This window comes from Kitasatospora sp. NPDC042419 (genome assembly GCF_056437345.1).
In genome coordinates this window covers 1-115,343 of record NZ_JBWKAW010000015.1, presented here as the reverse complement: position 1 = coordinate 115,343, position 115,343 = coordinate 1, and the positions used below count along the sequence as shown (strand labels likewise).

The following is a 115,343-nucleotide window of genomic DNA, read 5'->3' as shown; positions in this document are numbered from 1 at the left end:
CGATCTACCCGCCGATCCTCGCCGACCGCGGCCTCGCCGGAGCGCTGACCGCGCTGGCGGGCCGGTCGGCGATCGACACCGCTCTCGACGTCGGCCGCCTCGGCGAGATCCCCGCCGCGGTCGAGACGGTGGCGTACTTCGCGGTCGCCGAGGCGCTCACCAATGCCGCCAAGCACAGCAGGGCCACCCGGACCACCGTCCGCCTCGCGCGCGAGGGTGACCGGCTGTCGATCAAGGTCACCGACGACGGGGTCGGCGGCGCCGAGGAGAGCCGGGGTACCGGCATCGCCGGCATCCGCCACCGCGTCCTGGCGCTCGACGGCACCTTACGCGTCCACAGCCCCGGCGGTGGCCCGACCACGATCGCGGTGGTCCTGCCATGCGGGTCGTGATCGCCGAGGACAACGTCCTCCTGTCCAGCGGGCTGGAACTCCTGTTGACGGCCAAGGGCTTCCGCGTCGCCGCGATCGCCCAGGACGCCCCCGGTTTCCTCGCCGCCGTCGCCGAACACCGGCCGGACGTCACCATCGTCGACGTCCGGCTCCCGCCGACCTTCCGCGACGAGGGAATCCACGCCGCCATCCACGCCCGCCGCCTGCACCCCGGCCTGCCCGTGCTCGTCCTCTCCCAGTACGTCGAGAAGCAGTACGCCGGCGAGCTGCTCTCCGACGGACACGGCGCCGTCGGCTACCTGCTCAAGGACCGGGTGAGCCGGGTGAGCGAGTTCACCGACGCGCTGCGGCAGGTCGCCGCCGGCGGTACCGTCATGGACCCCGAGGTGATCGGCCAGCTCCTGACCGGTCGCGCCCACGACCCGGTCTCGGCCCTGACGCCACGCGAACGCGAGGTCCTCTCCCTGATGGCGGAGGGCAAGGACAACGCCACGATCGCGACCCGGCTCGTCATCACCGACAACGCCGTGCACAAGCACATCGGCAACATCTTCGCCAGACTCGGGCTCTTCCCGACCGACAGCGGTCACCGGCGCGTCCTCGCCGTCCTCACCTACCTCAGCCGCCCCTGACCGCGTGGTCCGCCGAAGGGCGAAGGTGTCCGTCGGAGGTGCTCCGTCGGAGGTGGTCCATCGGAGGTGGTCGGCCGGGCGGGCGAACCGGCCCGGCGGGGCGACGCCCCCCGGGGGCGTCGGCCGGCGCCGGGGCGCCCGACCCGTCGATCCGCCGACCGACCGTGGTGATCACCAGCGCCCGGCACGCGGGAGAATGAGCCGGTGACCAACAGTCAGCCACTCCCCCGCGGCATCAGCGCCCTGATCCCCACCACCCGGGTGGCCGCCACGCCCGGCGAGCGGGCCGCCTCCCAGCTCCTCCACCTGCGCGAGGCGGTCGTCCCCGTGCCGGTGCTCGCCGCGGCCGCCGAGCTGATCGCCCCGCAACTGGACGACCCCGACCCGGCCACCCGCGAGGCCGCCGGCGCCGTACACGCCCATCTGCTCGCCGCCATCGAGAACGCCGCGCCCGGCCGGTAGCCGGTCCTCCGGCAGGGAATCTCCGCGCCGCCCAGGTCCCGGTCACCGCGCTGCGCGTGCAGGAGGAAGGGCCCGAACGAGGTCGGCGACCAGGGCCCGGTTCCGACCTTGACCGACCGCTGATTCTCCACGGTCGACCGACCAGCAGGCCCCATCCACCCCAGGCCGGGCCCGAGCCACCGCTCCGGCGCCCCACCGGAGCCGCCACGGCCGGCCGGCCCCGGCGACCCCTGCCCGACCCGGGATCACCCGGGTCGGGCAGGGGGTACGGCCCCAGGGGTGCACTTTCGGGGATGGGAGCGGCGGGTGTCGGCGGTGTAGGGAGAAGAGGCCAGGCAGCGGTAGGCGACCGGGAGGGCCAGTGCGCGCGAGGGCGGACGATCGCAGGGCGAACGGCGGCGAGCGGGCCGGCGGAGGTGACCGCAAGGCCCGGGAGGCGCGGGTGAGCGGGCCCGTGACGGAGGCGATGTCCCCGGAGCAGGCTCGTGAGCTGCAGCGGAGCATCGGCAACGCGGTCGTGGCCCGGATGGCGCGGGGCGGGCGGGGAGAACAGGGCTCGGACCCCGTCCAGCGGTCCGGTGTGCAGGAGGTGCTGCGGGGGGCCGGGCGACCGCTCCAAGGGCCGGTGCGCGAGGAGATGGAAGTACGGCTCGGGGCGGACTTCTCCGATGTGCGGCTGCACACCGGCGCGGCCGCCCGGCGGTCCGCCGCCGAGATCGGTGCGCGGGCCTACACGTCCGGCAGGGACGTCGTCATCGGGCACGGGGGCGACGACCGGCACACCCTCGCGCACGAGCTGACCCATGTGATCCAGCAGCGGAAGGGGGCCGTCGCCGGTACCGACCGGGGGGACGGGCTGCGGGTCAGCGATCCCGGTGACTCCTTCGAGCGCGAGGCCGAGGCCAACGCGCGACGGGTGATGGCGCGGCCGGCCGGCCGGCCGGAGGCGGTCCGGCGGACGGAGCCGGGCGCCGCCGCGGGGGACAGCGGGCCCGCCGTGCAGCGGAAGCTGGGGTTCGAGACGGAGATCGACATGCCCGTCGAGACCTCCGGTGGCGCGATGTACGAGGGCGACACCGACCTGGCCCAGAGCACCGCGGGCGACTTCAAGCTGGTCTCCGACAAGCGGTCGTTGCGCAACGGGGCCGAGTACTCGAACGTGGAGTTCGTGACCGGGGCGGTCCCGGTGGTCGGCACGGGGAGCGAGTCCGGGCCGGTGGCCCTGGAGCGGCTGGTCGACGAGATCAGGACGGTGCGCGAGGCGTTCTACCGGGAGACCGAGAAGACCCCCTTGGCGGACCTGGGCCTGTCGCTGGAGATCCTGCCCGCGGGGCAGGACGCCCGGATCGCCCCGGATCTCGACTTCCCGAACTACGCCGGCGCCCCGGGCATGGGCGACGGGCTGTTCGTCCACTACTCGGTCGGTGTGCCACTGGCCGGGATGCCGATGTTCTTCGACCATCTCCGGGGTGCCGCTCCCCATGTCCAGGGGGCGCCGCTCCCCCGCGCCCGGTTCCGGCTCTCGCAGTCGAGGGAGTTCGCCAGGCAGGTCGTGGCCCGGTACGAACAGGGCCAGGAGTCGGCGCGCAAGCGCAAGCGGCTGGAGACGGACGCCCTGGACGGCTACAGCCAACTGTTCTTCACGCAGGTCGCGGCCATGGCCGACTACCTCGCGCAGGACCAGGACGAGGGCCAGATCAAGAACCTGACGGTCGTGCTGTCCCGGTCCCGGCTCACGGACGTCCGCGCGCTCCTCGACCCCGGGTTCCAGGATTTCCTGCGGGACAACAGCGAGGTGATCGTCGACCTGCTCGCACAGTTCCAGGAGGATCCCGGTGACGGCGGCGCGAACCTGGAGTTCCGCGACGAGGCCACCCGGGAGATCGACGGCCTCCCGGTGTCCCTCCTCGCGTTCGCCGAGTCGACGCTGAAGGGCGTCCCCCAGGTGCCCCAGCAGAGCGTGTTCGGCGGTATGAACCAGATCGACCCGCACGAGGAGGAGGGCGCCATGATGGTCCCCTTCGAAATCCGGACCATGGGCTCCCTGATGAAGACCTGGGACGAGCTCAAGACCGAACTGCGCGACCTCGCGGGCTGGGCGGAGGAGGCGTACCGGCACGACCGGTCGCTGGCCGGCGACTCGGCCCGCAGGCGCGCCGGTTCGTGACGCGTACCGGCATCCGACGAGGGCCGGCCCGTGACGCGGGCCGGCCCTCGGTACTCGCTGACACGCCGGGGGGGCGGCCGCCGTCCTGCCCTCCCGGCGTCCGAACGGTCGGGCGGGCGCCGGGAGGGATCGGATCCGGCCGTATTTGAGTGACCGTCAGATTCATGTTCGGACGCCGGGCCGGAGCTGTCCAGGGCCGCCGAAATGAGAATGTACAGTCACGAGCAGGGTGCCTTCCCAGCCTCCGAACCGTCGGTTTTCAGCCGGAACGACTCGGGCTCCCCTTTGCTCACGGGACAACCTGACAGACCATGCGTGTGGCATCTGTTCACCTGAGGTCGCTCAGCACACCGCTCACGTTGAGGACCTCGTGGCACTCCTGGGCCTGCAGGCCGGTGGCCGGAGTGCCCGGCTTCGCACAGGTCACCTGGACCGTCACGGTCTGGTTCTCAGTGATCCTGATGGGGGTGACCCAGTGGTAGTCCTGGTTACGGAACGTCTCCAGCGCGATCGTCGTGATCTTGCGGTCGCCGAAACCGATCGTCACGACGCCCTCGTCGCCCTGGAAGTTGGCGACGACGATGTCCGTGATCCCGAACGCCTTGCCCACGGGCACGGTGTAGGTGCCGACCTTGGTCTCCCCGCCGGCCGTCGTCAGGTCGACGGTGGCCGAACTCTGCTGCCCGCCCCCCGATCCGGTCCCGGCGTCGCCGCCCGTTCCGGTGCCCGTTCCCGTACCGGTACCGCCCGCACCCGCCCCGGGCGGGATGCTCCCGGCCCCGGCGCCCGGCTGCCCGGAGCCCGGCTGCCCGGCGCCCGCCGCCGGGGTCCGGCCGCCGGCCGCCGCCTCGGTGGGGGTCGGCTGCTGCTGGACCGCCTGGTCGGCGGCCTCCCTCGCGGTGCTGCGAACAGCGGGACGCACCAGCAGGAACCAGGCCAGCAGCAGCGCGAGGAGCGCCGCCAGGGCCGCCAGCAGCCAGGTCGGGAAGATCGGTATCTGGACGAACTCGGCTTCCGTCCGCGGTCGGTCCCGGTCGTCCTCACCGGCGTCGTCGGCCCGGGCCCCGGCCTTCGCCCCGGTCTCCGCCCCGGCCTTCGCCCCCGTCTCCGCCACAGTGACGGTGAACGGCCAGGTGGCCGGCTTCCCGAACCACACGGGCTTCCCGGCGCGGACCCGCAGCGCCACCTCCACCGACTCGCCCGGCTCCAGCTTCGGCGCCGCGGGGCGGACGTCGAACTTCAGGTCCTCACCGGGCTGGGCCGGGGTGAATCCCACCTGGACGGGGCGGTTGCCCTCGTTGTGAACGGCGAGGCGGTAGCGTCCGCGCAGCCAGCCGCGGCGGCGCTTGGGAGCGCTCTCGGCCCGAAGCCGCCGGAATCCCTCGACCCGCACGGTGGTCTCGGGGACCCTGACCGCCTCGGGGTGCTCGGTGGGCAGGACCCGTACGGCCAGTGGCACCTCGCCCGCCCGCACCCGCGACGAACGCGGGGGCGTCAGGCGGATGGTCACCGTTTCCGAGGTGCCGGGGTAGAGGGAGACACGGTCGGGCTCGACCGTCGTCCAGGCAGCGCAGTCACCGACGACTTCCAGGCGGTACGCCTCGACGATGTCGCCGTCGTTGCGAACGGTCAGGCTGGTGGTCGCGGTACCGCCCGGCGTCACCGTCACCGACGGGATGTCGAGGCCGGGCGCGCCGGGGCTGGGAGTGGCTGCTGGAGTCGTCACGCCGCGACGCTACGCCGCCGCCCAGCCCGCCTCCACGGGCGCGGGGGCAAGGCCCGGGCAGCCGCGATGCCCCCGAGAACTCACCCCAACTCCCCTGTCCAGAAGCTTTGTTGCCCTTGGATCCCGCAGTACACCCCTCATACGCATCACGGAACAGGTATGCCTCATGCTCCACACCGACCTCATCGGCACCGTCCACCCGTCCGGCACCGGCACCACGCGGCCGACCGTCCCGCCCCAGGGCCGCGCCCCGGCCCACAGTCCTGCGGCCCACGGCCCGGCCCACGCCCGGGCCGCGCACGACGCGGCGGCCGGCGAGCCCGGCGGACGGGTCACCGTGGCCGTGTACGCCTCGGACCCGGTCCTGCACGTCGGGATCGTCCAACAGCTGCGCCAGCGGCCCGAGGTGGAACTGGTCGACAACGCCGACGCGCACGAGGCGCGGGTCTCGCTCGTCGCCGTGGACAGCGTGGACGACGAAACGACCGCCCTGCTGTACCGGCTGCGCCACAACTCCGCCACCCGCACCGGGCTCGTGGTCGGCACCTTCGACTCGGGTGACGCCTTGCAGCGCGCCATCGAGTGCGGAGTCACCGCGGTGCTGCGGCGCGCGGAGGCCGACCAGGACCGGCTGCTGCGGCTGGTCCTGGCGATGGCGAACGGTGAGGGCGTCCTACCCGGCGACCTGCTCGCGAAGCTCCTCGACCACGTCGGCAGCCTGCAGCGATCGGCCCTCGACCCGCACGCCGCGTCCCTGTCCACGCTGACCCCGCGCGAGGCGGACATGCTGCGCCTGGTGTCGGAGGGCCTGGACACCGCGGAGATCGCGCGCAACACCTCGTACTCCGAACGGACCGTCAAGAACGTCCTGCACGAGGTCATCACCCGGCTCCAGTTGCGCAACCGCTCCCACGCCGTCGGCTACGCGCTGCGCAACGGGCTGATCTGACCGGACCGGCACCGGCTGCCCGAAAGCGCAGCCGGTGCTTCCCCCGAGCGCGGCCCCGGGGCCCTGCCGGTCCGCGGCCGCGGACCGGCAGGGTGGCACCGTCGGACACGGATGCTGGACCGGACTGTGAGGTGGACCGTGATGGGCACGGGTGGCTCCGGCCGTCGGCGACACCGCTGGGGCAGGGCCGGTGCGGCGCTGCTGCTGGTGCCCCTGCTCGCGATGACGACGGCCGCCGGCCCGGACAGCGCCGGGGACCGGCCCCCCGCGGCCGGCACCGGGACCCGGGCCGCGGCGGCCGATGCCGGGGAGAGCCGGATCGCGTACGCCGGTACCCGCCACCGGAGCCTCGGCCGGGTGGCGACGGACACGACGAGCCCCCCGCTGTTCGGCGAGGGCCCGGCGCACTTCGACGTCCAGCCCGCCGCCCTGGGCGACCGGCTGGTCTTCGCGAGCCGCCGCGACGAGCAGGCCCCGCAGGTCTACCTGCGCTCCGCCGACGGCTCGGTGCACCGCCTGACCAGTGGTCTGGACGCGGCGAACCCGCGGCTGACGCCGGACGGCCGCTCGGTCGTCTTCGACGCGGCCCGGCCCGCCGGGGCCGGTGGGACCCAGCGCGACCTGTGGCTGGTGCGCACCGACGGCACCGGCCTCACCCGGCTGACCGACACCCCCGCGAACGAGGAGCACCCCACCGTCTCACCGGACGGCGCGCGGCTCGCGTACTCCTCCGACGCCGACCGGGCCGCCGGCCGACAGGTCTACGTCCGGCCGCTTCGGGGCGGGCCCGCCACCCAGGTCTCCGACCCCGCCGACGGCGCGGGCACCGAGCCGGTGTGGAACCCGGTGGACGGGCCGGCGACCCGGGACCGGATCGCGTACACCGCCACCGGACCGGACGGTCCCCGGCTGCGGTGGACCGACGGGCGCACCGGCGGGCCGCTGCTGGCGGGCCCGCGGGCACAGTGGCGCACGCACGGGGCAACCTGGCTGCCCGACGGGAACGACCTGCTCTTCCTCAGCCCGGACCGGACCTGTAGCTGTGAGGGCGACTGGGACCACGTCTTCCGGGTGAAAGCGCTCTCGGAGGACGAACCGAAGGTGGTGCTCAGCGAGGACCGCGAGGTCGGGCCGGCCACCTGGCTCGGCCCGCTCCAGGGCGGTGGCGCGGTGGTCGAACGCGTCTCGGCGGACGGCCCGCACGTGGTGACCCTGCAGGACGTCCGGCCGGACGGCTCCGACCCCCGTGACCTCAACCGGACCGTCCTCAAGGAGGACCCGGCGGCCGACACCGAGACGGATCCGGCGAAGGACCCGCTGTTCCGGCCCGCCGCCGGGTACGACCCGTGGACCGAGCGGCAGAACTACACGCCCGACGGCCGCCGGATCGTGGTGACCCGCTTCGAGGACGCGCCGGCCGGACCGGACCTGCCGGCCGGGCGGATCGAACGGATCTGGATCGCGGACGCCGACGGCTCCGGCCCGACGGCGCTCCCGCTGGCGGGCCGCGGCCCCAGGGACTGGGACACCGATCCGACGTTCTCCCCGGACGGCCGGTACCTGGCCTTCACCCGGACCTCGCCCGGCGGGGTCGGCGGCGCCTCCGGTCCCGGACGGATCCTGATCGCGGACGCCGCCACCGGCGCGGTCCGGGGCGTGATCGTCCCGCCCGAGGGGCAGCTTCAGGGCGGCGACGCCCAGCCCACCTGGTCCTCCGACGGCTCGACCCTGGCGTTCACCCGCAACCAGGTGATCAACGGCGGCGGGGGCAACAAGCACGTGTGGACCGTGCCCGTGGACCGTCTGGACCGGCAGCGCGACCTGAGTGCCGCCCACTGCCCCGGCGCCTGCGAGGTCATCGACGACAGCCCGGCGTTCTCACCGGACGGCGCCACCATCGCCTTCAACCGCAAGAACGGCGCCGGCCGGGTCGACGAGCGCAACGGGATCCTGCTGGTCGCCGCGGCGGGCGGCGCCTGCCGGGTACTGCTGCCCGACGCGGCCCGCGACCGGCCGGGGGCCTGCGGCCGGGAGCTGCCCGACACCACCGCCACCGGGCCCTTCCAGCCCCGCGACGCCGCCTGGAGCTCCGACGGCAGGACGCTGGTGATCAGCTCCCGGGCCGCCCTGGCCGCCAACAGCCCGGAGAAGCTGTCCCTGGTGGACGCGGCCTCCGGGGCCCGCACCCCGCTCACCGCCGGGCTGCCGGGCCGCCAGAAGGAACCGGGCGTCCAGCAGTCCGTGGACCTCGCGGTCCAGGCACCCGGTACGACCGCGCCACTCACCGCGGGCGACTCCGGGACCGTCCGGGTGGACGTCGTGAACCACGGCCCGGCCGCCTCGCCCGGGACGAGGCTGACCGTCGCGCCCCCGGCCGGTGTGACCGTCACGGGCCTCGCCGCGCCCGGCGCCACCTGTGACGCGGCGGCGCTGGTCTGCGCCCTGGGCGTGGTGCGCCCGGGCGACACCGTGCCGGTCACGGTCACCGTCACCGGGGTCGAGCCCGGCGACCAGCCCCTGGACTGGTCGGTCACCGGTGCCGTCCTCGACCCCCGTCCCAGCGACAACACCGGCCGGACCGTGGTGCCGGTGCGCCCGGCACCGGCCCCGCCGACGCCCGGTCCGACGGCGACCCCGACCCCGACGCCGACCCCGACACCCGCCCCCGCTCCGCCGACCCCGGTACCGCCGCCGGCCCCGACACCCGCCCCCGCTCCGCCGGCCCCGGTACCGCCGCCGGCCCCGACACCCGCCCCCGCTCCACCGGCCCCGTCGCCGATCGGCACACCCCCGCCGCTGCCGCCCGCGCCTCCGGCCGGCCCCGGGCTGAGCCTCACGGCGCAGCCGAACCCCGGCTACGTGGGTGGTCGCGTGGTCCTCACGTACACCGTTCGCAACGGCCGCGAAGGGCTGGCCACCGGTCTGCGGCTGCGCGTGGGCCTGCCCGGGGGTGTGCCCCACGACGGGCCGCCGCCGGGCTGCGACCGGGCCTGGGTGTGCGCGTTGCCCGACCTCGCCCCGGGCGCCCGGACCGTCGTGCAGGTCGTGCTCAGCCCCGATCAGGCCCTCACCGGCCTGGTGACCGGCTCCCTGACCACCACCGGCACGGACGCCGGCCCCGGGGACAACGAGGCCCGTCAGCAGCTGCGGATCCTCCAGCCGCGCATCGTCGCGGTCCCGCCGATCGGCAAGCCCGGCTTCGTCACCTCGGTACGCGGTGAGGACTTCCCGCCCGGCGCGCCGGTGCGGTTCACCTGGCAGCCGGGCATCACGGCCGCGGCGGCGGCGACCGTGCCCGGGCCGGACGGCCGGTTCATCGGCCAGTTGCTGATCCTCGCCAAGGATCAGACCGGCCCCCGGGTCATCACCGCGACCGGCCCCGGGTTCTCCCCGGTGCGGACCGACTTCCTGGTGGTCAGCGGCACGGTCCAGCCGCCCAACGAGATGATCCGCCGATGATCCACGAGGTCGACGAGGGGCTGCGCCGACTGCTCGCGGAGTCCGGCCTGGACGCGTCGGGCGTCGACGTGGTGTTCGACGCGCCGACCCGCGACTGGGCGGCCCGCCGCAGCGCCCCGACGGTGTGCGTGTTCCTGTACGACGTCCGCGAGGACCACACCCGGCGCGCCAGCGGCGCGGGCGAGGTGTACGACGCGGACGGCTTCCTCGCCGCGCGCCGCGCCCCGGCCCGCTGGTTCGAGCTGACGTACCTCGTCACCGCGTGGGCGAGCCGGCCGCAGGACGAACACCGGCTGCTCTCCCAGGTGCTGAGGTGCCTGGTGTCCACCGACGCGCTGCCCCCGCGCCTGCTCACCGGCTCGCTCGCCGAACTCGGCCTCATCGTGGGCCTGGACGGCGGCGGCACCGGGCTCGACGCGCCCGCCGCCTCCGACGTGTGGTCGGCGCTGGGCGGCGAGCTGAAGCCGTCGCTGGGGCTGCGGGTGAGGGCGCCGCTGGCCGGGGCCACCACCGCCGTCGCCCCACCGGTCACCGAGGGGCTCGTGGTCCGCGCCGCGGCCCGGACCGCGCCGGAGGAGCCGGCCCCCGCCCGCCGCCGACGCGGGGAGCGGCAGCCGTGACGCGGACCCTGGGACCCGCGGCCGCGACGACGACCCCGGCCCCGGCCCCGTACCTGTGGACGCGGCTGCGGGTCGTCGAGGAGCGGGTGCGCGAGGCCGTCGCGATCCGGCGCGCGCTCGATCCCGATCCGGACGATCCGTACCGCGGCCGGTTCCTCACCCCGGAGGCGGCCGCCGGCGTCCTGGACGAGGGACACCGGCCCGCTCCGCCCGCCCTGCCCGGTCCGGACGCGCCGCCGCCCGGCTCGCCGCTGGCCGTGCTCGCCGCCCGCTTCGCCCTGGCACCCCTGGACCTGGACCTGCTGCTGGTGGCCCTGGCCCCGGACCTCGACACCCGCTTCGAGCGGCTCTACGGCTACCTCAACGACGACCTGACGCGCCGCCGGCCCACCGTCGGGCTCGCCCTCGAACTGTGCGGGCACCGCGGGGTGGCGGCGGCCCGGTTCCGGCTGGCTCCCTCCGCGCCGCTCGTCGCGGGCGGTCTGCTGGAGGTCACCGAGCCCGAACGGCCGCCCCTGTCCCGGGTGCTGACCGTCCCGGACCGGGTCACCGCGCACCTGCTGGGCGACACCGCGCCCGACCCGCTGCTGACCGGTGTGCTCGGCCGTCCGGCCGGTGATCCGGCCGTCGACCCGGCCGAGCTGCGCCGGGCCGCCGCCGCGGCCGGGACCGGCACCGGCCACGTCCACCTGCGCAGCCGGGGCGGCGATCCCGAGGGGCTGGCCGTCGCCGCGCTGCAGGCGGGCGGGCGGCCGCCGCTGGCCCTGGACCCGGCGGCGCTGTCCCATGACCCCCGGGGCGTGCCGGGCGTCGCCCGGGCCGTCGCACGCGAGGCCCGGCTGCTGGGCGCGGGCGTCCTGCTGGGGCCGCTGGAGGAGCTGCCCGACCGGCCCGACGAGCGGGCCAGGATCCTGCGCACGCTGTGCGACGCCCTGCGCGGCCTCCCCTTCCTCACCCACGGGACCGGCGGCTGGGAACCCGCCTGGGCGGCCGACACCCCCGTCACCCTGACGGTGGCGGCCCCCTCCCCCGACCGACAGGTCGCGCGCTGGCGGCACGCACTGGAGCGGGCCGGCGAGCAGCACGGCGCGGGGGGCGGCGAGGGCGTCGGCGAGGACGGGGCCGAGGCGCTCGCCCGGTCCGTCGCCGCGCACCGCCTGGACGCCGGGCAGCTGCGCAGGGCCGCCGGCACCGCGGTGCGCACGGCCGCGCTCGACGGCCGCCCGGTCTCCCCCGACGACCTGCGCACGGCCGTCCGGGCCCAGAACGGCGCGGGGCTCGCCCGCCTCGCCCGCCGGGTCGAACCCGCGGTGGGCTGGGACGACCTGGTGCTCCCCGCCCCCACCCACCGCAGCCTGCGGGAGCTCGCGGTGCGCGCCCGCCACCGCGAACAGGTGCTCGGGCAGTGGGGCATGCGGCCCGGCGGCGGGCGGGGGCGCGGGGTGATCGCGCTGTTCGCGGGTTCGTCCGGTACCGGCAAGACGATGTCGGCCGAGGTGGTGGCGGCCGACCTGGGCATGGACCTGTACGTGGTGGACCTCTCCACGGTGGTCGACAAGTACGTCGGTGAGACCGAGAAGAACCTGGAGCGGATCTTCACCGAGGCCTCCGCCGTCAACGCGGTGCTGCTGTTCGACGAGGCCGACGCGATCTTCGGCAAGCGTTCGGAGGTCAAGGACGCCCACGACCGGCACGCCAACATGGAGTCGGCGTACCTGCTCCAGCGGATGGAGTCCTTCGACGGCATCGCCGTCCTGACCACCAACCTGCGCGCCAACCTGGACGAGGCCTTCACCCGCCGCCTGGACGTGATCGCGGACTTCCCGGTGCCCGACGCCGACCAGCGCCTCGCCCTGTGGGACCGCTGCCTGGGCGACCGGGTGCCCCGGGGCGACGACCTCGACCTCCACTTCTGCGCGGACCGGTTCGACCTGGCCGGAGGCTCCATCCGGGCCTGCGCGGTGACCGCCGCGTACCTCGCCGCCGAGTCGGGTGGACCGCTGACGATGGCCCAGACGGTGGCGGCGGTCGCGCAGGAGTACCGCAAGCTCGGCCGGCTGGTGCTGGAGGGCGAGTTCGGACCGTACGTGGCCCAGGTCACGCGGGTCTGAGCCGGGCGCGGTCGGCGGGCCGTCGCGGCGGGCCGGGGAGGGCCCGGGAGGGCCGGGGAGGGCAGCGCCCTTGCCCCCGGGCAGGTCCCCCGGTCCCTCCCGCCGGCGACGGCCCGCCGGAAAGGCTGGGGGCGGGGCGCGACGGCGCGCGACCGGGTCCGTCGACGGCGTTCCGCCGTCCGCAGGACCTTGCCGGAGATCCACCGAAGACCGTCGACCGAAGACCAGTGACACGAAGGAGCGAGCATGCCGACGTACCTCACCCCGGGGGTCTACGTGGAGGAGGTGCAGTCCGGTGCCCGCCCGATCGAAGGAGTCGGCACCGCCGTCGCCGCGTTCGTCGGGTTCGCCCGGACCGGCCCGTTCCACGAGCCGACCCTCGTCACCGGCTGGGACCAGTACTCCCAGCGCTTCGGCGGGTTCACCGAGGGCGCCTACCTGCCCCAGGCGGTCCACGGGTACTTCGCCAACGGCGGCGGCGCCGCGTACGTCGTCCGGGTCGGCGGCTCCGACCGGGACGGCTCCGCGCCCGCCCCCGCCGCGGGCGCCGAGCAGCGCGCGGCGGAACCCGTCGAGCTCGGCGGGTTCCTGCTCGCGGCCCGGCCGGGCGTCACCGGCGTCTCGGTGGAGATCGCCGACGCGGACGGCGAGAACCCGCCCGAGGACCGGTTCAGGCTGCTGGTCCACCGCGACGGGGCGGTTGCCGAGACCTTCGAGGTGTCGGCCCGCCGGAACGTCAAGGGCTACCTCGTCACCCAGGCCCGCGGCTCGGCGCTGATCGAGGTCACCGAGCAGCGCGGCACCGCCCAGGGCCGGCCCGCGAACCAGACCGCGGCCCTGCCCGACGCCCCCTCCGCCGTGCCCGCCCCGGCCGCCGGCCAGGGCGTGGCGGCCCGGCTCGACCCGGCCGAGTACGTCGGCGACGCGGCGGCCCGCACCGGGCTCGGCGGCCTGGAGACCATCGACGAGATCACCATGGTCGCGGTGCCCGACCTGATGGGCTCCCACCAGCGCGGAGACATCGATGCCGAGGGCGTGCGCACCGTCCAGCTCGCGGTGATCTCGCACTGCGAGCAGATGGGCGACCGGGTCGCCGTCCTGGACGCCCCGCCCGGTCTCTCCGCGCAGCAGGTGCGGACCTGGCGCAACGACGAGGCGGGCTACGACTCCCGCTACGCCACCCTCTACTACCCGTGGATCCGGGTCTTCGACCCGGCCACCGGGCGCAACACCACCGTCCCGCCGAGCGGCCACATCGCCGGCGTGTGGGCGCGCAGCGACGCCGAGCGCGGGGTGCACAAGGCCCCCGCCAACGAGGTGATCCGCGGCGCGGTCGACCTGGAACTGCGCCTGGGCAAGGGCGAGCAGGACCTGCTCAACCCGATCGGGGTGAACTGCGTCCGGGCCTTCCCCGGCCGGGGCATCCGGATCTGGGGCGCCCGCACCCTCTCCTCCGATCCGGCCTGGCGCTACCTGAACGTGCGCCGCCTCTTCAACTACCTGGAGGAGTCCATCCTCCTGGGCACCCAGTGGGTGGTCTTCGAGCCGAACGACGACCGGCTCTGGTCGAGCATCCGGCGCAACGCCACCGCGTTCCTCACCGAGGAGTGGCGGCGCGGCGCGCTGTTCGGGCGGACGGCCGCGGAGGCGTTCTACGTCAAGTGCGACCGCGACAACAACCCGCAGGAGTCGATCGACCAGGGCCGCGTGATCTGCGAGATCGGCGTGGCGCCGGTCAAGCCGGCCGAGTTCGTGGTGTTCCGGCTGGCGCAGTTCTCCGACAGCACCAGCCTCATCGACGAGTGACCCGCAGGCCCGGCGGTCCCGGGAACACCGGGACGAACAGCAAGGAAAGGTGACGGACAGTCATGGCAGAGGGCGATGCTCTTTCCACCCATATCTTCGGCGTGCAGCTCGGTGGCTACCTGGTCGAGTCGATCCAGGAGATCAGCGGCCTGACCGTCGAGGAGGAGGTCGTCGAGGTCCGGCAGGTCAGCGCGGACGGCAAGCAGATCATCCGCAAGCAGCCCGGCGCCCGCCAGGCCGGCGAGGTCACGATCACCCGGGGACTCGACAAGAGCAGCGAGTTCACCAAGTGGATCAAGGAGACCCTGAACAACGGGGCCGTCGACACCGCTCGGCAGAACCTCACCATCGAGATCAAGGACTCCACGGGCGAGACCGTCCGGCGCATCCAGCTGATGAACGGCTGGGCCTCCAAATGGGAGGGCCCCTCCCTCAAAGCCGGCGAGTCCGCCGCGGCCACCGAGTCCGTGACCATCGTGTTCGAGGAGATCATCGTCGAGTGACATCCTCCCCGCGCTGAAGCACGGGGATTCCGGCCGCGCCTGCGGCACGGGGCTTGCGCCCGGTGCGGCCGGCGTTCCGGTGGGTTCCTGTTTTTTCAACGGGCCGTGCCCGGCGTGGGATCGCCACGCCGGGTCCTACCGGTCCTCCGCAGGCGTTTAGCCTGTCCGCCCATCCGGCGGCCAGGATGTTTCGAGCAGCATTGAGGTCACGATCGTGAGAGGCACCGCACGCGCCGCAGGTCCACTCGCGGATGTTCAACGGCTTGGGTCCGTCCAGGACCCCGCAGGTGGAGCACACCTGGCTGGTGGGCTCGTACCGGCCGATCACGCCGACGTGCCTGCCGTACCGTGCGGCCTTCTCTTCGAGCAGCCGCCGGAAGGTGGACCATCCGGCGTCGTGGACGGACTTGGCCAGGCGGGTTCGGGCCAGGCCGCGCACGTTCAGGCCTTCCAGGTAGATCGCTTGGGTCTCGCGGATCAGCCTGGTCGTCCGCCTGTGCAGCCAGTCCATGCGGGTGTCGGCCACCTCGGCATGCGCCCTGGCTACTTTTCGCCGGGCCTTCGCCCGGTTCTTCGACCCCTTCGCCTTACGGGACAGCGCCCGCTGCGCGGCCGTGAGCTCCTTCTCCGCCTTCCGCAGAAAGCGCGGGTTGTCGATCACCGTGCCGTCGGACATCACGGCGTAGGTGGTCAGCCCGAGGTCGATGCCGATCTCGGTGTCGAGTGCCGGCAGATGGTCGGGCTCGACGTCCACGACGGACGAAGCGAAGTACCGGCCGGACGGGTCCAGCACGATCGTCACCGACGACGGGTCGGCGGGCAGCGCCCGCGACCACTTGACCCGGACATCGCCGATCCTGGCAAGGTTCAGCCACGACCGGGCGTCCGTCTTCTTCGCGTCGGTGATCACCGACTTGGCCGGAACACCGGTCGGGATCCTCGACCGGTCCGCCTTCCACGCCGCCTTACGCAGGGTGAGCGCATCGTTGTACACCACCCGCGCGCACCCGAACGTACGGGCCAGCGCCTGCCGCTGACCCACCGTCGGATAGACACGATACGAGTACCTGAGATGCACGAGATCAACCTACCGACAGGCACTGACAACGACCTGCGGCCACCCGCACGACGGTCCGCCTCGACGGCGAAACGCCGCTCCCCGACCTGCTCCGCAGGCGGTCCGTTTCCTCCCCCGGCCAAAGCCGGGGGTATCCACGGAGGTCCCCGATGAGGCGACGTACGGTGACGGCGGGCAGCCTGGAGGAGATCCTCCAGGCCACGGCGCCCGCCCCGGCCCCGGCACCGCCGACGGCACCCTCCGCCGACGCTCCGGCGCGGCGCGAGGAGCACGCGCTGCGCACCGAGTTCGAGTTCGAACTGCCGCGCGGGTACGTGGACGAGGCGGGCACCCTGCACCGGCACGGCTCGATGCGCCTGGCCACCGCCCGCGACGAGCTGCGGCCCCAGATCGACCTACGGGTCAAAGAGAACCCGGCCTACCTGAGCGTGGTGCTGCTCAGCCAGGTCATCACCCGGCTCGGCACCGTCACCGACGTGCACGCCGGGGTCGTGGAGCGGATGTACGCGACCGACGTCGCGTTCCTCCAGGACTTCTACCGGCGGGTCAACAGCGAGGGCCACACCCGCGCGGCGGTCACCTGCCCGCACTGCGAGGGCGGCTTCGAGGTCGACCTCTCCGGTGGGCGCCTGGGGGAATCGTGACGTACGCGCTCCCCCGGCTCAGGGAGGAGATCGCGTACATCGCCTACCACTTCCACTGGCAACGCGACGAGATCCTCGACCTGACCCATGCCGAACGTCGACAGTGGGTCGCCGAGATCGCTCAGATCAACTCCCGCATGAACGAAGGAGGTTGAGAAGATGGCGTGGCGGGACAGGGTGCGCCGGCGCGCCGCCGTGCCGGACACCGCACCCTCGGACGGGGCGCCCTCGGACGGCGCGGGCACGGGCGCCGCGGGCACGGCGGGTGCGGTCCAGGAGGCCGCCGCCGGCCGGGGCCCGGGCGTGCCCTCGGACTGGGACGGCGGCTGGCGCCGCACCGCGCCCACCCTCCTGACCGTCTCCCGGGCACCGATGGGCGTCAGTGACGGACTCGCCTTCCGGGACGGGCTGGCCGCCTGGCGCGATCCGTCCTTCGACACCGGCCTCGCCCACGCCCTGCTGCCGACCGCCCCGACCGGCCTCGTCCGCGGCATCGCCCGCCCCGCCATCGCGCACCCCACCCACGGCGGAGGCGGCCCGCTGCTGCTCAGGGCGCTGCGCCTGTCCGACGCGGACGCCGCGCCGGGGGCGGGAGCGGGGGCAGGAGCGGAGGCGCCTCCCGCACCGGGTGCGCAGGCCACCGGGCGTCCGCAGCAGGGTGGTTCGGGCGCGCGCGTGTCGGGTGCGCGCGTGTCGGATGCGCGTACTTCGGCGAAGGGCGCTCCGGTATCAGCACAGTCCGCGCCCGCGGTCAGCGCCGACGCCGGCCGCTCGCGGGCCGACGAGGCCGGCGAGCGCCCGGGTCGATCCGGCGGCAGGCGGGAGGCCCCCTCAAGGGCCGGAGCGGCGGCCGGTGCACCCGGCACCCGTGGCCGCCCGCCCGCGCACTCCGCGGCGGTGCCCGGTCCGGACGCGCTCGGCGCGGACGCCGCTCCCGTCGTCCAGCGAGCCTCAGCGACCGCCGCAGCCCCGACCGCGGCCCCGGCCGGGGCCGGCCGTACGCCGGCGCCCGCACGGCTCCCGCTGGTCCGCCGCATCGCGGTGGTCCCCGGCACCTCCGGCGAGGCCACCCCGGGGGCGGCCCCCGTCGGCCGGCCCGTGCAACGGACCGCCACCGGAGCCGGGTCCCTCCCCGCCTCCACCGGCCGCCGACCGGGGCGTGAGGCACCCGCCGCCACCGGCACCCGTCCCGGCCACCCTGGCGAAGGAGCTCCGGCAGACCGCGCCGAAGCGACACACGCCGTGGTGCGGACGCGCCCTGTCGGCCCGTCGCCGACAGTCGCCCGGGTACCCGCCACACCCAGGCGCCGGGTGCCCGCCGTACGCCCCGCCGCCGCCCCGGCACACATCGGCGGACCGTCCCCCGACGCACCCGTACAGCGGGCGGCCGACCACGCGCCCCCTCTCGGCACCCCGCCGCCCGAGGTCCCGGCGCCCGCCGCGCCCTCGGACGCGGTCGGCCCCGCCACCGCTCCGGCACCGGCCATGCCCGTCGTCCAGCGCCAGGCGGAGACCGTCCCCGGCCGACCCGGCACACCCGTGCGGGGCGCGGACGCGGCTCCCGTGAAACGCGCGGCCGACCGTCCTCCTCTGGGCGCTTCGGCATCCGAACTCCCGCCTCCTACCGGGCGCTTGGCATCGGAGGCCGCCATCCCCGTGCCAGCCGCGCCCGCACTCCGACACCAGGCGGAGACCGCAGCCGACGCACCCGTTCAACGCACAGCCGATCACCCCACCCTCGGCGCACAAGCGACCGAACTCCCCACCACCGCACCACCCTTGGGACCAGAACCCACCCCACCCACACCAGGCATGCCGATCGTCCAGCGCCCGACGGAGAGCCTCTCCGACGCACCCGTGCAACGCACGGCCGGCCGGCCGACCCTCGGTCCGCCGCTGGCCGAACTCCCTGCCACCGCAGCACCCTCGGGTACCGGCACGGCCGTCCGGGCGCGGGCCGGTGAACCCCCCTCCGCGGCCGCGCCCTCGGCGCCGACCCTGCCGGTCGTGCAACGGCAGCCGGAGGCTCCGACTGCCGAGGGCGGCCCTGGGCGGACCGCGCGGCGTCCGCGCGCCGGGTTGGGGGCCCCGCTGCCCGCGATGCCACCGACCGCCAGCCATCCCGCGGCCCCGTCCACCGTCCAGCGCATGCCCGGACCCGTGCCCGTGCCGGAAGCGGGACAGCACCCCGCGTCCCCGGCCCCGTCACCAGCTCCCACGTCACCAGCTCCCAGGTCACCGACCACCGCGTCACCGACCACCGCGTCCCGGCACGGCGGTCGCGCCGGAGTTCCCGCGCCACCCGCAGGCGCGAGGACGAGCGAGCCCGTCCCGCTCGTCCTCGCCGGTCGGGCCGGGGCCCCGGGCCGGGCACCGGCCGCTCCGCACCGCAGCGTCCAGCTGCTCGCGGCGCGGCCCCTGGCCCTTGGCAGCGGCCGGGACTTGGGGAGCGCGACGGCCCCCGTCGATTCCGCCCGCGCGGTGAGCCACCCCGTGGTCGCGGCACGCTGGGCCGCCCCGCCCTCCGCCGCCGCACCGCAGCACGTCCAGCGAGCGCCCGGCTCCCCCGGCCCGCACCCGGCGTCCGCGTCCGGCCCCCTTCGCCCGTCCGAACCCCTTCGTGGACCCGAAGCCCTCCATACCTCCGGCCCCGGGCGCCCGTCCGGCCCGCTGCCCGTGACTGCCCCGCACGCGCCGCCGCTGGTGGTCCAGCCTTCCCGGGCCGAGTCCTCGGCGGGGCCCGTACCCGTGGTGCCGCTGGTGCGGTCCAGGACGCCGGACCCTGGCGGCAGGCCGGGAGTCCCCCCGGCGGCCCCCTCGACCCCGCCTCCGTTCCCCGTGCAACGCGACACCGGCAGCATCCGGGGCGCCGTCCCGGCCACCACCGCCCCCGGCACCACCACCGCCCCCGCCCCCGCCCCGCGCACCAGCGCCCCCGGCACCACCACCGCCACCACCCCGCGCACCAGCGCCCCGGACCAGCGGGTCACCGCCGCCGACCGAACCGGCGGAAGTCCGCGTGACGCCGGAGCACAGGGAGGCGATCTCGACCTGGACGACCTGGCACGCCGCCTGCTCGACCCGGTCGCCCGCCTGCTGCGCGCCGAGCTGCGGCGCGGCCGGGACCGCGCGGGCAGGACCTTCGACGGCCGCCGCTGAGCACCCGCACGAACGAGAAACGGACGACGGACCGATGACGGACAACATCTTCGCGACCAGCGTGTTCTTCCGGCTGGCGATCGGCGGCAACGACCTGGGCGCCTTCCACACCTGCTCCGGCATGGGCGCCGAGGTCGAGATGGAGAGCTACGCCGAGGGCGGCAACAACGGCTTCACCTGGCAGCTCCCGGGGCGCGTGACCTGGTCGAACATCACCCTCACCCGGCCGGTCACCGCCGACACGGCGAAGATCGGCCGCTGGCTGGACGAGACGCTGCGGCGGGTCGAACCGAAGGACGGCGAGATCGTGGCCCTGCGGCCCGATCTGAGCCGGATCATCAGTTGGCAGGTCTTCGGGATCGTCCCGGTCCGCTGGCAGGGTCCGTCCTTCGACCCCGCCAACTCCGCGGCCGCGGTGGAGACCCTGGAGATCGCCCACGCGGGACTGCTCCCCACCTGACCGCCCCACCACCGCCCCGTCCCACCACCGCCCCGTCCGACGACCCCCGCACTCCCGTTCCGGAAGGAAGCCACGCCATGGCCTTCTCGGCACGCGCCAGCCGCGCCAGGGCCCAGCTCACCCTGAAAGAGCCCCCGGCCTCGGTCGGGGCCAAGCCCGGCGGGACGATCGCCCGGCTCGACCTCCAGTTCAACCCCTCGACCCTGCAGCTGGGCAAGACCACCGAGTGGCGACGGTCCCCGTCCCGAATGGCGGGGCAGTCGGCGCTGCCGGAGTTCGTGGGCAGCGGCCCGCGCACCCTGAGCCTGGAGGTCTTCCTGGACGCCACCGCCACCCATGACGACTCGGTGGAGCGGGCGGTCGAGAAGCTGATGAAGGCGTGCGTGCCGACCCCGGCCAGTCTCGGCCGCAAGAAGCCGGCGAGCCCCTGGGTGCGCTTCGAGTGGGGCAGCGCGCGAACCACCTCCTTCGACGGGGTGCTGTCGAACCTGTCGGTCTCGTACACGCTCTTCGACGTGGACGGCACGCCGTTGCGGGCGACCTGCTCGCTGTCCATCGAGGAGGCGAGCGTCGAACCGCCCGGCCAGAACCCGACGTCGGGCGCACGCACCGCGCGCAGCACGCACACCCTGGTGGCAGGCGACAGCCTGGCGATGCTGGCCTGGCGCGAGTACGGCGACGCGACGGCCTGGCGGGTCATCGCGGAGGCGAACGGCATCGACGACCCGATGGCGCTCGCCCCGGGCACCGAGTTGGTGGTGCCGGCCCTGCGGGACGACGACCACGCCCGAACGACCGGCGACGGGCACGCCTTCGACATCGGACTCGACGACGGACTGGACGACGGACTCGACGACGGACGAAGCAGCGGCAACGGGTTCGGCAACGGCAGCGGCGAGGGGGAACGGTGAGCGGGTTCGATTCCGGGGGCAGGTCCTTCGCGGCCGACCCGATCGTGGAGGCCCCCGGCGAGCTGCCGCAGATCTGGGCGGCGCAGCTGGTCAGCTGCGTGGTCGACGAGAACGTGAGCCTGCCGGACGCCGCCGTGCTCACCTACCGCGACCCCGACCACGAGTTCCTGCGCGCCACCGGCATCACCATCGGCTCCCCGCTGCGCGTGTCGGTGACGACAGCGAAGGGGCAGGCACGGGAGCGGCTGTTCAACGGGGAGGTCACGGCCCTGGAGATCGACCGGGACGGCACCGGGTCGTTCACCGTCGTCCGCGCCTACTCCAAGGCCCACCGGCTCCAGCGCGGCCGCAAGGTCGTCGCGTACCGGAACATGACGGCCGCGGACATCGTCCGCAAGGTGGCTGCGGGCGCCGGCCTGGCCGTCGGGAGGGTGGAGGCCGCGCCGGTGACGTACCGGCAGCTGTCCCAGGCGAACGTCTCCGACTGGGACTTCCTGCAGTTCCTCGCGGGCGAGAGCGGTGCGCGGGTGCGCGTCGACGACAAGGGGCTGCTCCAGTTCACCAGGCCCGCGAAGGCGTCCGGGGCGCCCTCGCCCTCGACGTCGGCCGTGCTCGACCCGATGGTCCTGGAGTACGGGCGCAACCTGCTGGCGCTGCGGGCCGCGCTGTCGGCCGCCGACGGCGCCTCGAAGGTGCAGGTGCGCGGCTGGGACGTCGCCACGAAGCGGCCGTTGGTCGCCGAGCAGCCGTCCGTGGTCAGCGACACCGTGGTGCCGGGGCTCGCTCCCGGGACGGCCGCCCGGTTCGGGAGGTCGGTCGTGGCCGTCACCGACACCCCCTACCGGACGCAGGCGGAGACCGCGTCGGTCGCCCGCGCGGCGGCGGCCCGGGTGAGCGCCGGCTTCGCCGACCTGGAGGCGGTGGCCGAGGGCAATCCGCTGCTGCGGGCAGGCAAACCGGTGGCGCTGGGCAACGTGGGGCCGGCGTTCTCCGGCCGGTACACGGCAACGGCCGTGCAGCACGTGCTGGAGCCGCACGGCGGCTACCGCACCACCGTGTGGGTCGACGCCGGCCCGGAACGCTCCCTGCCCGGTCTGATGACCGGCGCCGACGCTCCGGGGCGCGGCCCGCGCATCCCCGGTCTGGCGATCGGCGTGGTGACGGACGTGCGCGAGCCGAACGGCTCCGAACGCGGCGCGGTGCGTCTGACGTTCCCCTGGCTGGACGACACGTACGTCACCGACTGGGTGCGCACCGTCCAGTGGGGCGGCAAGGGCGGTGGCGGGGTGGTGAGTCCCGAGGTCAACGACGAGGTGCTGGTCGGGTTCGAGCAGGGCCTGTTGGACAGTCCGTACGTGATCGGCGGACTCTACAACGGGGTGGACCAGCCCTCGCCGCACGAGGTGCCGCTGGTCGACGCGACCAGCGGCAAGCTCAACCGCCGTTCGGTGGCCTCGCGTTCGGGTCACCGTGTGGAGCTGCTGGACGCGCCGGCGCCGGGCCCCTCCGGGCTGCGGCTGGTGACCGGGGACGAACGGCTGGAGGTCCGCCTGGACGACCGCCGGGACCGGATCGAGCTCACCGTGTACGCGGGACGGAACCGTCCGCTGACCTCCGTCCTGCTGGACCGGGACGGCATCACGCTCGACGCCCGGCAGGGCACCGTGAAGGTGACCGGTCGGCAGGTGGACATCGACGGCACGGCCGGGGTCAGCATCGGCGGCCGGTCGGTCCAGGTGTCCGGGACGGCGGACGTCTCCGTCGACGGCGGTCTGCTCGCCGTCCTCAAGGCCCGTCTCATCCGGATCAACTGACTCCACGTGAGCGTCTCCGCGTCCCCTCTCCCCTCTCCCCTCTCCCCTCTCCCCGACTGTTCTCCCCTCTCCCCCTTCTCCCCGAGGAGCCCCCGATGCCAGCCGCAGCCCGTACCGGTGACCCCACGAACCACGGTGGCCGGATCGCGACCCCGCCGCCCGGCACCGCCGCGCGGGTGGCGACGGTACTGATCGGCGGGCGGCCCGCCGCCGTGGTGGGCAGCCTGCACGTCTGCCCGGTACCGCCGCACGCGGCCCTGGGGCCGGAGAACGTGCTGCTGCCCAACCCGGCCGCGGTCACCGGGGGTGTGGTGCTGATCGGCGGACTGCCCGCCGCGCGGGCCCGCGACCAGACGGCGTGCGGCGCGGCGGTCCTGACCGGTGCGCCCGACGTGCTGATCGGAGGCCTGTGATGGGCGATCGGTTCATCGGGCGCGGCTGGGCGTTCCCGCTGCGGGTCGGGCCGACCGGCGGGATCGCCCTGGTCGAGCGGGAGCGGGAACTGGAGGAGGCCATCCGCCTCGTGCTGGGCACCGCGCCCGGCGAGCGACCCATGCGGCCCGACTTCGGCTGCGGCATCCACGAGTACGTCTTCGCCCCCGGCGACGGCGTCACCGCCGGGCGGATCGCCCAGCAGGTGCGCGAGGCGCTGGAGCGCTGGGAGCCGCGGATCGCGGTGGACGAGGTCGTCGTGGCCTTCGACGCCGTGGAGACGGCCACCCTCTACATCGACGTGCGCTACACGGTGCGCACCACCAACGACCGGCGCAACCTGGTCTTCCCCTTCTACACGATCCCCTCCGAGGAGGGGACCGAGGAAACGGTCGCGGACTGATGGCCCTGCCCTCCCCCAACCTGGACGACCGACGGTTCCAGCAGCTCGTCGACGAGGCGAAGCGGTACGTGCAGCAGCGCGCCCCGGAGTGGACCGACCACAATGTCTCCGACCCGGGCGTCACCCTGATCGAGACGTTCGCCTACCTCGTGGACCAGCTGCTGTACCGGCTGAACCGGGTCCCGGAAAAGAACTACCTGGCCTTCCTGGACCTGTTGGGCATCCGGCTGTACCCGCCGTCGGCGGCCGTCGCCGAGGTCGACTTCTGGCTGTCGGCCCCCCAACCGGACACGGTGACGCTGCCCGCGGGCACCGAGGTGACGACCGCGGCCGGCGAGACCGAGGCGGCCGTGGTCTTCGCCACCACCGACGACCTGCGCATCGTGCCGAGCGAGCTGACCCGGCTGGTCACCGCGCCCCGTGCCGGTGAGCAGACCGACCGGACGGGTGCGCTGGCCGAGGGCCGGGACATCCCGTGCTTCCAGGCCGCGCCCGAGCCGGGCGACGCGCTGCTGTTCGGCCTGCCGACGGCGGTGCCGCGCTGCGTGGTCGCGGTCCGCCTCGACAGCCGCGTCGAGGGCGTCGGCGTCGACCCGCGCCAGCCCCCGCTGGTGTGGGAGGCGTGGGACGGCGGCAGGTGGCAGCGCTGCGACACCGGCTCCGACAGCACCGGCGGGTTGAACCGGCCCGGTGAGGTCATCGTGTACGTTCCGGCCGGACACACGGCGTCGCTGGTCAGCGGGACCCGGGCGGGCTGGCTGCGCTGCCGGGTCACCGAGGCGGAGCCGGGGCAGCCGTTCTACTCCGAGTCACCGACGGTGCGCGAGGCCGCCGTCTTCACCGTCGGCGGCACGACGGCCGTGGAGCACGCCGAGCTGGTGACCGACGTACCGCTCGGCGTGTCGGAGGGGGTGGCGGGGCAGTCCTTCCGGCTCGGCCGCCCGCCCGTGCTGCTCGACGGGGAACCCCCGGTGGTGGAGGTGTCCTCGCCGGACGGGTGGCAGCGTTGGGAGGTGGTGGAGCACTTCGGGCGCTCGGGGCCGGCCGACCGGCACGTCCGGGTGGACGCCACCACCGGCGAGTTCGCGTTCCCGCCGGTGCTGCGCGAGGCCGACGGCACCCTGCGTCCGTGCGGGGCCGTACCGGCCAAGGGCGCCCGGATCCGCGTGGCCCGCTACCGCACCGGCGGCGGCCCGGCGGGCAACGTCTCCCGCGGCGCGGTCTCCGTCCTGCGCAGCTCCGTCCCGTACGTCGCCCGGGTCGTCAACCGGGAGGCGGCGCGCGGCGGTGTCGCCGGGGAGACCGTCGACAACGCCAAGCTGCGGGCACCGGAGACGCTGCGCATGCAGGAGCGCGCGGTGACCGCCGAGGACTACGAGATCATCGCCCGCCAGGCGGCACCCTCCGTGCGCCGGGTCCGCTGCCTGCCCGACCGGGACGCGGGCGCGGGCGCGGTACGGGTCCTGGTGGTGCCGGACGCGGTGGCCGACGAGGGCGGCCGGCTGCGCTTCGAGCAGCTGATCCCGTCCGACCAGGTCCTCGCCAGGATCACCACGGCCCTCGACGAGCGGCGCCTGATCGGCACCCGGCTCCTCGTCGAGCCGCCGTTCTACCAGGGCGTCACCGTCGTCGCCCGGCTCTCGGCACCGGCCGCGGACGCCGACCGCGTGCGCGACGGGGCGCTCGACGCGCTCTACCGGCACCTCGACCCCTTGCGCGGCGGACCCGACGGAACGGGCCGGCCGTTCGGGCGGCCCGTGCAGTACGGGGAGGTGTTCGGTGTGCTGCAACGCGCCGTCGGGGAGGCGGTGGTGGAGGAGATCCGGCTGTTCGCCGCCGACCCGGTCACGGGCCGGCGCGGCGCCCCGGTCGACCGGATCGACGTCGGCGCGGGTGCGCTGGTCTTCTCCTACCAGCACCAGGTGGTCGTGACCGCGCGGGAGCCGGAGGTGCGCGCATGAGCCGGGCCGCCGTCCCGGGCCTGCCCAGTCGGCACCCGATCGGCGAGCAGCTGCCCGCGCTGTACGCCGACGACGACTTCGCGCAACGGTTCACGGCGGGGCTGGACACGGTACTGGCCCCGGTGTTCACCACCCTCGACAACCTGCCCGCGTACTTCGATCCGCGACTGGCCCCGGCCGACTTCCTGGCCTGGCTGGCCACCTGGGTGGGCGGCGCCGACGACCCGCGCTGGCCGCCGGCGCTGCGCCGCGAAGCGGTGGCCCGCGCGGTGGAACTGCACCGCTGGAGCGGCACCCGGCGCGGCCTGGTCGAGGCCCTGCGCCTGGTGCTGGGCGTGTCCGCCGAGATCACCGGGGACGGCGAGGCCGCCTGGTCGAACACGGCCGGCGGCGCGCTGCCGCCCGCCCCGGCCGACGAGGTGGTCGTCCGGGTGTGGCCGCGGCACGGCGGAGCGGTGGACGCGGCGCACGAGGTGGACGCGGACCGGGTCCGGGCGCTGGTCCGGAGCCTGTGCCCGGTCCACACGATCTGCCGGGTGGAGGTCCTACCGGGGCCGCCCACGAGCGAGGAGGGGCGACAGTGATGCGCGAGTGTCCCGCGTGCGGGGCGTCCAACGGCCCGACGGACGGCTTCTGCGGCAACTGCGGCTCGTACCTGGGCTGGTCGGACACCCCGGCTGCCCCGGCTGCCGACCACCCGACCGCCGACCACCCGGCCGAAGCCGCCGCACCCCGGCCCGCCGACCCCTCACCTCCCGCCGTCCCCCGACCCGCCGTCCCCCGTCCACCCGACCCCTCACCACCCACCGAGCCCCCGCGCGCCGAGCAGCCCCCGCACGCCTCCGCCCCTCCGCCCCCCGACTCACCGCAGCCCGTGCGGCCGGCGAAGGCCGTCGCACCGCGTCCGGTCGTCCGGCCGGTCCCGGTGGACGACGACGCCGCCGGAACGCCCTGCCCCTCCTGCGGCACGCCCAACCCGCCCGACCGCCGCTTCTGCCGCCGCTGCGCGACCCCGCTCACGCCCGGTACGGCCCCACCGCCGCTCCCCTGGTGGCGGTCGATCCGGCGGCTGCGCCGCCGAACCCGGGCCGGCTCGGGCCGGACAACGCGCTTCCTGGTGATCCTGGCCGTGGTGCTGGCCCTGTGCGCGGGCGGCTTCCTGCTGCTGCCGGCCGGCCGGAACCTGATCGAGGACACCCGGGACAAGCTGGGCAAGAGCAAGCAGGTGACCCCGGTCCGCGTGGAGGCGAGTGCCGAGGTACCCGGCCGGCCGGCCGGCAACGCCACGGACGGGCTCAGCAACCGCTACTGGGGCGCACCGGGCCCTGGCGCCTCGGTCACCTACACCTTCGCCAAACCCTTCCGTCTGGTGGCCGTGATCGTCACCAACGGCGCCTCGACCTCACCCGAGGACTACGCCCGCGAGGGTCGGGCACTGCGGATCGACCTGGAGGTGACGGCCTCGAACGGCCGGAAGTCGGTCAAGAAGCTGACCCTGATCGACAAGCCCGGCCCGCAGACCTTCCCCACCGGCATCAGCGACGCCACCACCATCCGCCTGACCCTCGACGCCCCCGCAGGCCTGGACGGCGACCGCCATCTCGCCCTGGCCGAGCTGGAGTTCTTCCAGCGGAGCTGAGTCCCCGCGGGCGCAGTGCCCACGGGCCCCACCGGGATGTCCACGTGATGCCGGCACCGCCTGGGCCTACGGCTGGTACCTGGTCCCCACCGGGTCGGCGGGGCACGGCCCACGCGGCGCGGCGCGGCGGGCGGGGGCGACCGCGCACACGGACGGCGGCCCGCCCGACCGGGTCGGCGAGCCGCTCCGGTCCTTCCCGGGTCAGACGTGCAGGGTGCCTTCCAGCACCGTGACGGCGCTTCCGGTGAGGTGGACGCGGTCGCCGCTCAGGACCGTACGCACCAGGCCGCTGCGTGCGGACACCTGGAGTCCGGCGAGCTCCTCGCGGCCGAGTCGTGCCGACCAGTACGGGGCGAGTGTGGTGTGGGCGCTGCCGGTGACCGGGTCCTCGGGGATGCCCCTGGCCGGTGCGAAGAAGCGGGAGACGAAGTCGTGGCCCGGGGCGGACCCGGCAGCGGGGGCCGTGACGATGATGCCGCGCAGTGCCTCCCGGCCGGTCGTGTCGGCCACGGAGTCGAGGTCGGGCGTGAGGGCCCGGACCGTTGCCTCGTCCGCGAAGACCGCCAGCAGGTCGCCGAGGCGATCGGAACGGAACGCCGCCTCGGGGGCGGCGCCGAGCGCCCTGGAGAGCCCGTCCGGTACGGGCACCGCGGTGCACGGGGCCGCCGGGAAGTCGAGCGTGATGGCACCCTCCGGGGCGGTGTGGGTGACCAGGACGCCGTGCTTGCGGCTCAGGAACCGCACGGCTCCGACGAGGCCCTGCTCTGCGCGCAGCGCGTGCGCGGTGGCGAGCGTGGCGTGCCCGCACAGGTTCGCCTCGACCTGCGGGGTGAACCAGCGGATCGCCCAGTCGGCTTCGGTCGAGGCGGGTAGCGGGAGGGCGAACGCGGTCTCGGAGTGGTTCATCTCGGCCGCGATGCGCTGCATCCACGCGTCCTGCGGCCACTGTCCGGCGGGGAGCAGGCACACGGCGGCCGGGTTCCCGCGGAAGGGACGGTCGGTGAAGGCGTCGACGACGTAGAGGCGCATGCCCGGACCGTAACGGTCCCGGGGCACGCGCCCCCAGGGCCAATCCGAAGCAAGTGGACTGACACGGCCCCGGCGGACGGCCCCGGCGGACGGGCCGGGCGGACTGCCCCGGCTGACGGCCCGGCGGACGGCCGTGGCACGGGGCGGCGCCGTACAGCCCGGACAGTCCGCCGGGGCCGGCGCGCCGAGGATCCGCCGCCGGGTCGTGCGGCGAGGGAGGGTCAGCCCGCAAGGGCTTCGCGCAGGCGCTTCCGGTCCGGCTTGCCCACCGGGGTGAGCGGGATCTCCGGAACCAGGTGCAGGGCCTCCGGGGCGTACACGCGGCCCTTGTGCGCGGTGACGAAGGCGCGGACGTCGTCCAGTTCCGGGAGCCGCCCCGGCGCGGGGACGACCACGGCGTGGACGTGTTCGGCCTGCTGGGCGTCCCGGAGGCCGAGAACGGCGCACTGGGCGACGGCCGGGTGGGTGAGGAGCAGGTCCTCGACCTCGGAGGGGTAGACGTGCCCGCCGGCCACGATGATCTTGTCCGTGAGGCGGTCGGACAGGTAGAGGTAGCCGTCCTGGTCGAGGTAGCCGATGTCGCCGGTCCTCAGCCAGCCGTCGCGCAGCACCTCGGCGGTGAGGTCGGGCCGCTTCCAGTACCCCGCCATGAGGGACCGCGAGCGGACGTGGACCTCGCCCTGCTCGCCGGTCGGCAGTTCGGTTCCGTCGGCGGAGCGGATCACCAGCTCCACGCCCGGGAGGGGGCGGCCGACGGAGAGCTGGCCGCCGGACCCGATCCGGTGGTGTTCCTGCGGGGCGAGGACGGCGATGTTCTGCGCCTCCGACATCCCGTAGCCGCTCGTCAGGATCGGCCCGAACACCTCGAACGCCTCGCGGACGCGGGTCGGCGAGGCGACGCAGCCGCCGTACATGATGCGCTGCAGGCTGGAGAGGTCGGTGCCGGTGATCGCCGGGTGGTCGAGCAGCCGGTGGAGCAGCGGCGGCAGGACCCACAGGTCGGTGATGCGCTCGCGTTCGACGGCGGCCAGCACCTCGCCGGCGTCGAAGGAGCGCTGGAGGAACACCGAGCCTCCGTGATGGAGCGTCAGGTCGCTGAGCACACCGGCGAGGTGGGCGAGCGGGGTGGCCGCGAGGAAGCGCGGTGCGCCCTCCGCCGGGCCGAACGGGACGTCGAAGACCCTGCGGTAGGCACCGTGCAGGCTGAGGATGCCCTTGGGGATGCCGGTGGTGCCGCCGGTGTGGCGGATGCCCAGGTCGTCGTCCGGGCCGATCCGCACGGCCGGGGGCCCGTCGGGGCGGTGGGCGGAGGCGCCGATCACGTCCTCGCCGATCGTCTCCGGGCCCGGGCCCAGGGTGAGGACGGTCGGCACGTCCACCAGGGCGAGCAGTTCGGCCGCGCCCGCGTACCGTTCGGCGTCCACGAGGAGGACGGTGGTGTCGGCGTTGGTGACGATCTCGGCGAGGACCGGGGTGCTCATGCCGTCGTACAGGTTGACCAGCCGGGCGCCCGCGATCCCGGCGGCGTAGCGGGCGCTGAGCGCCTCGGGGGTGTTGCCGGTGAGCAGGGAGACGGTCGAGCCCCGGGTGACGCCCCGGGCGATGAGCTCGTGGGCGAGGCGGTAGGTGGCGGCGGCGAACCCGCCGGCGGTGATCCCGGCACCGTCGGCGGTGGTGACGGCGGTCCGATCGGGGTCCCGGGACAGGGACCGCAGGATCAGGGCGGGGGCGCTGATGAACTCCGTGTCGCTCATGAGCACTTCTTCCTACGCGTCGGCAACCGCATCGACAGGGCGACTCCATTCTGGGCGCCGCGGCACCGGATCGGGGACCGGTAACGCGCGGACGGGCCGAAACACGTCGGCTCGGTACTCGTTCCCGATTACGGGGAACGATCCGCGGCCGGTCCCGGCCGGCTTCGGCTTCCGCCGCGTCGGACAGCCCACCCCGCGCCGCGGCCGGTCTCCGGAAGGCCGTAGCGGTGGTGGCTGCCGCCCCAGGTGGTCGTCGCTTCGCCGGGCGGACCGCCGTCAACGCCGGGTCGGCCAGACCGGCCACCTCGTCGTCGTACGCGACGACCGCGAGGTCGGTCGGCACGTCGATGCCGCGCTCCTGGCAGCGGGCCACCAGTGAGATCGCCTCCCGGTCGGAGTGCACGAGGACCGCCGTGGTTCCGCCGGCAGGGCGGCGTCGAGGAAGCCGTCGAGGAGGTCGTGCCAGTCCGCGGAACGGTGGCCGGGGGTGATCGCCTCGGGGGCGGCGTCGGCGTCGGGGCCGAGCGCGGCGGTCGTGGAGGAGCTGCCTGCGCGTCCCTGACCGGCGCCGCCCCGTGTCCCGCCGGGCCGCCTGCGCCGCCCGGCGGAGCACCCCCGGGCCCCCGGCTCCCGCCCCCGCACCCGCCCCCGCACCCACCACCGCCCGAACCGCAGGGCCCGGGCGGCCCGTGGAGGAATCGCATGAGACTGGCCCTGAGCACCCCCGGCACCCCCGGGCTGCCGCTCGCCGGGGCGCTCGCCCTCGCCCGCCGCTTCGGCCTGGACGGACTGGAACTGCGCCTGTACCCCGACACCGATGACGTCCGCGAGGACACCTTCAGGGGCCGGGGCCGCGCGGTGATCAGCGGGGAAGCCGTCCGGCCCGTTCCCCCCGAGCGGCGCCTTGCAAGTGCCACGACAGATCGACCATTCGATCAAACGCCATGCTCGGCGTCGAACAACCGCAGCCCCCGCAGCCCTGGGGACGGCGCACCTCCGGCCCCGGTACTGGTGGGCTCGCGTATTCAACCGTCGCGAGTTGACCCACCTGACTCCGGCGCTGCTACTGAGCGTGACAGCCCTTGGGGGAGATTCTGGGTGTCAGGGGCATCGGGTTGGATGAGCACGTGACTGTCTATGACGTAGCTCGCCAGTTCCCTTCGATCGCTGACCTGCGGAACCTGTGCCGCTCACTGGCGATGCTCGACGCGATCCTGAGCCCGGACTGGGAAGGCCGGTACTACTCCTTCAACGCCGGCTGGGCCGACGACGAGGAGATGGCCTCGATGCGCAACGGGTCGGGAGACGAGTACTCCATCGTGTTCTCGGCGGCCGGGGCCTACGTCCGTGGCTTCGATCACGAAGCACCGATGAGCCCGTACGGCAACGATGGCGAGCCCTGGCCGGGAGTGATCGACGAGGTTCCGGAGGTCTTCAAGCCCTTCGTCGAAGAGCCGGCGTTCACCGACGAGGATGACGTCCCCGTCGTGACGGCCTGCCTGTGGCGGGAGGCAACGGACGATCGGTGGCGGCACGGCGTGATCGACTTCCCCACCGGGAGTTCCGACCCCGACGGGGCAACGGGCCTGTTCGAGCTCCTCGTCGACCGCTCGCCGGAAGCATTCCAGCGCTTCGCCGAGGACTACTACGAGGTTCCCGTGGACCTGGAAGCAGTGCGCGACGTGTATGCCTTGCAACCGCTGAGCCAGAAGCTCGTGTCATCGCTGAACGCGGAGGTCACCCTCGCAGACCTGGCCGAGGACCTCGCCGAGATCGGCTACCCGCAGCCGACACGGGACGTGACCTGAGCTTCAACCGTCGGCGGGTGGAGAGGGAGTCCAGCCGGATGGTGACCGAAGGTGGTCGCCTGCGGCGTATCGGCTCCAGGTCCCGCCGCTTTCTCTGAGGAGGCGGCTGGTGGTCTTGTCGTGGTAGCCGAGGGCGTCCGCGACGACGGGGGCGGGCAGTTCGAGGAGTTGTTGCCGGATGGCGGCGCCGCGGGCTGCGGCGACCGGGATGCCGATCTCGCCCAGGAGTGAGGACAAGTGGTCGGGGCGGGCCGGACGGCCGGCCCGGCGGCCGGGGAAGAGCCAGCGGGATGCCTGGTTGGTGGCGGTGTTCATGTTGTCGCGGTCCGCGATGTATGCCAGTAGCAGGGCTGCCGCTGGTTCGGGGACGGGGGAAGCGGGCTCCCCGAGCCGCAGAAGCGTGGTCTCTCCGTCGTGGAGCACGTCGTCGACCGTCAGCTGGACGATCCGGGTCAGAGGTTGTGCGTAGAGGAGGACGATGACGCCGGCGACACGGAGGCGCATCGGGGTGTCTGCGTCGGTCAACAGCCGGCCGAGTACGGCCAGGCGCTCGTCCTCGCTCAGTGCGGGTCGTCGGGAGACCTTCATGGTGGGGATGGACAGGGAGCGTGGACAACGGCGGCTCTGCCTGGCCCAGTTGAGGAAGGCCCTCAGGCAGGTGCGGCCGTGTTCCGTGTTCTCCGCGAACCAGGCGTCGATGTCGAGCTGACCGCAGGACGCGAGGGTGCTGTCCCGGGTGCCGAGCCACCGCAGGAAGGCGGTCGCGTACTTGAGCTGCTCGGCTGCGAAGCGGCGGACGCTCGGCGTGATGTGGCTCCGATCGGCCCGTTCCCGTAGGTGGGGAAGGACGTGCCAGGTCGCGAAGAGCTTGATCGTCTTGACGTGCTCGGGATCGGCGATGTCGGCCAGATGGCCGGGCAGCCATCGCTGGAAGGAGCAGATGTACTTGTCGACGGCGGGCAGGACTCCGCTGGCCATCAGGAGTTCTTCCAGATGAGCCGCTGCCCGCCAGGGCTGCAGTTCGTGGAAGGCGTCGTGGGTCAGAGGGATCTCGCCCAGCCCGAGCCGCCGCAGCATCTGGGAGGCGTTTCCCGGCTGGCCGCGGCGCATCTCCAGCCAAGCCAGGCCGCTTCTGGGCTTGTCCATCGCCACCAGCATGTCGAACAGGGGCGTCAGCGCGGGGCGGACGCAGCCCGTGCCGTTATCCAGGAGGGCGGTCAGCCGGTCGGTGAAGGTGCAGCGTTCGCAGAGTCGGCCGCCCAGGAGTTTGCCCTCGAAGCCGCAGCGCGAGCAGTCGAAGGTCTGGGAGAAGCCGGCGCAGGTCGTGCAGATCGCGGAGCCGTCGACGGGGTGAAGTCCGGGGAGGGCACGGTCCTGGCCGCATCCGGGGCAGGTGCCTCGTGTTCGCACCGCGCGGTCCGAACAGGTCCGGCAGACGTAGCCGTCCGGCCAGGTGCCGGCCTTGTGTCTGCGCTGGCCGCAGCGGCAGCACTCGGCCATGTACCAGCGTTCGTACTGCTCGTCGGTGGCGTAGGGGCGGCTCATGCGTCGGGCAGGATGCGGGCCGCGCGGGGCCGGAGCTTCGCGACGTTCGCGGGCGGGGTGGGCAGGTCGCCGGTGGCGGTCTTGCGGACACCGGCGTTCTCGGCGGTGGTGGCCACCAGGTCGGCCGGGGTGCAGGACAGGATGTCGCAGAGCGCGGACAGGACCTGCAGCGACAGCCGTTCCGGTGTGCCGGAGACCATGCGGTGGACCTGGGAGGCGGACAGGTCGATGCCGCGCTCGCGCAGCAGCGGCACCAGCTCGGTCGCGGTGAAGATGCGGTGCTGGGCCATCAGCTCACGCAACCGCCAGGTGTAGCCGACCTTGCGCTTCATGCCTGCCTCCCGTTTTGGGCCTGGAGGGCGGCGGCGACGGTGGCGTCCAGGTGCCGGCGCAGGGTGCGGGTGCGGAAGTCCGAGGAGACGCAGGTGTAGATGGACGTGGTACTGGCGTGCTCGTGGCCGACCTGTTCCTGGACGAAGCGAGGATCCCAGCCGTCCTCGATCAGGTGGGTGACGTAGGACCTTCGGAAGGAGTGGTAGTCCAGCCCGTCGTCCAGGCCCAGGGCCTTGCGGTAGGCGATGAAGCGGGAGTTGATGCGCTGGCAGCCGATCCGCAGTCCGCGCTCGGACGGCCAGGCCGCAGGGTTGCCGTCGGTGCCCAGCAGCGGGCGGACCTCGGTGAACCACTCGTCCAGGACGTCGGGGGTCCAGCCGAACACGGTCAGCACGCCGCGGCGCTTGGGCGGTGAGCCCTTCTTGGCCTTGCCGAACCGGACCTGGCAACGGCCGAACTCGCCGTACTCGGCGCCGTGCGGGTTGCGGCCGAAGTCGGCGGCGTCGAGCATCCGCGTCTCGTTGCGCCGCAGCCCGTAGGCGTAGGCGGTCTTGAACAAGGTCGCGTCGCGGAACGCCGGCAGCCAGCCCTTGCGGCCGAAGGCCCTGATCCGGGCGACCTCGTCGTCGCAGTGCTCGAAGAACGCGTGCAGCTCGGCCTTGGTGAACGCCCGCTTCTTCGCGTCGGCCTCGTTGTCCTGGACGTGCACCGCGGTGTTCCACTCGTGAACGACCTGGACCGGGTGGGTGCCGAACCGTTCCTCACACGTGGCCGCCCAGTCGTAGAGCGGGTCGGTGACGAAGTGGCAGAACGCCCGGACCGCCTCCGAGTAGGACCGGATCGTGGAACGGCGCAGGTCCCGCAGCGATCGCAGGTCGCCGAGCCACTCGTCGACCATCGCCGGCGTCCAGTGCCACGGGTAGGTGTTCACGTAGGCGGCGAACGCCTTGACCGTGTTCTCCCGGCCCTCCACCGTCGTCCGGGCCAGATTCCGCGCGAGCTGCTGGTTGGCGAACCCGGTCAGCATCGCGGTGAAGACCTGTTCCTCCGGCCGCAGCAGCGCGACTCCGTCCACCAGGTGCAGCCGTGCCGCACCTGGGATCGACCCGTTGAACCCCACCGGTCCACCACCCTCCGTCACTCGCGTCGTATGCGAGAAAACCGCATCTGATGCGAGTCAGTGGACAAACCCCAGGTCAGTCAGCCGGACGAGTGACACCAGCTGGCGTCGCCCTCACGTCCGTCGCTACCGTCGCCACCAGCAGGCTGGGCCAACTTCCATGGTCAGCATGCTGGTGGGCGCCGTTGGCCACGACGATTCGCGAACCGTCGCGAGTTCGCATCGGATGCAATTGGCGGCGCTTGGAACATCGGTACAGCGGTTGTCGGCGAGAACGATCTTGGTCAGGATGTGAGGGTGCCGACCCGGTTCCCGTACTCGCGGCGGGCCTTGCGCTGTGTCGGGACTGCGGGGATGCCCTGGCCGCCGTCGAGCGGCCGGTAGCGGGCGAGGAGCTGACGGTGCACGGCGGGAACGGCGCTGAGGCGCAGGATGTAGCCCTGGCCACGCCGTCCGGCACCCTGGTCGAGTGCGGCCCGCTCGGCGGGCTCCGGCTCGGTGGCGCGGAGGCAGTCGGCGGCCTTGCCCGGCATGTCCAGGGTGACCGGATCCTCCGAGGCCGGCGCGTCGTCCTCTGTTGCCGTGATTCCTCGGGGGTGGCGCGGTCCTGGTTCGGGCCCCTGGCGGAACCGGAGCACGTGCTCTTGGTGCCACTTCCGCTGGATCAGCGCCCACTGTTAGCGTGCCATCCATGTTCAAGGGCAACTCAGCGGGTCGAATAGGCCGTATGGCGGGGGGCAACAGGCCGGAGCGCGTGCTGGTCGCCGCCAGTTTCGTCAACCGAGTCGGCAACGGTCTGTTCAACGCGGCGTCAGCGCTCTATTTCACCTTGGTCGTGGGCCTGCCCGCGGTGCAGGTCGGTGCCGCGCTCACGATCGCCGGAGTGATCGGTCTGTGCGCGGGGGTACCAGGCGGGCATCTCGCAGATCGGCGAGGGGCTCGCACGATCATGATGTCGGCCCTCGCGGTCCAGGCCGTGTCGATGGCGGCCCTCGTCCTCGTCGAGAGCTGGGCCGCGCTCACGATCATCGCGACGGTCGACCAGATCGCCGCAGCGACCGGTGGGGCGGCGTGGGGCGCGCTGGTGGTCCGGGTCGGGGGTGAGCGCCCGGCCCTGTTCCGTGCCAAACTGCGCACGTTCGTCAACCTGGGCGTCGTCCTGGGAACGGTCGGTGCGGGGCTGGCGCTGGCCGCGAACACCCGCGGCGCCTACGTCACACTGATCCTCGGCAACGCGGCGAGCTTCGCCCTGTGCGCGGTGCTTCTGCTCCTGCTGCCCCGCTATCCGGTACTGGCGGCACCACCGCAACAGCGGCGCTGGCTCGTCCTCTCGGATCGTCCCTTCCTCGCGTTCACCGCCTTCTACGGGGCCATGGGACTGCAGTACCCGGTGGTCTCACTACTCCTGCCGATCTGGATCTCCGAGCACACCGAGGCGCCGCGCTGGACGGTGGCCGCGCTGTTCGCCGTCAACTCCCTGTTCTGTGTGCTGATGCAGACCAGGATCGGCTCGCGCATCGAGACCCCGCACGACGGCGGCCTGGCGTTTCGCACGGCGGGGCTGCTCTTCCTCGTCAGCTGCCCGATGATGGCACTGGCGGCGTACACCCCTGTCTGGGCGGCGGCGGGACTGGTCCTGGCCGCGATCTTCGTCCACAGTCTGGGAGAGGTTTGGGAGTCATCGGCGGCCTTCGCCCTGGGCTTCGGTCTTGCCCCCGACCACGCACAGGGCCAGTACCAAGGTGTCTTCGGTCTCGGCTTCAGCGCGGGCCAGGCTCTCGCCCCCGCGATCCTCACCACGGTGGTACTCGGCCTCGGCACGACGGGCTGGCTGCTGCTGGCGGTGTTCTTCGCGGCACTGGGCGCCGTCGGTCCATCTCTTGCCCGCTGGGGCATGCGGACCCGTCCGCAACCAGGTGTTGCTGCGGAGGTGACGGGATGACCGCGAGTTACCGAGGTCTCGCTCGGCTGTCGGGTGGTTGCAGGAAGTGATCCCTGCGGTATGCCGATGGTGCGCGGTATGCCCAGGGTGGGGGCCTGACCGCTGAGCGGCGGGCGTCGCGTGAACAGGTGCAACGGGAGGCCGGTGGCCACTACGCATCCCTCGGGATTTCCCGGTCCGGCCCGCTTCGGAGACTCCGGAGCGGGCCGGAGCCCCGATCAGGTAAGCGCTATCCACCAAGCGCAAGCGCACGAACCTCCCCCCGAGGGCCGACCGGTACTCCCCGCCCCCGTCAGCCCCCCACCGGCCCCGTACTGCCGCGCACCACCAGGGCCACCCCCAGCGGCGCCTGCCGGGCCGGCGAGGCGCCGTCCGCGATCAGCTGGACGGCACGCTCCCCCGCCTCCTCCAGCGGCAGACGGACGGTGGTCAGCGACGGCCGGAGGTCCACCGCGAACGGGACGTCGTCGAAGCCGACGACCGAGACCTCCCCCGGGACGCTCCGCCCCAGGTCGTCCTGCACGGCGGCCAGCACACCGGCCGCCATCACGTCGTTCAGGGCGAGCACCGCCGTGACACCGGGCTCGGCCGCGAACAGACCGAGCGCCGCGTCCCGGCCCCCGGATCGGGTGAAGTCCGCGAACACCACCCTGCGGTCCGGGAGTTCACCACCCAGCCGGGACCACGCCGCCCTGACCCCGGCGAGCCGCCGCCGCACGGTCACCAGGCCCTCCGGGCCCGCGACCACCCCGATCCGGCGGTGCCCGAGCTGCCACAGCTCGGTGGCCGCACGCCCGGCCCCGCCGGTGTGGTCGAGCGGGACGTACGGGTCGACGCCGCGCTCACCGATGCAGGACACCCGGCCGCCGTCGGCCCGGAAGGCGTCGAGTTCGGCGGCGAGGCGCGCCGTGAGGTCCGGGTCGTCGACGCCGCTGCCGGCGAGCAGCACGGCCCGCGCCCGCTGGGCGCGCAGACTCCGCACGTACTCGATCTCCAGCTCCGGGTCACCGAACGTGGCGGCGATCATGACCATCAGCCGGTGCCGCTTGGCGGCCCGCATCGCACCGGCGGCGATCGCCGCGAAGTACGGGTCGGCGATGTCGTGGACGACCAGGCCGACGACCGAGGTCGAGGACCGGGCCAGCGCCTGCGCGGGTGCGTTGGAGACGTAGCCGAGGTCCCGCGCCGCGCCCTCCACCTTGCGGCGCAGCTCCTCCCCGACCGTGCGGGTGCCCCCGTGGAGCACCCGCGAGGCCGTGGCGATCGACACCCCGGCATGCTCCGCGACGCGCTGGAGCGTCACGGCGCCGGTGGATCGGGTGGCACGGGTGGTTGACCTCGGGTTCGGCATGCTCGTAACGTACCCGGCGGAAAGCGCTTACCAAGAATCCGCACACTCGCACTCCCCACTCCCCCTCTCCCGGAACGAAGGGACCACCATGCCCCGCAGGGTGATCGGTATTGTCATGAACGGCGTCACCGGCCGGATGGGCTACCGCCAGCACCTCGTCCGCTCGATCCTCGCCATCCGCGAGCAGGGCGGCCTGCCGCTCGGCGACGGCGAGGTCCTGTGGCCCGAGCCGATCCTGGTCGGCCGCAGCGCCCACAAGCTCAAGGACCTCGCCGACCGGCACGGCCTGGAGCACTGGACCACCTCACTCGACGAGGCCCTCGCCCACCCCCTCGCCGAGGTCTACTTCGACGCCCAGGTGACCACCGCCCGCGAGACCGCGCTGCGCACGGCGATCGCCGCCGGCAAGCACGTCTACACCGAGAAGCCCACCGCCGAGTCCCTGGACTCCGCACTGGAGCTGGCCCGCCTCGCCCGCGCGGCCGGGGTGTGCAACGGCGCCGTCCAGGACAAGCTGTTCCTCCCCGGCCTGCTCAAGCTCAAGCGCCTGGTCGACGGCGGCTTCTTCGGCCGGATCCTCTCCGTGCGCGGCGAGTTCGGCTACTGGGTCTTCGAGGGCGACTGGCAGGACGCCCAGCGCCCGTCCTGGAACTACCGCGCCGAGGACGGCGGCGGCATGGTGCTCGACATGTTCCCGCACTGGCGCTACGTGCTCGACAACCTGGTCGCCCCCGTCCGGTCCGTCTACGCGCACACCGCCACCCACATCCCGCAGCGCGTCGACGAGCAGGGCCGCCCGTACGAGGCCACCGCCGACGACGCCGCGTACGGCGTCTTCGAGCTGGAGGGCGGCATCACCGCCCAGATCAACTCCTCCTGGGCGGTGCGGGTCGACCGCGACGAGCTGGTCGAGTTCCAGATCGACGGCACCGAGGGCAGCGCGGTGGCCGGCCTGCGCAACTGCCGCTTCCAGCACCGCGCCGCCACCCCCAAGCCGGTCTGGAACCCCGACCTGCCCGCCACCGAACGGTTCCGCGAGCAGTGGCAGCAGGTGCCGGACAACGGCGAGTTCGACAACGGCTTCAGGATCCAGTGGGAGCTGTTCCTGCGCCACGTGGCGACCGGCTCGGAGTACCGCTGGGACCTCCTGGAGGGCGCCAAGGGCGTCCAGCTCGCCGAACTCGGCCTGCGCTCCGCCCGCGAGGGCCGCCGCCTCGACGTCCCCGCCCTGGAGATCTGACTCCCGACCGTCCCCCAGCGATTGCGTTGACACCATGACCGAGATCGACCTGCCCGGCCACGGCCGCCACCGGATGCGCGCCCCCGCCGAGCTGCCCTCCTCCCCCGTCCCCGCCGACTCCCGGGTGGCCTTCGCCGCCGCCCACGTGGTCGCCGACCCGCTGGGCGACAACGCCCCCGGCGCACCCGCCGCCGTCGACTGGGACACCACCCTCGCCTTCCGCCACCACCTGTGGTCCCTCGGCCTCGGCGTCGCCGACGCGATGGACACCGCCCAGCGCGGCATGGGCCTCGACTGGGCCGCCACCCGCGAACTGATCACCCGCTCCGGCGCCGAGGCCCGTCTCACCGGCGGACTTCTCGCCTGCGGCGTCGGCACCGACCAGCTCGCCCCCGGAACGCACGCCCTCGACACCGTCACCGCCGCGTACGAGGAGCAGCTCGACGTCGTCGAGGACGCGGGCGCCCGGCCGATCCTCATGGCCAGCCGCGCGCTCGCCCGCACCGCCCGCGGCGCCGACGACTACCTGAAGGTCTACGGCGACCTGATCGGCCAGTGCACCCGACCCGTGGTCCTCCACTGGCTGGGCGAGATGTTCGACCCGGCCCTGGCCGGCTACTGGGGGTCCGGCGACATCGACGCCGCCACCGCCACCGTCCTGGAGCTGATCAAGGCGCACGCCGACCGGATCGACGGCATCAAGGTGTCGCTGCTGGACGCGGACCACGAGATCGCGCTGCGCCGCGCCCTGCCCGCGGGCGTGCGCCTCTACACCGGCGACGACTTCAACTACCCCGCGCTGATCCGCGGCGACGAACTCGGCCACAGCGACGCCCTGCTGGGCATCTTCGACCCGATCGCCCCGGTCGCCGCCGCCGCGCTCCGCGCCTTGGACACGGGGGACCTCGACCGCTACGAGGCACTGCTCGCACCGACCCTGCCGCTGGCCCGCCACCTGTTCGCCGCGCCGACCTACCACTACAAGACCGGAGTCGTCTTCCTCGCCTGGCTCGCCGGGCACCAGGAGCACTTCACCATGGTCGGCGGCGCCCAGGGCGGCCGCTCCGTCCCCCACCTCGTCGAGCTCTTCCGGCTCGCCGACGCCGCCGGCGTCCTGCCCGACCCGGACCGCGCCGCCGACCGCATGCGACGCTACCTCGCCGTCGCCGCACCCCGCGGCTGAGCCCACTCCAGTGCCCACGGGTGGCCGCCCCCTCCCCCGGCGGGCGGCCACCCGTGTCTCCCTCCCCCTGCCCGAAAGGAACCCGGCACCGTGACCGGACTCTCGCGTCTCTCCCTCAACCAGATCACCACCAAGCGGTGGAGCCTGCCCGAGGCCGTCCTGGGCTGCACGGACGCCGGCATCCCGGCGATCGGACTCTGGCGCGAGAAGGTCGCCGAAACCGGCCTCGCCCGCTCCGCCAGGCTCTGCCGCGACGCCGGACTCGCCGTCAGTTCCCTGTGCCGCGGCGGCTTCCTCACCGCCACCGGGCCCGACACCCGCCGGGCCGCCCTGGCCGACAACCTCCAGGCGATCGAGGAAGCCGCCGAACTCGGCACCGACACCCTGGTCATGGTCGTCGGCGGTCTGCCCGAGGGCAGCCGCGACCTGCCCGGCGCCCGGCACGCCGTCGCCGACATGATCGCCGAACTCGCCCCGCACGCCGGAGACTTCGGCGTACGACTGGCGATCGAGCCGCTGCACCCGATGTTCTGCGCCGACCGCGCCGTCGTCTCCACCCTCGGCCAGGCCCTCGACCTCGCCGCACCGCACCCCGCCGCCCAGGTCGGCGTGGTCGTCGACAGCTACCACGTCTGGTGGGACCCGGCCCTCCCCGAACAGATCACCCGCGCCGGACGGGAGGACCGGATCGCGTCCTACCAGGTCTGCGACTGGACGCTCCCGCTCCCGGCCGACGCCCTGCTCGGACGCGGCCACGTCGGCGACGGCCACATCGACTTCCGCGCCCTCACCGACCAGGTCACCGCCGCCGGCTACACCGGCTGGATCGAGGTCGAGATCTTCAACCAGCAGATCTGGGACACCCCCGGCGCGCAGACCCTGCGCACCCTCACCGAACGCCACCTCGCCCACGTGGCCGGCTCGTGAGGATCGTCCTCGCCCCCGACTCCTTCAAGGGCACCGCCACCGCCACCGAGGCCGCCCGGGCCCTCGCCGACGGCTGGCGCTCCGTCCGGCCCGACGACGAGCTCACCCTGCTGCCGATGGCCGACGGCGGCGAGGGCACCCTCGACGCCCTCACCGCCGCCCACTCCGGCGCCCGCTCCGGCGCCGCCGTCCACGAAGTCCCCGGCTGCACCGGCCCCGACGGCAGACCCGTCCCGGGCCGCTACCTCCTGCTCCCCGACGGCACCGCGCTGGTCGAACTCGCCACCGCCAGTGGGCTTCCGCTGCTCGAAGACCGGCTCGCCCCGCTCGCGGCGACCACCCGCGGCACCGGCGAGACGATCGCCGCAGCGCTGGACGCGGGTGCGAGCGGGCTGACCGTGGCCCTCGGCGGCTCCGCCTCCACCGACGGCGGCGCCGGACTCCTCTCCGCCCTCGGTCTGCGCGTCCTGGGCCGCTCGGGAGCCCCGCTCCCCGACGGTGGCGGTTCCCTCGCCACGGCGGGTGCCGTCGACCTCGGTGGTCTCCGGCGCCCGCCGTCAGCCGGCGTGCGGCTGCTGACCGACGTCACCAACCCCCTCCTCGGCCCCGACGGCGCAGCCACCGTCTACGGACCGCAGAAGGGCGCCGGCCCGTCCGAGGTCGCGCTCCTGGAGCAGGGCCTGCACCGGTACGCCGAGTTGCTCGGCGGCGACCCGCACCAGCCCGGCGCCGGCGCGGCCGGCGGCACCGCCTACGGACTGGCGGCCGCCTGGGGCGCCACCATCACCCCCGGCGCAGCGGCCGTCGCCGACCTCCTCGGCCTGGACACCGCCCTCGCCAGAGCCGACCTCGTCATCACCGGCGAGGGCCGCTTCGACAGCACCAGCCTGCTCGGCAAGGCCGTCGGCGAGGTGCTGGACCGGGCACGGCGCGCCGCCGTGCCGGTCCGTGTCGTCGCGGGCGAGTCCACCGACGAGCGGGCGCTCACCCTGCTGTCCCTGGCCGGTGACGGCGGGGACGCACGACGGCGGGCCACCCACTGGCTCGGGCTGGCCGGAGCGCGGTTGGCCCGCACGGCCGGTCGGCCGGCGGACTGACGCGCACCGGGAGCACCGGGAGCACCGGCCGGGTGCCCCGCCACCGTGTCGGGAAGCGGTACGACGCCCCGGCCGGGGCGGGGCGTCGCGGTCTTCGCCGAGACCGCCACGAGTCCGATCGGCGCGCCGGCCGCGCAGTGCTGGTCGACTCCTGTGCGGGCGCTGGTCGACCCGGCTGCCGGTCGCGGTGACCGGTGAACAGCGGGCGCGGATCGTCCACGGCCGTTCAGGGGCCACTGACGATCCGCCAGGCGACGCGCTTGCGGGCGGCACCGCCACCGGCCAGGTGCAGTGCGTCCTCGACCAGCCTGACCTGCTCGCGCACCGCCCTGGCCCAGGCCTGCTCCCGGAGGTAGGCCTCGATCGTCTCGGCATCGTCCCGGCGTCTCGGTGTCCCGCTCAGAGCCGTGCGCAGCGCCTTGAGGCCCGCCTGCATGGCGAGCACCTCGGCGTCCAGGTAGAGGCGGAGCATGCAGGCCAGCTCCAGCGGATTGCGGTGGAACACCTCTTCGTGGCGCCACCGCGACGGCGCGAGGTCGAGCAGCCAGTCCTTCGCGGACTGCTCGAACCCGGGGCTGCCGGGTCGGCGCACGGTACCCGGCCAGCGGACCGAGGACGATCGCGCCGACCTGGGCCGGGGCACCCCGTCGGATGCTTCGCTACGCGTCATGGTTCATCACCTCGGGTGATCGGACGGTACTCGCGCCCCATGACCCGGGGCTGCCGACCGCACGGCAGCCCGGGCTTCCAGCAGGCCGACTGGAGCGGCCCCGGCGATTCGGATGCGACGAGTCTCAAACCCGTGGTCAGCGCTGTCAAGCGCCGAACGCGACCGTTCCCGGAGAACAACGGGGCCGACCGGCGCCGTGGTCGCGGCCGCAGCGGCGGCCCACGAGCGAACAGGCCCCTCCGCCGGTCGCCGACCGCCACGCAGCGTGACAATCCTCCGCACCCACCCCGGGTCTCCGCCCGGTCGCCCGCGCGCCGCGGCCTCTCCGGCGGGCCGGAGGCGTCGTGGCACGAACACCGCTCCCCGGGTACGTCCGGGCCCGCGGCGCCTCCGTGGCACCCACGGGTCGGCGTGGACCGGGATCCTCCTCCGTCCCTCCCGGTCCTCAGTCTCCCGCTCCTCAGTCGACGCGGAAGCGCAGCGAGGGCGAGCCGTAGTAGAAGTGTGTCGTCGCGATCAGCGGGTCATGGCCCTGCCGGTCGGCCCGTGCCGACTCCTTGAGGCCGAGGTGCATGCCGTCGCCGGTGAGGATCCCGGCCCGCCCGGCGGTCCGGTTCAGCGTCCAGGTCTGCAGGGCGGTCCCGTCGCAGACCGCCTGGCGGACGGGCGCGCCGTCGACCGTGGTTCCGGTGTGGGTGAGGCAGAGCCCGGAGCGGGCGTTGCGCACGGCTATCTGCCGGCTCCTCCCCCGCACGGGCAACAGGTCCCACAGCTGCTCCGGGCTTCCCGTGCAGGGCGTCTCGTACGGCTGAGCCGCTGCGGCGTCCCGATGCCCATGCACGACCCGGTGGAGTCGATGCGCGGCCGGGTCCGGTCGACCGGTGGCACGACCGGTGGCACGACCGGCGAGGACCCGGCCGCCGACGTGGCGGGGGATGCGGTGGTCGGCCCCGCGGGGATGCCGGGCAGGGCCGCGGCGGGTGGCGGGGCGGCCTGCCAGGACAGCGGTGCTCCGGCCCCCGGGGCGGCCGGCAGCAGGAGGGGCAGTGCGGCACGCAGGCGGCCGTTGAGGTCCTTGATGTCGTCGAACGCGCGCCGGCAGGGGGCGCATCCTGCCAGGTGGCCCGCCAGGGCCCGGTCCGGTCCTCGCTCGGAGCGCCGCACGGCCCGGGCCAGCTGCGCACTGTGGTGGTCGCATTCCGCCGACCGGCCCGGGCGGTGCGCATGGGCCGTCAGGTAGGCCTCGCGGAGGCCTTCGCGGGCGCGTTCGGCCAGTGACCACACGCCGCTGGCCGTCAGTCCCAGCACCGGGCCCACGGTCCGGGCGTTCCCGCCCTCCACGACCGTGTGCCACAGGGCCTGCTGCCAGCGGTCGGGCAGGGAGCGGAAGCTGCGCGCGATCAGTGCCGTCCGCGCGGAGAGGCGGACACGGCTCTCGCCGCCTGCGCGGAGCCGTCGTCGAAGCGGCCGCCGGACGTTCGCCGTACGAGACGGGGCGGGGGCGCGGCCTCGGCTATTCCTGCCAGCCCGCAGTCGTGGCCGCGCGCTCCTGCCACTGCCTCACGCCCTGGCCGTTCGGCTCCCGGCGCCGACAGAACTGCTCCAGCTCGGCACACCTGGCCAGCATCGCGGCCTGGCGAACCGGCCACCCGGGTACCGGCCCGCCGTAGGCGTCGAAGAAGCGACCGAGCTCCTGGCGGTGCTCGGCGTGGTGCGTCCGCACGATCCACTCGCACCAGGCCAGATCCTCGACCGCGTCGCCGAGGTGGGCGAACTCCCAGTCGACCACCGCGGTGACCCGGAACGTCACCGGGTCCAGGAGCAGGTTGTTCGGCCCGAAGTCCCCGTGGACGAGCACCTGGCCGGCATCGCGGACACCCGTGCCCGGCACGCACGGCGCGGTCTCGTGAATGCGGCGCAGGAGCGTCCCGCAGGCCTCCAGCACCTGCGCCGCGTGACCCGCTTCCAGCAACTCCTGGCCCGGAGTGCCGGTCACGAACCCGAGGGTGAGGACCCCGTTGTCCACGCCAAGCACCGGGGGCACGGGCAGCCTCCCCTGCAACCGGGTCAGCACCGCGTACTCCCGCCTACGCCTGGGACCCGCATCGGGACCTTCGTAGGTCTTCTCGACCACCGCCCCGTCGCCGACGGTGTGGTTGGTGTAGCCGTGCTTCAACGGACGCATCCACCGATCATCGGTCATGACACCGCACCACACCCACACCACCGGGGTCCCGTGCGGTGACCTCGGTGGCGGCACCGGCCGGGCACGCCGAAGCGGATCGTGTAGCCGGCGCACGCCCAGGCGCGCGCACAGCAGCCCCCACCACCCCCTTCTTGTGCAAGTGACAGTAACTGAAGTACCTTACAGAACATGCAAGATGACGCATGGTCACCGCCTTGTGTGCTGCTGACGGTCGACCTGGTGATCCTCACGCTGCGGGAGAGCCGCCTGCACGTCCTTCTGGTGGAGCGGGGCGAAAATCCCTTCCGGGGCATGCCCGCCCTGCCCGGCGGATTCCTGAACCACGATGCCGAGGAGATCCTGGATGCCGCCCACCGTGAACTGAGCGAGGAAACGGCCCTGGCCGCCGGCTGGGTACACCTTGAACAGCTGGCCGTGTACGGGGACTCGGGTCGCGATCCGCGGGGCCGGGTCGTCTCCGTGGCCCACCTGGCGATCGCACCGGGGCTTCCCGACCCGACCGCGGGAACGGATGCCACCGATGCCGCGTGGGTTCCCGCGGAAGCAGTCCTGTCCGGCGAGGTGCAGCTCGCCTTCGACCACCGTCGAATCGTTTCGGACGGGGTCGAATGCGCGCGCTCCAAGCTCGAATTCTCAGCACTGGCCACGGCATTCTGCGGGGAGGACTTCACCATCGCAGAGCTGCAACAGGTGTACGAGGCCGTCTGGGGCACCGAGCTCGACACCCGCAACTTCTACCGGAAGGTCCAGGCCGCCAAGGGATTCATCGTCCCCGTCGGCACGGACCGCAGGACCACGGGAGGACGGCCCGCACGGCTGTACCGGGCCGGTCCGAAAACCGTGCTGTTTCCACCGCTGATACGACCCGCGCCGTCCGCGATGGAAGAGAACACGAGAGGGGAAGAGGAATAGATGTCGAACGGACCGGTGGTGGTTCTCACCGCCCTCAATCTTGAGTACCAGGCCGTACGCCAGAAACTGGCGGGTCCGCAGGTGCATCGCCATGAGCGTGGCACCCGGTTCGAGGTGGGAACCGTGCGGGGCACGTCGTGCCGTGTCGCGCTCGGCCTGACGAGCAAGGGGAACCATGCCGCCGCGGTGATCGCCGAACGCGCGATCCAGGAGTTCTCACCGGTGGCCGTACTGTTCGTCGGGGTCGCCGGAGCCCTGTGGGACACCACCCGGCTGGGCGACGTGGTGATGGCGTCACACGTGTACGCCTACCACGGCGGGACCAGCGAGGACGACGGGCTCAAAGCCCGCCCCCGGGCGTGGGAGGCACCGCACGGCATCAGCCAGCTCGCCTCTCACCTGGCCCGCCTGGACGACTGGGCGGACTCCGCGCCCGGTCACGAGGACGCGCCGCAGGTGCGCTTCGGGGCGATCGCCGCCGGCGAGGTCGTCCAGAACTCGAGGATCTCGGCCGAGGCGAAGTGGATCCGGCAACACTACAACGACGCACTCGCCATCGAGATGGAGGCGGCCGGTGTGGCCCAGGCCGGCCATCTCAACGGGGCGCCGGTGGCCGTCATCCGGGGGATCAGCGACCGGGCGGACGGCACGAAGAACAGTGCGGACGACCGCAACTGGCAGCCGCGGGCCGCGGCGAACGCGGCGGCGTTCGCCACCCGGCTGGCGGTGGAACTGGTGGGGGAACAGGAGGAGACCGCGATGCACCGGGACGACAGGGGCCGTCCGACCGACGGGCTCGACCGCCACGTCGGCAACACCGCCCACAACAGCACCGTCGGCATCATGGCCGGCTCGGTCACGGGCAGCAGCGTCCACCTCGGCGCAGCCCCGAAGGCATCCGGCCCGACCGGCCTGATCGCGGAACTGAACGGCTTCCGCGAGCAGCTGGGGCGGCACCGCGCCGAGGGTTCCCTCGACGAGGACACCTACCGGGAGGCCCTCGGCGATCTGGACTCCGCCCTCCGATCGGCCGGGGGGAACACCCCCGAGACGTCGAAGCGGACGGTCATGACGCTCAGGAGGCTGCGCGGACTGGTCGCGGAATGCCCCGCGCTGGTGGCCGCATTGGCCCCCATCGTCGCCGCAGCCGGTGGCCTGGCGTGAACCACGGCAACGGTGCCGCGTACAGCTCGGCCGCCCACGACTCCACCGTCGGGATCCAGGCCCAGATCGTCCACGACTCCACCGTCTACATCACCCGCCCTGACGCCTCACCGCATGAGAAGTACCGGGTGGGCGTACAGCTCCTGCAGGACGGCGTCCCCAGCCGCGCCCGCAAAATGATCACCGATGCGATCGCCCACGGGTACGACGGCGCGGAGGTGCGCTTCCACTGGGTGCTCGCCGTACTCAGCGCACGCACCCACCACGACCTCAGCACCGAGGAGGTCCGGGGGCTGCAGTACACCTCCGGGCTCGTACGGACCTACACCGAGGACGGGTGGAAGGAAGCCCTGCGCGTCACTTTCGACCTGCTGGCGGTACTCAGCACGGCCGGCAGCGAGACCGGACCCGTACTGAAGAAGCTGCAGGACCTGCCGCCCTACCAGCACAACGCGATTCTCCGCCACCTCGACCTCATGCTCACCGGAGGGCTGAAGGACGGCGTGTGGGCGGAGACCCTCGAACGGGCCGAGGCGGAGCGCTTCGGCAACGAGCGGGCCCGACGGGTCTGGGCCTACTTCGCGCCCGTCCCCATCGGGGCGCGGGCCGCTCCGCCCCGCCCGAGCACCGCTGCCGCCGCCCGGGCGGCCCTCCCGGTCCGGGCGGCCCTGTTCGTCGTCAGCAGCGCGCTCCTCCTGGCCCTGGCACTGACCGTGGATCCGGCCCAGGCGGTCGTCGAACTGCTGGTGGCACTCGGCGCGGGTCTGACCGCAGCCCGTCTCGGCGTCCGGTGGTGGGGCCGGGAGACCCGACCGGGCCTCTCGGCCGGGGCCCGCATCCCGCACCCGCGCGATCCCGCACCCGCCGAAGGCCGGTTCACCAACAGCGTCCGCCATTCGTTCGATCACTACTTCAGAGTCCGCACCCCCTACGGGTTCACTCCGGAGGCCTGGCTCGCCCACACCGCCCAGGTCCGCGGCAGCCTCGCCGCCGAGATCGCGGACCTCTACCGGGAGAGCCGGATCGGCGTGGACCGGGTCGACTGGCTGATCCGGCACCTCGCCGAGGACACCCGGAACCGCCACACCAACGGCACCCTGTTCGACCAGAGCCACCAGAGGCAGACCCCGGGCAGGACGAAGGCCCTGACCGTGACGGCCCTCGCCCTCCTCGGCGCGGCGGCTCTGGCCGCGCTCGGCACAGCGATCTCGGGTGCCGCCCAACCGCGGCCGCTGTGGGCGTTGCTGGCCGTACTCGGTGCGGCCTGGTCCGGGCACGCGACCGCGTCCCGGTGGCTGGAGGTCCGGCGCGAAGAGCACCGGCTGACCCGGGAGACCCGGCAGTACCATGAGCAGCTGACCGCACGACAGATCGCCTACCAGCGCTGGAAGTCGTACCTGGACGGCATCCGCCCCAGCGAGCGGGAAATGGAGACCTGGCTCACCTGCGACAAGACCGCGTTCGTCGACGAGGCACTCCGGCACCACCAGCTCGCCTGGCGAGACCTGATCACCCACACCATCCTGGTGGCCCCGGCGCCTTCCTACAAACGGGGCCGGGTCAGGGGCGGCCCCTGGCGGTACTCGCACTACGTCTTCCGCCTGTTCCTGTTCACCCAGGACGGCATCCGCGAGATCAGCTCCGAGTCCGACTTCTCGGACGCGTCGCGCAGGAACGAACAGCGGAGCAACTACCGGTTCGACGCCTTGTCCTCGGTGCAGGTGACGGAGAACGCCGACATCGGCTACGACCTGGAGCTCGTCCTCACCAACGGACCGGCCAGGAAGATCCGCGTCAAGGACGCCGACGCACATCAACTGGCGCCGGACGAGAGCGCTCAGGAGATCTCCGAGATCAACCTCAGCGCGGCCGGCTCCGCCCACACCTTCCGCCTCCTCGAAGGGGTGGCGGCGGACGGGAAGGGCTGGATCGAAAGACACGGCCACGACAACCTGACGCCCTTCCAGATCGTCGGCTGATCCCGGGCTCGAACATAGGAATGCCTGTGACCTCCACGGACGCCGTCACCGAGAGCACGATCCTGCTGGCCGAGTACGACTGCCTCAAGGAGGAGCAGAAGACCCGCATAGGATTCCGCGACAACCTGCTCTACTTCACGCTCGCCGCGGCCACCGCAGTCGTGGCGGTCACCGTCCAGAGCGGAGAGTCCCGACTGCTGCTCTCCGTCCCCGCGATCTGCCTGATCCTGGGATGGACCTACCTGGTCAACGACGAGAAGATCTCGGCGATCGGCCACTACGTCCGCGACCAACTGGGACCGCGCCTGGGAGAACTCGCCTCCACCCAGAGCACGGTGTTCGGCTGGGAGGTCTACCACCGCAACCTCGCGGGCCGCAGCACGCGCAAACGGCTCCAGACCGCAGTGGACCTGTTCACCTACCTGGTCCTGCCCATGGTCTGCACGACCGCGTTCTGTTGCTCTCCCGCCGTTCAGCCCCTGCTCCTGCTCACTTCTGTCGTGCAGACGCTCGCCCTGACCGTACTGGGCTGGCAGTTCCTGCGCCGTGCGGACCGGTAGCACCAGCCCCGTCGGACCCGCTCGCACGCGCGTACAACGCCTCCGGTGCGCTGAGGCACGGGTGCTCCGCCGGGAGGCGGTGATCACGGTGCACCGCGACGTGGACGTGTCCGTCACCTGATCGCCGCAGCCAGGACCTGCGGCGGCATGCCCGGACTCCCGTTCGCCGACGGGTACGCGGATCATCCGAGCCATGGAGGCCACCGAACCCGACCCCACGGCCCGCCTCGGCGCGCTCCTGCGAGGGGAGCGACCGCCTCGGCCGCCGAGAATCCCCTGGAGGTTCGGCTGCTCGCCGCGAGCGTCACCCCGAGGTGGCGGCGGCGCTCGCCCGTGTCACCGAGCGCCGGGTCGGCTACCTCGCCCACCTCTTCGAACTACTCGGCTTCCCACCGCCCAAGGCCCATCAGCGCGGCTTCCTCGTCTACACCAGCTACGTGGGTCACGCCCAGCTGACCCACGCGGCGCCGGGTACCGTCCCGGCTGACCCCGCGTACCTGTCCGCCGCCCTGGAAGCGCTCCTCAAGCGCTGACCCCGGTCCCGCTTCCGTCACCGCGATCGCCGCCATCGTTGCCGCCACAATCGTCGGCCTCCCTGGTGGGGCAGCCTCGGCTCCCCAGGCGTGCCGAGCCACGAGGCGTTCGAATTCACGACGGACGACGGCCGTGTCCTCCCGTTCATCGGGACCAGCGCGCACCGGACCGTTCCACGCCCGACCCATTGGTATAGACATATGCGCTCCGCGGCTCCATGATGGAGGGCACTTCCCGAGGTCGCACACACCCCGTCGCCGTCCTCACTCGAAGCCACTGCGTGACCCCCGGCCGTAGTCGATCCCACCCCGGACGAAGTCGCGACCATGGCGCACAGAGCCACCCAGGGCACCGCCCGACGACCTGCGCCACACACGTGCCGTGCCCGGCGAGGAGCGACGATGACCATCACCCACGACCAGCCCACCCTGATCGGGAGCACCGCGGTCTACCTGCGCTGCTACCCCTACGACCAGTGGGACATGGCCGCGCACCGGTGGGCGCTTGAGGACCACGCCCAGCACCTCGGCCTCGGAACCCCCCGGCTCTACCTGGACAACGGCACCTCCTCCACCGCACTGCGCCCCCAACTGCGCCTCCTGCTCGCGCGGGCCTCCAAGGGGCTGGTCGACACCGTGCTGGTGCCCGGTTTCTGGGTCTTCTCCCTGGAGCGCGCCACCGCCGAGGCCGTCGCGCAGTTCCTCGGCGCAGCTGGTACCCAGGTCGTGGAACTCCCCCGGCGCAGGTCCCGTAGCGAATCCCCCGCCTGACAGCACCGCCCGGAGGGAGCCCCGGGGAAGCCCGGAGCGCGGAACCGCCGCGGCCCCCCTGCGGGCCTCCGGGGGGCGATCGGGTCGGCGACCACCCGCCGGCCGCCGACCCGGACACCTACGACGTACTGCCGCACCCCGTCCGGCCCTCCCCGACCTCCCCGACCTCCCCGCCTCCCCCGCGGGCCGGGCTCAGGCCCGGAGCGGCCATGAGCAGGACCCCCAGGGCGGCGAGGGTGGCACTGACCCACACGGCGTCCCGGCTGTCGCCCGTTCCCCCGGTCACCGCACCGGCGAGCAGCGGCCCCAGGAACGCACCGGTGTTCAGCGCGACGGTGGCGAACGCCCCGTTCAGGGTCGGGGCGTCGGGCGTGACCCGCAGGACGCGGTCGACGAGCGCCGATCCGACGCCGAACGACAGCCCGCCCTGGACGGCCGTCAGGACGAACAGCGGCACCGTCTGCGTGCCGGCGAGGGCCAGGGCCGCCCACCCGACGGGCAGCGCCCCCGCCGCGAGGAGCGTGCCGTGCCGGAACCGGCCGCCGGCCGTACGGCCGGCCACGTTCACGCCGACGAAGGCGCCGGCCCCGAAGGCCGCGAGCAATGCCGGGACCGCCCCTGCGGGCAGGTGGGCGGCGTCCGTGGCGAGGACGGCCAGGTAGGCGAAGGTCGCGAAGGTCGCTCCGTTGACGACGGCCGCGAGTGCCAGGGCCGACCGCACCGAAGGCGACCGGAGGACGCGCGCCTCCCGGGCGACCGGGACGCCGTTCCGACGGGCGGCGTCGACGGGCGCCGACCGGAACACGAGCGCCAGCGCGGGAAGGCACAGGACCGCGACCGCCCAGAAGGCCGAACGCCAACCGGCCCAGTTCCCGAGCAGGGCACCGGCGGGCACGCCGACGACACACGACAGCGTCACGCCCGAGAGCAGGACGGCGGTGGCCCGGCCCTGCCACTCCGGCCTCGCGAGGCCGGTCGCCGCACTCATCGCGACCGCCAGGAACCCGGCATTCACGATCGCAGCGACGATCCGGCTCCCGAACAGGACGGCGAAGTCCGCCGTGAGCGCACCGAGGACGTGCACGAGGACGAACGCGGCCAGGAATCCCGCCAGTGCGCGGCGGCGCGGCCATCGCGCGGCCAGCGCAGCCATCACCGGCGCGCCGACGACCATCCCGACGGCGTACGCGGACGTCAGGCCCGCGGCGGCGCCCACCGGGACGGACAGGTCACGGGCGATTCCGGGTACGAGGCCGGACAGCATGAACTCGGAGGTCCCTTGCGCGAAGACGGCAAGGCCGAGGACGTAGACGAACAGAGGCACGGAGTCGGCTCCAGCGTTGAAGCGCGGGCAGGAACATCCGCGCGCCGGACGTCGAAAGGCGTCACCTGCTGCTGTGACGCGAGCCGCACCCGATCCGGACACGCGGAGCACGTGTCCGGTCACTCACGGCGAAGCCGCCGAGGGGCCGAGGGGCCGATCGGCCGTAGGTCAGCCGACCGCCCGCCGCCGAGTGACCGGCGGCTCCGCTCTGTCCGACTCAGGGCTCGTCACGCGTGGCACTGTACTCACGGCCCCCGCGGCCATCAACCGGATTTCGGCACGCCTCGGGGGAAGTCCACCTCCTGCCCGGCCTGCCCGGACCAGGGCCCGGCCTGCCCGGCCTGCCCGGACCAGGCGGCCGGTGACGCATCCAGCCGCGCACGCCGCCTCTCCGCCCCCGCGTGCCGCTGCTTCCGACGACCCGCCCGCTCAGGAGGGTGCGGTGGCTCGCGGAGTCCAGAACTGCCGGTCCTGTACCTGGGACTGGCGCTTGTAGTGCTCAGCGGCCAGCCCGTCGTGGTGCCGGGCGAGGCGCTGCAGGTGCGAGCGGTAGTGGGAGGCGACCGCGGAGGCGGTGGCAGGCCACCGGAGGATGCTGTGGGCGGCCATGCTGCCCTGCATGGCGGTGGTCATCGCGGTCTGGACGCCTTGCGCGGACAGCGGGTCGAGGGTCAGCGCCGCCTCGCCGATCTTGATCCAGTCACGGCCGACGGTGTCCTGGGCGATCGAGCTCGTGGCATCGCAGGCGAACGTTCCGGTGATCTGTGTGCCCAGCCAGGGGCCGAACAGGTCCGAGCCGGACAGCAGCGAACGGTAGAGCCGTCGCCGTGCGTCGCCGTCCAGCGCGGTGCACCGGGCGCGCTCGACGAAGACCATCGCGTTGATCGTGTCGTCCGGCAGCAGCGCGGCGCAGAGCCACTCGTCGTAGCCCGCCTCGACGCGGACGTCGGGCCCGTCCCGCACCCCGGGTCGCCAGTATCCGTAGAGGGCGGTGGTGCGCGCGCCCGCGCGGTGGCGTTGCTGGCGGAGCAGGCCCGTCCGTCCGCCGGCGTCGATGAGGAACCTGCAGTCCAGGTCGAACCGCTGATCGGCTTGCCGCACCTCGATGCGCCAGCCGTCGTCGTGCCGGCGCGGGCGGCGGGCGAGGGCGGGTTGCGACACCTGCACTCCGGCGGTCCGCGCCTCGTCCAGCAGGAACGCGTCGAACACGCCGCGGTCGGCGACGAACGTCGGCGCGCTGTGCTCGTCGCCGGCCCACCGCGCGAGCAGCTCCGCGGGGCGCAGGCCGGAGGGTGCGAGATGGCCCAGAGCGCTCAGGACCTGGGAGATCCCCAGCGCCAGGCACTCACCGAGCCGGCGGCGGGGGAACTCCGCACGTTCCACGAGGTGGACGGAGTGCCCCAGCAGGGCGAGCTGGCGGGCGGCGGTCGAGCCCGCGGGCCCGCCGCCGATCACGCAGACGTCCGCCCGAACGGTGGTCGTCACCGGCCGGTTCCGATCGCGTCCAGGTAGTCCGGCCGCTTCTCCGTCAGCCGCGCGTACATGCACAGGCAGTGGTGGAGCCAGCCCCGGATGTAGTCGCAGGCCGGGCGGCCGCGCCCGATCACCTCGTGATGGCATCCCCCGCCGCACAGGTACCGCGCCCAGCAGTCGGAGCACGGCTGCTGGCGGTGCACGTGCCGGTCGTCCAGCCATTTCAGCTGCCGTGCCGGATCCACCCCGGTGAGGACGTCGCCCATCTTGCGCTCGTCGTCTCCGACGAAGCGGTGGCAGGCGAACAGTTCACCGTCGGCGGAAGCGCCCAGGTATCCGGCTCCGGCACCGCACGGGTACGGGCGGTGGGTGCCCCGGTGGATCTCCCGGAGCGCGTTGACGGCGTTGAGGAACGGGTACGCCACGCCGTTCGCGACCCGCTCCTCGAAACGCTCGGCGCAGGCCGTCATCTGTTCGAGCATGGCGGTCAGGTCGGTCCCGGCCATCTCGTCGGCGCCCGTGGGCGAGCTGAGCATCGGCGAGAACCCGACGCTGTCGAACCCCAGGGAGATGAATTCCTCCAGCGTCTCCGGAAGGGACAGGTTCCGCGGTGTCACGGTGACGCGGGCGGTGAGGCTCATGGTTCGGTGTCGGTCGTTCAGCAGCGGCTCCAGACGCCTGAGCACCCGTTCGTAGGTGGGCCGTCCGTTCCTCGCGGGGCGCAGGAGGTCGTGGACGGCGCCCACGCCGTCGAGGCTGACGGTGACGGCGAATCCGTGCCGTGCGAAGAACTCGGCGTCGTCGGGCCTGACCAGGGTGCCGTTCGTCGTGATCGAGTATCCGACGCGGACGCCACGTTCGGCGGCGCGCGCGGCGGCGTGCTCGGTGGCGGACCGCAGGACGCGGCGATTGGCGAGCGGCTCGCCACCGAGGAACGCGATGGTGACCTGTTCCCCGGTGGCCGCGCCGTCCACCAGGCGGTCGACCGTCCGGTGGGCGACCTCCTCGGACATGAGCTTGGCGGCACCGCCGAAGTCGCCCTGCTCCGCGTAGCAGTAGGTGCAGCTCAGGTTGCAGGTCTGCGCGATGGCGAGGGAGACGGAGCGCAGCGGGACCTCGCCGGGGGTCTCGTCGAGCCTCACGGGGACGTCCAGGCCGAACCGGGCGAGCAGGGCGCCGGCGGCGGCCTCGTCCCGGGCCGCCGCCGCGTCCTCGAACAGCTCCCGGACCTCCGGCGGGATCGCGTAGACGAGCGAACCGGCGGAGACGAGGACGTGCGGGCCGGTCCCCCCGTCGAACAGGTGGTAGCCGCGGACCCGAGGCCCGGTCACCGTCGCGTTGATGATCGTCCTACCTTTCCAGTCGTGGGTCGACTGATCGATTCGCGGCTCGAACGCTTCACAGGACCACGTCGGCGAGGTCGGCTGCGTGCTCCCTCGTCCGCCGACGGTCGACGGTGCTGTGGGCGGCGATCCGCGGCAGAGCGTGCTGCCGTCTCGCGCCGTCCGTCACTCCGGCGGCTCGGACAGCGTGGGGGCGTCCTTTCCCTCCAGGACGAAGGTGAGCTTGTCCTCCCAGCTCTCGATGATGTCCTCGTGCTGGAGCAGGTCCGCCTGACGGAGGGTGTAGACCTTGGGGGTGGTGGGTGTCCGGTCGCGCTGCAGCCAGTTGTGGCCCCGGCTGCCGTCGGCCCCGTCCGCCTCGACGTTGACGTAGTCGGGTCGGCTGGCGGCCCAGTAGTAGCAACCGCAGCCGACGAAGTCGTTCTGCCACGGGGAACAGAGGCTCTGCGTCAGCTCACCGGGCTGGGCGAGTTCGCGGCTGATCATCGCGGTGCGGGCGTCCTCCCCGCCCTCGGGCCCGGACTCCTCGAAGACCTTCCGGACCCTCAGCAGGACGTCCTGCTGGTCGTCGTCGCCCTTGCTGAAGGTGCACCGGACTTCCTGCCCCGTCTTCTGCGCGACGTCGGCGAGGGCGTTGGACCATTCCAGGGACCAGTTGCCCAGACTCTCGCTGGCCCCACCGGGCGACCGCGGGCCGGCGACCTCGATCCAGACCGGATGCCCGTCGACGGCGAGAAGGATCTCGCCGACGAGCGCCCGCACCTCATCGGGTGCGTCGTCGTCGACGGCGAGGACCAGGGCGACCGCCTCGTGCAGCTGGATCCCGGCGAAGAGGCGACGCCACAGGTTGCGCAGGTCCAGTTCGAGGCCGGGGAAGAAGTTGCCGACGGACGACGCCGGGGTCGTACCGGGCGGGTTGCCACGCGCCCGGTGCGCGAGCTGGGCGGTCAGGTTCCGGGGCGAGATCGGGTCCACGGCGTACTCCTGGGCTCTGCGATGACGGCGTTGGCGGCAGCGTTCGTGCCAGGCTTGGTGCCGGGCTTGGTGCCAGGCTTGGTGCCGGCGTCGGTGGCGGTGGCGGTCGTCACGCGTCCCCGTCCGGGGGCATCGCGGCGATCCAGGCCTCGACGATCTCCAGGCCGGTCTTGTCGGTGCCGGGCAGGGTCAGGCTGAACGGTCCGTGCATGGGGTGGTCCTCGCGGCGCAGCAGGCGTACGAACGCCGAGGCCTCCGGATCGCCCGGGGTCACCAGGCGCTGCCCGGCCTCCGCTCCCGCGAGCGGTCCCTGGGCGTTCGCCGTGCGGAGGTGGTCCAGCAGGTCCAGGGGGCGCACGAAGAGGTCCGACAGCGGACCCGACTCCGTGGGGATGTGCTCGTGGAGGGGAGCCATCGAGCGGAAGAATTCCACCAGGCGGAACATCATGCGCTCGGGCTCGGTCGTGGCCTGCGTCTCCAGGGCGGCACGACGCAGGAGCTCGATCTGACGGCGGGTGAGCGTCAGCTCCAGGGTGTCGCTGCCGCGCATGAGCGCCGGCATCTTCTGGCGTGCCATGGTCGAGAAATCACCGGCTTCGTCGTAGGAACGGATCAGGTCACGCGGAATGGGCAGTACGCCCGTCCGCCAGCTCCTCACGAGCTGCTCGTGAATCGCCAGGACCTGGTGGTAGGGAGCCTCACCCTGGCCGAACACGGGTTCGAAGGCGCGCTCGTACTCGGCGGTCTCGTGCCGCGCCTGGTTGGTGGCGTTCGTCACGACGCCGCCGATCCCCTGGTCCGCGTTCATGGCCATCGTGTTCATCAGGCGCACCGTCTCCAGGGCGCGGCGCAGGGTGTCCTCCACCTCGTCCCGGTCCAGCTCACCGGACACGACCGGCCCGAGCAGCGCCTGGACAAGGTCGTCCTGCAGCGTGCGGACATGGAAACCGTCCGGCGCGAAGTCGGGCACTCCGGAGCAGATCCGGGCCGACGCGCTGAGCACCTGGCCGCCGACGGTGGCCTCGACGCTCACGATTCCGTCGCAGGAATCGTCGACATAGCCCTTGGAGATGTAGCGCTGCCCCTGCTGGTCGAGCGTGCCCTCGTAGGTCTGAGCCGGGAAGGTCACCAGTGGCGCGGCCGGATCGCCGTCGAAGTGGTCGTCCCAGCGACCCACGGCGGGGTCGTACACGTCGTCGCTGATCTGCGGATCACCCGGCCGCACCCCGAACACCGCACCCCGGCCGGGCACGAAGCGCATCCGGATCTCGGGGAACTCGGCCGTCGGCCTGATGAAGCGGATCGTGCCGAACGAAATCGACTTGCCGGCTTTGAAGTTGTCGGCGCGACCGGTGAGCGGGTGTGCGGCGTGGTCGCTGAACGGCCCGGTGTCGGCGTGGATCCCGTCCTTGACGTCCCCCGTGCGCCGCGCCGCCTTGAGGTTGGCCGCCACGACCCGCCATTGCAGGTCGGCGGGGGTGAGGCCGACGGCTTCGAGGCGTGCGGTGGTGAGGGGTTCCAGGTCGCCGGTGCCGAAGCGGGCCCACAGTTCCAGGAAGGGCGCCACCGGACGGACCCGGCCCGTGCCGTCCCGGAACCGGACTTCGGTCGGCTGCGTCTCCTCCGCGATCGCCCCGTTGTCGGGGTCGACGCGCAGGGTCGGCGCGGGCTGCAGCTCGCGGTATCCGGTCGGTTCGCGGACCACCGCGTGGTAGTTGTCCATCGGCTCGTCGGACGATCCGAAGCGACCGATGGCCAGTGGCGGGAGGATCCGCAGTTCCGTGATGCCGGTTCCCTCCGGCTGCTCGTCGGTCACCGGTCGGCCCCCGGCGCCCCGCGGCGGCCGGGATTCCTCGGCGCCGTCCGCCGCGTTGGCGTCCTCAAGGCCCTGCCGTGCGCCGGCGCATGGTCCCGGCGTACCTCGGGAGGGGAATTCATGGGTCCTCTTTTCCCGCGCCGGCTGCCCCCGGCGCGAAGTGCGGATTCACGGAAATCGGGAAGAGTCCGGTTCCCGCTGCTGCCGCTGTCCTGGCCACCCATTCTGTCCGGGGCTTCCAGACGCGCGCCTGGCGATTACCCGCCAATCAGGTGATTCGTGTACTGACAGAGACTTTCGCGGTCGACGCCAGTCGGGGTGAACCGACGGGCCGGAGCCGTCGACCGGCTCGATCCCGCCCGTCCTGGTGCCACTGCTGTTCAGATTCCTGCAGCCGGAACATCCGTCCGATGGATTTGTTCGATATCTGCGGCGCCGCGCTCGACTGCTTCACCTGCCAGGCCTGCTCAAGGAGGAGCATTGTGAACTGCGTCGTCGATTGAAGAATGCAAGGAGTTGTTTCGCCTCACCGGCGACCGGCGACCGGTGACCGGCAGCCGGCCCTGAACCCGGCCACCTGCAGGCACCGAACGGCGCACCCTTGTTGATCGGGTGTATTCTCCGGCCCAGCATGGGACCGGTGCACCCGCCGGCCTCGCATATGGAGCAGCGCGCTCCTGAAGTCCATCCGTTTGGCCGAGACCCGGACGCGCTGTCGGGCACCGGGAGCCGGACCGTCGCTGTGGGGGCACACCGGTAGGCGGCCGGCGGCGGCGCGGCGCGGGTGGTCAGTCGCCGGGGTGGGCCATGGCGTCGATGGCGATGGCTGCGGCCAGGACGGTGGCGTGGTCGGTGTCGGGACCGATGCCGAGGCCGTAGGTGTCGCGCAGCCGGAACCACTTCTTGGAGACCTCGGCGACCTTGTAGCCGTCGCGTTCGATCGTGTACTCGTGGTCGACGATGTTGCCGTGGACGGTGAGGTCGCCGCCCTCCTCCTGCTTGATCCGCCAGCGGTCCCGCACCGGTCCCACCATGCCCTTCTTGACCAGGGCGATGCGGTGGCCGTCGGCGTCCTCGATCTCCATCGAGTCCTTGATCCGCATCGGTCGGCTCTGCACGGCGGCCACCCGGTGGCCCTCGCGGTCCTCGATGGCCCAGGTCCGGCGCAGGCGCAGGGCCTTGCCGTTCACCTTGTAGACGTGGTCGCCGGCCTCGTCGTCGATCCAGTAGTCGTCGCCGATGGAGAAGACCTTCTGCCGCATGCGGTAGCGGGTGACGCCCTCGCCGTCGTCGAAGGCGTCGTTGGCCCGGTGGCGGGCCCTTCGTTCGCCGAACATCCTCGGCTCCCTTCCCCGGTGGGCAGGCGGGGCACCTGCCCTCGGCGCGCCGGTCCTGGTCCACGGCCGCGCGCCACCGCCGGTCGGCGGTCGTCCCGGTACTGCCATCGCACCCCGGCGGGACCCACCGGGCCACCGACGGCCGGGTGCACTGCGCCGTCCAGGTGAACGGCGTGCGCCGGCAGACCTGCCCGTGCCCGGGCCTTGGCGGCCGGGCAGAACGGAGGGCGTGTCCGGCCGTCGGGGCAGGCACGGGGAGAAGGAGGAAGCCGACGTCCGACGCCGACCGTCCCGCACCCGGCGGAGGCGGCTTCCGTCCCCCTCCGGCCCGCTACCGGCTACGACCGGCGGCCCTCAGTTCGCGGGGCTCCCGACCAGGCGGTCCCCCACGATGCCCGCCAGGTCCGGGCGGTAGTAGTCCCTGATGGACTCGGCCCAGGCCCGCACCGCCACCAAGTCCGCGGCCGTGGGCTCCAGGCCGTCGAACAGCGAGTGGATGTTCGGAAGGGCGAAGCCGATGGCCGTCATGACCTCCACGAAGACCGGGCGCTCGATCAGACCGTCACCGTCCGGGTCCGCCAGAGCGGTGAGCGCCTCGGAGAACTCCCCGATCGCCTCGTCGAACCGCTCCGGCGCGAGCACGACCGCCTTGAACTCCTCGAAATCGATCCTGCCGTCGCGATTGGCGTCCAGCTCCTTCGCCAGGGTGCCCCAGAAGGCCCGGAACGCACTCAGCATCGCGCCCCGCTTCGGGTCGCCCGCTTCGGGCACCGCCGCGAGGACCCTCCCGGCCATCAGCTCGAAGTCGTCGGCCTCGACGAATCCGTTGCCGTCGGCGTCGAACAGGGTGAAAACAAGCCGAACCCGGTCGACCGCTTCTGCCTGCATCGATGTCTCGCTTTCCGGTTTCTCGTACGTGGACACATGGATCTTTCTCGCCGACTCTACGGAGAAGGAGGCGGCCGGCTCTCGTGAATACAGGCAGTTCACGCGAACGAGGGAATCGTGAGAGCTTGTGCGACCGCTTCCGTCGGCGCCCTTCCCGGCCGGACAGCGGCTCCCGGGCCGCGAGCAGCCGTCTGTCCGGTGAGACCGTCCGGGGCGCCGGGGCGCCCACTTGATTCACCCGTTTGATTCACCCGTTCCGGTGAACCCGATCGGTTTCCCCGCACGGGAGGCAGATATCGGCCGGATAGTGGAGCGGCCACGGGGAGCCTGCGAGGGGGAGGCCGGCGCGGGGAACGCCGCCTCGGATGGGGGCCGGTCACAAGGCCGTCGAGCGTACCGCTGGTGTCGGCCGCTGTCCGACGAGGCCTGGCCGGGATCGCCGGACGCGTTGCCGCCGGTCCGAACAACCGCGAACGCTGCCGCGCGTTCGCAGCAGGTCGCCTCCGGCGTGCCCCGCCGCCTGTGGCCCCGACTCGCCCGAGGGAGGACGCATGGTCGAATCAGCGCATCGAAGTGCCGGTGCGGAAGGCGTGGAAGGCGTGGAAGGAGGTGTCGGTCTCACCGCTCTGCTGGTCGCTGCAGCGCGCGCGATCGAGACCCATCGGCACGACAGCCTGGCGCAGGACGACTACGCCGAGCACTTCGTGCGCGCCGCGCCCGCGTCCGCGGCGTGGCCCGTCCGCCCGCAGGAGGTGTCGGAGGGAGACGCGAACCCGTTGTGGGGGCGATTCGCACGGTACTTCGGTCTGCGGACGAAGGTCCTCGACGACTTCCTCCTCCGGTCGGCGCACGCGGGTGCCCGCCAAGTGGTGCTGCTCGGGGCGGGGTTGGACACGCGGGCCTTCCGGCTCGACTGGCCTCCCGGGTGCGTGGTCTTCGAGATCGACAGGGAGGGCGTGCTGGCGTTCAAGCACGCGGTGATCGACGGCCTGGCGGCCGCCCCGAGGGCCACCCGCGTCCCGGTCCCGACGGACCTGCGCGCCGACTGGGCCACGGCCCTCGCCGCCGCGGGCTTCGACGCGTCCGCGCCGAGCGTCTGGCTGGCCGAGGGGCTGCTGTTCTACCTTCCCAGCGCCGCGGAGACGCACCTCATCGACACGGTCGACCGGTTGAGCCCGCCGGGAAGCGCCCTCGCCTTCGAGGTCAAGCTGGAGAAGGACCTGCTCGCGTACCGCGACAGTCCGATCTACACGTCGACGAAGCTCCAGATCGGCATCGACCTGCTCGGCCTGTTCGATCCCGGGCCCCGCCCCGACTCCGCGGGCCGGCTGGCCGCGAGGGGGTGGTCGACGTCGGTGCACACCCCGTTCGACTTCACCCGCCGGCACGGCCGCGGTCCGCTGCCCGAGGAGAACGACGCCCTGGCGGGCAACCGGTGGGTGTTCGCGCACAGGCCCCGGTCGCCGCTGAACCGCCGTCCGGCCGCCGGCGGCTGACGACAAGTGGGCGGGCGGCGGGCGGGTGGTTCGGCCGCGCCCCGGAGTCCCTCGTGCGCCGACCCGAGTCGGGGCGGCGCCGCCGTCCCCGCTCAGCCGCCCGCCGGACCCGCCGAGCCCACCGCGCCTTCCAGGCCCTCCGGCACCAGGACGGGTTTGACCACGCGCCCCGCCTCGCAGTCGCGTTCGGCCTCGTTGACGGCGGCGAGCGGGTATGTGCGGATCAGCTGGTCGAAGGGGAACCGCCCGGCCTGCCACAGTCCCGTCAGCCGTGGGATCAGCACCCCCGGCACCGCGTCCCCTTCACAGATGTGGGAGATCCTCCGGCCCCGGTCCAGTGTCCCCGGGTCGAGGGCGAGCCGGTCGTGGAGCCGTGCCACCAGGCCGAGGTGGCCGGTCGGGCGCAGGGACCGGAGCGCGTCGTTGATCAACCGGGCCGATGCCGTGGTGTCCAGCGCGTACTGCGCGCCGCCGTCGGTCAGCCGTCGGATGCGCGCGGGCAGGTCGGGCGGGCCGGCCGGGGCCGCGTGCAGCGGGAGCGCGCCGAACCGCTCGGCGAGGGCCAGCCGGCCGGGGTGCCGGTCGACGGCCACCGTCACCGCCCCCGCGGCGGTCGCCGCCATCACCGCGGCCAGGCCGACCGCTCCCGCGCCGAGGACCGTGAGGGTGTCGCCGGGGCCGAGGCGGAAGGAGTTCAGCACGGCTCCGGCGCCGGTGAGGAAGCCGCAGCCGAGCGGTCCGAGCAGTTCGAGGGGCAGCGAGGGATCGACCCGGACCGCGTTGCGGGCCGGGACCACCGCGTACTCGGCGAACGAGGACTGGCCGAACCAGCGGGGGGCCAGCACCTGCCCGGCCGCGTCGGTGAACCGCCCCGCGCCCTCCGTACGTCCCCCGAAGAGGTTGAGCGACGCGAAGGAATCGCAGTAGGCGGGGGCGGCGCTGCGGCAGTTCCGGCAGTGCCCGCAGGAGTCGAAGCTCAGCACGACGTGGTCGCCGACGCCCAGGCCGGTGTCCGGGCCACCGGTCTGCGCCACGACCCCCGCCCCCTCGTGGCCGAGGACGGCGGGCAGCGGGGAGCGGCCGGCCGAACGCCGGACCGCTAGATCCGTCCGGCACATCCCGCAGCCCGCGATCCTCACCAGGACCTCGTCGGCCGCCGGGCCCCCGTCCAGGGCGACCTCCTCGACGGCGAACCGGCCCTCGTACGCGCGCAGTACCGCGGCCCGGAACCTCACCGCGGTCCCTCGGGGCGGTGGACGACGAACGGCCTGAGGTTCCCGTAGAGCCCCCACGGCCCGCCCGCGACGCCCACTCCGCTCTCCTTGTCCCCCGCGAAGGGCTGGGCGAGGGAGAGTTCGGCGTGGTGGTTGACCCATGCCGTCCCGCACTCCAGCCGGTCGGCCACCGCCTCGGCCCGGTCGAGGTCGCTCCCCCACACCGAGCCGCCCAGCCCGTAGCCGGTGCCGTTGGCCGCCTCGACGGCCTCGTCCACGCTCCCGTACGGCAGGACCGGCAGGACCGGTCCGAACTGCTCCCCCGTCACCACCGGGCTGTCGGAGGGGACGTCGGTCAGGATCGTCGGGGCGAAGAAGTAGCCCGGCCGCTCCAACCGGCGGCCGCCCGCCGCGGCGCGGGCACCCGCCGCCAGGGCCTGGGCCGTGTACCGCTCGACCCGGGCGAGTTGGGACGCGTTGTTGACCGGGCCCAGCTGCGTGCGGGGGTCGGCCCCCGCTCCGACGACGACGGCCCGCGCGCGCTGCGCAAGGGCCTCGACCACCTGGGCGTGCAGCCGGGCCGGAGCATAGACGCGCTTGACCGCCATACAGACCTGCCCGCAGTTGCGGAACGCCGCCCAGAACAGCCGGTCCGCGATCCGCTCCACATCCACGTCGTCCAGCAGGATCGCGGCGTCGTTGCCGCCCAGCTCCAGGGTGACCCGCGCGAGGGAGTCCGCCGCACCCCTGGCGACGGCCCGCCCGGTGGGGACCGAACCGGTGAAGGTCACGTGGCGGATGCCCGGGTGGGAGACGAGGCGCGCGCCGAGGGGTTCGCGGCCGGTGACGACCGTCAGCACGCCGGCCGGGAGCGCGGCGGACAGCACCGACCCCAGCAGCCTGGTCGCGAGGGGGGTGAACGGGGAGGGCTTGAGCACCACGGTGTTGCCCGCGGCGAGCGCGGGCGCCAGCTTCGCGGAGGCCAACTGGAGCGGGAAGTTCCACGGGACGATCGCGGCGACCGGTCCGAGCGGCCGCCAGCGGACCTCGCTGCGGACCGGCCGCCCGTCCGCGATCGGCACGGGTCCCGGGGCCGCCAGCTCCGCGAAGTAGCGAAGCCGGGCCGCCGTACGGGCCACCTCCGCGGACGACTCGGCCACGGGCTTGCCCTGTTCACGGGTCAGGAGCGGGGCGAGCTCGGCCCCGGCGGCCTCCACCGCGTCGGCCGCCGCGAGCAGCGCGGCGGTGCGGGCGGCGGCGTCGGACCGCCAGCCACGCCAGGCCCGGTGGGCCCGGTCGACGACGGCGTCCAGCTCCTCCGGCCGCTGGTCGGGTGCCTCGTCGAAGGCCTCGCCCGTGGCCGGGTCGAGGACGGCGAAGCCCCGGCCGCCGGCGGCGGGCGCGCGCTCACCTGTCGGCATGCCGGCGGTCAGCCGGCGGCGGCGACGGCGGCGTGCTCCCGGGCGTGCCGGTCCATCTCGGCCCGGAAAGCGGCCACCAGGGGCGGCCGGATCCTCCCGGCGTCGCGGTCGCCTCCCTCGCACACCGCCCCGCGGACGCCCACGATGTCGGTGCCGATGCGGGTCAACTCGCCGAGGTCCGCCGCCTTGACGCTGCCCGCGAGGGCGGCGAGCAGCTGGGCCCGGTGGGCCAGCCTGACGAACTCCGCGCAGACGTCCGGCGGCACGTGGTCGAACAGCCGCGTCCCGTCCTTGATCGCGGTGTCGAGCATCGCCGCGTCGGCGCCGGAGCGCCGGGCGATGTCGGGCAGGGCCAGCGGGTTGACACTGCCGATCCGGTGCGCGTCGGCGTAGCCCGAGGCGACGACGAGCGCGTCCGGCCGGTAGTCCTTCACCGCCCGGACCACGCCCCGCATGACCTCGACGGCCTGGGCGGGCGTGGTGCAGCCGTAGAGGCCGACCTTGATGTACGTGGCTCCGGAGACCACCGCGCCGAGCGCCGCCTGGGCCACCGTGCCGGGCTTGTACGGCACGTCCCCCACGGTCGCGGACACCGGCTTGTCCGCCGGCACCGCCTCGCGGATCTCCCTGATCACCCAGGGGTAGTTGGCGCCCAGCGAGCCCTCGTCGGGCTTCTTGACGTCGACGATGTCGAGGTGCTCCGCCGCCTTCACGCAGTCGAGGGCCTCCTCGACGCCGTCCGGGGAGATGAGAAGCAACACCGTGGACTCCTTCCACCGTCCGCGCACCCGCCGAGGGACAGGTGCGCGGGGCTGGCCGGATCGCTTGCGCTCTGGCGGTCCGTTCATCATCACCACGCCCCTGCGGGCACCGGTAGGGCGCGCGCCGGCCGGGCGGATCACCCGCCCGGCGCGTCCGTTCCGCCGCGCGCCGCACACACGGGTTCGAGCCGGGCCCGGCCGTTCCGCCGAACCACCGGCCCGCGGACCCGACGCGCCGGGGAGCCACCGGCCCGCGGCAACCGACGCGCCGCACAACCACCCGCCCACGGAGCCTCCATCACCGCTCCGGAAAAGGAGTTGCGCCCGGCCGAGCACGCACCGAACACTGGCCCGCGATGATGCCACTGACTGAGATCGACCAGCTGAAGCAGACCGTCTCCGAGGACTGGACGAGCGCGGTCGCCGACCAGGTCGCCGCCGCACGGGGCTACCCGCCCGGGACCGCCAAGTGGTGGCGCTCCAGCGCCTCCCACGTGTTCGTCCTCCCCGGCAACGGACCCCGTCGCTACCTGCGATTCGTACCCCACTCCTACCGAGGACCGGAACACCTGTCCGCAGTAGCCGAGTTGATGGCCCGGCTGCACGACGCCGGGTCAGCGGTGGCCCAGCCGGTCCCGGCCGCCGCCGGAACGCTCACCGTGACCGTGCCGACCGGACTCGGCCCCATGCACGCCATGGTCCTCGAACCGGCCCCCGGCGAGGAGTTCGACGCCACCGACCTCACCGAGCCACGGGCCCGGCACTGGGGCCGGGCACTCGCCCGGCTGCACGAGGCCGCCGCCGGGCTCGGCACCGGGCTGCCCACCGCCTTCGGCGAACTCTCCGACGTCCCCGGCCTGTTCCCCGAGGACACCGCCCTCGTCGACGCCGTCGCGGAGCTCACCGCACGGCTGCGCCACCTGGTGCGCGACGGCGACCGCTGGGGCGTCGTGCACGGCGACTTCGAACTCGACAACATGGCCTGGACCGGCGACGACGACTCCACCGCCTACGACTTCGACGAGGCAGCCCTCTCCTGGTACGCCGCCGACATCGCCTACGCCCTCCGCGACCTCACCGGCCCCACCGGCCTCCCCTCCCCCGAGCACCGCCCCCACTACGACGCCTTCCTCGCCGGCTACCGCAGCGTCCGCCCGCTCTCCGACGAGGACGTCGCCCACCTACCGCTCCTCGCCGGCCTCAACGCCGCCGCCTCCCTCGTCCGCCTCACCCGCGCCCTGGCCGGCCCCGCCCAGCAGGAGCCCGAGTGGCTGGCCCAGCTGCGCTCGGACCTGACCGACATGACCGCCGCGCACCGGGCGCTCGTCCTCGAAACCGCCGGGCACGCGGACTGACGACACCGCCCGCGCGCAGGCCATCACCCGAAAGGCGGACCGGGCGACCGGGCCGCCGGCTTCGTCGTGCGGCCCACCGCACTCCCCTTCCCCCACTGCTGCGGCCCACCTCGACCCAGTCGCCACGACCAAGCCAAAGCATGTCTTATATATTTGAGCGCTACATGCCTACCTCCTTATACTGAGGCGTTCGGCGGCGACCTCGATGCCGCCCGGGAGTCGGTGTGAGGGGCGTGGCGATGAAGACGATCGGGCTGATCGGTGGGATGAGCTGGGAGTCGACCGCGGAGTACTACCGGTTGTTGAACGAGCTCACGCGCGACCGCCTCGGTGGACTCCACTCGGCGCGCTGCGTGCTCTACTCGGTGGACTTCGCGGAGATCGAGCAGTTGCAGGTCCAGGGCCGCTGGGCGGAGGCCGGCGAGATCCTTGCCGCAGCCGCCCAGGCCCTTGAGGCGGCCGGCGCAGAGATGGTGTTGATCTGCACCAACACCATGCACAAGGTCGCCGACCGGGTCGAGGCAGCGGTCTCCATCCCCCTGCTGCACCTGGCCGACGCCACCGCGGAGGCCGTACGGGCGACGGGCCTGCACCGAGTCGGCCTGCTGGGCACCGCTTTCACCATGGAACAGGACTTCTACCGAGGCCGCCTCGAAGCCGGTGGCCTCGACGTACGCGTCCCGGACGCCGACGGGCGCACGATCGTTCATCGCGTGATCTACGAGGAACTCTGCCTGGGCATCGTGCGGGAGGAGTCACGCGCCGCCTACCGAAAGGTCATCACGGACCTGGTCGCCGGCGGCGCGGAAGGCATCATCCTGGGCTGCACCGAGATCGAGCTCCTCATCGGCCCCGACGACAGTCCCGTCCCGCTCTTCCCCACCGCACGGCTCCACTCCGCGGCCGCCGTGCACGCAGCACTGTCCGGCACCCGGACCGACGGACCGACCACATCCGCATCCGTATCCGCATCCCGCTGACAGCCGACCTGCACCGCAGACCCGAACGTCCGGTCGGGACCGGCACACGGCCCGTGGAGGCCCACGCGGACGAGCGCTCCCTCAACACCCAGCGCTTCCACAACCGGGTCCGCCGGCTCCACGGCTCGAACCCCGATCGCGACGCGACCGTACGCCGGACCGAGCGGAACCCCGACGGGGTCCTGCCACCCGCAGATCGAGAAGTCCTGGACCCCTGCCCTCAAGCCGTGTCCCACGACGTGAACGGCACCGGCCCCGAACGCGTTGCGGGCCGGCCACCGGCGGCACGTCACACGCGGGCAGGGGTGCCGCTGGTGGCGGGGCCGTGCGCGATGGAAGCAGGTGCCGGCCCGCCGCACACCGGTGTGCAGCGAGCCGGGCGGGCTGCTCGTCCCGACGGCGTGCCGCGCGTGCGCGCGGCCCGTGCCGCCACGAAGGTGGGGTGATGAGTCTCATCGTGCTTCTCGAACCCGAGCTCCAGCGGGTGGCGCCCTTCGGCGGCGCCGCCGAGGAGTACGTCGAGGGTGTGCGCGCCGTGCACGCGGCCGAGGCCGCCCCGTCCGTGGCGGGCGGCCTCGGCAGCCTCGGTGGCCGCACCCTGTGCGGTGCCGACACCCGACGGATGCAGGTCGTGGACTACCAGCCTTCCGGGCCCGGCTCCGCCTGGTACCCGCCCAAGTGGCACCGGAGCGGGAAGGTCTGCTCGGACTGTGACCGGGCCGTACGCACGGGCTGACCGGCCGGGCCTCCTCCGGCTCCGTCGCCCGGGTCCGGGCACACCCAGCCGACGGCCCCTGCCGTCGCCGGACCCGCTCGACCCCCGGACAGCGGCGGCCGATGACAGAGCGGCAGCGGAGCGCACCCACCGAGGCGGGGGCCGGCCCCCGCCTCGGTGGGGACGGCCGCCGTCCGGGCCGGACCGTCCCAGACCAGCGGCCTCGGTGTCGCCCGCGCGCGCCGCAGAGCCGGAGGTCCCGGCCTGACCGGAACCGCCCCCGCTTCCGCTCACCAGGACGGCCCCGGTCCCGGTACAGCGGTCGAGCATTCGTGCTGAGACTCTCCGTCGCCATGCGCACGTGTCGCAACCTGGACAACGCCCCGCGCGGCACCCCGCCCGACGACCGCCGGACCGTCACCACAGCCTCCTTCCCCGCTGCGCAGCGGGCTGAAGTCAGGGCCCAGCCTGGCCTGATCGAGACGGCCCCGCAGGTGCGACCGGACCCGTCGAGGCTCAAGCTCAGGCTCAGGATCGAGGGGAACTGGCCGGGCGCCTCCACCGGCGGTAACGGTCACCCGGGCCTCCGACTCAGCGGTCCGTGCCCTGACATGTCGCCGTCTCCGATGCCGGGCCACACCCGTGCGCGGCACCCACCGCGTCACCGAACCGGCACCGGGGCGGCGGCCGGGGCAACCGCCCGTCGTGGACGGCCGTCGCGGTCCGCGACCGGCCACTGGCAGCGGACACCGGTCGGCCCTGTGCAGGGTCGCGGAGTACCGGCCGGGTGGTGTGTGCCGCAGGGTCAGCGCGCCGCCGACGGCGGGGAGGGGCCCGTTGTCCAGGATGTCTCGTGGTCAGAGACGGCCTGTCCCGGGACATCGTCCCCGCGGCGTCCGGGAAGGCCCCACCGTCTTCTTGGAGGAACACGTGACGCCCCTGCCTGTCCTGCCCGCAGCTGCCGGCCACCGCGCCCGCGCCGCGGTGCTCGCGGTCGTGTCCGCGCTCGCCGTGACCGGCGGCATCGGCCTGCCTGCCGCCGCGGGCGGCGCCGCTCCCGCCGCGGAGCGCGCCGCCCGGGGTGCCACCGTCGACTGGCGCGCGAGCGGGGCGGTGACCGCTGTGAAGGACCGGGCCGCCGGGTCCGGCTCGCGCCGGCCTCCCGGACCCGTCGCCCGCCCCTGGCCCGGCACCTGTGCCCACAGCACTCCCGCACCCCGGGGCGGGCGCGGCTCCCTTTGAGGCACCCACCTCGCCGAGTCCGCGTATCCGCCCGCCGATCCTCCCGTTCCTGTCCGCTGGTCGCGACTTCACCGCCCACCGAGCCCCACCCACCCCGCCGGCGCCGCCGACTCGCTACACAGCGTCTCCGCCGGGGGATATCCGGCCATCAAGGAGACTGAGCCCGTCCGGAGGCTGACGCAGTTCAGCGACTACGGCTGCGGTGTTGCAGTGCCTCGCCTCTGGGCCTCACGGACTGCAGGTGATGACGGCCTCGGGAGAAGTGGTGGCTGTGCCCGCCAAGCCCCTCATCGCCCTCCGACGAATCGGAGACGCCGGTTCGACGATCCTCCTACCGGCGCGGACGCCGTCGGCGGGCGAGGGCGAGGCCGGCCATCGTCGTGAACGCCATCGCTGCGACGCCGACCAGCGCCGCGGTCGTGTAGGCGTCGTCGTTCGGGAAGAGGCGGCCCGTGGCGGTGCCGGCGGCCAGGACCAGACCGCCGATGGCGCTGCCCAGGGAGTACCCGACGCTGCGGACGACGTAGTTGAAGCTCATGGCGCTCGACGTCTCGCTCTTGGGGGTGACGGCCAGGATGACGCCGGGCATGGCGGCCGAGAAGCTGCCGACGCCGAAGCCCAGCACGCCCATGGCCGCGAGCAGTTCGGCCAGGCCGGACCGGGCGGTGGCGAACAGGACGAACCCGCCGACGACGACGGCGGCGCTGCCGGCCAGGAGCAGGGGGCCGTCGATCCGTTCGCGGACCCGCGGCGTGAGCTTGCCGGCGACGAACCCCAGCACGGAGAACGGGATGAGGACCAGCCCCGCCACGAAGGTGGTCAGTCCGAAGCCGTAGCCGGCGCTGTGCGGCGTCTGCGCGTAGCGGGTGATGAGCGTGAGCAGGAGGTACATGCCGCTCCCGCCGACGAACATGGCGATGTTCGCCCCGGGTGCCGTACCGCCCGGACGTCGACCAGGGGTGTCTTGGTTCGCAGTTCGGAAACGGTCCAGACGCAGAGCAGGAGTACGGCGGCGACGGCAAGGGTCACCGCCACGGCGAGGTGCCGGCTCCACAGGCTCCTCTCGCCGGCCAGGAACAGGACGAGGAGCAGTCCACCCGCCAGGACGAGCGCACCGGCCACGTTCACGTGAGCGGAGCGGCCTTCGGGAGCCGCGGGCATCGAGCGCCACGCGGTCACGAAGGCGATGGCGGTGACGAGCAGGCCGAGGCCGTAGGCGGCCCGCAGTCCGCCGGACTCGGCGAGCAGCGCGGCCAGCGGGTAGCCGACGCCGGCTCCGATGACGGAGACCACGGAGATCAGGGCGATCGTGGCCGCGCTGCGCTCCTCGGGAAGGTGGTCGCGGGCCACGCCCATCATCAGCGCCGTGAGACCGAGTCCGACGCCTTGGGCCGCTCTGCCCACGAGCAGCCAGGCGAACGGCAGCGGCAGCACGGTGAGCGCGCTGCCGACGACGACGATCGCCAGCGTGGCGAGAATCGTGGCCCGCCGGTGCGGACCGGCTCCGAGCCGGCCGAGGACGGGTGTGGCGACGGCGCCGCTGAGCAGGGCGATGGTCAGCGTCCACTGCGCGCTGTCGAGGGAGACGTGGAACGTGGTCGCCACGCTGGTGATGAGCGGCGTTCCGAGGCTGGCGACCGCCGCCACGACCAGGGCGATGAACGTCAGGGCGGGGACCAGCAGCCGTGCCTCGGAAGGTATCAGGGCAGTGCTCATGGGCTGGTCACGGGCCTCGGCCGCGGTCACCGGTCCGACTCCTCACGGGCGTGGCTTTCGAGCTCCGCCAGATGCAGCAGCGCCGGAAGGGCTGCTGCCAAGGCCTCGACCTCGTCACCGGTGAGTTCGTCGATCAACCGCGCGTACGCGTCGACGCCCGCCTGGCGTCGCGTCCGGACGTACGACGCGCCGGCCTCGGTCAGGCACACCAGCGTGACCCGCCTGTCGGACGGATCGCCCTTCCGCTCGACCAGCCCGGATTCCTCCATCACCCGGACCAGGGCGGTCATCGCGGGCTGGGTGACGCCCTCGGCCACCGCCAGATCGGTGATCCGTCGCGGGCCGGTCTTGTCCAGGGTGGCCAAGGTGGCGGCGGACGTCAGGCTCATGTCGCGGGGAAGGCGTCTCACGGCCCTGGTGGCCAGACCGTAGAGGGCTGACCCGATGGCATCGGAAGCGCCGTGCGCGGCGTCTCGGCGACTCATGCGTGAAACATAGCAGATTTATATAACTCTTTTATGCATCTCCCGATCGGGGTTCGGCGATGCTTGACCGACACCGCGTTCGCCCGGCGAGGTCCGTTCGCCACCGGTCGGCGGCGCGGTGCGGCCGCCGCACGTCCGCCGGTTGACCTTGACGCGGCGGCAGGGTTTCTACTGAGGCCATGCGGATCGGAGAGATCGCCGCGCTCGTCGGGGTCACGACCCGGGCGATCCGGCACTACCACCACGTCGGGCTGCTCCCGGAACCGGAGCGGCGCACCAACGGATACCGGGCCTACAGCGTCCGCGACGCCGTCCTGCTGGCCCGGGTACGCCGGCTGACCGAGCTCGGGCTGAGCCTCGACGAGGTGCGGGACGTCCTCGCGGACGAGGCGGGCCGCGACCTGGCCGAAGTACTGGAGGAGTTGGACGCCGACCTGGCCCGGCAGGAGGCCGAGATCGGGCAGCGCCGGGAGCGCCTCGCGGCGCTGCTCGCCGCCGGGCCGGGAGAGACCGAACCGCTCTCCCCCGCACTCGCCGCACTCCTCGCGAAGGCACCCCGCACGGCCTCGCCCTCCGCGGCGAAGGACCGCGAGCATCTGACGCTGATCGAGGCCGCGGGCTCCGGCGGCCGGGAACTGTACGCCGTCCTCGGACCGCTGGCGGACGACCCGGCCGTGCTCGCGCTGTACGAGCGCCTCGACGCGCTCGCCGAGGCCCCGACCGACGACCCCCGGATCCCGGTGCTCGCAGCCGACATGGTGGCGGCCGTCCCCGACGAGGTGTTCGCCGCGATCCCCGCCGAGGGACAGGCCGCGACCGGATTCCAGGAGGCGCTGCTCGCGGAGTACGCCCCTGCGCAGGCGCAGGTCGTCCGCAGGGTCATGGAGGCGTTCGTACGCAGGAGCCGGGGATGAGCGGGGCCGGGGCCGTACCGGCTCCGCGGGCCGCCGTCCCAGTGCGGGTCCGCCGCCTCCTGGTGCACGAGCTGCGTGCGGCCGCCGCCCTCGGCGGGTGGGCCGTGCGCCGCAAGCACGGAGTCCGCCCCGGGGACCACGCCGCCGGGTACACCGGGCCGCAGACCGCGCTGCTGTACACGCTGGTCTGCGTCTCGGTGATCGAGACGGTCGCGCTCGCTTACCTGATCCCGTGGCCCGCCGTGCACGTGACGATGCTGGTCCTCGACGTCTACGGGGTCCTGCAGGTGCTGGGCCTGCACGCCGCCTGCGTCACCCGTCCGCACGTGGTCGGGCCCGACGGTTCCCTGCGGATCCGCTACGGAGCCCTCTTCGACCTCGCCGTCCCGGCGGACGCGGTCGCATCGGTCCGAGTCGACCGCCGCTATCCCCTGGGCAGGCTCCTGGCCCTCTCGGAGGACGGCGTGCTCGACCTGATCGTGGCCGGCCAGACCGCGGTGACCCTGGAGCTGACCCGCCCGCTGGCCTTCGCCCGCCCGCTCGGCAGTACCGGAGAGGCACGGACCATCCGCTTCCACGCCGACGACCCGCGCGCCCTGGTCGCGGCCCTGAGCCCACCCGCACTCACCCGCACTCACCTGAGCCCCCGGAAGGACGCCCGGTGAACACCACCACGGCGCAGAGCCTGGCCCAGCGGAGCGCTCCCCCTGCTCCCCCTGCTCCGCCTTCGAGGGCGACGAGCCTGCGGTTGTCGTCCCCGCAGGCAGTAGTGGTCACTCGCCCTGGCCGGCGCTTCCCATCGGGCCGATCTTCACCGGAGAGCCGCTGCCGTCCGTGACGGGCAGCGCGCCGGCGCCCGGCCAGGGCAGGGTGACCGACTGGGTCTCGTCCGGCGGGGTCACCACCAGGTGGGTGATCCGGACGCCGGAGCCGCCCGAGGTGTTGGCCGGGTAGCTGATGCCGAAGTACGTCGACCTGCCGTCCTTCACGACGCCCGCGACGACCGGCTCGCCGGAGCGCTTCGCGGACAGCGTGCCCGCGGAGGTCTTCAGGTCGACGCCCGCGTACCCGGAGAGCGTGCAGTCCTTGCCGCTGTGATTCTTCAGCTCGACCACGACGGTGTTGGCGGCGTCACCGGTGATGGTGCGGTCCGCGGCGGTGATGGTCAGGTCTGCGGTCCGGCACTTGGCGGCCTTCCCGGCCCCGGTGGAGCCGGCCGGTGCGGCACTGGACGGTGTGGTGCTGGACGGGGTGCCGGACGGTGCGGTGCCGGACGGTGTGCTGCCCTTTCCTGGGGTGCCTGAGGCCGGGGCGCCTGAGGCCGGGGCGGCGCTGGGAGAGGCGCCGGTGGACGCGGTCGGGGCGGCGGTCGGGGCGCCCTGCGCGGTGCCCGCCTCGTCGTCCTGGCAGGCGGCGAGCGAGAGGGCGGCGGCGACGGCCAGGGCGGCGAAGGCGAGCTTGCGGACGCGCATGGTGTTTTCCTCCGGACGGGGCAGCGGTGCCTGGTGCTCGGTGCGAGCGGGTCTCCGACGACCAGGACCGCCCGCCCGGACGAGCCGTTCCGCCCGAACGGGCCCCAGGACAGAGCTGTGACATGTACGGCCTCGAACCGCCCGCGCCCCGCCCGCCGCCCCGGGCCGCACCCCGCCGCCGACCTGCCCGGACGCCCGTTCGCCCTGCCGCCGCGCGCTGCCGCGCACTGCCGCCGCCGTCGCCGCCCGCCGGGACGGACTCGTGACCCCGACGACCTTGACCACGGACCACGACAGCACACGGATTCGCGGCGCGCGCTCCGGCCGGTCGGCCCGTCAGTTGCCTGCGGTGAGGGTGGCTTCGCCCCGGCGGAGGTCGACGGGGTGCCGGGCACGGGGCCGTCCGGGACGCTCTCGACGTAGCGGACCGCGGTGGCGGCCTTCTTCGCGAGGGCGCTGTCACCGTACGGCATCGGTGCAGGCCCGCCGGCGGCGATGCGCCCGGGGGTCAGTCCCCGACGCGGAAGCCGTGGCGGTCGGCGAGTTGCTGCAGCGTCCGCCGGCCGGGGATGCCGTCGGCGTCCCGGCCGAAGTAGCCGCAGCGGTTCTGCCACTGCGCGTAGGCCCTGAGGGTGCGGGTCCCCCACGAGCCGTCCGCGTGGCTGCCGTCGAGCACTCTCTCCTCCACCAGGGCGCGTTCGACCATGAGGACCTGCGGCCAGCTGTAGGAGCGGTGGCCGGTCTCCGCCGGCACGTCCCAGGCGATGGCGTGTTTCAGCTGGCCGAGGTAGACCCACGGGCGGGTGTCCTCGGTGGGCCGCGGGACCGGGTCGAGCACCGGCGGCGGCGAGGTCTCGCCCGCCGGCAGGTCGGTGTACGAGCCGGCGGTGCGTCCGCCCCAGCGCGGGTCGGCGGAGATCCGGCCCTCGGGGTACGGCGGGCAGCCGTAGCCGTGCACCCGGACCGACCGGCGCGGGATCGGGCCGCGCAGGTGGACGCCGTCGCCGTTGGCCGAGCCGTTGGTGTTGGTGTTGCCCCCGACCGTCCAGATGCCGTCCTCGTCGAACTTGTAGACCCGCTCGACGTGGTCCTGGCCCCGGGTGCCGTAGAACACCTCGGCGCCGACCATCGGGTACTCGGACCACCACCCCCGGGCCCGGTACCAGGCCACGCCGTCCGGACAGTAGGCGGAGATCGGGCAGTACTCCTGCAGTCCGGCCCGCCAGGTGCCCCAGGACTGGAACGCGTAGCACCACGGCTGGTTCTGCCACCAGCCCGGGACCCGGCCGACCGCGATCAGCTCCTGCGCGTACTTGTTGTGGTTCCCGCCGCCCTCCTTGTAACCGGCCTCGGCCAGCAGGAGCTCCAGGCAGCGCCGTAGCGCGGAGCCGGTCATCGTGCCTCCTCCTCCAGGACGTCGAAACGGACCCCGCTCGATCCTTCTCCCCGGCCGGCGGACTTCGTCCGCCCGAGCCACAGCACCGTGGTGCCGCCCGCCCAGCGCGCGAGCTGCCAGCGGCGGGTGACCCTGGCGCCGGCGCCGGTGATCTCCTCGTCGGGGACGTCCATCGGGCGGCCCGGGTCGAGGACGCGGGTGCGGGCGGTGGCGCCGAGGCGGCGCAGCAGGGTGCGGCCGGGGGCCGCCGGATCGGGTACGGGGGTGAGCGGCACCCAGTGCTCGGGGCCCGGGGTCTGCAGGCGGTAGCGCAGCTTCGGGGCACCCGCCTCCGCCGGCGACGGTGGCCGGGGGGCCGGGTCGGCGCGCAGGGTGACGGCGTGTCCGGTGACGCCGGTGGTGCTCTGTTCGACGGCCCAGGCGAGGTTGGCGGCCTCGTCGCGCAGCAGCAGGACGTCCTCGACCGGTTCGCCGGTCAGGGTGTCGATCACGGTGGGGAGGGTGACGAGGAGGTCCGCCGCGGCGGTCCGGCCGGACTGGCTGGGCCGGAAGAGGTTCCAGTCCTCGCCGGACGCGGGGACGAGGAGCTGCTCGCCGAAGGTGTCGGTGACGACCACGGAGGTGACCCGGGTGACCGCGCCGACGGGGAGGTCGAGCGGGACGAGGAAGTAGTCGTCGGCGTAGGTGGCGGCGTACTCGGCGGTCAGCAGCCGGGCGAGGTCGGTGGGCTCGGCGGTGATGCCGCCCCAGTGGACGCGGGCGTCCTCCATCTCCCACCAGCGGGTGGCGGGCATCCCGGGGTAGGCGGCGACGGTGGGCAGGACGGTGCGGGTCAGGTCGGTGGCCGCCGCGGACGCGCCGAGCGTGTCGCCGGGGCGGACGTCGAGGTGGTACCAGTCGAGGCGGTCGCCGTGGTACTCGCGGGCGGCGAGGACGCTCTCGCCGGTCCGGTCCCTGGCGGATACGGCGAAGGCGTACTCGAAGCGTTCGCGGTTCCAGGCGTGGTCGGCGGGGGCGGCCGGGGTGGGCAGGCCGGCGAGCTCGCGCCAGTTCGCGGTGGCCCGTTCGATCGCGACGCGGTACCCGGCGGGAACGGGTATCCGGCTGGGCACGCCGTGGGTGCCGACGTCCCGCCAGAGTTCGAGGCCGTCGGGGCAGCGGCCCGCCATGACGGCGAGGTAGCCGGTCGTGGTGTCGTCCGTGAGGTCGCCCGGCTCGGCGGAGAGCGGGTAGTGGGCGATGCACGGGTCGATCGCGAACTCGGCGCCGGCCTCGCGCAGGCAGCGCAGGTACTCCTGGCCGAGTTCGGCGGCGAGCCGGCGGTCCCAGGCGAGTTCGGCGGGTTCCCGCTCGACCAGGGCCTCCAGCGGGACGCTGCCGTCGATGTCGACGGCCGGCCCCGGCGTGCCGCCCTCGCCCCGGTAGCGGGTCAGCGGTGCGCACTGGGCGCGGACCCGGACGGTGACCGGGGAGCCGGTGTCCTCGCCCTGGAACTCGCCGACCTGCCACTGCCGGGTGAGCAGCCAGAGCGGGTCGGCGATGCGGGCCTGCAGGCCCGCGGACATGTCGGCGGCCCGGGTCCGCGGTTCCAGCCGGGTCCACGAGGTGACCGAGGGGACGGAGGGGACGGAGGGGACGGAGGGGACGGAGGGGGCGTGGGCGGCGGGGGGAACGGGCGGGACGGAGGTCATCGCTGCTCCTGTAGGGCCGGGCCGGCCGGGCCGGCCGGGGCTGCTGGGGCTGCCGGGGCTGCACCGGGGCGGAGGTCGGTGGAGATCGCCTGCTGGTCGACGTTGAGACCGAGGTAGAGCGCCGGGAGGAACTGGCCGGCCCGATCCAGCAGTTCGGTGTCGACCGCGCGGTACTTGACCATGTCGACGGTCTGCAGCATCAGCCGCTCCAGCACGGCGGCCGTCCACGGCCCCTGGTTGGAGGGCACGGCGAGCAGGACGGTCTGCGGTGCGCCGGCCGCGGGGGCGTCGTACTCGACGGCCAGCGCGGCGGTCTGCCGGTCGTCGGGGACGACTTCGACGAACTCGTCGACGGCCAGACCGCTGACGGGGGCGGCCGGGTCGAGGACGCCGTTCGGCGAGGTGACCGCGAGGACCAGGGAGAGGCGGGCCGGCTGGTCCGGGTGCTCCGTGCGGGGCGCGCCCCACCAGCGGTCGCCCGGGGTGTGCGGGAGCTGGGCGATCCGCAGCCGGCCCCGCGGGTCGGTGCCGGGGGCGGCGGCCAGGGGTGCGCCGAGCGCCTCGGCGAGGTCGGCGGCCTCCTGCCAGCGGCCGACCCCGGCCCGGACCCGGGCGTGTTGGCGCAGCCAGCGGTGCGGGTGGCCGCTGCCGCCGCGGACGGAGTCTCCGGCGGCGAGGGCCGCCGCGAGGTCACCTCCCGGCAGCGGCCCCAGGACCGGGAGGACGGGAAGGTCCGGGTCGAAGAGGGTGCGGATGCGCTGCCGGTGGTGGTCCCACTCGGCGGCCGGGGTCCGTTCGGCGGCCGGGGTGGCGGCCCAGGCCGCGACCAGCGCGCCGTGGGCGGCCAGGCGGCGGTCCAGTTCCGCACGGGCGCGTTCGACGGCCTCGGCGGTGCCATCGGCCGCACCGGGCAGGCCGCCCGACGGGGGCAAGCCGGCCGAGGGGGGCAGGCCGCCCGACGAAGGCAAGCCGGCCGACGGGGGCAGCACGTCCGGCACGCCGCACCCGGCCGCCTTGAGCAGCCCGGCCCGGCGGGTCTCCTCGTCCGGCGCGGCCAGCGCGGCCACCGTCTGCCGAACGTGGGCCAGCGCGAAGTCGGCTCGGTTGACCGTGATCTGATTGTTCGTCAGATACGGGAGCCCGGAGCCCTCCAGGGCGAGGTCGGCGGCCTCCAACGGCCGGGAGCGGTCGAACAGCTCGCGGGTGCGGCGCACGGTCGCGAGGAACTCGGTGACGCTCACGGTGTCCGGCCCCCCGGCGGGCGGGCGGTCGAAGTCCAGCCGCAGGGTCCACGACCGGGCCTGGTCGGGGCGGCGCTTCTCCCAGGCCGCGGCGGTCAGCCGCCGCTCCAGCTCGTGGTCGCCGACCGCGAGGCCGCGCGGCGCCATCATCACGTAGTCGATCGCGGACAGGCCGAGGTGGTCGAGGGTGAGGTCGTCGACCGTCCCGGTGCCGTCGGACGCGGTCCAGCGCAGGACGCACCGCACCCGCTGGGGCGCGGGCAGCAGGGTGATGGCGACGGCGTCGGCCTCGGCGGCGGCCACGAAGCGGGGCTGTCGGCCGACCGAGGCGCCCCAGTGCCTGGGGTCCACGGTGGCCGGGTTGTTCCCCACGACGAGCAGCCGGTTGGTGACGGCGGTGCCCGACCTGGGGCTGCGGCAGAAGTCCAGCGCGGGGCCGCGCTCGCCCCGGGAGAGCGCATCCAGTGCGACGCCGGCCCGCTCGGGCCTGCCCTGCACCACCTGGTGGACGCCTTCGGCGAGCAGCGCGTCGTGCACCGAGTCCAGGTCCTCGGCCAGGGTGGCCAGCACGCCCTCCAGCGCCCGGTGGTCGGCCGTACCGGTGGCGGGCAGCGCGGGCGGCACCGGCAGGCCCGGCCGGGCGGGCGCGGGCGCCGGGCCGCCCCAGGGCAGGCCGGCGCCCGTGTGCCGGCGGTGCAGGGCGAGGCCATCCGCCACCGTCCCGGCGAGCATCGTGCCGTCGAGGCCGCCCTCGGGGCTGACCCGGGTGGCCCGCAACGGGGCCAGGGCGCGGAACGTCGGGAGGTAGCGGTCGAGGAATCCGCCGCCGGTCTCGTGCAGGACGCGTTCGAAGCGCCGGCCGAGCAGGACGGCGAGCGGTTGCCCCTCGCCGACCCCGTCGAGCAGCGCCTTGGCCGTGCGCACCCGGCGGGAGGAGAGGTCCAGGGCCAGCGGTTCGCCGTGGGTGCGGCGGCCGCTGCGCAGCACGGCGGCGGTGGTGGCCTGCGGCACGGACGGGGCGAGGACGTAGCCGTTGCCGGCCGGGGCGTCGTACAGCGCGGTGCCCGCCGGTCCGGCCGGTTCGTCCGGCGGCGGGTTCTTCGCCGGAGCGCCGCGGTTCTCGTCGGGTGCCAGGTCGAGGACCCAGCCGTAGGCACCGAGGTGGACGCCCTGCGGGTGGGTGCCGCGCAGCGTGTCCAGGCGGCGGGTGGCGAAGGCGGTGAACCAGGCGTCCAGCCGGTGGCTGTGCAGGCCGAGTGCGGCGGCCAGGTGCCGTTCGACGTCGGCGGGCGGCTTCGTCGCGAGATCGCGCAGGGCCGCCCGGTAGGCCCGCAGGGAGGCGGTGCGCGGGTCGTCGCTCTCTCCGGCGTTCTCGCCGGCGCTCTGGCCGGCGCTCTCGTCGGCGAGGTACTGGTCGACGGTGGTGCCGGGGCGGCCGGGCAGCGGTCGCGCCAGCCGGCGGGGCAGGGTGTCGCTCTGCTCGCCCTCCAGGATGTCGATCAGCTGCGGTTCGGCCGGCGCGGGCGAACCGAGGATCGCGGCGGCGGCCCGGGCGTGCTCCAGCAGCAGACCGGCCCGGGCCAGCTGGTGCAGCAGGGTGCGGTCCGGCCGGGGCGGCTCGGCGAGCAGCGCGAGCGGGCTGAGGCCGGGACGGCCGAGCTCGTCCAGGACGGCGCCGGCGCCGGCGAGCGGGGCGGCCAGCGGGAACGAACCGCTCGCGAACACGGCCGTGGTCAGCGGGGCCTCGGTGGGCAGTGCGAGGCTGCGCAGGAGGGCACGCGGGGCGGTGAACAGCTCCCGCTGCCAGTCGCGGCCGAGGCGCAGGCGCAGGAAGCGCCACAGCCACGTCACGTAGTCGGCGCCCAGCACGCTGCGGGCCTGCACCTCGGTGGGGTGCGCGGCGGCGCCGAGGATCTCGACCAGGTTGCGGTCCGCGCTCGCCGACCGCCGGCCCATCGCCGCGACCCCGGCCACCGAGGGCCGCCACAGGTAGGAGCGCAGCCGGCACAGCAGGCCCATCCCGGCCCGGTCGTCCGGCTCCCCGGGCAGCGGGAGGAAGTCGTCGGTACGCATCACCGGCAGCAGCCCGTACGGCTGCTCGCCGATCCGCAGGGTGGCGAACGGACCCTCGGCGCGGACGTGCCGGTGGTACAGCGCGTGCATCCGGGCGCGTCCGGCGTCCGTGACGGCGCCGGGCAGCAGGTGATCGAGGAAGTATCCCCAGGTCGCCGGCCACAGCACCGTCTGGACGGACCGGGCCAGCGCGGACTCCTCCTCGTTCGCGTGGGCGGACCGGGCGAGCGCGCCGGGCGCGGCCTGCCGTACCGGGCGGTTGCGCACGGCGGCCAGCGCGGTGCCGTCCGGCAGGCCCAGCGCCCGGGCGGTGAGCTGGGCGTTGCTGCCGGGCGGGGCCGGGCGGTCGTCGTGCCAGACCGGCGCGGGCGTCACCGCCGGGTCGAGGCCGGAGCGGACCTCGCCGGTGTTGTTGGTCGGGGTGCCGGGCCGCAGGTGCGCCAGCCCCTCGGTGGCGGCGTGTGCCTCCAGCAGGTCGGCCAGTCGGGTCGCGGAGGCGGCCGGGTCCGCTCCGGCCGCCACGCCGAAGACGAACAGCCGCTGGATGCCGGCGCGCAGCTCGGCGGGGAGTTCCAGGGTGACGGCCATGCCGACCGCCTCCGCCGCGGCGAAGTCGGCCAGCCAGGCCGTCTCCGGGTCGAGCGGTGCCTGCGCGTCCGGCAGCCGGTCGGCGGTGCTGTCCGGGCGCAGGCCGACGGCGGGGTCGGGCCGGACGGCCTTGCTCCGAACCCTGGCCACGCAGTCTCCGTAGCCGATCGCCACGACGTGCCAGTGGCTCGGCAGCGCCCGGGCCACCGCCGCCCGGGTCCACGCCGCGGTCTTGGTCGTGGGCGTGGGGAAGTCGGGCTGCCGGGGCAGCGGGGCGTCCTCGGCGAGCGGCTCGGCCGGGCGGCCGGCCGGGTCCGGCTCCAGCACCCGCGCCACCCAGGCGGCGCGCGTGGCGCCCAGCTCGGCGGCCAGCCGGGCGAAGGCGTGCTCGCGGCGCTCGGTGTCACCGGCCGCGCGCCAGGCCTCCTCCCAGTAGCGGCGGCCGGCCACGGCCTCCGCCTCGGTCGGCGCCGGTTCGTGGGTGTCGACGTGCAGGACGTCGGGGAAGATCCGCACCTTCAGGTACTCGTGCGGGGCGGCGGAGAAGCGGGTCTCCACGCGGACCGGGAGCAGGGCGATCGGGTGGCTGCTGGACAGCGTCCAGTCTGCGGGAGTGGTCATGTCGGGTTCGCCTTCGTGTCGATCAGCTCGCGGGCGTGCAGCGCCAGCAGCACGGGTTGTTGCAGGGTGGCGAGCGCGTAGTGGGCGGAGTTCGCCGGGTCGGCGGGTTCGGCGGCGCCGTCGTCCACGCCGAACCGCAGCGCGGAGGGCTGCTCGCGGAAGGTGAAGTACCAGCCCGGGTCCCCGGCGCCGCCGAGTGCCTCGGTGCGCCCCTTGGCGAAGCAGAAGAGGAGGGTGTCGTCGCCGAACCTGCCGGTGAACCGCGGCAGCAGTTCCTCGCTCCGCTCCGGCAGGTGGTGCCGGGTCCGGGTCGCGTCCGTCCAGTCGGCCCGGCGCATGGTGACGGGGGTGTCCGGATAACGCCGCAGGAGTTCGCCGCGCAGGAGCAGGACCAGCATCCCTTCCCCGGGGGCTCCGACGGCGCCGGCGTGGGTGCCGAGTTCGCCGGCCGTCCAGTCGCGCAGCGGCGGGATGTCGTCCACGGCACCGGTGGGCCGGTCCCAGAAACGGCGGAAGAACGTGGTGGTGTGGTCCACCGGCATCTCGCGCCAGACGAGTTCGCGGGCCAGCTCGCCGTTCAGCCCGGCCAGGAAGGCCTCCATGACGGCCGGGTCCGCCTCCAGGACGGTGACGGTGTCGGGCGGGATGTTCGCGCCGCCGGCCAGGACGTGTTCCCGGGACGCCTCCTCCAGCAGCCGGTAGGTCGGCCCGGGGAACGAGACACCGGCCACCAGCTGGCCCAACGCATCCTCCTGTGGAGGGAGTCGACCGGTGGGCAGGCCGAGTTCGGCGAGCGCCCGGGAGGGCACGGTGCGGCGCGGGTCCAGGGCGGCCCGGACGGCGTTCGCGGCCTGCGGCAGCTGCACCGGCGGTGGCGCGGGGCGGCGGGTCAGCTTCTGGGCGTCGGCCACCACCTGCTGGTGCCGGACGGCCGCCGCGACGAGCCGGCTCCCGACCGCGTCCCGCCGGGCCGCCAGGGCCGGGTCGAGGTCGGTGACGGCCACGGCGGCGCCGGTGCTGCTCCACTCGCCCCACGGGATCCGGATGTCCTCGCCCCACCAGTCCGGCGCGGCGTCGTCGTCCAGGTCGAAGCCGATCCGCAGCAGCGCCCGGTCGGCCTGCGGCTGGTTCTCCAACCGGAAGACGACCAGGTCGGGCCGGCGGCTGCCGGTGAAGTCGGCGACGGCGACGCCGATGCCCTGGTGGGTGATCTGCCCGGTCCCGCCCATCCGGCGGGGCGCGGTCCAACCGCCGTGGACGGCGCCGCGCCGGTTCAGCTGCCGGCCGACCCGGTAGGTCAACCGGTCGGCGTCACCGACCTGTTCGGCGACCATGACCAGCAGGTCGGCCCGGTCGTCGTCCTCGACCAGGTCGACGACGGCGAGGCCCAGGCCGTGCACGGGGCCGGCCGGGGTCCACTCGACGGCCTGGGCCAGCCCCCAGCCGCCTTCCACACCTCCGGCGGCGGTCAGGCCCCAGCCGACCCGGTAGGAGACCTGGTCGCCGCTCGCGTAGCCGACGACCAGGTCCCAGCGCCCGTTGCCGTCCAGGTCGGCCACGGCGATGTCGCAGGCCCGTACGGCGGGCATCGGGTCCGGCAGCACGAACGGTTCCGACCAGCCGCCGGTGACCCTGCCGTCCGGTGCGACGTCCCGGCCGATCCGGTACACGCCCCGGTACCCCTCCGGCCGGGGCTCCACGGTGAAGGCGATCAGGTCGGGCCGCCCGTTGCCGGTCAGGTCGGCCAGCGCGATGCCCAGCCCGTCCGCGTCCGGGTGGAACGGCGGGCTCTGGTTGGGTGGCTCCCCCGGTGTCCAACCGGCCCGGGGCGCCCCGTCGAAGCCCAGGTCCGCGCCCACGCGCAGCCGGACGGCGCACGCGGTGGGCGGGGCGTCGAGGTGGGCGACGACCATCGAGGAGTACAGCCCGATCCGGGGCGCGAACCGCCACCGGTCCGCGGGCGCGGGGTCGGTGAGGTCGCCCCGGGCCCCCAGGTCCTTCGGGACGCCGTAGTCCGTCCAGGCGCCGCCCTCGCCGCTCAGGGCGATGCCCCCGTCCTTGGTGACCACGTAGACGGATCCGGGGGCGCCGGGGTGCTCGACCAGCCGGTCCGACCAGTAGCGGACGCGGGCCTGCGGAGGGTCGTTCCGGATGATCCACCTGGACTGGGGACCCAGCATGTCGAGGCCCTGCACCACGCGGCCGTCGTTCAGCAGGGAGTACTGCACCCCGCGTTGGCGAGGCACCCCCGGCCCGGCGACGCCGCCGTTGTCGAACAACGAGCCGGCCGGGACGCCGGCCGCCTCCCGTCCGGGCCGGCCGAGGTTGCGCCAGCGCCCGACGAGGCGGTTGAACTCCCACATGTCCACCGGGATGTGGCCGAGTACGAAGGAGGAACCCATGACGATCCGGATGCCCATGGAGTCGACGGGGACGAGCGTGCCCCCGACCACGCTCTGTCCGTCCGCCGGGGGCAGCGGCAGGTAGTACCACCGCCGGACACCGTCGCCGTCGCGCCGGAGTTCGGCGAGTTCCTGCGGCCCACCGCTCAGGGCCACGAACACCGACGAGCCGTCGGCCAGTGGCGCGGGCCTCCCCCAGACCGTCTCCCCGCCCGGCGGCCGGCCGTGGTCCACCCAGGAGTCGCCGTCGAGCCGGAGCTCGCGGAGGCCGCCGCTCGTCGCCGTCCAGAGCGAGCCCGCGGCCGTGGCCGGCTCACCGCAGGACAGCTCCCCCGTCGGGTCCTCCAGCCGGGTGATCCATCGCCACCGGTCCGCCTCCCGGCGGCGCTCCACGACCTTCGTGGGGCCCAGGACGGACGTGATGAAGATCCGGCTCCCGTCCGCCGTGACCGTGAGGCCCACGTTCACCATGCCCCAGGCGTGGAACACACCGGGCACCCGGCCGTGGTCGCGCCAGCGGGGCCCGTCCGGCGCGCCCGCCGGGATCAGTTCGTAGAGGCGGATGTCCTCGGTGAGCACGTACAGGCGGCCGTCCTCGGCGACGACCGGCGGGTACCCCACCCGGCTGCCCTGCTGCTCCCACGGGTGGACCTGCCCCGGGCCCGGGGCCTTCCACCACGGGTCGGCGGTGGCCACCAGGCCGGGGTCGAAGAACTCCAGGCTGAACGGCGAGCCCCAGGGGTCGCGGAGCCTGCCCTCCGGGGTGGCGCCCGAGGGGAGCCGGGCGGGCGGGGCGGGGGTGAGTTCGTTGGCGGCGAGGGCGGTGACGGTCCGGGTGGGGTCGGCACCCTGTCGGTTGCCCGGGGAGGCCGGGATCCGGGCGCTCCTGCGGAACTCGGGGGTGGTGGCGGCGGCCACCGCCGGGTTGAGGGAGAGGAGTTGGCCGACGGTCGGCGCGGCGGCCAGACCGGGCTGAGCGGCGGTCACCTGGTCGTGGACGGCCGCGGTGAGGCCCAGCAGGGCGGCGTCGGACATCCCGGACGGCCCGCCGGCCGTCAGGCCCCGGGCCGCCGGGCCGCGGCCGATCCGCCTCTCGTACAGCGCGGTGCTCGCGTCCCGGGCGAGCTGGGCCTGCCGGAGGGTCCGGTTGGCCTCGCGCAGCTGCGCGACCTGCTCCCAGACGGCGGCGACCAGCTCCTCCTGGTGTTCGGCGACGATCCGCGCCCCGACGCCGGCGAGCGCCCGGTAGCGCGGGTCCGTGTTGAGGGTGTCCAGCCAGACGGGGGCGCCGCCCGGCGCCTGGAGGCCGCCGTGCACCGGCGGGTTGAGCTGGTCCTGGCGGGCCGTCAGCACCCGCATCGCCGCCCGCCAGGTGTCCCGCAGCGGCCAGTCCGGGGCCGGGCCGGGGGCGCGCAGGACGCTCGGCAGGGCGACGGCCGCTCCGGGCCGGCCCGGAGCGAGGTCGAGGACACCGGCCCCGGTGAGGTCGAGTTCGCGGTAGCCGACACCGGAGGCGGGGCGGCCGGTGAGCCGGCGGGCGAGGGTCTCGAAGTCACCGTCCGGCCCGGCGGTGAACCGCCAGTGGTGGTAGACGGGCAGGGTGACCGGGCCCGGTGCCCCGGAGGTCCAGGCCGGCGCGAGCGAGGTGGTGCCGGGTTCGCCGAGTCCGGCCCGCCGGCCGGCCTCGAACGCGGGGACCACGGCCGCCAGGTACGTGGTGCCGCTCTCCAGCCGTCGCGGGCTCAGCAGCCGGGACAGGGCGCGTTCCGGGTGCCGGGCCAGCACCTCGGCGACGTTCTCGTTCCGGTCCGCGGCCAGGACCTGGACGTGGGCCCAGGCCCAGGACCGGTCGAGGCCGGGAAGTTCACCGGCCGGGCAGCTGAGGACCGGCAGGCCCGCCGCCGGCGTCGACAGGCTCGCGGCGGCCGCCGGCACGACCACCAGCACCAGCCAGGGCCGCAGCCGGCCGCGCCCGCTCGGGGCCTCCGGGGTGAACATCCACGGCAGGTCGCAGCGGGCGAACTCGACGGCCGCGAAGCCGGTGTCCTCCGCGTCGGTGCTGTCGGGCGCCGGGAACATCCGGATCACCTGGGCCGGGTCCAGGCCGGCGACGTCGCCGGGCCCGAGCAGCGTGACGTCGACCGGCGGGGTACCGCCCCGGAGTTCGCCGCCCTCGCCCGAACCGCGGAGCCGCAGGCTCATCGGCACCGTGGCCCGGGCCGAGGCGGCACCGGTCCGCGGGCCGATGCCGCCGGCCACGCCGTCGCGCACCCAGGGCAGGAAGAGCAACCCGCCGTTCATCGTGCGGCTCCGATCGTCAGGGAGGGGCCGACGGCGGTGAACCGCCCGGCGGCGGCGCGGGCGCGGCCGGCCGGGCCGCCGCCCGCGAGGGCGAACAGGGTGTCGGCGTCGGGTGCCTCGGTACGGAGGCCCGACGCCCTCGGGCCGGCTGCCGCGTGCGGGACCGGGCCGCCGCCGATGACCTCGTAGCCGAGGGTGGTGAAGGTCGCCGACTCGACGCCGTCGTCGCCCTTGGCGGGCGGCAGGCGCAGCCCCGTCGCCGTCAGCCGGCAGCCGGACTGCCGCTTGCTGAAGGAGGGCCGGGAGAGCTTCTCGTGTTCGGTCAGGTCGAGGTACTCGCCGTCGGCGAAGTCCTCGTACACCGGGTCGCCGAGCGTGCCGGGTACGGCGTCGGCTCCCCGGCCGTAGTCGACGCCGGTGATGCCGTAGCTGCGTCGCCGGCCGGCCGGGTTGCGCCCGATCCGGCTGATCTCCGGGCCGAGCGGCAGCACCGACTGGCTGACCGCCAGCTCGCCGAGCGGGTGCAGCAGGACCTCTCCCGGGCCGGACCGGGTCTCGCGGACCAGCACGCCGGTCGGGCCGGCGGGCGGCAGGGCGTGCCAGGCGCCCCGGTCGGCCAGCGCGTCGTTGAGCCGCTGCCACGGGTCGACGGTCTCCGGCAGGCTCGCCGGGGTGCGGCGGCCGGTGGTGATGTCGAACGCGACGGTCACCGAGACGAACAGCAGCTTGAACCTGGCCTTGCCGCGGGCGTGCCAGGGGTTGGGCCCGGACAGGTGGACCTCGATGCCGACGGCGAGCAGCACCCGTCGCCCGCGCCTGACGGCGGCCCGGGCGAAGATGTCGACCTCGAAGCCGAACGGGTCGAACTGGATCAGCGCGTCGTAGCCGAGTTCGCCCTCGACGCTGAATCCCGCCGCGCCGGCCCGCAGTTCGACCCGGGCGCCGTGCTGGATGCTGTTCGACGTCAGCGCCAGGTAGGACTCGGCGCGCAGCCGGGGGTTGTCGCCCCGCCCGAGGGAGATCGCCACCCGGGCGAGGTCCGGCACGTCGTGCGGCCGGTCGGTGAAACGGGGGTGGAAGCCGCCGACCGACAGGACGAACCGGCGCCGCCCGCTCCACTGGATGCGCACCGCCATGTCGCCGGTGACCGTGAAGCCGGCCACCCGGGAGTCGACGAGGGAGGCGTCCAGCGAGGCGGTTCCGGTGCCGAGGTCGACCAGGCCGACGGAGTCCATCCGCAGCTGGACGACGGCGGCCTTCGGGTCCGGCAGGGCGACGGTGACCCGGCCCAGCAGTCCGATCCTGACCGGTGCGGGGAACTCCGCGAACAGCGCCAGGTCGGCCGTGAGCGGAGCGGGCCCGCCGCCGGTCGCCCCCCAGGTGATCCGGGCCAGGAGCCCGGCGAGGTACCGGCCCTGGGCCACCGGGAAGAGGCGCCCGACGGTGTCGGGCAGGTTCCGGTCGGCGCCGGTCTCGGCGAACAGCACCGCGTCCAGGGCCTTGGTGCGCACCGCGGCCCGCAGCGCCTCCGGGTCGGCGGCGCGGTTGACGCCGATGAGCGCGCCGAGCCCGGACAGCGCGAAGCCCATCCCGATCTGGAAGCCCGGTGACCAGGCCGCGGAGGCGATCAGCAGCATCGACCAGGCCTCGTGCCCGTCCGCCCCGCGCAGCGGGGCACCGGCGGCGTCCTTGGTGTCGATCAGGCCGATCGCCGCGAGTTCCACGTCCCGGCCGCCGAGGGCCAGCTTCAGCCGGGCCGCCCCGGCGTAGCGGCCGCGGGCGTGGTCGATGGTGAGCCGGCCACCGCCGGAGAGCGGGCCGGCCGTGACCGCCAGGCCGATGCCGGTCGGCGGCGTGAACGCCGGCCGCAGGTCGAACGCGCCCTTGCGGAGCGTCAGTTCGCAGCCCAGTCCGATCCGTTCGGCGACCGCCTTCGCCGCCCCGAGGTCGACGCCCACGTCGGCGGTCACCTCGGCGGAGAACCGTCCCTCGTCCGGGCCGCCGACGACCCGTAGCGCCAGGTGGACGTGCCGGACGTCCAGCGGGCCGAGGGTGAGGTGCACCGGCAGCGTGGTCTCCAGGCCGGCGCCGCCGGCCAGGTGCAGGCCCTTCGCCCTGGACCAGCCCAGCCCCAGCTCCAGCGCCACCTCGGTCCCGGCCGCCGGCAGGATCCGCTTCAGCAGCCCGTCGCCCTCGGCGCCCGGCTTGAGGACCAGGGCCGCCTCGGCGATCCGCAGCAGGACGCCGTAGTCGGCCGCCCCGCCGCCGAACCCCGCCGTGAGGCCCGCCTCGATCCGGCCGATCCTCAGGTGGGTACCGGCCGGCGGCCCCAGGGTCAGGGCCGGTCCGTCCGCCGGGGCCAGGCGCAGCAGGGCCGCGAGGTCGATCCGCTCGCCGCCGGCGAGCAGCACGCCGTGCGGCCCGATGGCGACGGCGCCGGCCTGGGCGCTGCCCTTGAGCTCGGTGCTCCACCGGCCGCCGAGGGCGGTGACCGCCTGGGCGGTGCCGATCTCGATCCTCGGGGAGATCACCACGCCGAGGTCGCCCCGTTCGGGCGGGCTGAGCGCGATCGAGGCGCCGAGCCGGGCGGCCGTCCCGGCGACCGGGAGCCACCAGTCCACCGCCGCGGTACGGGCCGCCATGAGCGCCCCGAAGTCCTCCGACGGGGGCGGCAGGCCGGGCCCGAGGCCGTACGAGGCCTCGGCCCCGAGGGTGGCGGCGAACCGGGCGACCCGGGGCAGCAGGCGGTCGGCGAGCTCGTCGAGGTGCTGGTGCCGGTAGACCTCGCGCAGCGCCGCGAGGGGATCGGTGAGCAGACGACCCAGGTGTTCCCACTCGATCCGGTCGCGGGCGATCGGCAGCCGGACCGGCCGCCCGCCGACCACGATCGCCGCTCCCGGCGGCTCCTCGGCGGCCGGCACGACCAGGCCCAGCAGGGTGGCGGCGCTCAGGACGGCCGGGTGCTTCTCGGCGAGCATCCGCACGACCAGGTGGGTCAGCAGGTCCTCGGCGAGCGCGGTGGAGAGCGCCGCCGTCTGGGCGGCGCTCAGCTCGACGTCCAGGTACCCGCTGAGCCGCTCCCAGCAGCCGGTCACCCGGCCGACGGCCTCGCGGACCTTCGCGATGCGGGCGGTGAGCTCGTCGAAGGAGGCGGGCGGACCGGCCGCGGCCAGGTCCTCCAGGACGGAGGACACCGCGACGGCCGCGCCGAGCGCGGCGGCGATCTCGTCGTCGGTCGGGCCGAGTGCCCGCAGGTCCCAGCCGACGGCGCGGAGCAGCGCCTCCCGGTGGCCGGGGTTGCGTGCCGCGCGGGCCACCGGCTCCACGAGGTGGCGGGCCTCGGCGAAGAGACTTCCCATCAGATCCGCTGGCACGTCGGTCTCCTCACAGGTGCACGGGGTCGGTCGGTTCGAGATCGGCGACGTAGCGGGTGTAGGGGCGGGCCGCTCCGGCGTTGGACCAGTGGCCGTCGTGGTCGGGCCGCGAGTTGTCGCGCCACCAGAGCAGCTGGGTGGCCCGCTTGTGCGCGCCCCACTCGAAGCTCAGCTCGCCCAGGTTGGCGCCGCCGACGATCTCGGTGCCGCCGCGCTGGGTGAGCGACCACCAGGCCTGGTTGACGGCCGCGGCGAGGAACTGGAAGACGCCGACCAGGTCGGAGCCCGGTTTCAGCACGGGCCGCCGGCTGCCGGGACGGGGTGGGTCGCCCGGCAGCGGGGTGTCCCGCAGGAAGTCGATCCGTCCCTTCCACTCGGCGTCCGCCTTGCGCGCGGCCGACAGGTAGAGGTCGTCCGTCTCCACCACCGCCGGGCTCCGGTCGCTGTAGTAGGGCGTGCCGTCCGCGTAGCCGCCCAGCAGCATCCGGTCGCGGCCCGGGTTCGCCCAGCCGGCGAAGGTGAGCGGGCTGCCCGCGATGTACCCGGTGGCGTGCAGGAACCGGACCTTGGCGTCCGAGTTCTTGAAGCCGCTCGCCACGAACTGGGCCAGCACCGCCTCGGTCGGTGCGGCACCCGGCGTCCGGTACGGCTTGGCCGCCGAGTACCGCAGCCGGGCCGCGTAGCCGAGGTGGATGTCGCCGCCCAGCAGGACGACGCGCTTGCGGGGGCGGCCCGGCGTGGCCACCAGGCGGGCCAGGAACTTCTGGTACGAGGTGGGGTCGAGCTCCCAGTCCTCGTAGTCGACGAAGTCCCGGGCGGCGGAGCCCAGCGCGCCGCCGGCGGACTTCGCCAGGCTCAGCACCCTCGTCGACAGGACGGGCATCGGTGCCACCACCACGGTGAGCCGGTCGTCCGCCGGCGGGTCCTGGCTGCCGTCCGCGGGCAGCACGGCCGTGTAGTCGCCGTCGTCGTACAGCTGGGCCGGGGCGTCGTCGTCCTTGCCGAGGAAGTGCCGCCTGGTCCGGGTGTCCAGGCCGATCAGCTCGTACGCGCCCCACCGCAGGTAGAGGTGGTAGTCGAGGGCTCCGGGGGCGCGTGCCAGCCACCGGTCGCCGGGGGCGCCCTCGATCGCCCTGGGTACGCCGACCAGGTCGCCGAGCGCCTCGTGGTCGTGGAGTCCGGTGGCGGCCCAGGTGTCGAGCCCGGCCAGGAGTCCGGTCGCGGGCGTGGCGAGCGGGGGCCGGGCGAACCGCTCCGGATGGTTGCCCCAGGCCTGGAACAGCGCGTAGGCGAGCATGCCGTTCTGCACGATGCGGCGGCCGAGCCGGCTGCCCTCCTCCTCGTTCTTGTAGGGCAGGACGGCGCGGGTGACGAACCCGGACGAGGCGTTCCAGTCGTCGGTGACCTCGTGGTCGTCTCCGAGCATCAGGGTCGGGATGTTCGCGAGCGCCCTGCGCACCCGGCGCAGGGCGGCGCCCGCCGTCCGCTGCGCCGCGGGGAGGTGGCGCGGGCCGTCCAGGAAGCCGCGCACCGTCTCGCAGTCCGTCCGGTACGCGTCCTGGCGGCTCCGCGCGTCCCACAGGCTACGGCTCTGCGCGTCGGTGTCCGCCGACCTGATCAACGCCGCGTCGACGGGGTGGACCTCCTCGAAGGTCGGCAGCTGCTCCGGCCACAGCACGTCGGACCAGACCAGCAGGTACATCGCCGTGTACTCGGCGAAGGTGATCAGGTGGCCGGCCGCGGCACCGGAGCTCAGCCGGCCCTCACTCTTCCGGCCGGAGACCAGCTCCGCCCGGTGGCCGATCGCCGCCCTTCCCGGACCCAGCGGGTCGCCCTTCCGGTCGATCAACTGCTCGGGCACCAGGCCCAGTCGGGTGCCGACGGCGCGGATCACGGCGAGCACGACGTCCGCGACGTCGTCGCCGTAGATCTGGTCCCCGCCGAGCACCAGCTGCGCCGGCCGGTCGACGCCGCCGGCCCGCAGTGCCTGCGCGATGATGCCGTCCACCTCCGGGAGCATGTCGACGCCCTGGCCGTGCGGCTTCCGGCAGGAACCGTGCAGCAGCCGCAGCTTGTCGAGGTCCGCCGGCGGGGTCGTGAAACCCGGGAGGGCGGGTGCCCCGGGGATCTCGTCCCGGTACGACACCAGGCTGCGGGCCCGGGCCAGGTCGTTGCCGGGCACCAGCACCCCCTCGTCGAGGAGGCGCCGCGGCCCGGGGCCGCCCGGGCAGACGAATTCGAGGTCGTACTGGTAGAGCGTCCCGGCGGTCAGCGGCAGGTGTGCCGAGACCACGACCACGTGGGCGTTGCCGCCGACCGCCGTCGTGGTGGCCTTCGCCGTCGCGTCGGACAGCGGTCGTCCCTGTGCGTCCAGTACGTGCAGGGTGACCGTCGCCGTGGAACCGAGCACGAGGAAGACCGAGACCGAGTCCGGCGCGACCCGGCGCAGGATCGGCCCGCACAGCACGAGCGGAAGGATGGTGGTCACACGCACTCCTCGGTTCCCATGGTTCTCGGACCCGGGGGTGCCTGGACCGGCCGCTCGCCGTGCCCGCCGCGCCGCCCGCACGGCGGTCCGGACGGGCCGTCACGTACGTGCCGGCAGACGGCATCGCGCCTGCGCCCGGCCACCGGGTCGCCCCGGGCCGCGGGCACGTCGGCCGCTCGTACGCGGATGTGGTGATCCCCCGAATGCCCGCCACTCGGCGAGCACCACGAAGAGTGCCGTACCGACCGTCCCGGGCGCATGGGACCGTGGTCCCGTGTTTCCGGGACGGGACGGGGCGGGTGTCTTGAGCGGACGTCAATATTCCGGCAATCGGGGAGCCCTACCCTCCGCACATGCGAAGACCTGGAACACCCGTCGAGCCCTCGACCGGGCCGGCGGGGACACCTGCGGACGGACCGGCGGACCGACCTGCGGGGACACCGGCTGACGGACCGACGGGTCCGCGGCCGGCGGACGGACCGGCGGGTGCACGACCGGCGAGCCGCGGCCGGGGCGTCGAACCCGCCGCCGTCGCGGTGTTCACCCTCGCCTGGGGCCTGGGCGTCTGGTCCGTCGTCCTGCTGGCCACCGCCGAGGCGCCGTGGACCTCGGACCGGTGGTACTGCGTCGTCGACACCACCGACGCCCTGGTGTACGGCCTGGTGGCAGCCGTGGTGCTCAACCGCAGGCCGCACCCGGCGGCCTGGCTGGTCGCGGTGACCGCCGTCGGCGGCGGGACCGCGGCGGTCACCGCCGGCCTCGTGATGCGGCGCGCGGCCGACCAGCCGCTGCCGGGCTGGGCGGTACTGCAGAACACCGCGTGGGTCCCGGGCACCCTCGCCCTGGCCACGGTCGTCCCGTACCTCGTGTCGACGCGGCGCCGGGCGGCCGGCCCGGTCCGGGCCGCGCCGGCCGCCGGGGTCGCCCTGATCGCCACCGTGCTGGCCGTCCGGCTGTCCCACCCCACGGCGCGACTCTCCGAACCGGGCCTGCGAGCGCTCATGGGCGCGGTCCTGGTCCTGGGCCTGCTGGCGGCCGGCCACACCGCCTACCGCCGCTACCGTGACCCGTCCGCCCGGGGTCTCGGCTGGCTGGCGATCGGGACCGCGCTGATCGCCCTGACGTTCCTCCCGCTCGCCACCTGGCAGAGCGGCGACAGCCCGGTGCTCCAGCTCTTCACCCCGCTCACCCACCTCGCCTCGCAGGCGTTCTTCCCCGCCGCCGTCCTCGTCGCGGTGCTGCGCCAGCGTCTGTGGGGCATCGACCTCGTGGTCAGCCGCACCCTGGTCTGGTCACTCCTGACCGGGACCCTGGTGACCGGCTACGTCGTCGTGGTCGCCGCGCTGGGCGTCCTGCTGCCCGCCGAGGGGGCGCTCGGCCGCGTACTCGCGACCGCGGCGACCGCCGCCGGGTTCCAGCCCGCCCGGAGCTGGCTGCAGCGGCGGGTGAACCGGCTGGTGCACGGCGAGGACGCCGCCCCCGCGCTGAGCCGGGTCGGACGCCACCTGGGCAGCTCGGCGAGCCCGGAGGAGACCCTGAGCGGGATCGCGCGGAGCGTCGCGACCTCGTTCAACCTCGGCTCGGTGAGCATCCTGGACACGGCCGGCGAGCCGCTGGCCGCCGTGGGCGACGCGCCCGACGCCCGGGACGACCGGCTGGAGGTGCCCCTGGTGGTGCGTCAGCACAGGACCGGCACCCTCCTGGCCACCGCCCGCCCCGGCGAGCGCCTCGACCGCCGCGTCCGCGCCTCCCTCGACGAGGTCGCTCCGGTCGTCGCCACCGCCGTCCACCTCGCCGCCGTCACCCGGGCCCTGCGCGAGTCCCGCGGAAAGCTCGCCGCCGCCCGCCATGACGAACGGCTCATCCTCCGCCGGGAGCTGCACGACCAGCTGGGCCCGGCACTGGCCGGCATCGGACTCGGCGTCGCGGCGGCCCGCAACCTCCTGCCGGACTCCGCCCCGGCGGCGGACACCCTCCTCGGGCGGCTCCGAGAGGAGATCGACGCCCGGGTCGAGGAGGTCCGCCTGCTGGCCCGAGGCCTGGTGCCCCCGGTACTGGCCGAACTCGGACTGGTACCGGCGCTGCGCGAACTGGTGATGCGGTACGAGGCGGACGGCCTGGCCGTCGCCGTGCGCGACGAGGCCGTACCCGAGGTGCCGCCGGAGGTCGCGGGCGCCGTGTACGCGATCGTCGCGGAGGCCGTGCTCAACGTCGCCCGGCACGCCGGCGCCCGCACCTGCACGGTCGGCCTGCGCGGCGGCGGGCAGCTGACCGTGTCCGTCGAGGACGACGGCCGCGGCATCCCCGCCGGCTCACGCGCCGGCGTCGGCACCCAGTCGGCCGGGGAGCGCGCCCGGGAGGTCGGCGGCACCGTCGCGTGGCACCCCGGCGAAGGCGGACGCGGAACCCGCCTCGTCCTGCGGATCCCGCTCGGCGAAGGGATGGCACATGCCCGCTGACCGGCCCGCCCAGGAGCCCACCGTCACCGTCCTCGTGGTGGACGACCATCCGGTCTTCCGGATGGGCATGGCCGCCCTGCTCGACTCCCTGCCCGGCCTGCACGTGGTGGGCGAGGCGGACACCGCCGAGCGCGCCGTCGAGGCCGTCGAAGGACACCGGCCCGACGTCGTCGTGATGGACCTCCACCTGGGCGGCACCGGCGCCTCCGGCACCGATGCCATCCGCGAGATCGTGCGCCGGCGGCTCGACACGGCCGTCCTGGTGGTGACCATGCTCGACGACGACAGCTCGGTCTTCGCCGCCCTGCGGGCCGGCGCCCGCGGGTACCTGCTCAAAGGCGCCGCACCCGAGGAGATCGACCGGGCGGTCCGGCTGGTCGCCGCCGACGGCGTGGTCCTGGGCCCGGCGGTGGCCTCCCGGGCGATGGGGTACCTGACGGACCGGCACCGCACGGCGGGGCACCGCACGGCGGGCAGCGTCGAGGCCGCCGCCCTGCCCGGCCTGACGGCCCGCGAGTGCGAGGTCCTCGACCTGGTGGCCTGCGGCCTCGACAACCAGACGATCTCCCGGCGGCTCGTCGTCAGCCCGAAGACCGTCCGCAACCACCTCTCCCACATCCTCGCCAAACTCCAGGCCGCCACCCGCGCCGAAGCCATCGTCCGCGCCCGCGAGGCCGGCCTGGGCGCCCGCCACCGCCAGGAGCCGGCGCCGGGCGGGAGTGCGGTCGGACTGTCGCACTGACCGGCGGCCGGTCCAGTTGCACCAGGCCCGTGGTGGGCGGGGGCCGGCGCCCCGGCCGCGGACCGGATCCGCTGCCGTGTCCCGTCCCCGGGCCCCGGCCGCCCGCTCGTGTCAGTCCGCCGTCCCGCCGGCGGTGTGCCACGGCACGAAGGCGTTCGTCAGGCCCGCGAGGGCCGTCCGCAGCTCCGGGTGGTGGCGCAGCAGCACCGTGACCATGGAGTTCTCGTCGATCCAGGCCAGACCGGCCTTGGAGTACACCTCGGGGGTGTAGTACTCGGTGAAGAAGCGGTCGCTGTTCAGACGGCGTGACGCCATCAGGATGAAGATGCGGAACGCCGTGTCACTGAAGGCGAACCCCGCCGGAAGCTTCTCCGCGTACATCCCGACCGTCAGGTCGACCTTCTCGATGTCGCCCTCGTAGAGCCGCTCGATCTCCTCGGCCCAGGCCGCGTTGCCCGTCAGCTCCTGGAAGTCCCCGGCGGGCTTCAACCGCAGCAGCCGCCGGAACTCGTTGTAGCGGGGAACACCCAGCTCCCTGCTGCGCAGGATGTCGGTGGCGGCGAGGTCCTGCAGGTTCCCGTCCGGACGCCGGTACTCCTGCAGGAACTTCGGGAAGTTGTGCAGGGTGACGAGGCCCGGGTGGAGCGTGCCGAAGCTGTACAGCAGGTCGGCGGTCCGCACGGCGCCCAGGACCTTCAGCGCGTCGGGCCCCGAGAGGTCGCGGAGGGTGCACTGCCGCAGGGTCGCGTCGTCGGCGGCGGAGCGCAGGTGCCAGTCGTCGCGGACGAGCGGGTGCATGCGGTAGACGGCCACGAACTCCTCGGTGAGCGCGTACGGGATGCCGTAGTGGTCCGTCTCCCCTCCCGGGATGCCGCTGACGACCTCGCTCCCGCTGATCCGGCCGAAGAGGCGGTGCACGCGCTCGCCCGCGAGGCCCCACCAGTTGGCCCGCAGGGCCACGACGGTGGTGGGGTGGCTGATCACGGCCGGTGTCCACTCCACGGTGTGGATCTTGGCGAGGAGTGCGGCACTGACGAGCCGGGCCCGCTGGAACAGCTCCTCGTCGTCCCAGGACGGGTAGGCGGCGTGCAGGTGGTCGCAGATCGCGTTGTGCTCCCGGGCGAAGAGGGTCTGCATCATGGCCAGGCCCAGCCAGAAGCCGGGGACCCGCGAAGGGTCACGGGCGGGGTCCGAGGGGAACGGGACCTGCCCGTTGTCCCACACGTGCAGCTTGCCCAGCTCCCCGGTGCGGAGATCGCGCTGCTCCGCCTCGCTCGCCCCGTAGATCTGGGACGCGTCCCACCAGTGCGAGGAGACGTTGACGCGGGTGTCGGGGGTCCCGGCGGGCGCCCGGGGATCCCGGGTCGGGTCGTCCGGTGTCCGCATGATCCTCATCGGCGGCTCGGGCCACGGGTCGCCGTCCACGAGGGGGACTTCCCAGGGTCTGTCCACGGGGCTCGTGCCGTGGCTGAACCAGTCGCGGATCATGAACTGCAGCCAGGCCGCGACCAGCGAGTTCACCGACTCGGCCGGGACCAGTTCATGACGGGTGAGCAGGGCTCGGCTGACCTCGCGCGGGTTCGGCCGGGACAGCACGGACTCGGCGGTGGCCGGGGCGATGCTGTCCAGCGGGATGTTGCGGGCGAAGCGCGTACCCGCCATGCCCATGCGCGGATCGGCGAGATCGTTGTGGCTGCCGTCGGCGGTCCGGTTGACCCTGTGACGCGCGGACGGGGGCGCGGGCGCGGGAGCACCGACGGAGGGCAGGTGACCGGTGTCGTGGAGGTTCCGCTGCCGCAGTCTGACCCGCAGGCCCAGGAGGGTCAGCAGTCCCGGTGCGACGGCCAGCTTGTCCCAGCCGATGCGCCGGTCGACGTACTCGGCCGTGCCGGTGACAATGCGCCAGGAAAAGGACGTGCGGTATCCGCCGCCTGCCCTCCGTGCGGTGTGCCGTCGCGTGCTCATGGTGGTTGCTCCTTGCTCGGTCCGCAGGACGCGCGGGATCGCTCGGTTCCCGAAGAGCCCGACGGAGACGGACGGCCGCCGGACCGGGCTCACCGGACCGGGCTCGCGGCCGGGGCCGGGGCACCTGATGAGCAGGGGCGGGCGCCGGCAGGCCGGTGGCCCCCGTCGAGGAGCCGCATTCCGACGAGCGCGGAGGCCGGAGCGGCGCGGGGCGGGGCGGGGCGGCGCGGCCGGAGGTGCGGGGTTCGGTCCTGACGGCTCCCCGAAGGATGCGGTGACGTGCTGTAGTGACGGGTCCCGCCCCGGGCCCTCGACCATGGGGATTCCTCGGTGGACGCTCCGCTTCCACCATAGGAGGACGGCTGCCCGCCCGCATGCCGGTGCGCGGCCGGGCCGGCCGGACACCTGGGAGGGTCGGCCGCTCAGGGCCTCGCCGCCTCGGGACCGAATGGGAACGGCCGTCACCGGTGCTACTTCGGCGGGGAGTCGTGGACGGCCTGCCCACCGGCCGGGTTCGCGGCCCGGTTCCGCACCGAGTGGGCGGTCGCGGCCGGACCGCTCGGCCGCCACGGTGTCGTGCCGTTGCAGGTCGGTCCGATCGGCTGTGTCATGGGTACCGAAGTGGTCAGTCGAGTGCTGTGGTTCACCGGGCACGTCGGCGCCGCGACGGAGGCTGCGCAGGGCGTCGCGGCGGGCCGGGACGCGCTTCACGGCACAGGCCGACACGGTCGCGCGGGGCCGGGGCGACGACGTGCCGGGGAGTTGCCCGCGGGCCCGGGCCGGGCAGGCCGACCCAGGACCGGTGCGTGTCCGTACGCCGCCTCCTGGCAAACGCCCCACCCGCACGTTCCGAGAGGCAGGCAGGGCCATGCAGAACCCACCGCTCACCGTGTTCGGCCCCCCGATCACCTTTCTCGGGGTTCCGGCGTGTGATCTCGACGATCCGGACACCTACGCCGACGCGGACATCGTGGTCCTCGGTGCCCCGCTCGACGGCGGTACCACCTACCGCTCCGGCGCGCGGTTCGGTCCGTCGGCCGTCCGGCGGGCGTGCTACCTGCCCCAGGACGGTTCACGGCCGAGCCTGGCACTGCGGGTCGACGCCCTGCGGGACCTGAAGGTCTACGACGCCGGCGACGTGGGCTTCTACAGCGGTGACGTAGCGGAAGCCGTCCGGCACATCGAGGCGGCCGTCTTCAGGATCGCGTCCTCGGGCGCCGTCCCGGTGGTCCTGGGTGGCGACCACACCATCGCCTGGCCGGACCACACCGGCGTCGCCCGGCACCTCGGCTTCGGCAGAGTTTCCATGATCCACTTCGATGCCCATGCCGACACCGGGGACACCCAGTTCGGCTCCCTGGTGTCCCACGGCACTCCCATGCGCCGCCTCATCGAGTCCGGCGCCCTGCGCGGCGACCGCTTCCTCCAGATCGGGCTCCGCGGCTACTGGCCCGAGCCGCCGATCCTCCGGTGGATGGCAGAGCACGGAATCCGCTCCTTCGAGATGACCGAGATCACCGAGCGGGGACTCGACGACTGCCTCGCCGAGGCAGCCGGTATCGCCCTCGACGACTGTGACGGCGTGTTCCTCTCGGTCGACATCGACGTCGTCGACCCGGGCTCCGCACCCGGCACGGGCACCCCCGAGCCCGGCGGGCTCTCCCCCCGGCAGCTCCTCGACGCGGTCCGGCGCCTGTGCTACGAACTGCCGGTCGTCGGCTTGGACCTGGTCGAGGTCTCACCGCCCTACGACCACGCCGACGTCACCGCCCTGCTCGGCAACCGGGTCGTCCTGGAGGCCCTGTCCGCCATGGCGCGACGCCGCAAGGACCAGCGCGACGGCACGACCTGGGACCGCCGCGAACCGCTGCTGCACGGACGGGACGCCGACGAACAACTCCGGCACATCGACAACGGCCACCTCCACGACCACCCGCACCACCGCTAGGCCCTCTCATTCGGATCTTGTCGGATCAGCGCGCGGCGTCGGAGTGCGTGCATCGGCGGCGCGGAGGATGGAGTCCATGCGGTGGGGGCACCTCCCGGCCGAAGGCTGGGGGCCATCGGCGACTGACGACAAGTCGGCGTGGGGGTACCTCCCGGCCGAAGGCTGGGGGCGTGCGTGCTCCGGCGTCGCGGGCCCGGCAAGATCCGAAAGAGAGGGCCTAGACCACGGGCGTGGCGACACGAACGGGTGTGGGCCGTACAGGGTGGACAGGCGACAGGGGCGGTCCACCGACTCGACGGACCGGCCCGGGCCGACGACGACCGGGGCCGGCGTTCAAGCTGCGGTGCCACCCAGCCGAAGACATGGGGTATGACGTACGTGCACACACGCCGCACGCTACTCGTCGGCACGGTGTTGCTGGGGACCGGTGGGCCGTCGTTCCTGGGAGCACCCCCTGCCGTGGCCGTGAACCGGGCGGTGGCGGAGCAGCAGGTGGACGATCGGATCGTCGAGCTGACCATCGACTCCCCGGCTCTGGGCAGCCCCGGGACGGTGGCTCTGCTCACGCCGCGCGGCTGGGCGCGCCGCAAATCCGGTGATCGCTGGCCCACTCTCTACTTGCTCGCGGGCGGTGACGGCGACCACACGACGTGGACGACGATGTTCCGGGTGCAGGACCTGCCCGAGCTGCGCGATGTCCTGGTGGTCATGCCGAGCATGCCGCTCTTCGGGTTCTGGACCGACTGGTGGAACCACGGCAGGCAGGGCCCGCCCCGGGTGCGGACGTACTTCCTGCGCGAAGTGATTCCCCTGCTGGAGCGGGAGTACGGTGCCGGACCGCGCAGGGCGGCGGCCGGGGAGTCCCAGGGTGGCTTCGGTGCCCTGGGCATGGCCGCCCGGATTCCCGGACTGTTCGGCGCCGTCGCGACATTCGGAGCTCCCGTGCACCCGATTCGGCACCCGGAGATGTGGCTCTCCGGCGCGAAGTTCCTCGGTGTCGACGGCTACGCGGTCTTCGGCGACCCATGGGACCAGTGGAAGGTCTGGCTCGACTGGGACCCCTACCACCACGCCGAGGGCCTGCGCCACACCCCCGTCTACCTCGCCTCCGGCGACGGCACCCCCGGCCCCCTCGACGGCCCGGACCCCGACCCCCACATCCCCGGCACCGAGAAATGGGTCGCCCTCGCCGACCCGGGCGTCGTCTCCGTCACCGAGGCCGTGTGCGCCGACGAAGCACGCTTGCTCACCAGACGGCTCACATCCCTCCGCGCCCCGGTCACCACCCACATCTACCCCGGCACCCACAGCGGGACCTACGGACACCGCGAACTGCGCCACGCACTGCCCACACTGCTCCGCGCTCTGCTCTGACCCACGGAAGCGCGCACGCCGTCAACGGCACGCCGGTCGGCGTCGTTTCCTGGAGCCGGCGCTGCGGACAGGACGGCTCCGACGACGCGTACGCCGGCGTCGCCGCTCTCCGCGGCTTCGTCCGGAGCCGAGCCGACCCGCTGCCCATACCTCGCTCGCCGGGACATCACACCGAGTGGGAGGCCGGTCCTGGTGGGCGTTCCGGCGCGGGGGTTTCTCCTGGATCAGTTGGCCGGTCGGCCTTACGACCCGGATCAGTTGGCCGGTCGGCCCTACGACCCGATCTCGAAGTCGGGCGGCTGGAGACATGCGAGGCATTCCGTGTTCGGCGCGGTCGGAGTGTCGAAGAACGAGCGGGTGATCTCCTGCGCGCACGGCGAGTCGGCGAAGACCACGTGGGCGACGTAGGGGACCGTGACCTCGGTGGACCGGCTGAGTGTGCTGGCGGCGTACGGCCCGCTGCTCGGTGCGGTCTGGGAGTCGAACCCGCCCGACAGGACGAGGGTCGGGATGTCGCTGTGCGTCACGTCCCGGATCGAGCGTGGTGCCGGGGGGACGTCCCAGGCGCGGCAGTCGTCGTGGAGCCAGGCGAGCAGCGGTGCGTTGGCCAGCACCGACCGGGGGAACGACGGGAAGGCGCGCCGCCCTGCCTCGGTCACGTCCTCCTCGCTCTCGAACGGTGTCCACTCGCTGCAGAAGACGCCGTTGGCGATCCCGTAGGACGTCCTCCCGATGGCCTGCGGGCTGAGCTTGCCTCCCGCCCACTGCTGGGCGATCCGCTGGGGGTTGCCGTGGGCCAGTTCGTCGATGGAGCGGGGTACTCCGGCCGCCAGGTGGCTGGCGAAGGTCAGCCAGTTCACCAGGACTCCGCCGTCCAGCACGACCTCCACCGGTTCGGGGTGGCCCGGGACCGTGACGGTGGTGGTGACCGGTCGGGCTTCGAGCTCGCTGACGAGGCGCTCGAAGGTGGCCTTCAGGTCCGGATAGCGGGTGTTGCAGGCGGGTTGGTCCGCGCAGGCCTTGAACATGCCGTCGAAGCCCTCGCGTGCGGCTTTCCAGGTGACGGCTCCCCCGGCGAGGGACGGCGGCAGGACGCCGTCGATGCCGACCGACCGGATGCCCTCCGGGTGCAGGCGCATGTACTGGAGCGCCAGGTCGGTGCCGTACGAGATGCCGAACACGTTCCACTGCTCGATGCACAGCGCTACGCGCAGGTCGGCGTAGTCGGCGGCGCTCTCGGTGCCGTTGTACGCGCTGAGGTCGGCGCCGCGGTCCACCAACTGCTCGCGGCAGGCCTGCGTGGCCTCGACGTGCAGGCGCCCGGTGGACGGTGCGCCGAAGACGAGATCGAGGGTGCGCGCGTTGAACTCGTCGACGTTCGGGCAGGTGAGCTCCGGGTCGGCCGAGTAGGCCCCCCGCTGGGACATGAAGATCACGTCGCGGTCGCGGTTCAGGCCCCCGTTGATCGCCATCGGGATCTCGGAGACCGCGTCGTCGCCGGGCCCGCCGGCGAGCCACACGATCGGGTCGGGCGCCGGTCTGCTGGTGGCCGCGGGGATGATCGCGACTCCGAGGGTGATCTCGCGTCCGTCGGGCCGGGACCGGTTCTCGGGCACGGTGAGCGTTCCGCAGCGGGCGCTCTCCAGGGCGGGGATCGGGTCCGCCGTCCTGGGACAGGGGCCCGGTTCGAAGCGGGCGTGACCCACCGTCCGGGCGGTTGTGCCGAGCGGCTCGCCGGCGCCGGGCTCGGCGTGGGCGGGCACCGCGGCGGGTGCTGCGGTGGGCACTGCGGCGAGGCCGAGGACGAGGACACCGGCCGTGGCCCCGGCGAGCCTGGCGAGGAACCGCCGCGCGGTGCGGCGGCGGTGGGGCGGGCGGACGGACATCAGGCGGTCTCCGGCTCAGGGGTGATGGTGAACGGTTTCGGTTCGACTCCTGCCGCGCAGCAGATGTCGGGTGCGGTCGGCTGGGCGAGGAAGGAGGCCAGGACGGTCTGCGCGCAGGGCGACTGGGGGACCACGAAGTGGCCGATGCCGGCGATCCGCACCGCGGTCGAACGGGACAGCGTCCGCCCCGTGTACGCTCCCCAGCTCGCCCCGGTCTTCGAGTCGAAGGTTCCGGAGATGATGAGCGTCGGCACGTCGCTGTAGGTGGCCACCCGCTGGACGGCGGTGCGGTCCGGGACGTTCCAGGCACGGCACACGTCGTGCTCGAAGGGCAGCTGCGGGGCCTGGGCCAGGACGCTGTCCGGCCAGTCGGGGAAGGCCCGGCGCCCCGCCGCGAGCAGGTCGGACTCCGAGAAGCCCGGCACCCACTCGGCGCAGGCCACCGAGTTCGTCAGCCCCTGGGCGAACTCGCCGATGACGGGCTTCGCACCGCCGGCCCGGGCCCGCGCGAGGCGCTCCGGATTCCCGTGGGCGAGTTCGTCGAGCGCCGCGGGGACGTCGGCGAACGGCAGGGCACCACCGTCGGCGACCAGCAGGTTCACCAGCGCGCCCCCGTCGAGGACGACCGTCACCGGGTCTCCTCCGGCCGGCGGTTGCACCGTCAGCGTGAGGGGGTCCGCCTCCAGGCGGCGGACCTGCTCGGTCAGCGTGCCCGGGAGGTCCGGGTAGCGGCTCCCGCAGGCGGGCTGGGCCTCGCACGCCGCGAAGACCGCGCCGATCCCCTCCCGGGCGCTGTCCCAGGTCCAGGGCAGGCTCACGATCTGCGGCGGAACGACCGAGTCGATCGCCACCGAGCGGATCCCCTCGGGGTGCCGACGCAGGTAGGTGAGGGCCAGCTCGGTACCGTAGGAGTACCCGTAGACGTTCCACGACTCGATGTCCAGCGCCCTGCGGAGGTCGGCGAAGTCCGCGGCGTTCTCGGTCGTGTTGTAGGCGCTCAGCTCGACGCCCTCGGCCGTCAGCCGGTCCCGGCACTCCGTGGTGGCGCGCACCAGGAGCCGCCCGGTCGACGGCGTGCCGTAGGGCAGCCCCACCGCGTCCGCGTTGAAGCGGTCGACCTCCGGGCAGGCGAGGTTCGGCTGCGAGTAGCGCCCTCCGCGCTGGGCCATGACGATCAGATCGCGTTCCCGGTTCACACCGGAGTCGATCAGGAAGGGGATCGCCCCGAACGCGTCGCCGCCGGGACCCCCCTCCATGAACACCACCGGGTCCTCGGCCGGCGTCGTGGACGCGGCCGGGATGATCGCGACGGCCAGCCGGATCGTCCGCCCGCCGTGTCGTTCGCGGTTCTCGGGCACCTCCAGGAACCCGCATCGCCCGGGGACCGGCTCGGGCGTGTCCGGGCAGGGCCCGGGCACGAACCGCGCCGGAGCTCCGGACGGGGGCTCACGGACGGGTAGTGACACGGCGCTGCCCGGTGCTGTGCCGACGGCCCCCAGGAATGCCAGCCCGGCCGCGACGAGCGCCGCCCCGGTGGGCGCGCCCCGGGAACGCCCCCGTGCGCGCCTGCGCCGCAGCCGCCTTCGTACGGACCTGCCGATCCCGCGAACGGTCGGCACGCCGCCCCGACTGATGCCCTGTTCCGCCATGTGGTCCCTCTCGCTGTCGTCCCCGGCCGCCCCGTCGGGAACAACCCGGGTGGCTCCGCCCGCCGCCGCGTGGTTCGGTGCGGGGGCACTGCTCAGGCCAGCCTGCGGTCGTGGGAGGACGTCCACCATTCATGGACTCCACTCGGAGCATCCCTGCACCACCCCGCGGTCCGTCCCCTGCCGGAGTGACGTGGCTCAGCTGCTCGGTGCGATCCTGACCGGATGTGGAACCAGGCACTCCAGTCGGAGGCGTGGCAGGGCGGACTGCTTCGGGAACCGCCCGGTCCGCCGGCGAATCGTTTCGGGCAGTCGGCCCGATTCGAGCGACATCGCGCAGGCGGAGGGCGGCATGTTCCGGGTTCTCAGTCGCCGATGCGTCCGGCGGTGTCACCGGGCACGACCGGACCGTCCTGCGTGGAGCTGACGAAGACGTCGCCTCCGTCGGGTCGGGCCGGGCGGTCAGCCAGGCCCGAGGTCCGTCCAGCGAAGCTGACTTTATGTCAATAGCATGTCAGTACACTATCGTTGCCCATCACGGGCAGGTACTCAACGGCGCCTTGCCGGGTCGGTGTGACGACGAAGGGAGAGTCCGGTGAGCAGTCTCAACAAGGGGCTGGAACGGATCGAAGTAAACCTGTTGTGGGACCCGAGTCCCGCCGGCTCGGCACGTCACGATCTGGACCTCGTCGCCGCGACGTACACCGCCGACGCCCCGTCCGTCGCCCCCGCCTACCTGGTTCACTTCGACAGTCGCGCTCCCGACGGCACGATCACACTCACCAGGGACAGCCTTGACGGCAAGGGCCTCGGCGTCGACGAGCGCCTGGTCCTGGAACTCGACCGTCTGGCGCAGCGCTACCGCCGGGTTGTCGTGGGCGTCGCCATCCAACAGAACGCCGGCCGGCTGACGTTCGGGGACATAGCGAACCCCGTGGTGAAGATCCGGAACGGGCGCGACGAGTTCGCGGCAGTGGACTTCTCCGGCGCCGGTGAGGCAACGGCGGCGCGGGTCGCGGAGTTCGTCCGGGACAGCTCAGGGGTCTGGGGATTCCGGCCCGGGGTCCACGGCTTCGACGCCGATCCGGCGACTTTCGCGAGGATCATGGGCACCTGAAGCCTGTCACAGAAGGTCGGGTGCGGGTAGGCCGGGATTCCGACCGACCTGCTGCTCCAGGCGGTTCGGGCGAGGTTGCGCATGCGGGCGGCGGCCCGCACCGTCCGGACGCTGTCGGTCGATTCCGCCCCGCTGGATCTCATCCGGCGGGGCGGAGTGCCACGAAGGGCGAGTTGTGGGTCTTGGCGAGCGGCCTGCCGCTGAGCCGGGCACCGATGCGGGGCGATCGCCGGCACCTTCGACGCCACCCTTCCAACGCGGTCGGCAGCGCAGCGCTGAACTCGATGCTCGACACCTGCGCGGAGCCGTCGACCGGGTCGGCCCGCCCGCGGGTGTGGACGGGCCAGCCGGTGCGGAGCGGTGCCGTGCGGTGCGATGCCGTGCGGCCCAGGGTCGCGCGGTTCGCCCCGCTTTCGGGGGACGGATCCGCGCGGGGCCGGGAGCGGAGGCACGGGGCAGCGGAACGTTCAGGGGGTGACGAGGTCGAGGACTCCGAACAAATTGAGTCGCCGGGGCAGTTGCGTTGCGAGAGCATGGCGGCATGCGCATCCTCGGCCTCGTCTTCGCGGGCACGTCCACGCCCCATCGCTCACAGATGGCCGGCTTTCTTGGCGACACCTTGGCATTGCCCCGTGTTCAAGTGGATGGCGTCGAGGCCGACTTGTTCGAACTTCCCGACGGATCGACCTTCGCGGTCGCCTCGCCCGGCGGGATGGGGGATACGCCCCGGTCCATAGGCTTTCTTGTCGATGATCTCGACGCGGCTGTTGCGGTCCTTCGTGAAGCGAACGTCGCAGTAGGGCCGATCGGCGAGAACGGACGTGAGCGGTACCGTCACTTTCGCGCTCCGGACGGCGAGCTCTACGAACTGGTGGAACGCAAAGGCGACACCGCGTGACCTTCCGGGCGATCAGGCTGATGCGTTCCTGACGTCGCCGGCAGATGACGGCGCAGCCGATGCCGTTGCACTCCCCCACGCCTCGCCAGCACCAATGCAGCCTCGCCCGTATGCAAACAGCCAGCATTTCTGCAGGTCAGCACACCCGACCGCATGGCTCGACCGGGATTTCGGAAAGCTCCGGAGCATGGAGGCGGGGGCCGTCCCAGTGGTCGGCTCCGGAAGTCCTTCGGGGGTTGACTCCGGAGCCGGCCGTGGGCATGTGTGTTGTCAGGTGTCGAGGGGCGGCAAGGTGGAACCGGGTGGGGCAGTCGACTACCGCGCCGAACCGGTGTCGTAGTCGTCCCGGGCCCGCTCGACTTCATCCAGGTTCGTGGCGGCCCATTCAGCGAGATGGGCGAACAGCGGCGCAAGGCTGCGGCCGAGTTCGCTGATCTCGTACTCGACCCGCGGTGGGACCTCCGGGTGGTAGGTGCGCGAGATCATGCCGTCGCGTTCGAGTTGCCGCAGCCGCTGGGTCAACACCTTCGGCGTGATGGTGGCGACCCGTCGTTGCAGCTCTACGAACCGTTGCCGACCGTGCATGTTGAGGGTCCACAGGATCGGCGTGGTCCACCGGCTGAACACGATGTCCACGACCGGGCCGATCGGACAGGCATGTTCGGCGTCGGTCGGCGCGAGCGCCGTCCAGGTCGCATGGTCGGCCGCTTGGCTCCCTGATGCATAGTCACTTTCCTGTAGGTACCTACTATATCGACGGTGTTAGCCTCGCCGGGTCGCGATGAGGCCCCTGGTCTGCGATGTTCTCGCCCGCTCGGGCGTGAGGAACACAGTGCAGTGGCAAGGGAGTTGTTCATGATCGTAGTGATGGGAGCGACCGGCAACGTCGGCCGGCCGCTCGTACAGGCACTCGCGGCGGCCGGCGAGCAGGTGACGGCGGTATCCCGAGGGGTCTCGGACGCAGTCGTGCCGAAGGGAGTCCGACACCGGCAGGCCGACCTGACCGCCCCGGAGAGCCTTCGGCCCGTCCTCAACGGCGCTGACGCCCTGTTCCTGCACGACGGCGGCGGCAGTGCCGCGCTGTTGAACCCCCGGGACATCGTCGACGTCGCGAAAGCCGGCGGAGTCGGACGTATCGTGCTGCTGTCCTCCATAGGAGTCGTCACCCGACCGCAGTCGTCCTCCCACGGAGGCATGATGCGGTCCATCGAGGACAGCGTCCGGCAGTCGGGCATGGACTGGACGGTCCTGCGGCCCGGTGGCTTCAACTCCAACGCGTACGCGTGGGCCGAGTCGGTCCGCGCACAGCGGACGGTCGCCGCGCCGTTCGGTGACGTCGGCCTGCCGACCGTCGACCCGGCCGACATTGCCGAGGTCGCCGCCGCGGCGTTGCGCGAGGACGGTCACGCCGGGCAGTTCTACGAGTTGACCGGGCCCGCCCTCAGCACGCCCCGGCAACGGGCCGAGGCGATCGGCGACGCGCTCGGAGAGCCCATCCGGTTCATCGAGCAGACCCGCGACGAGGCGCACGCGCAGATGGTGCGGTTCATGCCCGAGCCCGTGGTCGCGACCACCCTCGATGCCATCGGCGAGCCCAACCCCGCCGAGCAGCGGATCAGCCCCGACGTCGAGCGGGTCCTCGGCCGCGAGCCCCGCACCTTTGCCGACTGGGTTCAGCGTCACATCGCCGCCTTCCGGTAGGGGCGGCATCTGCGCTGCCGGCCCCGGCCGGGGCTACCCAGGGACTGCACCAGCCATGCCACCCGGATGCCCCGGCTCAGGGGACGGCGATCCCGGACAGGCAGAGAGCCCGGGCGCCCGCCGCCTGCCGAGTCGCGTCAAAATGCCTGAAGGGATTCGCATCGGCCTTTCCACTGGTCCGCGGCAGGCCGTCGCCCAACGTCATCCACTTCTGCTGATCGGCCTGTCCGCCGGCCTGCCCGGGCCCGCCGACCGCAAGCGCCCGGGCCGGCCCGCCTCCTTCGCCGTGCTTCAGACCGCGCAGGTCGAAGCCCTGGCCCGCCAACTGCCTGCAGAGACCCACACGCCCCTGTCGCAGTGGTCGTGCCCGGAACCGGCCCGCGAGGCCGTCGCCCGATGGCCGCGGCGGCGCCCTGGCCTACCCGGCCGCCTACGACGTCCCCCTCGCCCGGGTCTTCGTTCGCCGGGCAGACCCCAGCGTGGGCAACGCCTCAGTGGTGTGGCCCTCCTTGATGTGGCCCTCCGTGGTGGGCCGTCAGGAGGAGGCCGGAGGGCTCCGGTCCTCCGGCGCGGACGCGCTGGGCGGGAGCCTTGCCGCACATCCACGAAGCTCTGCCGCATCATGGACGGGGGCACGGAGGGAGATTCATGCCGCAGCCTGGTCCACGGAGCGGCGGATGGCGCCCTTCGGTACCTGCACTCCCCGGGCTCGCCGTGCTCAGGGGCTACCGGCGCGGCTGGCTGCGGGGTGACCTGCTGGCCGGCGGCACCGTCGCGGCGTACCTCGTGCCGCAGGTCATGGCCTACGCGGGCGTCGCGGGTCTGCCGCCGGTGGCGGGGCTCTGGGCGATCCTCCCGGCCCTGGCCGTGTACGCCTTCGTCGGCTCCTCCCGGCTGCTGTCGGTGGGGCCCGAGTCGACGACCGCATTGATGACCGCCACCGTGGTCGGCCCGCTGGCCGGCGGGGACGCGGACCGCTACGCGGTGCTGGCCGCCACGCTCGCCGTGGTGGTCGGCGTGCTGTTCGCGCTGGCGTGGCTGGCGCGGCTGGGATTCGTCGCCGACCTGCTCTCGCGGCCGGTCCTGATCGGCTACCTGGCCGGGGTGGCCCTGATCATGATGGTGGACCAGCTGTCCAAGCTCACCGGCGTCGAGGTGGAGGGCGAGGGGTTCGGTCCGCAGCTGAGCTACTTCGTGGGGCACCTCTCGCAGGCGGACACCGCCACCATGGTGTTCAGCGCGGCGGCACTGCTCTTCCTCTTCGCCCTCGACCGCTTCGCTCCCCGGCTCCCCGGGCCGCTGCTGGCCGTGGTCGCCGGCACCGCGGTGGTGGCGGCGTTCGGACTGCAGGACCACGGGATCGCCGTGATCGGCGAGATCCCGGCCGGACTTCCCAGCCCCTCCCTGCCGGACCTGGGCGAGGTGCACCGCCTCGTGCTGCCCGCGCTCGGGGTGCTGCTCGTCGGCTACACCGACGTGATCCTCACCGCGCGGGCCTTCGAGTCGCGCGCCGAGGGCGAGCAGCTGGACGCCAACCAGGAGCTGCTCGCCCTCGGCGGGGCCAACCTCGGCGCCGGATTCCTGCACGGCTTCCCGGTGAGCAGCAGTGCCAGCCGCACCGCGCTCGCCCAGTCGGCGGGCGGGCGCACCCAGGCGTACGCACTGGCGGCCGGCGTCGCCGTGCTCGCCGTGCTGCTGTTCCTGAGCCCGCTGCTGAAGTACACGCCGACGGCCGTGCTGGGCGCGCTGGTCGTCTTCGCCGCGATCCGGATGATCGACGTGGCGGGGCTGCGCCGGCTGAAGGGGTTCCGGCGCCGGGAGTTCCTGCTGGCCGTCGGCTGCCTGGTCGGGGTGCTCGCGCTCGACATCCTGTACGGGGTGCTGGTGGCCGTGGGGCTTTCGGTGGCGGAGCTGCTGAGCCGGGTGGCCCGCCCCCACGACGCCGTCCAGGGAATGGTGCCCGGTGTTCCCGGCATGCACGACATCGACGACTACCCGCAGGCGCACACCGTCCCGGGTCTGGTCGTCTACCGCTACGACTCTCCCCTGTTCTTCGCCAACGCGGAGGACTTCCGCAGCAGGGCGCTGACCGCCGTTGCCCAAGAGGCCGAGGCCGTCCGCTGGTTCGTGCTCAACACGGAGGCCAACGTGGAGGTCGACATCACCGCGCTCGACTCGCTGGAGGCGCTGCGGGCCGAGCTGGCCGGACGCGGCGTCGTCTTCGCCCTGGCCCGGGTCAAGCAGGACCTGCGGGCCGACCTGGACGCGTACGGGCTGACCGACTCCGTCGGCACGGACCGGATCTTCCCCACGCTTCCCACCGCCGTCGCCGCCTACCGCGCCTGGGCCTCCGGCGGCGGCCCCGGAACGCGGACCACCGACCGGCCGTGAGCGGACCACCGACCGGCCGTGAGGCGGGCGGCTGCCCGGACCCGGCACGCGGCGCCCGGCCGGAAAGGCCCTCCGGCCCGCCGGCTCCTGCGGCGCGCCCGGTACTTCGGACGGTCCAAGCCGCCGCGCCGGCGGCGTGCGTCGTAGCGATCCTTCTGTGTGAGGTGTGAGTTCACAGCCGATCGCAGCGCGGGAGGTTCCGATGAGCAGTGCGGAGGTGCCGGCGGACGATGCCGGGCGGTCGAGCGGCGCCCGGGCTTCGGACGCTGCGCGGGCAACGGCCGGATCGCAGAAGATCACCTGGTTGACGCTGGCGCTGATGACGACCAGCTCCGTCGCGAGCCTGCGCGCCTCGCCGACCATGGCGGTGTACGGCCTCGCCTGCGTCTTCCTGTACCTGGTGCCGGCCATCGTGTTCCTGCTGCCCACCGCGCTGGTGTCGGCCGAGCTGGCCTCCGGCTGGAGCGGCGGTGTCTACAACTGGGTGGCGCAGGGACTGTCGAAGCCACTGGCCTTCCTCGCCGTCTGGTGCCAGTTCGCCATGACGATCTTCTACTACCCCAGCCTGCTGGCCTTCGTGGCCAGCACGATCTCCTACGTGATCAACCCGGCGCTGGCCAGCAACGGCGTCTACACCGCGATCGTCATCGTGGTGCTGTACTGGACCGGCGTCTGGGTGTCCTCCCGCGGCACGAATGCGGTCGCGGGACTGGCTTCCGGCGGTCTGATCATCGGCACGCTGATCCCCGGCACGCTGCTGGTCCTGCTCGGGTTCGTCTTCCTCGGCCAGGGCAACGCCTCCGCCGCACCGATGGACGCCTCGCACATCCTCCCCGAGTGGACCGGCATCGCCAGCCTGGTGCTCATCGTGAACAACTTCCTCAGCTACTCCGGCATGGAGATGAACGCGGTCCACGTCAACAAGCTCCGCGACCCGGCCAAGGAGTTCCCGAAGTCGATGTTCCTGGCCATGGGCATGGTGCTGCTGATCTTCATCCTGCCGGCCCTGGCCATCAGCTGGGTCATCCCGGCCGACCAGCTCAGCCTCACCGCCGGAGTGATGCAGGCCTTCGACGCCTTCTTCCAGTACTTCCACATCGGCTGGCTGGTCCCGATCGTCGCGTTCGCGCTCTGTGCCGCGTCGCTCGGCGGAATGCTCACCTGGCTGGCCGGCCCTTCCAAGGGCCTGCTGCTGATCTCCCGCCAGGAGGGCTACCTCCCGCCCTACCTGCAGAAGCTCAACAAGCACGGCATCCAGCAGAACATCCTGGTCACCCAGGGCCTGCTCACCACGGTGATCGCCCTGCTGTACGCGCTGATCCCGAACGTGTCCAGCGTCTACTGGATCTTCTCGGTGATCACCACCCAGGTGTACCTGATCATGTACCTGCTAATGTTCCTGGCCGCCATCCAACTGCGCCGCAAGCTGCCGGACCACCCCCGCGGCTACCGCGCGCCGATGCTCACCACGCTCTGCGTGGTCGGGTTCGTCGCCTCCGCGCTGGCCATGGCGATCGGCTTCGTCCCGTCCTCCCAATTCGGCGGCGGCAGCGGCTGGGCGTACGTCGCCATCGTCGGCGGCGGCCTGCTGCTCCTCGGGGTGGTCATCCCCTTCGGCTTCCTGAAGGCACGCAAACCCAGTTGGCGCCGGCCCGACGCGGACGCCGTGCCGGTGGACGGAGGCATCGCATGAGCCCCACCCGGATGCGGTCCCAGCACCGCTGGATCTACATCGGCGCGATCGTGGTGCTGGCCACAATGATGATCATCGGACTGTTCACGTACACCCAGCAGAGGGCCACCAACGAGGCCCACCGCAAGGCGAACCAACTGAACGACACCCTCGTCGACCAGGGCTTCCGCCCCCGGAACGTCGAGAACCTCGCCCTCACCCTCGGCACCAGCGGAGGCGCCGTCTGCAACGACCCCAACTCGGCACTCAGACGCGCCCTCTGGCTGGTCCAGCTCTCCAACGGAGCAGGCGGTCCCGGACAGCGCCCGATCGTCGCCGACCAGCGGATCCTCGAAGCCGGCGCCGAGGTGATCAAGGTGTACTGCCCGGAGAAGCTGGACGACTACCAGGAGAAGATCGACAGCCTCAAGACCGCGAACGTGATCAGTGACTGAGCCCAGCCGGCGAGCGACCCGATCGACGACCTCGCCGACCGGGTGGCAACACGTACCTCGTCGGCGCGAGCGTGGCCATCTTCAACCCGGTCTACAGCCGTCACCAGGCGGCCGGCGCGACGGCCTCGGACGCGCTGGCGACCGGGTTCGCCCGGGCTTCCATCGGGCTCACCCTCTTCTGCGCGTTCGGCATCGTCCTGGCGCTCCTGGTCGGCCGGATCCGTCCTTCCGGCCCTCCGACCGCCGCCCACTACGCCGCGGCCGCCGCCGCGACCTCCCACACGATCCCGACCGAAAGCGAACTGAACGTTCAGGTCCGCGCGTTCCCCTGCTCCCGTGCCCGGACCGGGCACGGGAGCAGGACGGCGTCACCTGCGGCCGGTGAGCACCATCGGCTGGTAGGTCGACGACTTCGGGGTGATGCCGGCGCCCACCGCGGTCAACCGGCCGCCCGGCCCGGCCACCACCGCCTGGTAGGACAGGTCGGCGTAGCCGGGCACGGAGAGGTCGAGCGTCTCCCAGCGGCCGTGGGTGAAGCGCAGGCCGAGCGGCCGGTCCGGCCCGTCGCTCACCTCCCAACCGACGGCGGCCATGCCGCCCGGGACGGCGGTGACCGACCACAGCTTGCCGGCCACGCCCTCCGGGGCGGCCACCGTGCTCCAGGAGCGGCCGTCGTAGTGGGCGACCAGCGGGTGGCCGCGGTCCTTGTCGGTGAGGACGGCCCGGCCCACCACCCATACGTCGTCGGGCCCGGCGGCCGCAACGCTCTGGTACTCGCCGTAGAGCCCGGTGAAGGCGGGGGCGGTGACCCTGGTCCAGTCCCGGCCGTCGTAGTGCAGCAGGACGGGCTGGTCGTCGGGGTAGCCGGTGTTCCCGACCGCCCAGACGTCGTCCGGCGCGATCTCGGTGACGGAGCTGAGCCACCAGTCCCCGTCGATCTCGGGAACGGCGAGCCGGTGCCAGGCGGTACCGTCCCAACGTTCGATCAGTCCGGTGGTCCTCTGCTCCACCGAGTCGCTCCCGGGGACGGGGCCCGGGGTCCGGGCGGTGACGACCGCCGCACCACCGACCGCCCAGGCCCGGCCCGGCTGCGGTGCGGAGACGCCGAGCAGATAGAGGGAGTTGACCTCTCCGGGCGGCGCCTCGACGGTGGTGCTGGTCCACGCGGTGCCGTCCCAGTGCTCGGCCAGGATCCGGCCGGTGCGCCGGTCGAGGTCGCCCACGAGCCAGGCGTCGCGCGGCGAACTGCCCGCCACCGCCGTCGCCCGGCCGTCGTAGTCGGTAGTGGGGGCCGGGAGTTCACGCCAGGCGCCGTCCCCTCCCACCCGCTCCGTGACCACCGGGGTGAACAGCAGCCTCTGGTCGGCCCCGGTGATCCGGAAGCCGGCCGCCCAGGTGGTGCGGGCGTCGAGCTGCGCGCCGGAGCTGAGCACCGCGTCCTCCAGCGGCAGCTTCGCCGGTGTGAAGCGCGCCCCCGCCGCCCGCGCGCCGTCCACCTGCACGCCGTCGGCTCCCGGCGCCCCGGCCGCCGTGGCCGTGGTGGCCCCGCTGACCGTCGCCGCCGTCAGCACGGAAGCCGCCAGTGCGGCCACGGCCCAGTGTCGTACTCGCCTCATGTGTCGATCCCCAGATTCCTCGGTCGGTGTCGCATCACTGGGCGCCATCGGCGTGATCGCGCCCCCGTAGAAGAGAGGCACCGAACCTGACGATCTGTTACACATCCGCAGGCCGGGCACCGCCGCCCACCCGTCCTGCTCGCCACGGAGCAGCGTAGAACCCGACCCTCAACCCACAGTTGGCATGCGGCCTCACACACAGGCACTCAACAGCGCGAGTAGGCCGTGCGACGGATGCCCGAACCTGGGAATCAGGAGGCCGCCCGCCGACCTGTCAGGGAGCCGTCCCGCCCGCGTTGCGGATCAGCCGACCGAGCACCTTCAGCGCGACGACGTAGTCCGCGTCATCGATGCCCTCGTGGAGGGCGGCACGGATCGCGGGCGCGTTGCGTGCGAGGTCCACCCGGGCCTGCTCCCCCGCCTCGGTGAGCCACAGCCGGTCCTCGGCATCCCGCCTCAGCCAGCCGCGCTCCTCCAGCACCGCGGATTCTGCCGCCAGGTCGTCCTCGGGCCGGATGTACAGCTTCATCGCCTCCCGCAGCTCGGCCACGGTCATCCCCTCGCCGTCGGGCGAGATGTCGTTCACCGACAGGTTGCGCAGCAGCCAGAGCTGGGGCTGGGTGTAGCCCTTCTCGGTCTGCCGGGCCCGGGTGAACGCGATCAGCGCCTCGTAGGCGACACCGGTCCAGTACGCGGCGGGCTGTCCGGCGAGTGCCTCGTCGGACATCTGCTGGGTCGTCATGAAAGGTCCTTCCTGCTGCTGCTTCGAGTGAGAAACCTGCACCGCAAGTCGTGTGGGAGGGGGAGGATCAGTCGGCTACGACGGTGTTCTGGGCGGCGGCGATGCGCCAGGTGTCGTCTTCCTTGACGAGGATGTAGAAGGGGCGGCCTTCGGGTCGGTCGGTGATCCGGGTGCCGT

88 protein-coding genes and 1 pseudogene (1 of these 89 running past the window's edge) are annotated in these 115,343 nt (G+C 73.7%); 50 read left to right on the top strand and 39 right to left on the bottom strand.

All coding sequences use genetic code 11. From position 1 onward, the window contains the following. The 4 genes from AC067J_RS25970 to AC067J_RS25955 all read left to right on the top strand — a co-directional run. Positions 1-392, top strand: partial view of a sensor histidine kinase gene (locus tag AC067J_RS25970; protein ID WP_478303027.1) — the 3' portion only. Its footprint begins 766 nt before the window's first position; the window shows 392 of its 1,158 coding nt (coding positions 767-1,158); the start codon falls outside the window, past its left edge; the stop codon is at positions 390-392. Next, positions 380-1,024: a response regulator gene (locus AC067J_RS25965; RefSeq protein WP_478303025.1), complete on the top strand. Its 645-nt coding sequence runs from the start codon at positions 380-382 to the stop codon at positions 1,022-1,024. The genes AC067J_RS25970 and AC067J_RS25965 overlap by 13 nt, the downstream gene beginning before the upstream one ends. A 204-nt stretch (positions 1,025-1,228) precedes the next feature. Further along, positions 1,229-1,486, top strand: coding sequence for a hypothetical protein (locus AC067J_RS25960; RefSeq protein ID WP_478303023.1), 258 nt, complete (start codon positions 1,229-1,231; stop codon positions 1,484-1,486). A gap of 442 nt (positions 1,487-1,928) precedes the next feature. Next, positions 1,929-3,653 (top strand): eCIS core domain-containing protein, encoded by a 1,725-nt coding sequence (locus tag AC067J_RS25955; RefSeq protein WP_478303021.1) that lies wholly within the window; start codon positions 1,929-1,931, stop codon positions 3,651-3,653. 328 nt (positions 3,654-3,981) lie between these two features. Here AC067J_RS25955 and AC067J_RS25950 read toward each other — a convergent pair whose 3' ends face one another. Further along, the gene (locus AC067J_RS25950; protein WP_478303019.1) at positions 3,982-5,379 is read right to left on the bottom strand and encodes a COG1470 family protein; all 1,398 of its coding nucleotides are present in this window, start codon (positions 5,377-5,379) and stop codon (positions 3,982-3,984) included. A gap of 166 nt (positions 5,380-5,545) precedes the next feature. Between AC067J_RS25950 and AC067J_RS25945 the strand changes: the two genes are divergently transcribed. From AC067J_RS25945 to AC067J_RS25920, 6 genes are all read left to right on the top strand, one after another. Further along, positions 5,546-6,328 (top strand): helix-turn-helix transcriptional regulator, encoded by a 783-nt coding sequence (locus tag AC067J_RS25945; RefSeq protein WP_478303017.1) that lies wholly within the window; start codon positions 5,546-5,548, stop codon positions 6,326-6,328. 141 nt (positions 6,329-6,469) lie between these two features. Beyond that, entirely contained in the window at positions 6,470-9,787 is a 3,318-nt protein-coding gene (locus AC067J_RS25940) for a hypothetical protein (protein ID WP_478303015.1), read from the top strand. Next, positions 9,784-10,407, top strand: coding sequence for a Pvc16 family protein (locus tag AC067J_RS25935; protein WP_478303013.1), 624 nt, complete (start codon positions 9,784-9,786; stop codon positions 10,405-10,407). Before AC067J_RS25940 ends, AC067J_RS25935 begins: the two co-directional genes overlap by 4 nt. Next, positions 10,404-12,518, top strand: a complete 2,115-nt coding sequence (locus tag AC067J_RS25930) for an ATP-binding protein (protein ID WP_478303011.1) — start codon at positions 10,404-10,406, stop codon at positions 12,516-12,518. Before AC067J_RS25935 ends, AC067J_RS25930 begins: the two co-directional genes overlap by 4 nt. 246 nt (positions 12,519-12,764) lie before the next feature. Then, positions 12,765-14,324, top strand: coding sequence for a phage tail sheath family protein (locus AC067J_RS25925; RefSeq protein ID WP_478303009.1), 1,560 nt, complete (start codon positions 12,765-12,767; stop codon positions 14,322-14,324). 62 nt (positions 14,325-14,386) lie between these two features. Then, positions 14,387-14,827, top strand: a complete 441-nt coding sequence (locus tag AC067J_RS25920) for a phage tail protein (RefSeq protein ID WP_478303007.1) — start codon at positions 14,387-14,389, stop codon at positions 14,825-14,827. Here AC067J_RS25920 and AC067J_RS25915 read toward each other — a convergent pair. Further along, positions 14,814-15,905, bottom strand: coding sequence for an RNA-guided endonuclease InsQ/TnpB family protein (locus AC067J_RS25915; protein ID WP_478303005.1), 1,092 nt, complete (start codon positions 15,903-15,905; stop codon positions 14,814-14,816). The two genes, AC067J_RS25920 and AC067J_RS25915, sit on opposite strands and share 14 nt — an antisense overlap. 149 nt (positions 15,906-16,054) lie before the next feature. Between AC067J_RS25915 and AC067J_RS25910 the strand changes: the two genes are divergently transcribed. From AC067J_RS25910 to AC067J_RS25860, 11 genes are all read left to right on the top strand, one after another. Next, positions 16,055-16,549, top strand: a complete 495-nt coding sequence (locus tag AC067J_RS25910) for a hypothetical protein (RefSeq protein WP_478303003.1) — start codon at positions 16,055-16,057, stop codon at positions 16,547-16,549. Beyond that, positions 16,546-16,704, top strand: a complete 159-nt coding sequence (locus AC067J_RS25905) for a DUF6760 family protein (protein WP_478303001.1) — start codon at positions 16,546-16,548, stop codon at positions 16,702-16,704. The genes AC067J_RS25910 and AC067J_RS25905 overlap by 4 nt, the downstream gene beginning before the upstream one ends. Before the next feature lie 2,683 nt (positions 16,705-19,387). Next, positions 19,388-19,708 carry a hypothetical protein gene (locus AC067J_RS25900; RefSeq protein ID WP_478302999.1) on the top strand — a complete coding sequence of 107 codons (321 nt, stop codon included), beginning with the start codon at positions 19,388-19,390 and terminating at the stop codon, positions 19,706-19,708. Positions 19,709-19,742: 34 nt separating this feature from the next. Then, positions 19,743-20,168 (top strand): phage tail protein, encoded by a 426-nt coding sequence (locus tag AC067J_RS25895; RefSeq protein ID WP_478302997.1) that lies wholly within the window; start codon positions 19,743-19,745, stop codon positions 20,166-20,168. Positions 20,169-20,245: 77 nt separating this feature from the next. Further along, positions 20,246-21,079 carry a CIS tube protein gene (locus AC067J_RS25890; protein WP_478302995.1) on the top strand — a complete coding sequence of 278 codons (834 nt, stop codon included), beginning with the start codon at positions 20,246-20,248 and terminating at the stop codon, positions 21,077-21,079. After that, positions 21,076-22,893, top strand: a complete 1,818-nt coding sequence (locus tag AC067J_RS25885; RefSeq protein ID WP_478302993.1) for a VgrG-related protein — start codon at positions 21,076-21,078, stop codon at positions 22,891-22,893. Before AC067J_RS25890 ends, AC067J_RS25885 begins: the two co-directional genes overlap by 4 nt. 95 nt (positions 22,894-22,988) lie before the next feature. Then, positions 22,989-23,306: a PAAR domain-containing protein gene (locus AC067J_RS25880; RefSeq protein WP_478302991.1), complete on the top strand. Its 318-nt coding sequence runs from the start codon at positions 22,989-22,991 to the stop codon at positions 23,304-23,306. Then, positions 23,306-23,728: a GPW/gp25 family protein gene (locus AC067J_RS25875; protein ID WP_478302989.1), complete on the top strand. Its 423-nt coding sequence runs from the start codon at positions 23,306-23,308 to the stop codon at positions 23,726-23,728. Before AC067J_RS25880 ends, AC067J_RS25875 begins: the two co-directional genes overlap by 1 nt. After that, entirely contained in the window at positions 23,728-25,689 is a 1,962-nt protein-coding gene (locus AC067J_RS25870; RefSeq protein WP_478302987.1) for a putative baseplate assembly protein, read from the top strand. Before AC067J_RS25875 ends, AC067J_RS25870 begins: the two co-directional genes overlap by 1 nt. Next, positions 25,686-26,273: a phage tail protein gene (locus AC067J_RS25865; protein WP_478302985.1), complete on the top strand. Its 588-nt coding sequence runs from the start codon at positions 25,686-25,688 to the stop codon at positions 26,271-26,273. Before AC067J_RS25870 ends, AC067J_RS25865 begins: the two co-directional genes overlap by 4 nt. Continuing rightward, positions 26,273-27,328: an NADase-type glycan-binding domain-containing protein gene (locus AC067J_RS25860; RefSeq protein WP_478302983.1), complete on the top strand. Its 1,056-nt coding sequence runs from the start codon at positions 26,273-26,275 to the stop codon at positions 27,326-27,328. Before AC067J_RS25865 ends, AC067J_RS25860 begins: the two co-directional genes overlap by 1 nt. Before the next feature lie 201 nt (positions 27,329-27,529). Here AC067J_RS25860 and AC067J_RS25855 read toward each other — a convergent pair whose 3' ends face one another. The 3 genes and pseudogenes from AC067J_RS25855 to AC067J_RS25845 all read right to left on the bottom strand — a co-directional run. Beyond that, positions 27,530-28,357 (bottom strand): PhzF family phenazine biosynthesis protein, encoded by an 828-nt coding sequence (locus AC067J_RS25855; protein WP_478303193.1) that lies wholly within the window; start codon positions 28,355-28,357, stop codon positions 27,530-27,532. Positions 28,358-28,578: 221 nt separating this feature from the next. Continuing rightward, positions 28,579-30,111 carry an AMP-binding protein gene (locus AC067J_RS25850; RefSeq protein ID WP_478302981.1) on the bottom strand — a complete coding sequence of 511 codons (1,533 nt, stop codon included), beginning with the start codon at positions 30,109-30,111 and terminating at the stop codon, positions 28,579-28,581. Positions 30,112-30,373: 262 nt separating this feature from the next. After that, positions 30,374-30,724: pseudogene (locus AC067J_RS25845) on the bottom strand (substrate-binding domain-containing protein); the annotation flags it as partial. A gap of 514 nt (positions 30,725-31,238) precedes the next feature. Here AC067J_RS25845 and AC067J_RS25840 point away from each other — a divergent pair. Further along, on the top strand, positions 31,239-31,919 hold the full coding sequence (locus AC067J_RS25840) for a hypothetical protein (protein ID WP_478302979.1): 681 nt from the start codon (positions 31,239-31,241) through the stop codon (positions 31,917-31,919). 3 nt (positions 31,920-31,922) lie between these two features. Here AC067J_RS25840 and AC067J_RS25835 read toward each other — a convergent pair whose 3' ends face one another. The 4 genes from AC067J_RS25835 to AC067J_RS25820 all read right to left on the bottom strand — a co-directional run bounded on the left by AC067J_RS25835 (position 31,923) and on the right by AC067J_RS25820 (position 35,450). Further along, a complete protein-coding gene (locus AC067J_RS25835; protein WP_478302977.1) occupies positions 31,923-33,464 on the bottom strand; it encodes a hypothetical protein in 1,542 nt (513 codons plus the stop codon). Continuing rightward, complete coding sequence (locus tag AC067J_RS25830; RefSeq protein WP_478302975.1) at positions 33,461-33,796, bottom strand: helix-turn-helix domain-containing protein; 336 nt, start codon at positions 33,794-33,796, stop codon at positions 33,461-33,463. The genes AC067J_RS25835 and AC067J_RS25830 overlap by 4 nt, the downstream gene beginning before the upstream one ends. After that, positions 33,793-34,917, bottom strand: coding sequence for a tyrosine-type recombinase/integrase (locus AC067J_RS25825; RefSeq protein WP_351915363.1), 1,125 nt, complete (start codon positions 34,915-34,917; stop codon positions 33,793-33,795). The genes AC067J_RS25830 and AC067J_RS25825 overlap by 4 nt, the downstream gene beginning before the upstream one ends. A 284-nt stretch (positions 34,918-35,201) precedes the next feature. Next, positions 35,202-35,450 (bottom strand): hypothetical protein, encoded by a 249-nt coding sequence (locus AC067J_RS25820; RefSeq protein ID WP_478302973.1) that lies wholly within the window; start codon positions 35,448-35,450, stop codon positions 35,202-35,204. Positions 35,451-35,608: 158 nt separating this feature from the next. Here AC067J_RS25820 and AC067J_RS25815 point away from each other — a divergent pair, with 158 nt between their 5' ends. Continuing rightward, a complete protein-coding gene (locus tag AC067J_RS25815) occupies positions 35,609-36,859 on the top strand; it encodes an MFS transporter (protein ID WP_478302971.1) in 1,251 nt (416 codons plus the stop codon). A 292-nt stretch (positions 36,860-37,151) separates the two neighbouring features. Here AC067J_RS25815 and AC067J_RS25810 read toward each other — a convergent pair whose 3' ends face one another. Then, positions 37,152-38,210: a LacI family DNA-binding transcriptional regulator gene (locus AC067J_RS25810; RefSeq protein WP_478302969.1), complete on the bottom strand. Its 1,059-nt coding sequence runs from the start codon at positions 38,208-38,210 to the stop codon at positions 37,152-37,154. A gap of 88 nt (positions 38,211-38,298) precedes the next feature. Between AC067J_RS25810 and AC067J_RS25805 the strand changes: the two genes are divergently transcribed. The 4 genes from AC067J_RS25805 (at position 38,299) to AC067J_RS25790 (ending at position 42,657) form a co-directional block, all read left to right on the top strand. Then, positions 38,299-39,450, top strand: coding sequence for a Gfo/Idh/MocA family protein (locus AC067J_RS25805; RefSeq protein WP_478302967.1), 1,152 nt, complete (start codon positions 38,299-38,301; stop codon positions 39,448-39,450). A gap of 34 nt (positions 39,451-39,484) precedes the next feature. Further along, positions 39,485-40,633, top strand: coding sequence for a dihydrodipicolinate synthase family protein (locus tag AC067J_RS25800; RefSeq protein ID WP_478302965.1), 1,149 nt, complete (start codon positions 39,485-39,487; stop codon positions 40,631-40,633). Positions 40,634-40,723: 90 nt separating this feature from the next. Further along, positions 40,724-41,560 carry a sugar phosphate isomerase/epimerase family protein gene (locus AC067J_RS25795; RefSeq protein WP_478302963.1) on the top strand — a complete coding sequence of 279 codons (837 nt, stop codon included), beginning with the start codon at positions 40,724-40,726 and terminating at the stop codon, positions 41,558-41,560. After that, the gene (locus tag AC067J_RS25790) at positions 41,557-42,657 is read left to right on the top strand and encodes a glycerate kinase (protein WP_478302961.1); all 1,101 of its coding nucleotides are present in this window, start codon (positions 41,557-41,559) and stop codon (positions 42,655-42,657) included. Before AC067J_RS25795 ends, AC067J_RS25790 begins: the two co-directional genes overlap by 4 nt. A gap of 226 nt (positions 42,658-42,883) precedes the next feature. Here AC067J_RS25790 and AC067J_RS25785 read toward each other — a convergent pair whose 3' ends face one another. The 3 genes from AC067J_RS25785 to AC067J_RS25775 form a co-directional block, all read right to left on the bottom strand. After that, entirely contained in the window at positions 42,884-43,327 is a 444-nt protein-coding gene (locus AC067J_RS25785; RefSeq protein ID WP_478302960.1) for a hypothetical protein, read from the bottom strand. A gap of 460 nt (positions 43,328-43,787) precedes the next feature. After that, positions 43,788-44,438 carry an RICIN domain-containing protein gene (locus tag AC067J_RS25780; protein ID WP_478302958.1) on the bottom strand — a complete coding sequence of 217 codons (651 nt, stop codon included), beginning with the start codon at positions 44,436-44,438 and terminating at the stop codon, positions 43,788-43,790. 402 nt (positions 44,439-44,840) lie between these two features. Beyond that, the gene (locus tag AC067J_RS25775; RefSeq protein ID WP_478302956.1) at positions 44,841-45,512 is read right to left on the bottom strand and encodes a phosphotransferase family protein; all 672 of its coding nucleotides are present in this window, start codon (positions 45,510-45,512) and stop codon (positions 44,841-44,843) included. Positions 45,513-45,701: 189 nt separating this feature from the next. On the opposite strand from AC067J_RS25775, the gene AC067J_RS25770 reads away from it, so the two are divergent. The 6 genes from AC067J_RS25770 to AC067J_RS25745 all read left to right on the top strand — a co-directional run bounded on the left by AC067J_RS25770 (position 45,702) and on the right by AC067J_RS25745 (position 51,452). Then, positions 45,702-46,445 carry an NUDIX hydrolase gene (locus AC067J_RS25770; RefSeq protein ID WP_478302954.1) on the top strand — a complete coding sequence of 248 codons (744 nt, stop codon included), beginning with the start codon at positions 45,702-45,704 and terminating at the stop codon, positions 46,443-46,445. After that, positions 46,446-47,609 (top strand): 5'-methylthioadenosine/S-adenosylhomocysteine nucleosidase family protein, encoded by a 1,164-nt coding sequence (locus AC067J_RS25765; protein ID WP_478302953.1) that lies wholly within the window; start codon positions 46,446-46,448, stop codon positions 47,607-47,609. Next, positions 47,606-49,588: a hypothetical protein gene (locus AC067J_RS25760; RefSeq protein ID WP_478302951.1), complete on the top strand. Its 1,983-nt coding sequence runs from the start codon at positions 47,606-47,608 to the stop codon at positions 49,586-49,588. The genes AC067J_RS25765 and AC067J_RS25760 overlap by 4 nt, the downstream gene beginning before the upstream one ends. Before the next feature lie 20 nt (positions 49,589-49,608). Continuing rightward, a complete protein-coding gene (locus AC067J_RS25755) occupies positions 49,609-50,148 on the top strand; it encodes a hypothetical protein (protein WP_478302949.1) in 540 nt (179 codons plus the stop codon). A 314-nt stretch (positions 50,149-50,462) separates the two neighbouring features. Next, positions 50,463-50,681 (top strand): hypothetical protein, encoded by a 219-nt coding sequence (locus AC067J_RS25750; protein ID WP_478302947.1) that lies wholly within the window; start codon positions 50,463-50,465, stop codon positions 50,679-50,681. A 402-nt stretch (positions 50,682-51,083) separates the two neighbouring features. Then, positions 51,084-51,452 (top strand): hypothetical protein, encoded by a 369-nt coding sequence (locus tag AC067J_RS25745; RefSeq protein WP_478302945.1) that lies wholly within the window; start codon positions 51,084-51,086, stop codon positions 51,450-51,452. Positions 51,453-51,570: 118 nt separating this feature from the next. Here the strand turns inward: AC067J_RS25745 and AC067J_RS25740 are convergent, their stop codons facing one another. From AC067J_RS25740 to AC067J_RS25710, 7 genes are all read right to left on the bottom strand, one after another. After that, positions 51,571-52,776: a Cmx/CmrA family chloramphenicol efflux MFS transporter gene (locus AC067J_RS25740; protein WP_478302943.1), complete on the bottom strand. Its 1,206-nt coding sequence runs from the start codon at positions 52,774-52,776 to the stop codon at positions 51,571-51,573. 429 nt (positions 52,777-53,205) lie between these two features. After that, positions 53,206-54,261 (bottom strand): NAD(P)/FAD-dependent oxidoreductase, encoded by a 1,056-nt coding sequence (locus AC067J_RS25735; RefSeq protein ID WP_478302941.1) that lies wholly within the window; start codon positions 54,259-54,261, stop codon positions 53,206-53,208. Beyond that, positions 54,258-55,580, bottom strand: coding sequence for a radical SAM protein (locus tag AC067J_RS25730; protein ID WP_478302939.1), 1,323 nt, complete (start codon positions 55,578-55,580; stop codon positions 54,258-54,260). Before AC067J_RS25730 ends, AC067J_RS25735 begins: the two co-directional genes overlap by 4 nt. 177 nt (positions 55,581-55,757) lie before the next feature. Next, on the bottom strand, positions 55,758-56,567 hold the full coding sequence (locus AC067J_RS25725; protein WP_478302937.1) for a hypothetical protein: 810 nt from the start codon (positions 56,565-56,567) through the stop codon (positions 55,758-55,760). Positions 56,568-56,676: 109 nt separating this feature from the next. Beyond that, on the bottom strand, positions 56,677-58,383 hold the full coding sequence (locus tag AC067J_RS25720) for a hypothetical protein (RefSeq protein WP_478302935.1): 1,707 nt from the start codon (positions 58,381-58,383) through the stop codon (positions 56,677-56,679). Positions 58,384-59,171: 788 nt separating this feature from the next. Then, a complete protein-coding gene (locus AC067J_RS25715; RefSeq protein ID WP_478302933.1) occupies positions 59,172-59,720 on the bottom strand; it encodes an LURP-one-related/scramblase family protein in 549 nt (182 codons plus the stop codon). 354 nt (positions 59,721-60,074) lie between these two features. Beyond that, positions 60,075-60,608: an EF-hand domain-containing protein gene (locus AC067J_RS25710; RefSeq protein WP_478302931.1), complete on the bottom strand. Its 534-nt coding sequence runs from the start codon at positions 60,606-60,608 to the stop codon at positions 60,075-60,077. Between the two features lie 551 nt (positions 60,609-61,159). On the opposite strand from AC067J_RS25710, the gene AC067J_RS25705 reads away from it, so the two are divergent. Next, positions 61,160-62,104, top strand: coding sequence for a class I SAM-dependent methyltransferase (locus AC067J_RS25705; RefSeq protein ID WP_478302929.1), 945 nt, complete (start codon positions 61,160-61,162; stop codon positions 62,102-62,104). Positions 62,105-62,196: 92 nt separating this feature from the next. Here AC067J_RS25705 and AC067J_RS25700 read toward each other — a convergent pair whose 3' ends face one another. The 3 genes from AC067J_RS25700 to AC067J_RS25690 are packed head-to-tail and all read right to left on the bottom strand — an operon-like array spanning position 62,197 to position 65,500. Continuing rightward, positions 62,197-63,339: an NAD(P)-dependent alcohol dehydrogenase gene (locus tag AC067J_RS25700; protein WP_478302927.1), complete on the bottom strand. Its 1,143-nt coding sequence runs from the start codon at positions 63,337-63,339 to the stop codon at positions 62,197-62,199. Further along, positions 63,336-64,739 carry an aldehyde dehydrogenase family protein gene (locus AC067J_RS25695; protein WP_478302925.1) on the bottom strand — a complete coding sequence of 468 codons (1,404 nt, stop codon included), beginning with the start codon at positions 64,737-64,739 and terminating at the stop codon, positions 63,336-63,338. The genes AC067J_RS25700 and AC067J_RS25695 overlap by 4 nt, the downstream gene beginning before the upstream one ends. 8 nt (positions 64,740-64,747) lie before the next feature. Next, entirely contained in the window at positions 64,748-65,500 is a 753-nt protein-coding gene (locus AC067J_RS25690) for a (5-formylfuran-3-yl)methyl phosphate synthase (protein ID WP_478302923.1), read from the bottom strand. 356 nt (positions 65,501-65,856) lie between these two features. Here AC067J_RS25690 and AC067J_RS25685 point away from each other — a divergent pair, with 356 nt between their 5' ends. From AC067J_RS25685 to AC067J_RS25670, 4 genes are all read left to right on the top strand, one after another. Further along, a complete protein-coding gene (locus AC067J_RS25685; protein ID WP_478302921.1) occupies positions 65,857-66,855 on the top strand; it encodes a phosphotransferase enzyme family protein in 999 nt (332 codons plus the stop codon). 239 nt (positions 66,856-67,094) lie between these two features. Beyond that, positions 67,095-67,835: an aspartate/glutamate racemase family protein gene (locus AC067J_RS25680; RefSeq protein ID WP_478302919.1), complete on the top strand. Its 741-nt coding sequence runs from the start codon at positions 67,095-67,097 to the stop codon at positions 67,833-67,835. Between the two features lie 445 nt (positions 67,836-68,280). After that, positions 68,281-68,571, top strand: coding sequence for a hypothetical protein (locus AC067J_RS25675; RefSeq protein WP_478302918.1), 291 nt, complete (start codon positions 68,281-68,283; stop codon positions 68,569-68,571). A 909-nt stretch (positions 68,572-69,480) separates the two neighbouring features. Next, complete coding sequence (locus tag AC067J_RS25670; RefSeq protein ID WP_478302916.1) at positions 69,481-69,792, top strand: hypothetical protein; 312 nt, start codon at positions 69,481-69,483, stop codon at positions 69,790-69,792. 331 nt (positions 69,793-70,123) lie between these two features. Here AC067J_RS25670 and AC067J_RS25665 read toward each other — a convergent pair whose 3' ends face one another. Genes AC067J_RS25665 through AC067J_RS25655 form a run of 3 tightly spaced genes read right to left on the bottom strand, consistent with a single transcriptional unit; the run spans position 70,124 to position 71,897 of the window. Then, positions 70,124-70,684 carry an MFS transporter gene (locus tag AC067J_RS25665; protein ID WP_478302915.1) on the bottom strand — a complete coding sequence of 187 codons (561 nt, stop codon included), beginning with the start codon at positions 70,682-70,684 and terminating at the stop codon, positions 70,124-70,126. Then, positions 70,612-71,538, bottom strand: a complete 927-nt coding sequence (locus AC067J_RS25660; RefSeq protein ID WP_478302913.1) for an MFS transporter — start codon at positions 71,536-71,538, stop codon at positions 70,612-70,614. The genes AC067J_RS25665 and AC067J_RS25660 overlap by 73 nt, the downstream gene beginning before the upstream one ends. After that, positions 71,535-71,897 carry a MarR family winged helix-turn-helix transcriptional regulator gene (locus tag AC067J_RS25655; protein WP_478302911.1) on the bottom strand — a complete coding sequence of 121 codons (363 nt, stop codon included), beginning with the start codon at positions 71,895-71,897 and terminating at the stop codon, positions 71,535-71,537. The genes AC067J_RS25660 and AC067J_RS25655 overlap by 4 nt, the downstream gene beginning before the upstream one ends. Before the next feature lie 275 nt (positions 71,898-72,172). On the opposite strand from AC067J_RS25655, the gene AC067J_RS25650 reads away from it, so the two are divergent. After that, a complete protein-coding gene (locus AC067J_RS25650) occupies positions 72,173-72,907 on the top strand; it encodes a MerR family transcriptional regulator (protein ID WP_478302910.1) in 735 nt (244 codons plus the stop codon). Next, positions 72,904-73,572: a hypothetical protein gene (locus AC067J_RS25645; protein WP_478302908.1), complete on the top strand. Its 669-nt coding sequence runs from the start codon at positions 72,904-72,906 to the stop codon at positions 73,570-73,572. The genes AC067J_RS25650 and AC067J_RS25645 overlap by 4 nt, the downstream gene beginning before the upstream one ends. Before the next feature lie 108 nt (positions 73,573-73,680). Here the strand turns inward: AC067J_RS25645 and AC067J_RS25640 are convergent, their stop codons facing one another. From AC067J_RS25640 to AC067J_RS25610, 7 genes are all read right to left on the bottom strand, one after another. Beyond that, positions 73,681-74,379 (bottom strand): DUF4232 domain-containing protein, encoded by a 699-nt coding sequence (locus AC067J_RS25640; protein WP_478302906.1) that lies wholly within the window; start codon positions 74,377-74,379, stop codon positions 73,681-73,683. A gap of 508 nt (positions 74,380-74,887) precedes the next feature. After that, the gene (locus AC067J_RS25635; protein WP_478302904.1) at positions 74,888-75,775 is read right to left on the bottom strand and encodes a CHAP domain-containing protein; all 888 of its coding nucleotides are present in this window, start codon (positions 75,773-75,775) and stop codon (positions 74,888-74,890) included. Next, positions 75,772-77,466, bottom strand: coding sequence for a hypothetical protein (locus AC067J_RS25630; RefSeq protein ID WP_478302903.1), 1,695 nt, complete (start codon positions 77,464-77,466; stop codon positions 75,772-75,774). The genes AC067J_RS25635 and AC067J_RS25630 overlap by 4 nt, the downstream gene beginning before the upstream one ends. Next, the gene (locus tag AC067J_RS25625) at positions 77,463-81,989 is read right to left on the bottom strand and encodes a hypothetical protein (RefSeq protein WP_478302901.1); all 4,527 of its coding nucleotides are present in this window, start codon (positions 81,987-81,989) and stop codon (positions 77,463-77,465) included. The genes AC067J_RS25630 and AC067J_RS25625 overlap by 4 nt, the downstream gene beginning before the upstream one ends. After that, positions 81,986-86,692, bottom strand: a complete 4,707-nt coding sequence (locus AC067J_RS25620; protein ID WP_478302899.1) for a hypothetical protein — start codon at positions 86,690-86,692, stop codon at positions 81,986-81,988. The genes AC067J_RS25625 and AC067J_RS25620 overlap by 4 nt, the downstream gene beginning before the upstream one ends. After that, complete coding sequence (locus tag AC067J_RS25615; RefSeq protein ID WP_478302898.1) at positions 86,689-90,066, bottom strand: DUF6603 domain-containing protein; 3,378 nt, start codon at positions 90,064-90,066, stop codon at positions 86,689-86,691. The genes AC067J_RS25620 and AC067J_RS25615 overlap by 4 nt, the downstream gene beginning before the upstream one ends. A 10-nt stretch (positions 90,067-90,076) precedes the next feature. Further along, on the bottom strand, positions 90,077-92,554 hold the full coding sequence (locus tag AC067J_RS25610) for a metallophosphoesterase family protein (RefSeq protein ID WP_478302896.1): 2,478 nt from the start codon (positions 92,552-92,554) through the stop codon (positions 90,077-90,079). Between the two features lie 536 nt (positions 92,555-93,090). On the opposite strand from AC067J_RS25610, the gene AC067J_RS25605 reads away from it, so the two are divergent. After that, positions 93,091-95,013 (top strand): sensor histidine kinase, encoded by a 1,923-nt coding sequence (locus tag AC067J_RS25605; protein ID WP_478302894.1) that lies wholly within the window; start codon positions 93,091-93,093, stop codon positions 95,011-95,013. Continuing rightward, positions 95,003-95,755 carry a response regulator gene (locus AC067J_RS25600; protein ID WP_478302892.1) on the top strand — a complete coding sequence of 251 codons (753 nt, stop codon included), beginning with the start codon at positions 95,003-95,005 and terminating at the stop codon, positions 95,753-95,755. Before AC067J_RS25605 ends, AC067J_RS25600 begins: the two co-directional genes overlap by 11 nt. Before the next feature lie 111 nt (positions 95,756-95,866). Here the strand turns inward: AC067J_RS25600 and AC067J_RS25595 are convergent, their stop codons facing one another. Next, positions 95,867-97,720, bottom strand: coding sequence for a peroxidase family protein (locus tag AC067J_RS25595; protein ID WP_478302890.1), 1,854 nt, complete (start codon positions 97,718-97,720; stop codon positions 95,867-95,869). 868 nt (positions 97,721-98,588) lie between these two features. On the opposite strand from AC067J_RS25595, the gene speB reads away from it, so the two are divergent. Then, complete coding sequence (speB, locus tag AC067J_RS25590) at positions 98,589-99,668, top strand: agmatinase (protein WP_478302888.1); 1,080 nt, start codon at positions 98,589-98,591, stop codon at positions 99,666-99,668. 459 nt (positions 99,669-100,127) lie between these two features. Beyond that, positions 100,128-101,042 carry an alpha/beta hydrolase gene (locus AC067J_RS25585; protein WP_478302886.1) on the top strand — a complete coding sequence of 305 codons (915 nt, stop codon included), beginning with the start codon at positions 100,128-100,130 and terminating at the stop codon, positions 101,040-101,042. A 272-nt stretch (positions 101,043-101,314) separates the two neighbouring features. On the opposite strand, the gene AC067J_RS25580 is transcribed toward AC067J_RS25585, so the two are convergent. Together AC067J_RS25580 and AC067J_RS25575 are read right to left on the bottom strand one after the other, a co-directional pair. Further along, positions 101,315-102,928, bottom strand: coding sequence for an alpha/beta fold hydrolase (locus AC067J_RS25580; protein ID WP_478302884.1), 1,614 nt, complete (start codon positions 102,926-102,928; stop codon positions 101,315-101,317). Further along, the gene (locus AC067J_RS25575) at positions 102,928-104,286 is read right to left on the bottom strand and encodes an alpha/beta fold hydrolase (protein ID WP_478302882.1); all 1,359 of its coding nucleotides are present in this window, start codon (positions 104,284-104,286) and stop codon (positions 102,928-102,930) included. Before AC067J_RS25575 ends, AC067J_RS25580 begins: the two co-directional genes overlap by 1 nt. Before the next feature lie 883 nt (positions 104,287-105,169). Here AC067J_RS25575 and AC067J_RS25570 point away from each other — a divergent pair. Both AC067J_RS25570 and AC067J_RS25565 read left to right on the top strand, forming a co-directional pair. After that, a complete protein-coding gene (locus AC067J_RS25570) occupies positions 105,170-105,691 on the top strand; it encodes a TerD family protein (protein WP_478302880.1) in 522 nt (173 codons plus the stop codon). Positions 105,692-106,232: 541 nt separating this feature from the next. Beyond that, complete coding sequence (locus AC067J_RS25565; RefSeq protein ID WP_478302878.1) at positions 106,233-106,589, top strand: VOC family protein; 357 nt, start codon at positions 106,233-106,235, stop codon at positions 106,587-106,589. Positions 106,590-106,904: 315 nt separating this feature from the next. On the opposite strand, the gene AC067J_RS25560 is transcribed toward AC067J_RS25565, so the two are convergent. After that, a complete protein-coding gene (locus AC067J_RS25560) occupies positions 106,905-107,237 on the bottom strand; it encodes a winged helix-turn-helix transcriptional regulator (RefSeq protein WP_478303191.1) in 333 nt (110 codons plus the stop codon). A gap of 207 nt (positions 107,238-107,444) precedes the next feature. Here AC067J_RS25560 and AC067J_RS25555 point away from each other — a divergent pair, with 207 nt between their 5' ends. From AC067J_RS25555 to AC067J_RS25540, 4 genes are all read left to right on the top strand, one after another. Then, a complete protein-coding gene (locus AC067J_RS25555; RefSeq protein WP_478302877.1) occupies positions 107,445-108,290 on the top strand; it encodes an NAD(P)H-binding protein in 846 nt (281 codons plus the stop codon). A gap of 648 nt (positions 108,291-108,938) precedes the next feature. Further along, on the top strand, positions 108,939-110,681 hold the full coding sequence (locus AC067J_RS25550; RefSeq protein ID WP_478302875.1) for a SulP family inorganic anion transporter: 1,743 nt from the start codon (positions 108,939-108,941) through the stop codon (positions 110,679-110,681). A gap of 202 nt (positions 110,682-110,883) precedes the next feature. Then, positions 110,884-112,374, top strand: a complete 1,491-nt coding sequence (gene gadC, locus AC067J_RS25545; protein WP_478302874.1) for a glutamate/gamma-aminobutyrate antiporter GadC — start codon at positions 110,884-110,886, stop codon at positions 112,372-112,374. Continuing rightward, entirely contained in the window at positions 112,371-112,808 is a 438-nt protein-coding gene (locus AC067J_RS25540) for a hypothetical protein (RefSeq protein ID WP_478302872.1), read from the top strand. The genes gadC and AC067J_RS25540 overlap by 4 nt, the downstream gene beginning before the upstream one ends. 368 nt (positions 112,809-113,176) lie before the next feature. Here AC067J_RS25540 and AC067J_RS25535 read toward each other — a convergent pair whose 3' ends face one another. Both AC067J_RS25535 and AC067J_RS25530 read right to left on the bottom strand, forming a co-directional pair. Beyond that, positions 113,177-114,424, bottom strand: coding sequence for a hypothetical protein (locus tag AC067J_RS25535; RefSeq protein WP_478302871.1), 1,248 nt, complete (start codon positions 114,422-114,424; stop codon positions 113,177-113,179). 274 nt (positions 114,425-114,698) lie between these two features. Next, positions 114,699-115,166: a MarR family winged helix-turn-helix transcriptional regulator gene (locus AC067J_RS25530; protein ID WP_478302869.1), complete on the bottom strand. Its 468-nt coding sequence runs from the start codon at positions 115,164-115,166 to the stop codon at positions 114,699-114,701. Between the last annotated feature and the right edge of the window lie 177 nt (positions 115,167-115,343).

What these genes read in the sequence shown, in the direction of transcription:
- AC067J_RS25680 (WP_478302919.1), top strand. Translation starts at nt 67,095, where the DNA reads ATGAAGACGATCGGGCTGATCGGTGGGATGAGCTGGGAGTCGACCGCG.
- AC067J_RS25855 (WP_478303193.1), bottom strand. Translation starts at nt 28,357, where the DNA reads ATGCGCCTCTACGTCGTCGACGCCTTCACCGACCGTCCCTTCCGCGGG.
- AC067J_RS25645 (WP_478302908.1), top strand. Translation starts at nt 72,904, where the DNA reads ATGAGCGGGGCCGGGGCCGTACCGGCTCCGCGGGCCGCCGTCCCAGTG.
- AC067J_RS25625 (WP_478302901.1), bottom strand. Translation starts at nt 81,989, where the DNA reads ATGACCACTCCCGCAGACTGGACGCTGTCCAGCAGCCACCCGATCGCC.
- AC067J_RS25805 (WP_478302967.1), top strand. Translation starts at nt 38,299, where the DNA reads ATGCCCCGCAGGGTGATCGGTATTGTCATGAACGGCGTCACCGGCCGG.
- AC067J_RS25835 (WP_478302977.1), bottom strand. Translation starts at nt 33,464, where the DNA reads ATGAGCCGCCCCTACGCCACCGACGAGCAGTACGAACGCTGGTACATG.
- AC067J_RS25655 (WP_478302911.1), bottom strand. Translation starts at nt 71,897, where the DNA reads ATGAGCCTGACGTCCGCCGCCACCTTGGCCACCCTGGACAAGACCGGC.
- AC067J_RS25710 (WP_478302931.1), bottom strand. Translation starts at nt 60,608, where the DNA reads ATGCAGGCAGAAGCGGTCGACCGGGTTCGGCTTGTTTTCACCCTGTTC.
- AC067J_RS25940 (WP_478303015.1), top strand. Translation starts at nt 6,470, where the DNA reads ATGGGCACGGGTGGCTCCGGCCGTCGGCGACACCGCTGGGGCAGGGCC.
- AC067J_RS25785 (WP_478302960.1), bottom strand. Translation starts at nt 43,327, where the DNA reads ATGACGCGTAGCGAAGCATCCGACGGGGTGCCCCGGCCCAGGTCGGCG.
- AC067J_RS25935 (WP_478303013.1), top strand. Translation starts at nt 9,784, where the DNA reads ATGATCCACGAGGTCGACGAGGGGCTGCGCCGACTGCTCGCGGAGTCC.
- AC067J_RS25830 (WP_478302975.1), bottom strand. Translation starts at nt 33,796, where the DNA reads ATGAAGCGCAAGGTCGGCTACACCTGGCGGTTGCGTGAGCTGATGGCC.
- AC067J_RS25765 (WP_478302953.1), top strand. Translation starts at nt 46,446, where the DNA reads ATGTCGAACGGACCGGTGGTGGTTCTCACCGCCCTCAATCTTGAGTAC.
- AC067J_RS25820 (WP_478302973.1), bottom strand. Translation starts at nt 35,450, where the DNA reads ATGCCGGGCAAGGCCGCCGACTGCCTCCGCGCCACCGAGCCGGAGCCC.
- AC067J_RS25715 (WP_478302933.1), bottom strand. Translation starts at nt 59,720, where the DNA reads ATGTTCGGCGAACGAAGGGCCCGCCACCGGGCCAACGACGCCTTCGAC.
- AC067J_RS25890 (WP_478302995.1), top strand. Translation starts at nt 20,246, where the DNA reads ATGGCCTTCTCGGCACGCGCCAGCCGCGCCAGGGCCCAGCTCACCCTG.
- AC067J_RS25775 (WP_478302956.1), bottom strand. Translation starts at nt 45,512, where the DNA reads ATGCGTCCGTTGAAGCACGGCTACACCAACCACACCGTCGGCGACGGG.
- AC067J_RS25530 (WP_478302869.1), bottom strand. Translation starts at nt 115,166, where the DNA reads ATGACGACCCAGCAGATGTCCGACGAGGCACTCGCCGGACAGCCCGCC.
- AC067J_RS25540 (WP_478302872.1), top strand. Translation starts at nt 112,371, where the DNA reads ATGAGCCCCACCCGGATGCGGTCCCAGCACCGCTGGATCTACATCGGC.
- AC067J_RS25650 (WP_478302910.1), top strand. Translation starts at nt 72,173, where the DNA reads ATGCGGATCGGAGAGATCGCCGCGCTCGTCGGGGTCACGACCCGGGCG.
- AC067J_RS25770 (WP_478302954.1), top strand. Translation starts at nt 45,702, where the DNA reads ATGCAAGATGACGCATGGTCACCGCCTTGTGTGCTGCTGACGGTCGAC.
- speB (WP_478302888.1), top strand. Translation starts at nt 98,589, where the DNA reads ATGCAGAACCCACCGCTCACCGTGTTCGGCCCCCCGATCACCTTTCTC.
- AC067J_RS25600 (WP_478302892.1), top strand. Translation starts at nt 95,003, where the DNA reads ATGCCCGCTGACCGGCCCGCCCAGGAGCCCACCGTCACCGTCCTCGTG.
- AC067J_RS25920 (WP_478303007.1), top strand. Translation starts at nt 14,387, where the DNA reads ATGGCAGAGGGCGATGCTCTTTCCACCCATATCTTCGGCGTGCAGCTC.
- AC067J_RS25685 (WP_478302921.1), top strand. Translation starts at nt 65,857, where the DNA reads ATGATGCCACTGACTGAGATCGACCAGCTGAAGCAGACCGTCTCCGAG.
- AC067J_RS25800 (WP_478302965.1), top strand. Translation starts at nt 39,485, where the DNA reads ATGACCGAGATCGACCTGCCCGGCCACGGCCGCCACCGGATGCGCGCC.
- AC067J_RS25705 (WP_478302929.1), top strand. Translation starts at nt 61,160, where the DNA reads ATGGTCGAATCAGCGCATCGAAGTGCCGGTGCGGAAGGCGTGGAAGGC.
- AC067J_RS25965 (WP_478303025.1), top strand. Translation starts at nt 380, where the DNA reads ATGCGGGTCGTGATCGCCGAGGACAACGTCCTCCTGTCCAGCGGGCTG.
- AC067J_RS25880 (WP_478302991.1), top strand. Translation starts at nt 22,989, where the DNA reads ATGCCAGCCGCAGCCCGTACCGGTGACCCCACGAACCACGGTGGCCGG.
- AC067J_RS25875 (WP_478302989.1), top strand. Translation starts at nt 23,306, where the DNA reads ATGGGCGATCGGTTCATCGGGCGCGGCTGGGCGTTCCCGCTGCGGGTC.
- AC067J_RS25850 (WP_478302981.1), bottom strand. Translation starts at nt 30,111, where the DNA reads ATGAGCGACACGGAGTTCATCAGCGCCCCCGCCCTGATCCTGCGGTCC.
- AC067J_RS25635 (WP_478302904.1), bottom strand. Translation starts at nt 75,775, where the DNA reads ATGACCGGCTCCGCGCTACGGCGCTGCCTGGAGCTCCTGCTGGCCGAG.
- AC067J_RS25665 (WP_478302915.1), bottom strand. Translation starts at nt 70,684, where the DNA reads ATGTACCTCCTGCTCACGCTCATCACCCGCTACGCGCAGACGCCGCAC.
- AC067J_RS25755 (WP_478302949.1), top strand. Translation starts at nt 49,609, where the DNA reads ATGCCTGTGACCTCCACGGACGCCGTCACCGAGAGCACGATCCTGCTG.
- AC067J_RS25745 (WP_478302945.1), top strand. Translation starts at nt 51,084, where the DNA reads ATGACCATCACCCACGACCAGCCCACCCTGATCGGGAGCACCGCGGTC.
- AC067J_RS25565 (WP_478302878.1), top strand. Translation starts at nt 106,233, where the DNA reads ATGCGCATCCTCGGCCTCGTCTTCGCGGGCACGTCCACGCCCCATCGC.
- AC067J_RS25640 (WP_478302906.1), bottom strand. Translation starts at nt 74,379, where the DNA reads ATGCGCGTCCGCAAGCTCGCCTTCGCCGCCCTGGCCGTCGCCGCCGCC.
- AC067J_RS25860 (WP_478302983.1), top strand. Translation starts at nt 26,273, where the DNA reads ATGCGCGAGTGTCCCGCGTGCGGGGCGTCCAACGGCCCGACGGACGGC.
- AC067J_RS25555 (WP_478302877.1), top strand. Translation starts at nt 107,445, where the DNA reads ATGATCGTAGTGATGGGAGCGACCGGCAACGTCGGCCGGCCGCTCGTA.
- AC067J_RS25535 (WP_478302871.1), bottom strand. Translation starts at nt 114,424, where the DNA reads ATGAGGCGAGTACGACACTGGGCCGTGGCCGCACTGGCGGCTTCCGTG.
- AC067J_RS25580 (WP_478302884.1), bottom strand. Translation starts at nt 102,928, where the DNA reads ATGTCCGTCCGCCCGCCCCACCGCCGCCGCACCGCGCGGCGGTTCCTC.
- AC067J_RS25925 (WP_478303009.1), top strand. Translation starts at nt 12,765, where the DNA reads ATGCCGACGTACCTCACCCCGGGGGTCTACGTGGAGGAGGTGCAGTCC.
- AC067J_RS25630 (WP_478302903.1), bottom strand. Translation starts at nt 77,466, where the DNA reads ATGACCTCCGTCCCGCCCGTTCCCCCCGCCGCCCACGCCCCCTCCGTC.
- AC067J_RS25815 (WP_478302971.1), top strand. Translation starts at nt 35,609, where the DNA reads ATGTTCAAGGGCAACTCAGCGGGTCGAATAGGCCGTATGGCGGGGGGC.
- AC067J_RS25865 (WP_478302985.1), top strand. Translation starts at nt 25,686, where the DNA reads ATGAGCCGGGCCGCCGTCCCGGGCCTGCCCAGTCGGCACCCGATCGGC.
- AC067J_RS25895 (WP_478302997.1), top strand. Translation starts at nt 19,743, where the DNA reads ATGACGGACAACATCTTCGCGACCAGCGTGTTCTTCCGGCTGGCGATC.
- AC067J_RS25945 (WP_478303017.1), top strand. Translation starts at nt 5,546, where the DNA reads ATGCTCCACACCGACCTCATCGGCACCGTCCACCCGTCCGGCACCGGC.
- AC067J_RS25870 (WP_478302987.1), top strand. Translation starts at nt 23,728, where the DNA reads ATGGCCCTGCCCTCCCCCAACCTGGACGACCGACGGTTCCAGCAGCTC.
- AC067J_RS25675 (WP_478302918.1), top strand. Translation starts at nt 68,281, where the DNA reads ATGAGTCTCATCGTGCTTCTCGAACCCGAGCTCCAGCGGGTGGCGCCC.
- AC067J_RS25620 (WP_478302899.1), bottom strand. Translation starts at nt 86,692, where the DNA reads ATGAACGGCGGGTTGCTCTTCCTGCCCTGGGTGCGCGACGGCGTGGCC.
- AC067J_RS25595 (WP_478302890.1), bottom strand. Translation starts at nt 97,720, where the DNA reads ATGAGCACGCGACGGCACACCGCACGGAGGGCAGGCGGCGGATACCGC.
- gadC (WP_478302874.1), top strand. Translation starts at nt 110,884, where the DNA reads ATGAGCAGTGCGGAGGTGCCGGCGGACGATGCCGGGCGGTCGAGCGGC.
- AC067J_RS25550 (WP_478302875.1), top strand. Translation starts at nt 108,939, where the DNA reads ATGCCGCAGCCTGGTCCACGGAGCGGCGGATGGCGCCCTTCGGTACCT.
- AC067J_RS25910 (WP_478303003.1), top strand. Translation starts at nt 16,055, where the DNA reads ATGAGGCGACGTACGGTGACGGCGGGCAGCCTGGAGGAGATCCTCCAG.
- AC067J_RS25695 (WP_478302925.1), bottom strand. Translation starts at nt 64,739, where the DNA reads ATGCCGACAGGTGAGCGCGCGCCCGCCGCCGGCGGCCGGGGCTTCGCC.
- AC067J_RS25780 (WP_478302958.1), bottom strand. Translation starts at nt 44,438, where the DNA reads ATGCGCCCCCTGCCGGCGCGCGTTCGACGACATCAAGGACCTCAACGG.
- AC067J_RS25810 (WP_478302969.1), bottom strand. Translation starts at nt 38,210, where the DNA reads ATGCCGAACCCGAGGTCAACCACCCGTGCCACCCGATCCACCGGCGCC.